Annotated in this window: 109 protein-coding genes and 3 pseudogenes (1 of these 112 only partly in view); 56 read left to right on the top strand and 56 right to left on the bottom strand. The window is 65.5% G+C overall.

Translation table 11 applies throughout. The features are described 5' to 3' along the window. Positions 1 to 1,022: the 5' portion of an NAD-dependent succinate-semialdehyde dehydrogenase gene (locus DES43_RS07395; RefSeq protein ID WP_035026923.1), read on the bottom strand. Its footprint begins 472 nt before the window's first position; 1,022 of the gene's 1,494 nt are visible here — the first part of the coding sequence; the start codon lies at positions 1,020 to 1,022; its stop codon lies off the left edge, out of view. A gap of 228 nt (positions 1,023 to 1,250) precedes the next feature. Beyond that, positions 1,251 to 1,742, bottom strand: coding sequence for an Lrp/AsnC family transcriptional regulator (locus DES43_RS07390; RefSeq protein ID WP_035026924.1), 492 nt, complete (start codon positions 1,740 to 1,742; stop codon positions 1,251 to 1,253). 86 nt (positions 1,743 to 1,828) lie between these two features. Between DES43_RS07390 and ehuR the strand changes: the two genes are divergently transcribed. The 10 genes from ehuR (at position 1,829) to doeB (ending at position 11,464) form a co-directional block, all read left to right on the top strand. Then, complete coding sequence (gene ehuR, locus DES43_RS07385; RefSeq protein ID WP_035026926.1) at positions 1,829 to 3,214, top strand: MocR-like ectoine utilization transcription factor EhuR; 1,386 nt, start codon at positions 1,829 to 1,831, stop codon at positions 3,212 to 3,214. A gap of 127 nt (positions 3,215 to 3,341) precedes the next feature. Next, positions 3,342 to 4,127 carry an ectoine/hydroxyectoine ABC transporter ATP-binding protein EhuA gene (ehuA, locus tag DES43_RS07380; protein ID WP_035026927.1) on the top strand — a complete coding sequence of 262 codons (786 nt, stop codon included), beginning with the start codon at positions 3,342 to 3,344 and terminating at the stop codon, positions 4,125 to 4,127. An 85-nt stretch (positions 4,128 to 4,212) separates the two neighbouring features. Next, entirely contained in the window at positions 4,213 to 5,064 is an 852-nt protein-coding gene (gene ehuB, locus DES43_RS07375) for an ectoine/hydroxyectoine ABC transporter substrate-binding protein EhuB (RefSeq protein WP_035026928.1), read from the top strand. Between the two features lie 84 nt (positions 5,065 to 5,148). Further along, positions 5,149 to 5,808 carry an ectoine/hydroxyectoine ABC transporter permease subunit EhuC gene (ehuC, locus tag DES43_RS07370; protein WP_035026930.1) on the top strand — a complete coding sequence of 220 codons (660 nt, stop codon included), beginning with the start codon at positions 5,149 to 5,151 and terminating at the stop codon, positions 5,806 to 5,808. Positions 5,809 to 5,824: 16 nt separating this feature from the next. Beyond that, entirely contained in the window at positions 5,825 to 6,484 is a 660-nt protein-coding gene (gene ehuD, locus DES43_RS07365) for an ectoine/hydroxyectoine ABC transporter permease subunit EhuD (RefSeq protein WP_035026931.1), read from the top strand. A 3-nt stretch (positions 6,485 to 6,487) separates the two neighbouring features. Continuing rightward, entirely contained in the window at positions 6,488 to 7,267 is a 780-nt protein-coding gene (gene eutA, locus DES43_RS07360; RefSeq protein WP_035026933.1) for an ectoine utilization protein EutA, read from the top strand. 5 nt (positions 7,268 to 7,272) lie between these two features. Beyond that, complete coding sequence (eutB, locus tag DES43_RS07355; RefSeq protein WP_035027078.1) at positions 7,273 to 8,259, top strand: hydroxyectoine utilization dehydratase EutB; 987 nt, start codon at positions 7,273 to 7,275, stop codon at positions 8,257 to 8,259. Next, positions 8,256 to 9,248, top strand: a complete 993-nt coding sequence (eutC, locus tag DES43_RS07350) for an ectoine utilization protein EutC (RefSeq protein ID WP_035026935.1) — start codon at positions 8,256 to 8,258, stop codon at positions 9,246 to 9,248. The genes eutB and eutC overlap by 4 nt, the downstream gene beginning before the upstream one ends. Positions 9,249 to 9,283: 35 nt before the next feature. Next, entirely contained in the window at positions 9,284 to 10,474 is a 1,191-nt protein-coding gene (doeA, locus tag DES43_RS07345; RefSeq protein WP_035026936.1) for an ectoine hydrolase DoeA, read from the top strand. A 3-nt stretch (positions 10,475 to 10,477) separates the two neighbouring features. Next, on the top strand, positions 10,478 to 11,464 hold the full coding sequence (doeB, locus tag DES43_RS07340) for a N(2)-acetyl-L-2,4-diaminobutanoate deacetylase DoeB (RefSeq protein WP_035026937.1): 987 nt from the start codon (positions 10,478 to 10,480) through the stop codon (positions 11,462 to 11,464). Positions 11,465 to 11,525: 61 nt separating this feature from the next. On the opposite strand, the gene DES43_RS07335 is transcribed toward doeB, so the two are convergent. Beyond that, positions 11,526 to 12,320, bottom strand: coding sequence for an N-formylglutamate amidohydrolase (locus tag DES43_RS07335; protein WP_051520572.1), 795 nt, complete (start codon positions 12,318 to 12,320; stop codon positions 11,526 to 11,528). Between the two features lie 126 nt (positions 12,321 to 12,446). Between DES43_RS07335 and DES43_RS07330 the strand changes: the two genes are divergently transcribed. From DES43_RS07330 to DES43_RS07310, 5 genes are read left to right on the top strand one after another with little or no spacing between them, the layout of a single operon-like run. Further along, positions 12,447 to 13,238: an ABC transporter ATP-binding protein gene (locus DES43_RS07330; RefSeq protein WP_245264709.1), complete on the top strand. Its 792-nt coding sequence runs from the start codon at positions 12,447 to 12,449 to the stop codon at positions 13,236 to 13,238. Then, complete coding sequence (locus tag DES43_RS07325) at positions 13,231 to 13,953, top strand: ABC transporter ATP-binding protein (RefSeq protein WP_035026939.1); 723 nt, start codon at positions 13,231 to 13,233, stop codon at positions 13,951 to 13,953. Before DES43_RS07330 ends, DES43_RS07325 begins: the two co-directional genes overlap by 8 nt. Next, complete coding sequence (locus DES43_RS07320) at positions 13,950 to 14,840, top strand: branched-chain amino acid ABC transporter permease (RefSeq protein ID WP_035026940.1); 891 nt, start codon at positions 13,950 to 13,952, stop codon at positions 14,838 to 14,840. Before DES43_RS07325 ends, DES43_RS07320 begins: the two co-directional genes overlap by 4 nt. A gap of 1 nt (position 14,841) precedes the next feature. Further along, positions 14,842 to 15,852: a branched-chain amino acid ABC transporter permease gene (locus DES43_RS07315; protein ID WP_051520573.1), complete on the top strand. Its 1,011-nt coding sequence runs from the start codon at positions 14,842 to 14,844 to the stop codon at positions 15,850 to 15,852. Continuing rightward, positions 15,849 to 16,478: a cysteine hydrolase family protein gene (locus DES43_RS07310; RefSeq protein ID WP_035026942.1), complete on the top strand. Its 630-nt coding sequence runs from the start codon at positions 15,849 to 15,851 to the stop codon at positions 16,476 to 16,478. Before DES43_RS07315 ends, DES43_RS07310 begins: the two co-directional genes overlap by 4 nt. Positions 16,479 to 16,485: 7 nt before the next feature. Here DES43_RS07310 and DES43_RS07305 read toward each other — a convergent pair whose 3' ends face one another. Further along, positions 16,486 to 17,802 carry a type I glutamate--ammonia ligase gene (locus DES43_RS07305; RefSeq protein ID WP_035026943.1) on the bottom strand — a complete coding sequence of 439 codons (1,317 nt, stop codon included), beginning with the start codon at positions 17,800 to 17,802 and terminating at the stop codon, positions 16,486 to 16,488. Continuing rightward, positions 17,803 to 18,726 (bottom strand): MurR/RpiR family transcriptional regulator, encoded by a 924-nt coding sequence (locus tag DES43_RS07300; RefSeq protein WP_051520574.1) that lies wholly within the window; start codon positions 18,724 to 18,726, stop codon positions 17,803 to 17,805. It abuts the gene before it with no gap. Between the two features lie 164 nt (positions 18,727 to 18,890). Between DES43_RS07300 and DES43_RS07295 the strand changes: the two genes are divergently transcribed. From DES43_RS07295 to DES43_RS07285, 3 genes are all read left to right on the top strand, one after another. Next, the gene (locus tag DES43_RS07295) at positions 18,891 to 20,033 is read left to right on the top strand and encodes an ABC transporter substrate-binding protein (RefSeq protein WP_035026945.1); all 1,143 of its coding nucleotides are present in this window, start codon (positions 18,891 to 18,893) and stop codon (positions 20,031 to 20,033) included. Between the two features lie 78 nt (positions 20,034 to 20,111). Beyond that, positions 20,112 to 20,747 (top strand): cysteine hydrolase family protein, encoded by a 636-nt coding sequence (locus DES43_RS07290; protein ID WP_035026947.1) that lies wholly within the window; start codon positions 20,112 to 20,114, stop codon positions 20,745 to 20,747. Positions 20,748 to 21,003: 256 nt separating this feature from the next. Beyond that, positions 21,004 to 21,195, top strand: coding sequence for a hypothetical protein (locus DES43_RS07285; protein ID WP_035026948.1), 192 nt, complete (start codon positions 21,004 to 21,006; stop codon positions 21,193 to 21,195). Positions 21,196 to 21,367: 172 nt separating this feature from the next. Here the strand turns inward: DES43_RS07285 and DES43_RS07280 are convergent, their stop codons facing one another. Genes DES43_RS07280 through DES43_RS07270 form a run of 3 tightly spaced genes read right to left on the bottom strand, consistent with a single transcriptional unit; the run spans position 21,368 to position 23,892 of the window. After that, positions 21,368 to 22,624, bottom strand: a complete 1,257-nt coding sequence (locus tag DES43_RS07280) for a sensor histidine kinase (RefSeq protein WP_035026950.1) — start codon at positions 22,622 to 22,624, stop codon at positions 21,368 to 21,370. Between the two features lie 6 nt (positions 22,625 to 22,630). After that, positions 22,631 to 23,329: a response regulator gene (locus DES43_RS07275; protein ID WP_035026952.1), complete on the bottom strand. Its 699-nt coding sequence runs from the start codon at positions 23,327 to 23,329 to the stop codon at positions 22,631 to 22,633. A 35-nt stretch (positions 23,330 to 23,364) separates the two neighbouring features. Beyond that, on the bottom strand, positions 23,365 to 23,892 hold the full coding sequence (locus DES43_RS07270) for a Spy/CpxP family protein refolding chaperone (RefSeq protein ID WP_035026954.1): 528 nt from the start codon (positions 23,890 to 23,892) through the stop codon (positions 23,365 to 23,367). Between the two features lie 465 nt (positions 23,893 to 24,357). Here DES43_RS07270 and DES43_RS07265 point away from each other — a divergent pair. Both DES43_RS07265 and DES43_RS07260 read left to right on the top strand, forming a co-directional pair. Further along, positions 24,358 to 25,102: pseudogene (locus DES43_RS07265) on the top strand (hypothetical protein); the annotation flags it as partial. Between the two features lie 501 nt (positions 25,103 to 25,603). Further along, positions 25,604 to 26,533 carry a sugar kinase gene (locus tag DES43_RS07260; protein ID WP_035026958.1) on the top strand — a complete coding sequence of 310 codons (930 nt, stop codon included), beginning with the start codon at positions 25,604 to 25,606 and terminating at the stop codon, positions 26,531 to 26,533. 70 nt (positions 26,534 to 26,603) lie between these two features. On the opposite strand, the gene DES43_RS07255 is transcribed toward DES43_RS07260, so the two are convergent. Continuing rightward, the gene (locus DES43_RS07255; RefSeq protein ID WP_051520575.1) at positions 26,604 to 27,410 is read right to left on the bottom strand and encodes an IclR family transcriptional regulator; all 807 of its coding nucleotides are present in this window, start codon (positions 27,408 to 27,410) and stop codon (positions 26,604 to 26,606) included. Positions 27,411 to 27,597: 187 nt separating this feature from the next. Here DES43_RS07255 and DES43_RS07250 point away from each other — a divergent pair, with 187 nt between their 5' ends. The 15 genes from DES43_RS07250 (at position 27,598) to DES43_RS23255 (ending at position 42,293) form a co-directional block, all read left to right on the top strand. Next, the gene (locus DES43_RS07250) at positions 27,598 to 28,431 is read left to right on the top strand and encodes a transporter substrate-binding domain-containing protein (RefSeq protein WP_245264713.1); all 834 of its coding nucleotides are present in this window, start codon (positions 27,598 to 27,600) and stop codon (positions 28,429 to 28,431) included. 79 nt (positions 28,432 to 28,510) lie between these two features. Then, positions 28,511 to 29,176, top strand: a complete 666-nt coding sequence (locus tag DES43_RS07245) for an amino acid ABC transporter permease (RefSeq protein ID WP_035026962.1) — start codon at positions 28,511 to 28,513, stop codon at positions 29,174 to 29,176. 3 nt (positions 29,177 to 29,179) lie between these two features. Then, complete coding sequence (locus tag DES43_RS07240; protein WP_051520576.1) at positions 29,180 to 29,827, top strand: amino acid ABC transporter permease; 648 nt, start codon at positions 29,180 to 29,182, stop codon at positions 29,825 to 29,827. A gap of 3 nt (positions 29,828 to 29,830) precedes the next feature. Next, positions 29,831 to 30,616, top strand: coding sequence for an amino acid ABC transporter ATP-binding protein (locus DES43_RS07235; RefSeq protein ID WP_035026963.1), 786 nt, complete (start codon positions 29,831 to 29,833; stop codon positions 30,614 to 30,616). Positions 30,617 to 30,633: 17 nt separating this feature from the next. Further along, positions 30,634 to 31,113, top strand: coding sequence for a RidA family protein (locus tag DES43_RS07230; protein ID WP_035027085.1), 480 nt, complete (start codon positions 30,634 to 30,636; stop codon positions 31,111 to 31,113). Beyond that, complete coding sequence (locus DES43_RS07225) at positions 31,106 to 32,320, top strand: aminotransferase class V-fold PLP-dependent enzyme (RefSeq protein WP_035026965.1); 1,215 nt, start codon at positions 31,106 to 31,108, stop codon at positions 32,318 to 32,320. Before DES43_RS07230 ends, DES43_RS07225 begins: the two co-directional genes overlap by 8 nt. Positions 32,321 to 32,502: 182 nt before the next feature. Beyond that, complete coding sequence (locus DES43_RS07220) at positions 32,503 to 33,459, top strand: sugar-binding transcriptional regulator (protein ID WP_035026967.1); 957 nt, start codon at positions 32,503 to 32,505, stop codon at positions 33,457 to 33,459. Between the two features lie 173 nt (positions 33,460 to 33,632). Then, positions 33,633 to 34,943, top strand: coding sequence for an ABC transporter substrate-binding protein (locus DES43_RS07215; protein WP_035026969.1), 1,311 nt, complete (start codon positions 33,633 to 33,635; stop codon positions 34,941 to 34,943). An 89-nt stretch (positions 34,944 to 35,032) separates the two neighbouring features. Continuing rightward, on the top strand, positions 35,033 to 35,905 hold the full coding sequence (locus tag DES43_RS07210) for a carbohydrate ABC transporter permease (protein ID WP_035026971.1): 873 nt from the start codon (positions 35,033 to 35,035) through the stop codon (positions 35,903 to 35,905). A gap of 11 nt (positions 35,906 to 35,916) precedes the next feature. Continuing rightward, entirely contained in the window at positions 35,917 to 36,741 is an 825-nt protein-coding gene (locus DES43_RS07205) for a carbohydrate ABC transporter permease (protein WP_035026973.1), read from the top strand. Positions 36,742 to 36,765: 24 nt separating this feature from the next. Further along, positions 36,766 to 37,764 (top strand): ABC transporter ATP-binding protein, encoded by a 999-nt coding sequence (locus DES43_RS07200; protein ID WP_035026974.1) that lies wholly within the window; start codon positions 36,766 to 36,768, stop codon positions 37,762 to 37,764. After that, a complete protein-coding gene (locus DES43_RS07195) occupies positions 37,765 to 38,535 on the top strand; it encodes an L-iditol 2-dehydrogenase (RefSeq protein ID WP_035026976.1) in 771 nt (256 codons plus the stop codon). A 69-nt stretch (positions 38,536 to 38,604) separates the two neighbouring features. Continuing rightward, positions 38,605 to 40,080 (top strand): mannitol dehydrogenase family protein, encoded by a 1,476-nt coding sequence (locus tag DES43_RS07190; RefSeq protein WP_035026978.1) that lies wholly within the window; start codon positions 38,605 to 38,607, stop codon positions 40,078 to 40,080. Between the two features lie 127 nt (positions 40,081 to 40,207). After that, positions 40,208 to 41,797, top strand: coding sequence for an FGGY-family carbohydrate kinase (locus DES43_RS07185; RefSeq protein ID WP_425359062.1), 1,590 nt, complete (start codon positions 40,208 to 40,210; stop codon positions 41,795 to 41,797). A gap of 223 nt (positions 41,798 to 42,020) precedes the next feature. Beyond that, entirely contained in the window at positions 42,021 to 42,293 is a 273-nt protein-coding gene (locus DES43_RS23255) for a transposase (protein ID WP_036993051.1), read from the top strand. A 159-nt stretch (positions 42,294 to 42,452) separates the two neighbouring features. Here the strand turns inward: DES43_RS23255 and DES43_RS07175 are convergent, their stop codons facing one another. The 25 genes and pseudogenes from DES43_RS07175 to DES43_RS07055 all read right to left on the bottom strand — a co-directional run bounded on the left by DES43_RS07175 (position 42,453) and on the right by DES43_RS07055 (position 66,063). After that, complete coding sequence (locus DES43_RS07175; protein WP_035026982.1) at positions 42,453 to 44,534, bottom strand: oxidoreductase; 2,082 nt, start codon at positions 44,532 to 44,534, stop codon at positions 42,453 to 42,455. A gap of 26 nt (positions 44,535 to 44,560) precedes the next feature. Then, complete coding sequence (locus DES43_RS07170; RefSeq protein ID WP_035026984.1) at positions 44,561 to 45,895, bottom strand: aspartate aminotransferase family protein; 1,335 nt, start codon at positions 45,893 to 45,895, stop codon at positions 44,561 to 44,563. Then, positions 45,892 to 46,872, bottom strand: a complete 981-nt coding sequence (locus DES43_RS07165; RefSeq protein WP_166647715.1) for a MurR/RpiR family transcriptional regulator — start codon at positions 46,870 to 46,872, stop codon at positions 45,892 to 45,894. Before DES43_RS07165 ends, DES43_RS07170 begins: the two co-directional genes overlap by 4 nt. A 17-nt stretch (positions 46,873 to 46,889) precedes the next feature. Next, on the bottom strand, positions 46,890 to 47,618 hold the full coding sequence (locus tag DES43_RS07160) for an ABC transporter permease (RefSeq protein ID WP_051520578.1): 729 nt from the start codon (positions 47,616 to 47,618) through the stop codon (positions 46,890 to 46,892). A gap of 13 nt (positions 47,619 to 47,631) precedes the next feature. Beyond that, positions 47,632 to 48,243 (bottom strand): ABC transporter permease, encoded by a 612-nt coding sequence (locus tag DES43_RS07155; protein WP_245514536.1) that lies wholly within the window; start codon positions 48,241 to 48,243, stop codon positions 47,632 to 47,634. Between the two features lie 186 nt (positions 48,244 to 48,429). After that, complete coding sequence (locus DES43_RS07150; RefSeq protein WP_035026988.1) at positions 48,430 to 49,182, bottom strand: transporter substrate-binding domain-containing protein; 753 nt, start codon at positions 49,180 to 49,182, stop codon at positions 48,430 to 48,432. Positions 49,183 to 49,204: 22 nt separating this feature from the next. Then, positions 49,205 to 49,975 (bottom strand): ABC transporter ATP-binding protein, encoded by a 771-nt coding sequence (locus tag DES43_RS07145; RefSeq protein ID WP_035026989.1) that lies wholly within the window; start codon positions 49,973 to 49,975, stop codon positions 49,205 to 49,207. A gap of 7 nt (positions 49,976 to 49,982) precedes the next feature. Beyond that, positions 49,983 to 51,563, bottom strand: coding sequence for an aldehyde dehydrogenase family protein (locus tag DES43_RS07140; RefSeq protein WP_035026991.1), 1,581 nt, complete (start codon positions 51,561 to 51,563; stop codon positions 49,983 to 49,985). 201 nt (positions 51,564 to 51,764) lie between these two features. Next, positions 51,765 to 51,959 (bottom strand): annotated as a pseudogene (locus tag DES43_RS22835) (IS110 family transposase); the annotation flags it as partial. Beyond that, positions 51,955 to 52,065 (bottom strand): annotated as a pseudogene (locus DES43_RS22670) (IS630 family transposase); the annotation flags it as partial. The pseudogenes DES43_RS22835 and DES43_RS22670, both read right to left, overlap by 5 nt. An 89-nt stretch (positions 52,066 to 52,154) precedes the next feature. After that, entirely contained in the window at positions 52,155 to 52,874 is a 720-nt protein-coding gene (locus tag DES43_RS07125; protein ID WP_051520579.1) for a GntR family transcriptional regulator, read from the bottom strand. An 11-nt stretch (positions 52,875 to 52,885) separates the two neighbouring features. After that, positions 52,886 to 53,266, bottom strand: a complete 381-nt coding sequence (locus tag DES43_RS07120) for a Rid family hydrolase (RefSeq protein WP_035026993.1) — start codon at positions 53,264 to 53,266, stop codon at positions 52,886 to 52,888. Next, entirely contained in the window at positions 53,253 to 54,002 is a 750-nt protein-coding gene (locus DES43_RS07115) for an ABC transporter ATP-binding protein (protein ID WP_063608048.1), read from the bottom strand. Before DES43_RS07115 ends, DES43_RS07120 begins: the two co-directional genes overlap by 14 nt. Beyond that, positions 53,986 to 54,768, bottom strand: a complete 783-nt coding sequence (locus DES43_RS07110) for an ABC transporter ATP-binding protein (protein ID WP_133674875.1) — start codon at positions 54,766 to 54,768, stop codon at positions 53,986 to 53,988. Before DES43_RS07110 ends, DES43_RS07115 begins: the two co-directional genes overlap by 17 nt. Beyond that, positions 54,743 to 55,657, bottom strand: a complete 915-nt coding sequence (locus DES43_RS07105; protein WP_051520580.1) for a branched-chain amino acid ABC transporter permease — start codon at positions 55,655 to 55,657, stop codon at positions 54,743 to 54,745. The genes DES43_RS07110 and DES43_RS07105 overlap by 26 nt, the downstream gene beginning before the upstream one ends. Further along, positions 55,657 to 56,556, bottom strand: coding sequence for a branched-chain amino acid ABC transporter permease (locus DES43_RS07100; protein WP_035026997.1), 900 nt, complete (start codon positions 56,554 to 56,556; stop codon positions 55,657 to 55,659). The genes DES43_RS07105 and DES43_RS07100 overlap by 1 nt, the downstream gene beginning before the upstream one ends. Positions 56,557 to 56,652: 96 nt before the next feature. After that, positions 56,653 to 57,801 carry an ABC transporter substrate-binding protein gene (locus DES43_RS07095; RefSeq protein ID WP_035026998.1) on the bottom strand — a complete coding sequence of 383 codons (1,149 nt, stop codon included), beginning with the start codon at positions 57,799 to 57,801 and terminating at the stop codon, positions 56,653 to 56,655. Between the two features lie 67 nt (positions 57,802 to 57,868). Continuing rightward, positions 57,869 to 59,161: an NAD(P)/FAD-dependent oxidoreductase gene (locus DES43_RS07090; protein WP_166647714.1), complete on the bottom strand. Its 1,293-nt coding sequence runs from the start codon at positions 59,159 to 59,161 to the stop codon at positions 57,869 to 57,871. 294 nt (positions 59,162 to 59,455) lie between these two features. Continuing rightward, the gene (locus DES43_RS07085) at positions 59,456 to 60,244 is read right to left on the bottom strand and encodes a lipoyl protein ligase domain-containing protein (protein WP_051520581.1); all 789 of its coding nucleotides are present in this window, start codon (positions 60,242 to 60,244) and stop codon (positions 59,456 to 59,458) included. Continuing rightward, complete coding sequence (locus tag DES43_RS07080) at positions 60,244 to 60,948, bottom strand: 2-oxo acid dehydrogenase subunit E2 (RefSeq protein WP_035027002.1); 705 nt, start codon at positions 60,946 to 60,948, stop codon at positions 60,244 to 60,246. The genes DES43_RS07085 and DES43_RS07080 overlap by 1 nt, the downstream gene beginning before the upstream one ends. 4 nt (positions 60,949 to 60,952) lie before the next feature. Next, on the bottom strand, positions 60,953 to 61,186 hold the full coding sequence (locus DES43_RS07075) for a biotin/lipoyl-containing protein (protein WP_035027004.1): 234 nt from the start codon (positions 61,184 to 61,186) through the stop codon (positions 60,953 to 60,955). A 2-nt stretch (positions 61,187 to 61,188) separates the two neighbouring features. Beyond that, entirely contained in the window at positions 61,189 to 62,220 is a 1,032-nt protein-coding gene (locus DES43_RS07070) for an alpha-ketoacid dehydrogenase subunit beta (protein ID WP_035027006.1), read from the bottom strand. A 49-nt stretch (positions 62,221 to 62,269) separates the two neighbouring features. Beyond that, the gene (locus tag DES43_RS07065) at positions 62,270 to 63,256 is read right to left on the bottom strand and encodes a thiamine pyrophosphate-dependent dehydrogenase E1 component subunit alpha (protein ID WP_035027008.1); all 987 of its coding nucleotides are present in this window, start codon (positions 63,254 to 63,256) and stop codon (positions 62,270 to 62,272) included. 214 nt (positions 63,257 to 63,470) lie between these two features. Next, positions 63,471 to 65,378 carry a sigma-54-dependent Fis family transcriptional regulator gene (locus DES43_RS07060; RefSeq protein ID WP_035027092.1) on the bottom strand — a complete coding sequence of 636 codons (1,908 nt, stop codon included), beginning with the start codon at positions 65,376 to 65,378 and terminating at the stop codon, positions 63,471 to 63,473. 85 nt (positions 65,379 to 65,463) lie between these two features. Then, positions 65,464 to 66,063 (bottom strand): helix-turn-helix domain-containing protein, encoded by a 600-nt coding sequence (locus DES43_RS07055; RefSeq protein WP_035027010.1) that lies wholly within the window; start codon positions 66,061 to 66,063, stop codon positions 65,464 to 65,466. A 135-nt stretch (positions 66,064 to 66,198) separates the two neighbouring features. On the opposite strand from DES43_RS07055, the gene DES43_RS07050 reads away from it, so the two are divergent. After that, complete coding sequence (locus DES43_RS07050) at positions 66,199 to 67,401, top strand: glycine C-acetyltransferase (RefSeq protein ID WP_035027093.1); 1,203 nt, start codon at positions 66,199 to 66,201, stop codon at positions 67,399 to 67,401. Positions 67,402 to 67,430: 29 nt separating this feature from the next. Next, positions 67,431 to 68,456 carry an L-threonine 3-dehydrogenase gene (gene tdh, locus DES43_RS07045; RefSeq protein ID WP_035027011.1) on the top strand — a complete coding sequence of 342 codons (1,026 nt, stop codon included), beginning with the start codon at positions 67,431 to 67,433 and terminating at the stop codon, positions 68,454 to 68,456. A gap of 310 nt (positions 68,457 to 68,766) precedes the next feature. Here tdh and DES43_RS07040 read toward each other — a convergent pair whose 3' ends face one another. Next, positions 68,767 to 69,990 carry an FAD-dependent oxidoreductase gene (locus DES43_RS07040; RefSeq protein ID WP_035027015.1) on the bottom strand — a complete coding sequence of 408 codons (1,224 nt, stop codon included), beginning with the start codon at positions 69,988 to 69,990 and terminating at the stop codon, positions 68,767 to 68,769. Positions 69,991 to 70,094: 104 nt separating this feature from the next. Continuing rightward, positions 70,095 to 70,841 carry a hypothetical protein gene (locus DES43_RS22830; protein WP_036993049.1) on the bottom strand — a complete coding sequence of 249 codons (747 nt, stop codon included), beginning with the start codon at positions 70,839 to 70,841 and terminating at the stop codon, positions 70,095 to 70,097. Between the two features lie 32 nt (positions 70,842 to 70,873). On the opposite strand from DES43_RS22830, the gene DES43_RS07030 reads away from it, so the two are divergent. Genes DES43_RS07030 through DES43_RS07015 form a run of 4 tightly spaced genes read left to right on the top strand, consistent with a single transcriptional unit; the run spans position 70,874 to position 74,681 of the window. Next, positions 70,874 to 71,713 carry a UDP-2,3-diacylglucosamine diphosphatase gene (locus DES43_RS07030; protein ID WP_245264710.1) on the top strand — a complete coding sequence of 280 codons (840 nt, stop codon included), beginning with the start codon at positions 70,874 to 70,876 and terminating at the stop codon, positions 71,711 to 71,713. Between the two features lie 23 nt (positions 71,714 to 71,736). Then, the gene (locus DES43_RS07025) at positions 71,737 to 72,762 is read left to right on the top strand and encodes a glycosyltransferase family 4 protein (RefSeq protein ID WP_035027095.1); all 1,026 of its coding nucleotides are present in this window, start codon (positions 71,737 to 71,739) and stop codon (positions 72,760 to 72,762) included. Further along, complete coding sequence (locus tag DES43_RS07020) at positions 72,762 to 74,009, top strand: BtaA family protein (RefSeq protein WP_051520590.1); 1,248 nt, start codon at positions 72,762 to 72,764, stop codon at positions 74,007 to 74,009. Before DES43_RS07025 ends, DES43_RS07020 begins: the two co-directional genes overlap by 1 nt. 3 nt (positions 74,010 to 74,012) lie before the next feature. Further along, positions 74,013 to 74,681, top strand: a complete 669-nt coding sequence (locus tag DES43_RS07015) for a class I SAM-dependent methyltransferase (protein WP_035027022.1) — start codon at positions 74,013 to 74,015, stop codon at positions 74,679 to 74,681. 30 nt (positions 74,682 to 74,711) lie between these two features. On the opposite strand, the gene DES43_RS07010 is transcribed toward DES43_RS07015, so the two are convergent. The 3 genes from DES43_RS07010 to DES43_RS07000 all read right to left on the bottom strand — a co-directional run bounded on the left by DES43_RS07010 (position 74,712) and on the right by DES43_RS07000 (position 78,096). After that, positions 74,712 to 75,848: a PLP-dependent cysteine synthase family protein gene (locus DES43_RS07010; RefSeq protein ID WP_084496502.1), complete on the bottom strand. Its 1,137-nt coding sequence runs from the start codon at positions 75,846 to 75,848 to the stop codon at positions 74,712 to 74,714. 291 nt (positions 75,849 to 76,139) lie between these two features. Further along, positions 76,140 to 77,306 (bottom strand): iron-containing alcohol dehydrogenase, encoded by a 1,167-nt coding sequence (locus DES43_RS07005; protein ID WP_035027023.1) that lies wholly within the window; start codon positions 77,304 to 77,306, stop codon positions 76,140 to 76,142. A gap of 73 nt (positions 77,307 to 77,379) precedes the next feature. Next, entirely contained in the window at positions 77,380 to 78,096 is a 717-nt protein-coding gene (locus DES43_RS07000) for a TetR/AcrR family transcriptional regulator (RefSeq protein WP_084496503.1), read from the bottom strand. Between the two features lie 184 nt (positions 78,097 to 78,280). Between DES43_RS07000 and DES43_RS06995 the strand changes: the two genes are divergently transcribed. From DES43_RS06995 to DES43_RS06980, 4 genes are read left to right on the top strand one after another with little or no spacing between them, the layout of a single operon-like run. Beyond that, the gene (locus tag DES43_RS06995) at positions 78,281 to 78,727 is read left to right on the top strand and encodes a MaoC family dehydratase (protein WP_035027024.1); all 447 of its coding nucleotides are present in this window, start codon (positions 78,281 to 78,283) and stop codon (positions 78,725 to 78,727) included. Beyond that, positions 78,727 to 79,641 carry an SDR family NAD(P)-dependent oxidoreductase gene (locus tag DES43_RS06990; protein ID WP_035027025.1) on the top strand — a complete coding sequence of 305 codons (915 nt, stop codon included), beginning with the start codon at positions 78,727 to 78,729 and terminating at the stop codon, positions 79,639 to 79,641. The genes DES43_RS06995 and DES43_RS06990 overlap by 1 nt, the downstream gene beginning before the upstream one ends. 3 nt (positions 79,642 to 79,644) lie before the next feature. Further along, positions 79,645 to 80,100 (top strand): acyl-CoA thioesterase, encoded by a 456-nt coding sequence (locus DES43_RS06985; protein WP_035027026.1) that lies wholly within the window; start codon positions 79,645 to 79,647, stop codon positions 80,098 to 80,100. A 16-nt stretch (positions 80,101 to 80,116) separates the two neighbouring features. Beyond that, entirely contained in the window at positions 80,117 to 81,319 is a 1,203-nt protein-coding gene (locus DES43_RS06980; RefSeq protein ID WP_035027027.1) for an acetyl-CoA C-acyltransferase, read from the top strand. Between the two features lie 70 nt (positions 81,320 to 81,389). On the opposite strand, the gene DES43_RS06975 is transcribed toward DES43_RS06980, so the two are convergent. The 7 genes from DES43_RS06975 to DES43_RS06945 form a co-directional block, all read right to left on the bottom strand. Further along, complete coding sequence (locus tag DES43_RS06975) at positions 81,390 to 81,881, bottom strand: thioesterase family protein (protein ID WP_035027028.1); 492 nt, start codon at positions 81,879 to 81,881, stop codon at positions 81,390 to 81,392. After that, positions 81,878 to 82,849, bottom strand: a complete 972-nt coding sequence (locus DES43_RS06970) for a branched-chain amino acid ABC transporter permease (protein ID WP_035027029.1) — start codon at positions 82,847 to 82,849, stop codon at positions 81,878 to 81,880. Before DES43_RS06970 ends, DES43_RS06975 begins: the two co-directional genes overlap by 4 nt. Position 82,850: 1 nt before the next feature. Then, complete coding sequence (locus DES43_RS06965; protein ID WP_035027031.1) at positions 82,851 to 83,738, bottom strand: branched-chain amino acid ABC transporter permease; 888 nt, start codon at positions 83,736 to 83,738, stop codon at positions 82,851 to 82,853. Positions 83,739 to 83,756: 18 nt separating this feature from the next. Then, a complete protein-coding gene (locus DES43_RS06960) occupies positions 83,757 to 84,506 on the bottom strand; it encodes an ABC transporter ATP-binding protein (protein ID WP_051520583.1) in 750 nt (249 codons plus the stop codon). Beyond that, on the bottom strand, positions 84,493 to 85,290 hold the full coding sequence (locus DES43_RS06955) for an ABC transporter ATP-binding protein (RefSeq protein WP_051520584.1): 798 nt from the start codon (positions 85,288 to 85,290) through the stop codon (positions 84,493 to 84,495). Before DES43_RS06955 ends, DES43_RS06960 begins: the two co-directional genes overlap by 14 nt. 10 nt (positions 85,291 to 85,300) lie before the next feature. Continuing rightward, complete coding sequence (locus DES43_RS06950) at positions 85,301 to 86,503, bottom strand: ABC transporter substrate-binding protein (RefSeq protein WP_035027034.1); 1,203 nt, start codon at positions 86,501 to 86,503, stop codon at positions 85,301 to 85,303. A gap of 72 nt (positions 86,504 to 86,575) precedes the next feature. Beyond that, positions 86,576 to 87,313, bottom strand: coding sequence for an enoyl-CoA hydratase/isomerase family protein (locus tag DES43_RS06945; protein ID WP_035027036.1), 738 nt, complete (start codon positions 87,311 to 87,313; stop codon positions 86,576 to 86,578). Positions 87,314 to 87,472: 159 nt separating this feature from the next. Between DES43_RS06945 and DES43_RS06940 the strand changes: the two genes are divergently transcribed. Both DES43_RS06940 and DES43_RS06935 read left to right on the top strand, forming a co-directional pair. Then, positions 87,473 to 89,068, top strand: coding sequence for an AMP-binding protein (locus DES43_RS06940; RefSeq protein WP_084496504.1), 1,596 nt, complete (start codon positions 87,473 to 87,475; stop codon positions 89,066 to 89,068). Positions 89,069 to 89,251: 183 nt separating this feature from the next. Beyond that, entirely contained in the window at positions 89,252 to 90,031 is a 780-nt protein-coding gene (locus DES43_RS06935; RefSeq protein WP_035027037.1) for an acetoin reductase, read from the top strand. Between the two features lie 66 nt (positions 90,032 to 90,097). Here the strand turns inward: DES43_RS06935 and DES43_RS06930 are convergent, their stop codons facing one another. The 4 genes from DES43_RS06930 to DES43_RS06915 form a co-directional block, all read right to left on the bottom strand. Beyond that, positions 90,098 to 91,024, bottom strand: a complete 927-nt coding sequence (locus DES43_RS06930; protein ID WP_035027039.1) for a LysR family transcriptional regulator — start codon at positions 91,022 to 91,024, stop codon at positions 90,098 to 90,100. Positions 91,025 to 91,174: 150 nt separating this feature from the next. Then, positions 91,175 to 92,053: an ABC transporter substrate-binding protein gene (locus DES43_RS06925; protein ID WP_133674874.1), complete on the bottom strand. Its 879-nt coding sequence runs from the start codon at positions 92,051 to 92,053 to the stop codon at positions 91,175 to 91,177. Positions 92,054 to 92,105: 52 nt separating this feature from the next. Next, complete coding sequence (locus DES43_RS06920; protein WP_035027040.1) at positions 92,106 to 92,894, bottom strand: amino acid ABC transporter ATP-binding protein; 789 nt, start codon at positions 92,892 to 92,894, stop codon at positions 92,106 to 92,108. Further along, positions 92,894 to 93,817, bottom strand: coding sequence for an amino acid ABC transporter permease (locus DES43_RS06915; protein ID WP_051520585.1), 924 nt, complete (start codon positions 93,815 to 93,817; stop codon positions 92,894 to 92,896). The genes DES43_RS06920 and DES43_RS06915 overlap by 1 nt, the downstream gene beginning before the upstream one ends. Positions 93,818 to 94,287: 470 nt before the next feature. On the opposite strand from DES43_RS06915, the gene DES43_RS06910 reads away from it, so the two are divergent. Genes DES43_RS06910 through DES43_RS06900 form a run of 3 tightly spaced genes read left to right on the top strand, consistent with a single transcriptional unit; the run spans position 94,288 to position 97,093 of the window. Continuing rightward, positions 94,288 to 95,157 (top strand): D-amino-acid transaminase, encoded by an 870-nt coding sequence (locus DES43_RS06910; RefSeq protein WP_035027104.1) that lies wholly within the window; start codon positions 94,288 to 94,290, stop codon positions 95,155 to 95,157. 48 nt (positions 95,158 to 95,205) lie between these two features. Beyond that, positions 95,206 to 96,243: a DmpA family aminopeptidase gene (locus DES43_RS06905; protein WP_035027041.1), complete on the top strand. Its 1,038-nt coding sequence runs from the start codon at positions 95,206 to 95,208 to the stop codon at positions 96,241 to 96,243. A 49-nt stretch (positions 96,244 to 96,292) separates the two neighbouring features. Further along, positions 96,293 to 97,093 (top strand): M55 family metallopeptidase, encoded by an 801-nt coding sequence (locus DES43_RS06900; RefSeq protein ID WP_035027042.1) that lies wholly within the window; start codon positions 96,293 to 96,295, stop codon positions 97,091 to 97,093. On the opposite strand, the gene DES43_RS06895 is transcribed toward DES43_RS06900, so the two are convergent. Next, complete coding sequence (locus tag DES43_RS06895) at positions 97,080 to 98,015, bottom strand: LysR family transcriptional regulator (protein WP_035027105.1); 936 nt, start codon at positions 98,013 to 98,015, stop codon at positions 97,080 to 97,082. The genes DES43_RS06900 and DES43_RS06895 overlap by 14 nt on opposite strands. 196 nt (positions 98,016 to 98,211) lie before the next feature. On the opposite strand from DES43_RS06895, the gene DES43_RS06890 reads away from it, so the two are divergent. The 6 genes from DES43_RS06890 to DES43_RS06865 all read left to right on the top strand — a co-directional run bounded on the left by DES43_RS06890 (position 98,212) and on the right by DES43_RS06865 (position 105,223). Further along, positions 98,212 to 99,840: an amidohydrolase gene (locus DES43_RS06890; RefSeq protein ID WP_035027043.1), complete on the top strand. Its 1,629-nt coding sequence runs from the start codon at positions 98,212 to 98,214 to the stop codon at positions 99,838 to 99,840. A 73-nt stretch (positions 99,841 to 99,913) separates the two neighbouring features. After that, positions 99,914 to 101,506 (top strand): ABC transporter substrate-binding protein, encoded by a 1,593-nt coding sequence (locus DES43_RS06885; RefSeq protein ID WP_035027107.1) that lies wholly within the window; start codon positions 99,914 to 99,916, stop codon positions 101,504 to 101,506. 90 nt (positions 101,507 to 101,596) lie between these two features. Further along, positions 101,597 to 102,532: an ABC transporter permease gene (locus DES43_RS06880; RefSeq protein WP_035027044.1), complete on the top strand. Its 936-nt coding sequence runs from the start codon at positions 101,597 to 101,599 to the stop codon at positions 102,530 to 102,532. Between the two features lie 5 nt (positions 102,533 to 102,537). Beyond that, complete coding sequence (locus DES43_RS06875; RefSeq protein ID WP_035027045.1) at positions 102,538 to 103,359, top strand: ABC transporter permease; 822 nt, start codon at positions 102,538 to 102,540, stop codon at positions 103,357 to 103,359. Next, the gene (locus tag DES43_RS06870) at positions 103,356 to 104,267 is read left to right on the top strand and encodes an ABC transporter ATP-binding protein (protein WP_035027046.1); all 912 of its coding nucleotides are present in this window, start codon (positions 103,356 to 103,358) and stop codon (positions 104,265 to 104,267) included. Before DES43_RS06875 ends, DES43_RS06870 begins: the two co-directional genes overlap by 4 nt. Continuing rightward, on the top strand, positions 104,264 to 105,223 hold the full coding sequence (locus tag DES43_RS06865; protein ID WP_035027047.1) for an ABC transporter ATP-binding protein: 960 nt from the start codon (positions 104,264 to 104,266) through the stop codon (positions 105,221 to 105,223). Before DES43_RS06870 ends, DES43_RS06865 begins: the two co-directional genes overlap by 4 nt. Positions 105,224 to 105,308: 85 nt before the next feature. Here DES43_RS06865 and DES43_RS06860 read toward each other — a convergent pair whose 3' ends face one another. From DES43_RS06860 to DES43_RS06840, 5 genes are all read right to left on the bottom strand, one after another. Further along, positions 105,309 to 105,953 (bottom strand): 3-oxoacid CoA-transferase subunit B, encoded by a 645-nt coding sequence (locus DES43_RS06860; RefSeq protein WP_035027049.1) that lies wholly within the window; start codon positions 105,951 to 105,953, stop codon positions 105,309 to 105,311. A gap of 1 nt (position 105,954) precedes the next feature. Further along, complete coding sequence (locus tag DES43_RS06855) at positions 105,955 to 106,671, bottom strand: CoA transferase subunit A (RefSeq protein WP_035027051.1); 717 nt, start codon at positions 106,669 to 106,671, stop codon at positions 105,955 to 105,957. 63 nt (positions 106,672 to 106,734) lie between these two features. Beyond that, a complete protein-coding gene (locus tag DES43_RS06850) occupies positions 106,735 to 107,244 on the bottom strand; it encodes an acetone carboxylase subunit gamma (RefSeq protein WP_035027053.1) in 510 nt (169 codons plus the stop codon). A gap of 54 nt (positions 107,245 to 107,298) precedes the next feature. Further along, positions 107,299 to 109,608, bottom strand: a complete 2,310-nt coding sequence (locus DES43_RS06845) for a hydantoinase B/oxoprolinase family protein (RefSeq protein WP_035027054.1) — start codon at positions 109,606 to 109,608, stop codon at positions 107,299 to 107,301. A gap of 14 nt (positions 109,609 to 109,622) precedes the next feature. Beyond that, positions 109,623 to 111,776, bottom strand: a complete 2,154-nt coding sequence (locus DES43_RS06840) for a hydantoinase/oxoprolinase family protein (RefSeq protein WP_035027057.1) — start codon at positions 111,774 to 111,776, stop codon at positions 109,623 to 109,625. Between the last annotated feature and the right edge of the window lie 322 nt (positions 111,777 to 112,098).

The following is a 112,098-nucleotide window of genomic DNA, read 5'->3' as shown; positions in this document are numbered from 1 at the left end:
TCCGCGCCGGGGGCAAGCCCCTCCGCCACCTTCAGCGCCGCGATGCGGCGGGCGAAAGCCGCGCAGAAGGCGTCGTACAGAGGCCGCTCCACATAGATGCGGTTGGCGGCAAGGCAGTCCTGCCCGGACGTGGCGAATTTGGCGTCGAGCGCGATCTGCGCGGCGCGCTCCGGATCGGCATCCGCGAAGACGATCAGCGGCGCATGGCCGCCCAGTTCCATCACCAGCCGCTTCACGGTTGGCGCGCATTGGGCCGCGATCCTCCGCCCGATCTCGGTCGAGCCGGTGAAGCTCAGCGCCCGCACGCGGCTGTCCGCGCACAGCGTGCCGACAACCGGCGCCGCCGCGCCGGTGAGGATGTTGAACACGCCCGCCGGCAGACCGGCACGTTCGCCAAGCTCGGCCAGCGCCAGCGCCGACAGCGGCGTTTGCGAGGAGGGATGCGCCACGATGGTGCAGCCGGCGGCCAACGCTGCGGCGGCCTTGCGCGTCAGCATGGCGGACGGGAAGTTCCACGGCGTCACCACGCCGACGACGCCGAGCGGCTCGCGCCGCACCGCCATCTCCGCGCCGGGCAGATGGCTGGTCACGCCTTCCACGTTCAGCCGTTTGGCTTCTTCCGCATACCATTCGACGAAGGAAGCGGCATAGTCGATCTCGCCCCGCGCCTCCCTGAGCGGCTTGCCCTGTTCGAGCGTCATCAGCAAGGCGAGGTCTTCCCTGGCGGCGACGATCAGTTCGTACCAGGCGCGCAGCAGGCGCGAGCGCTCCTGCGGCAGCAGGGCGCGCCATGAGGGAAAAGCCCGGTGCGCCGCCGATATGGCGTCTGCGGTCTGCCCTTCGTCCAGCGCCGCCACGAAGGCCAGTGTCGCGCCGCTGGCCGGGTCCGTGACCTCGAAGCTGCGGGCCGCCGCGCTGGCCGTCCAGTGGCCGCCGACATAGGCGAGTTCGCGGTAAAGCCGCCGGTCGACGAGACGGTCGAGCGCCTCGTGGCGCTGCTGGCGGGAAAAATGCGCGGACATGGCGGGGCCTCCCTGTGACGGGAGCAGTCTAGGCAGGGAGAGGGGAGAAAGGGTCCGTTCCGGCCGGGCGGCATGGAGAAAGTCTCTATTTCATGCCCGGATGACGCGCGATGTCTCTGCCAGCGCTTAGAGCGGCGGACGTCCGGATAAATCCGGGCGTCCGCTCCATCTGTTTGTCTCAGCCGCATTTATGCGACGTCGGACGATTCCGTCTGACTGCAAAATGCTCTAGCCGGCCGGGCCGGCCAGTTCAGCCAGGGGCAGCACCGTGTCGTCCTTGACGGTCTTGGTGACGATGTAGGTGAAATAGCGGTCGATGCCGATTTCGCGTTCGAGCAGCGAATCGATCAGGCGCTGATAGGCGTCGATGTCGCGTGTCATCACCTTGAGCAGGTAGTCGACGCCACCGCCGACCGACCAGCAGGCGACGATTTCGGGCGTATCGCGCACCACCCGTTCGAAACGGTCGAAGTCCGCCTGCCGGTGATTGGCGAGCGTCACTTCCACCAGAACGCTGGTGACGGGCGCGATCGCGCGCACGGCGATGCGGGCGTGATAACCGGTGACGATGCCGGCCTTTTCCAGCCGCGCCAGCCGCATCCAGCACGGTGTTGGCGACAGCCCTGCCTGCTCGGCGAGCTTCAGCTTGGTGATGCGCCCGTCGCGCTGGATCGCGTCGAGGATCTTCAGGTCTGTGGCGTCTAGCTTCGTGGCGGCCATGGCGTTCCGGTTTCGTGCTGCGACCGCACCATGATGGCGAATGATTTCGATTGTCAATTGAACTGATTTCGATCTCTAATGAAGTCATGACACAATGGCGCCCCGACCCGGCCCTGATCCGCCGCCCTGCCTATCTGTCGCTGGCCGACCAGTTCGCTCGCGCCATCCATGACGGCCGGCTCAGAAATGGCGAGCGCCTGCCCACCCACAGGGCGCTGGCCGACGAGCTGGGGCTTTCGGTGCAGACGGTGAGCCGCGCCTATGAGGAGCTGATCAGGCGCGACCTCGTCGTCGGGGAAATCGGCCGCGGCAGCTTCGTGCAGACCCAGCGCCGCGAACCCGACCCGCCCTATCTGCCCGAGCGGCCCGGTGAGGTCATCGATCTGTCGATCCTCAAGCCGGTGTGCGAGCCGATGCATCTGGAACGGCTGAAACAGGGGCTGGCCTGGCTGGCGGGGGAACTGCCGGCCAGCTCGGCGCTGTCGTTCCGCCCCAACATGGTGTTTCCCCGCCACCGCGCCGTCGCAGTGGAATGGCTGCGCGCCTGCGGACTGGAGGTCTCGCCGCAGAACGTCACGCTGACCAACGGCGCCACCGGGGGCATGACTGTGGCCTTGATGAGCGTCGCCCCGCCCGGTTCCACCGTGGCCGCCGAGGCCATCGGTCATCACACGCTGGTGCCGCTGGCGCGCTATCTCGGCTTCAACCTGGAAGGGCTGCCCATCGACGACGAGGGCATCGTGCCCGAGGCGCTCGATGCGGCCTGCCGCCAGAGCAGCATCCGCGCCGTGTTCGTGCAGCCTTCGGTCATCAATCCCACGGCATCGCTGATGGGTTCGGTGCGCCGCTCGCAACTGGCCGAAGTGGCGCGCCGGCACGACATCGCCATCATCGAGAACGACGTGCTCGGCCCGCTGGTCGAGGATCGCGCCCCGCCCGTCGCCCATTTCGCGCCGGAGCGCACGCTCTACGTCACCTCGTTCAGCAAGATCACCGTGCCGGGCCTGCGCATCGGCTATCTGGCCGTGCCGGACCGCTACGTCACGGCCGCCGCCAACCGGCATCTGGTGACGAACTGGATGGCGACACCCATGGTGGCCGAGATCGCCACCAAATGGGTGAGCGACGGCACCGCCATGGAGCTGGTGCGCTGGCAGCGCGAGGCCGTGCGCCGCCGCCTCGCCATCGCCGCCGAGGCGCTGGAGGGGATTGCCTTCCGCGCCCATCGCGATGGCCTGCATATCTGGCTGCCGCTGCCGGATGGCCGCGCCGAGGAAGGATTCGTCGCGCAGGCGCGCCTGCAAAGCGTGGCCATCGCGCCCGGCGCTTCCTTCCGCATCGCGGAGGGACCATGGCAACCGGCGGTGCGCATTTCGCTCGGCTCGACCACCGAAAGCGAGTTGCGCACCGGGCTCGGAGTCGTCACCCGGCTGCTGCTGGCCGATCCGGAGCATCTGCTGCTGGCGATCTAGGAGCGCAGGTTTCCGCTCGGAAAATGACGATCCCGCAAATATTGTCATGATATTATTTTGGCAATTGACATGATTTGAAGTCGTCCGCATCGTAAAGGCCGGAACATCCTCTTGAGCGGGGAAGACATTGGCCGAACCCATCGTCAGGATCGATTCAATCTCCAAGAGCTTCGGTGCCTTCAAGGTGCTGGACGGCTTGTCGATGCAGGTCATGCCCGGCGAGAAGCTGGCGCTGATCGGCCCCTCGGGTTCGGGCAAGACCACGATCCTGCGCATCCTCATGACGCTGGAACGCATCGACGGCGGCCATATCGAGGTCGAGGGGGAGCAGCTTTACCACATGGAGCGCGGGGGCAAGCTGGTGCCGGCCGACGAGCGGCATCTGGCCAGGATGCGCCAGAAGATCGGCATGGTGTTCCAGCTCTTCAACCTGTTTCCGCACAAATGCGTGCTCGACAACGTGACGCTGGCGCCGATGCTGACCAAGGGCGTGCCGAAGGCGCAGGCACAGAAGCGCGCCATGGAACTGCTCGACATGGTCGGCATGGCCGACAAGGCCAGGGCGATGCCCGCGCAGCTTTCCGGCGGCCAGAAGCAGCGCGTGGCGATTGCGCGGGCGCTGGCACTGTCGCCCAGGATCATGCTGTTCGACGAGGTCACCTCGGCGCTCGATCCGGAACTGGTCGAAGAGGTGCTGAACGTCATGCGACGGCTGGCCGACGAGACCGACATGACCATGCTTCTGGTCACCCACGAAATGGGTTTCGCCCATGACTTCGCCGACCGCGTGCTGTTCTTCGACCGCGGCCGCATCGTGGAAGAGGGCAGGCCTGAGGAGATCTTCCGCAATCCGAAGCAGGAACGCACGCAAAGCTTCCTGAAGAAGATCATCGCGGCCGGACATCGGGTTTGAAACCGGGTCTGACCGCACGGAGCGGCTTGCCGCGCCGAATGCCGCAGAAACCGCAAGACAGAAAACAGAAGAGGAACCGGGAACAATGAGGAAAATGGGAATTCTTGCAGGCGCCGCCGGGCTGGCCTTCGCTGCCGTTCTGGCCGTCTCCGCCACCGCGAAAGCCGACGACGCCAAGCTGGAGCAGTTGAAGGAGCAGGGTTTCGCCCGCCTCGCCATCGCCAACGAGCCGCCCTATACGGCTGTCGCGGCAGACGGCAAGGTGTCGGGCGCCGCGCCCGATGTGGCGCGCGAGGTGTTCAAGCGCCTCGGCGTGGATGACGTGGTCGCCTCCATCTCCGAATACGGGGCGATGATCCCCGGCCTTCAGGCGGGCCGCTTCGATGTCGTCACCGCCGGCCTGTTCATGAAGCCGGAGCGCTGCGCGGCGGTCGCCTATTCGGAGCCGGTGCTGTGCGATGCCGAGGCGATGCTGGTGAAGAAGGGCAACCCCAAGGGCTTCAAGAGCTATGAGGACGTCGCCAGGGATCCGTCCGCCAGGATCGGCGCGCCGGGCGGCGGCACCGAGGAGAAGCTGGCGCTCAACGCCGGCGTGCCGCGCGACCGCGTGATCGTGGTGCCGGACGGACAGAGCGGGCTCAAGATGGTGCAGGACGGCCGCATCGACGCCTATTCGCTGCCGGTGCTGTCGATCAACGATCTGGTCCAGAAGGCGAACGATCCGAACCTCGAGGTCATCGCGCCGGTCGAGGGCGCGCCCGTCTATTGCGACGGCGCGGCCTTCAACAAGAAGGATACCGCGCTGCGCGATGCCTTCGACGTCGAACTGGCGAAGATGAAGGAGTCCGGTGACTTCGCGAAGATCATCGAGCCCTATGGCTTCTCGGCCGCCGCGGCGATCTCGACGACCCGCGAGAAGCAGTGCGCTGCCCAGTAAATCCTGACCCCTCATCCGCCCTCGGCCCGAGCAGGGCAAAGGGCGGGTGAGAGGATATTCGGAAATCGAACTCGACAGGGCTCCATGATCGACTGGTCCGGATATGTCGGCCTGATGCTGCAAGGCGCGCTGGTCACCATCGAACTGACGCTGATGGGATCGGCGCTGGCGCTCTTCATGGCCTTTGTGGCGGGGCTTGGCCGGCTGTCGCGCTTCTTCGCCGTCAGGGCGCTGGCCACCGCCTATATCGAGTTCTTCCGCGGCACCTCGATCTTCGTGCAGCTGTTCTGGGCCTATTTCGTGCTGCCGTTCCTCGGCATCGAGCTGACGCCCTTGCAGGCGGGTGTGCTGGCGCTCGGGCTCAATGTCGGCGCCTACGGGGCCGAGGTGGTGCGCGGTGCGGTGCAATCCATCGGCAAGGAGCAATATGAGGCCTGCGTGGCGCTCAACCTCGGCCGCTGGCAGGGCATGCGCCATGTCATCCTGCCGCAGGCTTTCCTTCTCATGCTGCCGACCTTCGGCAACAACGCCATCGAGCTCCTGAAGGCGACCTCGATCGTGTCGCTGATCTCGCTGGCCGACCTCACCTTCCAGGCGCAGGTGGTGCGCGCCCAGACCGGCAACACGCTGGTGCCGTTCAGCACCATCCTGATCGGCTATTTCGCGCTGGCGCTGGTCATCTCCTGGGGCGTGCGCAGCCTCGAGCGCCGGCTGGCGCGCGGCATCGACGGGGTGCGTGTGTGATGGAGTGGGCCCGATAATGGAATGGGACTGGAACTTCGTCCGCGAGATCATGCCCACCCTCATCGAGGGGGTGAAGATCACCATTCTCGCCACCATCCTCGGCTCGGCGCTGGCGGCGGTGGTCGGTCTTGCTATCGCGCTGCTGCGCCGGTCCTCCAACCGGCTGGTGTCGCGGCCGGTCGGCTTCTTCGCCGAGTTCATCCGCGGCACGCCGCTTCTGGTGCAGCTCTATTTCATTTTCTACATCCTGCCCGATTTCGGCATCCTTCTGCCGCCGCTGCTGGCCGGTGTCATCGGGCTCGGCCTGCACTATGGCACCTATACGGCCGAGGTTTACCGGGCCGGTATCGACAATGTGCCACGCGGGCAGTGGGAAGCGGCCAAAGCCTGCAACCTCGATGCGCGCCAGACATGGATGCACATCATCCTGCCGCAGGCCATCCCGCCGATGATCCCGGCGCTGGCCAACTATTTCATCGCCATGTTCAAGGAAACGCCGCTGCTGTCGGCCATCACCGTGCTGGAACTGATGAACCAGGCCAAGAGCGTCGCCAACAGCTACTATCGCTATATCGAGCCGATGACGCTGGTGGGCGCGTTCTTCCTCGTCATCAGCCTGTTTTCGGTGGTGCTGCTGCGCTGGCTGGAACGGCGTTTCGGGCGAGTGGGGGAATAGGCCATGGATGCTCCCGTCGCTATCCGACTCCACGGCAAGCGCCCGCCGCTCGATGCGCGCCCGCTGGAAAGGCGCGTCGGCCTCATCATACTGGCCACGGACCACACGACCGAGCCGGATTTCCGCCGCATGGTGGCGAGCGACCGCATCGGCGTCTATGTGGCGCGCATTGCCTATGCCAATCCGACCACGCCGCAGAACCTGCGCCGCATGCAGCCGGCGCTGACCGAAGGAGCCTCCCTCATCCTGCCCGGCGAGCCGCTCGATGCCATCTGCTATTCCTGCACCTCGGCCTCGGTGGTGATCGGCGACAACGAGATCGAGGCGGCGATCTCGCGGGCCAAGCCCGGCGTGCCGGTGGTGACGCCCACCATGGCCGCCATGCGCGGCCTGAAGGCGCTGGGAGCACGCCGCATCAGCGTGCTCACCCCCTATGTGGCGGAGACCGGTCGGCCGATGGCCGACTATTTCCGCCGGCACGGGTTCGAACTGGCAAGCTTCGCCTGCCTCGGTCTGGACGACGACCGGGAGATGGCACGCATAAAGCCCTCCGCACTGGTCGACCTGGCGCGCGAGGCGACAGCCGACGATGCGGAGGCGCTGTTCATTTCCTGCACGGCGCTGCGTTCGGCTGGCGTCGCCGCCGAGATCGAGGCGGCCATCGGTCGTCCGGTGGTGACGTCCAATCAGGCGACGGCGTGGAACTGCCTGCGCCTGTGCGGCGATGCCGAACCGCGCCCGCAATGGGGGCGGCTGATGACCCTGCCGCTTGCCCGTGATTGATCGCCATGCAGACAGTCTCTCTCCATGACATCGAAGCCGCGCGCCGACGCATCGCCGACCGCATCGTGCCGACACCGACGGTTTCCTCCCCATCGCTGAGCGAACGGTTCGGCGTGCCCGTGCATCTCAAGCTGGAGCAGCGCCAGACCACCGGCAGCTTCAAGCTGCGCGGCGCGTCCAATGCGGTCGCCTCATTGAGCCGGCAGGAAAAGGCGCGCGGCGTGGTGGCCGCCTCCACCGGCAATCATGGCAGGGCGCTGGCCCATGCCGCGCGGCTGGAAGGCATACGCGCCGTGATCTGCATGTCGAGACTGGTGCCGGCCAACAAGGTGGAGGAAATCCGCCGGCTCGGCGCGGAAATCCGCATCGTCGGCAACAGTCAGGACGACGCCCAGATCGAAGTGGACCGGCTGGTGGCGCAGGAGGGGCTGGCGGTGGTGCCGCCCTTCGACGATCCCGCCATCATCGCGGGACAGGGCACGCTCGGGCTGGAAATCGTGGAAGGCGTGCCGGATGTCGCCACGGTGCTGGTGCCGCTGTCCGGCGGCGGGCTGGCGGCGGGCGTGGCCGCGGCGGTCAAGGGCCTGAAGCCGTCGGCAAAAATCATCGGCATTTCCATGGAGCGCGGAGCGGCGATGAAGGCCAGCCTCGATGCCGGCCGGCCGGTGCAGGTGGAGGAGATGCCGACACTGGCGGATTCGCTCGGCGGCGGCGTCGGGCTCGACAACCGGCTGACCTTCGCCATGTGCCGCGATCTTCTCGACGATGTGGTGCTGCTGTCCGAAGCCGAGATCGCCGCCGGCATCGTCCATGCCTATGAGCAGGAACGCGAGATCGTGGAGGGCGCAGGCGCGGTCGGAATCGCGGCACTGCTGGCTGGTGAGGTGGAGCCGTTCGGACCGACCGTCCTCATCCTGTCCGGCCGCAACATCGACATGGGCCTGCATCGAAACATCCTGTGCGGGTCAGCGGAAGCGGAGCGCGTGGCATGAGGTCGATGACCATCCTCACCGAAGCCGAACTGCGGCAGATCGTGAAGCTCGATCTCGACGCCGTGGCCTGCGTCGAGAACGCATTCCGTGCGCTCGCCACGCAGAAGGTGGCCATGCCGCCGATCCTGCGGCTCGACATTCCCGAACATCGCGGCGAGGTCGACGTCAAGACCGCCTATGTGCCGGGCATCGACGGCTTCGCCATCAAGATCAGCCCCGGTTTCTTCGACAATCCGAAGCTCGGCCTGCCCAGCACCAACGGGCTGATGGTTCTGCTTTCGGCCAAAACCGGGCTGACCGAAGCGCTGCTGCTCGACAATGGCTATCTCACCGACATCCGCACCGCCGCTGCGGGTGCCGTCGCGGCCAAACATCTGGCGCGCGAGGATGCATCCGTCGCCGCCATCTTTGGCGCCGGCATGCAGGCGAAGCTGCAACTGGAAGCGCTGAAGCTGGTGCGTCCGATCACGCAGGCGCGCATATGGGCCCGCGACCCGGCCAGTGCCGAACGAACCGCCGGCGAATTGCGCGAACATCTCGGCATCGAGGTGCGCGCCGAGCCGGACGCGGCAAGCGCCGCCGCCGCTGCCGACGTGATCGTGACCACGACGCCCGCGACCGAACCGCTCATCCATGCCGGCTTCGTCTGCGCCGGCCAGCATATCACCGCCATGGGCTCGGATGCGGAACACAAGAACGAGATCGCGCCGGCGATCATCCGCATGGCGGATCTTTATGTCGCCGACAGCGCCGTGCAGACGCGCCGGCTGGGCGAGTTGCACCATGCCATCGATGCCGGGCTGGTAGCCGCCGATGCCGCGGTCACGGAACTCGGCCAGATCGTCGCCGGCCTCAGGCCCGGCCGCCGCGCTGCCTCCGACATCACGCTGGCCGATCTCACCGGCACCGGCGTGCAGGACACGGCTATCGCCACGCTGGCGCGCGACCGCGCCCGGACAGCCGGGGCGGGGACCCTTCTGGAAAGCTGATGCCGGCCGCAAGGCCCTAACGAGGAACGTCGAGAATGCAGCCCAACCTGAAATTCAGCGAACAGGAATATGCCGTGCGTCTGGACAAGACGCGCCGGGCCATGGAGGCGAAAGGCATCGATCTCCTGATCTGCTCCGATCCTTCAAACATGGCCTGGCTGACCGGCTATGACGGCTGGTCGTTCTATGTGCATCAGGCCGTCATCGTGCCGCCGCAGGGCGAGCCGATCTGGTTCGGGCGCGGGCAGGACGCCAACGGGGCAAGGCGTACGGCCTACCTCAGCCCACAGAACATCATCGGCTATCCCGATCACTATGTGCAGTCCACCGAGCGCCACCCGATGGATTATCTGGCCGGCATTCTCGCCGACAGTGGGTGGGGGGCGAAGCGCATCGGCGTCGAGATGGACAATTACTGGTTCTCGGCCAAGGCTTTTGCCTCGCTGCAACAGCACCTGCCCAATGCGCGCTTCGAGGATGCGACGGCGCTGGTGAACTGGCAGCGGGCGGTCAAGAGCCCGACCGAGATCGGCTATATGAAGAAGGCCGCCCGCATCGTGGAGGCCATGCACGAGCGCATCTTCGACAAGGTCGGGGTGGGCATGCGCAAATGCGATCTGGTGGCCGAGATCTACGATGCCGGTATTCGCGGAGTGGACGGTCCCGATGGACGCTTCGGGGGCGACTACCCTGCCATCGTGCCGCTGCTGCCGTCCGGCGCCGACGCTTCCGCACCGCATCTCACCTGGGACGACAGGCCGATGAAGGCGGGCGAGGGCACCTTCTTCGAGATCGCCGGCTGCTATCACCGCTACCACTGCCCGCTTTCCCGCACGGTCTTCCTCGGCCGGCCGACGCAGGCGTTCCTCGATGCCGAGAAGGCGACGCTGGAGGGCATGGAGGCCGGGCTGGCGGCGGCAAGGCCCGGAAATGCCTGCGAGGACATCGCCAATGCCTTCTTCGCGGTGCTGAAGAAATACGGCATCGTCAAGGACAACCGCACCGGCTATCCGATCGGGCTTTCCTACCCGCCGGACTGGGGCGAGCGCACGATGAGCCTGCGCCCCGGCGACCGCACTGAACTGAAACCCGGCATGACCTTCCATTTCATGACCGGCCTGTGGCTTCAGGACATGGGGCTGGAAATCACCGAATCCATCCTGATCACCGAGACCGGCGTCGAATGCCTCGCCAATGTGCCGCGCAAGCTGGTGGTGAAGGACTAGGACATGCCGAAGCCTTCCCCCATTTCCCCAACCGTCGATTTCGACCGCGACGGGGTGCAGCACGGTTTCCTGCGCCTGCCCTACAGCCGCGACGATTCCGCCTGGGGCTCGGTGATGATCCCGATCTGTGTGGTCAGGAACGGTGAAGGCCCGACGGCGTTGCTGACCGGGGCCAATCATGGCGACGAATATGAGGGGCCGCTGGCGCTCTACGAGCTGGCGCGCACGCTGGAGCCGGGCCAGGTTTCCGGCACGGTCATCATCGTGCCGGCCATGAATTATCCCGCCTTCCGGGCCGGAACGCGCACCTCGCCCATCGACAAGGGCAACATGAACCGCTCGTTTCCGGGCAGGCCGGACGGGACGGTGACGGAAAAGATCGCCGACTATTTCCAGCGCGAACTGCTGCCGCGCGCCGACCTCGTCTTCGATTTCCATTCCGGTGGCCGCACGCTCGATTTCCTGCCCTATTGCGCGGCCCACATACTGCCGGACAAGGCGCAGGAAGCGAAAGCCTTCGCGGCGGTGGAAGCCTTTTCAGCCCCTTACTCCATGAAGATGCGCGAGATCGATGCCGTGGGCATGTACGACACGGCGGCGGAGGAAATGGGCAAGGTCTTCATCACCACCGAGCTTGGCGGCGGCGGCACGGCGCGTGCCGAAACCGTGCGCATCGCAAGGCGCGGCATCGCCAACGTGCTGCGCCATGCCGGCATTCTGGATGGTGCGGTCGAGAAGACGCCAACCCGCTGGCTCGACATGCCCTCCGGCGATTGCTTCATCTTCGCCGAGGAAGACGGCATGTTCGAGACGATGGCGGACCTTGGCGAGGATGTGCACGAAGGCATGGTCATCGCCCGCATCCATTCCATCGGTCGCACCGGCGGCCCGCCTCAGGAAATCCGCGCCAAGATGTCCGGGCTGCTTGCGGCACGGCATTTTCCTGGCCTGATCAAGACAGGCGACTGCATGTGCGTGGTGGCTCGATGACAATGCTTCCGGCGCTTTTCATGCGCCGCAGAAGGCTTTTCTCCACCATCGGGCCAAAGGCTCAAACGGCAACCAGCTGCGCAGCATCTCGCAGACTGGCCGCAAGCAATCTGGCCCAGTCCGCCACGGCCTGCCTGCCTGTCGTCAGGTCGTTGCGGATCTCGAACTCGACACACGGATAGCCGCGTTTCTCACCATGGACGGGAATGGCATAATCTGTGTCATCGCCCACCGCATAAGGCTGGTTCACACCCACCTCGTAATCGGTGTTGGCCTGAAGGTAACGAACGATCTGCGGCGATAGCACCGTATCCCGGTTGAACAGCACGCCGATCTGCCATGGGCGGGAAACGCCCTTGTAGACCGGCGTGAAGGAATGCACCGTGGCCAGTATCGTCCTGCGTCCCGCAGCATCGCGAGCATCGAGCGCCTGGGTGACCGCATCGTGGAACGGCTGGAATATCTCCTCAACCCGCGCCCCGATTTCCCCGGGAGACAGGTTCGCGTTGCCCGGAATGACGGTGGTCTCGCTGATACCGGGAATGAATGACGCTACGGTGGGCTGGCGATTGCAGTCGCAAACCAGTCGCGAATAGCGTTGCATATAGAGCGGCGCGTCCAGCAGCGCGGCAAGCTCCATGGCGATGTCGCGGGCGCCGATGTCCCACGCGATATGCCGTGAACGGTCCGCCTCGTCGAGCCCCAGCGTGCCGAGGCTGGCCGGAAGGAGACGTCCGGCATGCTCGCAGATCAGGAAGAAATCCGATCCGCCCTGCGGGTTGAACACCTCCAGCGGATGCGGCTCGTCCGCGCCCAGAAGACGGTACGGCGAGACGGCGGAAGGCTGAAGCGACATGAATGTCCTCCGATGTACGAAATTGTACAAAATCGCTATTCTCCTTCTACTTGTATCTTTTGGTTGACGCAAACGCCTATTCACGAATACGCTTGCTCCGGTCGCAAACGGGGAACGATAGCGAGCGTGTCGGCGCCGGAAGTCATCACTGCGGACAACCTGTCCCGCCGCTTCGGCGGGCTGGTGGCGGTCGAGGATTATTCGCTGGTATTGCGCAAGGACGAACTCGTCGGCCTGATCGGCCCCAATGGAGCCGGTAAGACCACGGCGTTCAACCTGTTGACCGGCATCATCCGCCCGACCTCCGGGCGCATACGCATTGCTGGCGAGGATCTTACGGGAAAGGCGCCCAACGTTCTGGCGCGCCGCGGCGTCGCCCGCACGTTCCAGAACATCCGCCTGTTCAGCGACCTTTCCGTCCTGGAAAACATCATGTGCGGCGCGCATATGCGCTATGGCGCTTCCTTGTTCCCCACCTTGTTTCAATTACCGGCCTTCCGCCGTGCGGAGCGCGTGATCGAAAAGCGGGCAATGGAGATATCGGAGCTGACCGGGCTTACCCATCTGACGGGACAGCGCGCCGGCGATCTTTCCTATGGCGACCAGCGTCGGGTCGAGATCGCGCGCGCGCTCGCCAGCGAGCCGGCCGCGCTGCTGCTCGACGAGCCTGCCGCCGGCCTCAACCCGTCGGAGACCGAAACGCTGGTCGCCCTGATACGCGGGATCAACCGGCAGCTTGGCACCGCCGTGATGGTCGTCGAGCACGACATGCGCCTGGTCATGGGTCTGTGCCAGCGCATTCAGGTGCTCAATCGCGGCAGGCTGGTGGCGGATGGAACCCCGACGGAAGTGCAGAACGATCCCGGCGTCATCGAAGCCTATCTCGGCACGAGGCGAAATGGCGGTGCAAATGCTTGAAGTGCATGACCTGCATGTGTTTCGCGGCGCCACCCACGTGCTCAAGGGCATCTCGCTCGACGTGCGCGAGGGCGAGATGGCGGCGCTGATCGGCGCCAACGGGGCCGGCAAGTCGACCACCTTGCAGACGCTTTCGGGGCTGCTGCGGCCACGGTCGGGAACCGCTGTCTTCAGGGGAACCTCGGGGCCCGTCGATCTCACCCGCGCGGCGCCCGAGCGGATCGTCGGCGAAGGGCTGGTGCAATCGCCGGAGGGGCGGCAGATCTTCCAGTCGCTCAGCGTGGCGGAAAACCTTGCCATGGGCGCTTATCTGCGGACCGACCGCAACGAGGTGCGCCGGACGCTGGAGCGTGTCCACGACCTGTTCCCGATCCTGAAAGAGCGCGCGAGCGCGGCCGGCGGCACCCTGTCGGGAGGCGAACAGATGATGCTGGCCATCGGCCGTGCGCTCCTGGCGCAACCCCGGCTCCTGCTGCTTGATGAGCCCTCGCTCGGACTGGCTCCGCAGATGATCGAGCGCATCTTCGATGTGATCGCCACCCTGAAGCAACAGGGCACGACGATCCTGCTGGTCGAGCAGAACGCCGCCATGGCGCTCGACATCGCCGACCGGGCCTATGTGCTGGAAAACGGCGTCATCACCTTGTCGGGGACCGGACCGGAACTCGCCGGCAACGACCGCGTGCGGCGGGCCTATCTGGGGATGGCGCAATGAGCCAGTATGTCTTCCAGCAGATCATCAACGGGCTGGCGCTGGGCAGCCTCTACGCGCTGGTGGCCATCGGTTTCTCGATGATCTACGGCATCGTGCGGCTGATCAATTTCGCCCATGGCGATCTGGTGATGATCGGCGCTTTCACCACGCTCGCCCTCGTCGGCTACGGGGTGCCATGGCCCCTGATCCTGATGTTCGTGCTGCTGGTCGGCGCGCTGGCCGGCATGACCATCGAGGCGACTGTATTTCGTCCCATGCGCGGCGCCCAGCAGGTCACGGGCTTCATCGCCACGCTGGCGGTTTCGATCGTCATCCAGAACACCGGCCTGATGATCCTGTCGGGCCAGCCGCGCAACTTCCTGTTCCCCGCCTTCATGCGCCAGCGCGTGCAGATCGGCACGGTCAGCGCCTCGCTCACCGATCTCACCATCATTGGCCTTACGGTGGTGCTGATCGCGCTGCTGCTCGTCATCGTCTATCGCACGCGGCTTGGCACCGCCATGCGCGCAACCGCCGACAATCTGGCGGCGGCGCGGCTGATGGGCATCGCCGTCAACCGCACGATCCTGACCGCCTTCGCCATCGGCTCGGCTCTCGCCGCGGCGGCGGGCCTGCTGTGGGGCGGCAAGTTCGGCCAGATCGATCCGCTGCTCGGCTTCGCGCCGGGGCTGAAGGCCTTCATCGCCTGCGTCATCGGCGGCGTGGGCTCGATCGGCGGCGCCATGCTGGGCGGCTATCTGCTGGGGCTGGCCGAAGTGCTGTTCGTCGGCCTGCTGCCGCCTCAATTCGCGGGCTATCGCGACGTGTTCGTGTTCACGCTGCTGATTGTCATCCTGCTTCTCAAGCCATCGGGACTGTTCGTGCGCCATGTCGAAGAAAGAGCCTGACATGGCGGTGGACCGTGGTTTCACAGGTCCGCTCGCCGGCATCGCCATCCTTGGTGCCGGGGCGGCTCTGGTGTATGGCGCACAGATGGCGCTCAGCCCCTATCTGGTGACGCTGCTCGCCATCATGCTCATCAATGTGGCGCTGGCCGTTTCGCTCAACATCGGCAACGGGCTGGCCGGCCTGTTCTCGCTCGGTCACCCGGCCTTCATGACCATCGGCGCCTATGCCTCGGCGATCCTGACCTTCCCGCCCGGGCGCAAGGACTTCATGCTGCCGGACCTGCCATCCTTCCTGATGACGACCCAGCTTCCGCTGCTGCCGGCACTGGCGGTGGCCGGCATGATCGGCGCGGTCGTCGCCTTCCTCGTCGGCCTGCCGGTGCTGCGCCTGAAAGGGCACTATCTGGCCGTGGCGACGCTCGGCCTGATCGTCATCGTGCAGGGGCTGGCGACCAACTGGACCGGCCTGACAAGGGGCGGCTCGGGCCTCAACGGCATTCCGAGGCTGACCGGCATCTGGTGGTGCTTCGGCTTCGCCGTCCTGGTCGTCTATACGGCGCTGCGCCTGAAATTCTCCTCGCTGGGCCGGGCGATGATGGCCACGCGCGAAAATGCGCTGGCGGCCGAAAGCGCCGGCGTCAGCACCTATCGCATCCGCATGCTGGCCTTTGTGCTGGGCGCTTTCTTCGCCGCCGTCGCCGGCGGCCTGATGGTCCACCTGATCACCGTGGTGACGCCCAGATCCTACTCTGTTGTGCTGGCATTCAACCTCGTCGCCATGGTGGTGATCGGCGGCACCGGCAGCATCACCGGCTCGATCGTCGCCGCCGTCGCGCTGACCGGGCTGTCGGAAGCCGTGCGCCCGCTGGAGGAAAGGCTCGGCCTCTACGGCCTCAGCCAGGTCATCGTGGCGCTCGGCCTGCTCCTCGTTCTCTTCTTCCGCCCGAACGGTTTGCTGGGTTCCGGCGAGCCGCGTTTCGTGCGCCGCATCTTCGGAGGTTCCCTGGCATGAACGCACCGCGCCCGCGCGACATCTACACCTCGCGCGCCCGGCCGATCGTGCCCGAACGCACCGGCCTGCTGATCATCGACGCCCAGAACTGGGTGATGGACGAACCCAGCCGCCAGCCCCGGCCGACCTTCTACCGGCAGGCGCGCGAAACCGTCATCCCGAACCTGCAAAGGCTGGCGGCGGCCTGCCGCCGGTACGGCATCGAGGTGATCTATACGGTGATGGAGAATTTCACGCAGGACGGCCGCGACCGCAGCCTCGACTACAAGCTGTCGAACTTCTTCATCGCCAGAGGTTCGCATGACGCCAGGGTGATCGACGAACTCGCCCCGGCCGGCGACGAGATGGTCATCCCCAAGACCTCGTCCAGCCTCTTCAACTCGACCAATTTCGAATATCTGGTGCGCAATATCGGGCTCGACACCATCATCGTCACCGGCTTTCTTACCGACCAATGCGTCGACCACACCATCCGCGACGGTGCCGATCGAGGCTTCCACATGATCTGCGTCAGCGATGGCTGCGCCACCGATACGCAGGAGCGCCATGTCGCGGCGCTCAACGCCTTCAGGGGCTATTGCCGCACCGAAACCACCGACAGCCTGCTTGGACAGATCGGCTCCTGACCGGCCTTCAATAGGCAGCGCGGTAGCGGCTGCACTGGTCCTCGTCGGACAGGTCGCGCATCAGGCTGGCCTCGAAGCGCTTGTGGGCGAGGTAAGCCTGCTTGAGTTCCGCGCCGATCATTCCGTCCATGTCGGCGTCCGCCTCGAACAGATCGAGTGCCGCGTCGAGCGATTGCGGCAGGCGGGTGATGCCGAGCCGTTCGAGGTCCCGCGCGGGCAGGCTTTGCGGCGCGCCTTCGCATACCTGGGCGATCGGCAATCCGCGATCGAGCCCATGAAGCCCGGAGGCAAGGATGGCGCCCAGCACCAGATAAGGGCTTGCGGCCGCGTCGGCGGCGCGGAATTCGAAATGGTACTGACGTGAAATGTCGGCGCCATTGCCGGCGAAGACCGGACAGATGCGAACGCCGGCCTCGCGGTCGCGATAGCCGAGATTGTTGTAAGCGGCGCTCCAGCGATTGGGCGTCAGCCTCAGATAGGAAATGGTCGAGGCGGCGGTCAGCGCGGTGATCGAGGGCATCTTGGCCAATATGCCGGAAATGAACGCCCCGGCTGTGTCCGACAATCCGTCCTTGTGATCCGGATCGTGGTTCACGGGTTGGCCGGTCCCGGCCTCGAACAGGCTGAAATGGACATGCACCCCGTTGCCCACGGCGTCGGGCCGCAGGATCGGAGTGAAGCTGACCCGCCCGCCAAGTCGGGTGGCCACGGCGCGTGCGGTCTCGCGCACCGCGACCGCCTGGTCCGCTGCCTTCAAGCCAACCGCAGGGCCGACCGTGACCTCGTATTGCATCGGGCCGTATTCGGGCATGAAGGTATCGAGTTCCAGACCCGCCTGCTGCAACGCGCCGAGATAGGTTTCGGCGAACAGGTCCTGCCGGCGGAAGGCGTCGAGCGCATAGCTGGCATTGGGCCGCTCGTCGACACCGTCATAGATGAATTCGTGCTCGAAGGCGGCGCGCACGCACAGGCCGTGCCGTTCCTCCAGCGCCGCCACCACGCGCTTGAGGAAGGAGCGCGGACATACCGGCCAGGGCGTGCCGTCGAGCAGGCAGATGTCGCCCATGATGAAGTTTTCGGCGGCATGATCCGGGCCGAAATCCACCCGGACATGGGTGTCGGGATCGGGGACCAGCACCGTGTCGCCGAAGGGGCCCCATGGGCTGGGCGCGATCGGGCCATGGGCTGTGATCATGCTGTTGGTGGGTGTCCAGCCGATGCCCTTGCGCAGCCGCGTCTCGTAGTCGCGTGCGGGAAACCCTTTTCCCCGCACCTGACCGCCAAGATCGCTGGTGCACAGCATGACGATTTCTTCGCGCTTCATTCAGCCTGCTCCGGTCGACTCATCGCTTTTTTGCGGTGAGCGGTTGAATTCCGATTCACGAGGCGCGAACGGTTTGCGCAGCGCCTCCAGCGTCTCCATACGTTTGCGGCCCGCGTCGCCGCGCCTCAGCGCCACCGCGCCCACCAGCGCCTCCGCAAGCGCCAGGCCGATGGTCAGCACGTCGAAGATCGACGGCGACGACACCGGAAAGCGCAGCACATGGCGGGCCGAGCGGGCGGCGGGCGACTGCCAGTTATCCGTCAGCAGCACCACCGTGGCCCCACGCCGTGCCGCGGCCGCGGTGAACTCGATCACATCCTGCTGGTAGCGGCGTACGTCTATGGCGACGAGCACGCTCGACTTGCCCATGTCGAGCAGGTTCTGCGGCCAGGTCTGCGTCTGACCGTCGATGACCGTCACGCGACCGCGCAAGGCTGTCAGGAGATCCGCGAAATAGCGTATGAGATTGAACGAGTAGCGCCCGCCGACCAGATGGATGTCGCGCCGCTCATTGGCCAGCAGTGCCGCCACCTCGTCGAACTCCGAAAGGGTGTTGGTCTGGCGCAGCGTCTTGAGGTGTTCTTCCATGGTGAGCACGAAGCGATCGAGAAAACCGCCCTGTTCGCTTTCCGGCGGCCCAGGCTGGGTTTCGAAGCGCAGCAGCGGCGATTGCAGGGTCTGCTCGATGTGCTGGTGGAGCGCTGCCTGGAAATCGGCATAGACGGAAAAGCCCAGACGCTTGATCAGGCGCAGCACCGTCGCCGTCGAAACCCCGCTTTCGTGGGCGAACTCGGCCACGGTGCGCAGGCCGGCCATCGGATAGTTGTCCATCAGATGCCGTGCCGCGCGGGCCTCGCGTGCGCCGAGCGAGGGCAGTTCGTCGCGCAGGCGTTTCACCAGATCGGCAGTGTCGGAATGTATCATACGTCCTCACCCATATTTGTATCAAACCAGACAAATCGTCAGAGAGAAAGAAAAATGTACGATTCGATTGACTCTTCCCGACGCCTCTGTTGATCTAGACGAAAGACACAGGCCCTGCATGTCGGTTTGTGGGTTCAACGAAAAGCAGCAAGGGGAAGACGGCAATGAAAAAGTTTCTCATCGCGTCCGTCGCGCTGGCGGCAATGGTGGGCAGTGCGCTGGCTCAGGAGACGATCAGGATCGGCGCGCTCTACAACGTCACGGGCGGCATGTCCTCGCTGGACGGGCCCTCGCTCTATGGTGCCCAGCTTGCGGTCAAGCAGGTCAATGCCGATGGCGGACTCCTCGGCAAGCAGGTGGAGCTGATCGCGCCCGACGGCAAGACGGACCAGCAGGAGACCGCCAAGGCCGCGCAGCGCGTGCTGTCGGAAGGCGTGGTGGCAGGCATCGGCCAATCCGACACCACCTTCGTGATGGCCGGGGCTCCGCTATTCCAGGAAAAGGGTGTGCCTTTCGTGACATCCGGCGCCACCCATCCCAAGCTTCCCGAATGGGTCGGCGACTACATGTTCATGGCGCCATTCGGCGACGACGACCAGTCCTATGCCATCGCCGACTACGCCTATGACAAGCTGGGCGCCCGCAAGGTGGTGGTGTGGACCGACAACTCCATGGATTTCACCAAGGCCCTCAGCGCCTTTTTCACCGAACGCTTCACCGAAAAGGGTGGTGAGGTGGTGGGCACCGATTCCTTCATGATGGGCGACACCGATTTCTCGGCGCAGATCGCGCGCCTGGCCTCGATCGATCCGAAGCCCGACGCGGTTTTCGTCTCCGCCATTCCCTCCGAGGCCGGCATATCGGTCAAGCAGATCCGCGAGCAGGGCATCACCATGCCGATCATTTCCGGCGACGGCTTCGACACCGAGCTGGTGACGACGGTGCCGGGACCGGAGCTTGCAAACGACGTCTATTTCTCGACCCATACCTATCGCGCCGACGACCGGCCCGAGGTCAGGAAGTTCATCGAGGACTACAAGGCCGAATATGGCCGCGATCCCGAGAACGCCTTCGCCCCGCTCGGCTATGACGCGCTGATGCTGGTGGCCGACGCCATCAGGCGCGCCAATTCCGCCGAGCCTGCCGATATTCAGAAGGCGCTCAAGGAAACCCGCGGCTTCAAGGGCGTTACCGGCGAGATCAGCTATACCCGTGCCACAATGGTGCCGCCGAAGCCGGTTTCGATCATCAGCGTCAAGCAGGGCGAGTACAAGGTCGAGGAAATCTGGAAGCCCGAACAGCAGTAGTCCTTCGCTTCGCGAAAGACACGCTCATAGCCGGCGGGGCCTGAATGGCCCCGCTTTCATTGCAGGAAAGGGAAAAGGATGACGCAGGGCAGCACGCTGGCTTCCTATAGCGGAAGAGACCGCAAGCTGGACGGCCGGCGCACCGTGGTGCTTATCGTGGATGCGCAGAACGCGGAGATCTCGCAGGAGGTGCGGGCGCAGCATCCCGAATTCCACGAGCAGGTCCGCACGCGTGCATTGCCCAACATGCGCAGGCTCATCGACGGCGCGCGCCGTCACGGTGCGGAGATCGTCTACACGGTGATCGAGTCGCTGACCCGCGACGGCCGCGATCGCTCGCTGGACCACAAGCTTTCCAATATCCACATCCCCCGCGGCTCGCCGCTGGCCAGCGTGATCGACGAGGTGGCTCCGGCGCAGGACGACATCATCCTGCCCAAGACCTCTTCCGGCGTCTTCAATTCGACCAATATCGACTATGTGCTGCGTAATCTCGGCGCCGAGAACGTCGTCGTGGCCGGCTTCCTCACCGATCAATGCGTGGACATGGCCATCCGCGACGGCGCCGACCGGGGCTACTACATGGTCTGCGCCACCGATGCCTGCGCCTCCTATTCGCAGGAGCGGCATGAAGGAGCCCTGCGCGCCTTCGCCGGCTATTGCCGCCTGCAGCAGGTTGACGAAGTTCTGGCCGATTTCGAAAGCCGGGACTGATCGCAACATCGCCCCTGACGATCCTCGGCGGATTGCCTGCAACTGAAAGCGATCATGTGTGATCGCTTTCACATTGCCGGAGGATATTGCCGGTTATGGTGTCTGTGCGGCTTCGAGGAGGCCGTGGCCGGTGCTCTCCTCCCGCCCTTCATGAGGGCGCACCGGCCCTTTCAAGCCTTACGGGGGCAAAGTCATGGAAATATACGTCGAACCCGCCAGGAGACCCGGCAAACGAAAGCTGATCAGAAGATCGTCCTTGTCACCAGCCGAGATCGATCCGGAAAACGGCGGGCTACGCCTTACACTTGAAGCGGAAGGCATCTACGACAAATCCACCTACCGCTACACGCTGAAGCTGTCACCCGAAACGCTGGCGACCATGTTTGTGGCGTGGAACGACTTGCAGGGCACCGCCCGCCAACATTGCCGGGATGCTTTCCTTGGTTAATCCAAAAACCCGCGCACGTCGTGTCGCTGCCGGCCGATCGGCAATTTAGCCAGGAGAAGGCATCTGCACCTTAAAGCAATTCCAGCAAAAGCACGAAGCGCTCTTGCGTTCGGAATTGCGTAAAAACAAAGGGTTAGAGTGCTTCTGCAATTCGAGGAAAAGCGGAAATGCTCTAGTCGCGCCCTGTCTTGAACGTGACGATGAAGCGGGCTCCGCCATCGGCGGGTGTCTCCTGTCGCACCATCGCGCCGTGATGTTGCGCGATCTGCCGCACCAGCGCCAGGCCCAGCCCCCAGCCGCCGGTCTGCTCGCTGCGGCCCGAGGGACGGTAGAACGGCTCGAACACCCGCTCGCGCTCCGCATCCGCTATGCCCGGTCCGTGGTCGCGCACGGCAAGCTCGACCATGCCGCCATGGCGATGAACCCCGGCGCAAACCGGCGGCGCACCGTGGCGCAGCGCGTTCTGCATGAGGTTGCGCACGAGACGGGCAAGCAGCCGCGCATCGCCCTTTACCGTAGCGGTTTCGCCCGTTACCTCGACGCCATAACGTGCGCCTTCCTCCGCCACCAGCGCCAGAAGGTCGATATTGTCACCAGGCCCTATCGTATCGGCGTGATCGAGGCGGCTCGCCAGCAATATCTCCTCCACCAGATCATCCAGTTCCGACAGGTTGCGCAGGATTTCGCGGCGGCGTGCCTCACTCGGCGCCACCTCGTACAACTCGCTTGCCATGCGCAGGCGCGCCAGCGGCGAGCGCAATTCATGGCTGGCGTTGGCAAGCAGCGACCGGTGAGATGCAACCAGGCCCTCGATCCGTGCCGCAGCGCGGTTGAAGCTCGCCGCGACCGCCGCCACCTCGTCCCTGCCCTCGACCGGAACGCGCAAGGTAAGGTCACCGCCGCCCCACAGCTCGACGCCGCGACGCAGCCTTTCCAGCCTTCCGGTCAGGTGCCGCACAACCGGCCAGGCGACCAGGCCGGTGACGCCCGCGATCAGCGCCAGCCAGACGAGCGGGTTTGCGCGCGGCGGCCCGAAGTAGAAATCGCCGCCCGGCCGGGCGACGACGACGCGCCCGTCCGGCAACCGCGCCGATAAAAGGCGGCGATGTTCGCCACGCCCGAAGTCGCCCCTGTCGTCGGATGAGGCGAAGGGAAGGGAGGCGCCCACGCTCGCGAGCGGGTCTCCGTCGGCGCTGAAGATGGCGATGTCGGCGTCGAAGGCTTCGTGAAGCCGCGCCAGTACGATCCGCGTCTCCTGCATGTCGGCATCGGCGGGCAACATGGCCGCGAGGAATGCATCCCGCCGCGCGCGCCAGCCACGATCCTCCTCGACATGGGAAAGCCGCACGAAGACGGCGCTGGCCAGCGCCACCACGACCAGAGTTGCAAGCAGCGTGAGATAGATCTTCAGGAACAGGCTGTTGCGCATGTGCGCCTATCTTTCCTCGTCCTGCCGGCGGGCGAACACATAGCCAGCCCCGCGCACGGTGATGATGCGTTTCGGATGTCTGGGATCGTCCTCTATCGCCGCGCGTATGCGCGACACATGGACATCGACGGAGCGATCGAATGCCTCGAAACCCTCGCCTTTCAGCCTGTCCATCAACCGTTCCCGCGACAGCGTGCGCCCGGCGTTCTCCGCGAGCGCCACAAGCAGGTCGAACTGGTGGCCGGTCATCGCGCAGTCACGGCCGTCCACCCTGGCCACGCGCGAGGCCGGATCGATCTCCAGCCGGCCGAAACGCATGACGCGGTCGGCATTGCCGCCGCTCCCACGCCGGCGCAGGATGGCGCGCAGGCGTGCCAGCAGTTCGCGGGGGTTGAAGGGCTTCGGCAGATAATCGTCTGCCCCCAGCTCCAGCCCCACGATGCGGTCCGTCTCCTCCCCCTTGGCGGTCAGCATCAGGATCGGAACATCCGATCCCGCACGGATGCGCCGGCAGGTTTCAAAGCCGTCGAGGTCGGGCAGCATCACATCGAGGATCACCGCATCGGGTGCCTTGCGCCTGATCTCGTCCAGACCCGCAAGGGCGGATGCAGCCGTTCGCGCTGCAAAGCCATTGTCGGAAAGGTAGTCGCACAGCATGGCGGAAAGCCGCGTGTCGTCGTCGACGATCAGGATTTGTTCCGCCATGCCCCGTGTGCTCCCCTGGTGTCAGGCTGGCGATCCTACCATCGGCCGAAGCCTTTGCGCTCCTTCATATTTTCGACCAGTCTGGCACGCTGCTCCGGTGTCAGAACCTCGGCCGCTTCAAGTGCTGCTGCGGTCATCTTCTTCGATGCCTCGTCGATTGCCGCGATACGCCCGGCCCTCAGTTTCTCGGCGGCGGCACGGTCGATGGTCGGGGCAGCGATCAGATCCATCACGGCCGAACGCGTATCGCGGAATTCGCGCATCACCGGCCTCAACTCGGCACGGGCGCCGTCGATGATCGCCCAGATGCGGTCTTCCTGCTCGGCGGTGGCGTCCACCGCATCGAGCGCGCTGCCAAGGCCGCGTCCGGCGAAGGGACCGCCATGCTTCATGCCGATCTGCACCATGTGGCGTCCCATACTGTCAGCGCCACCCATAGCGCCGGCCGCGCCGATGCCGGCCAGCGCCAGCACGGCAACGCCGCCGGCGACGATCCACCCGGTGCTGCGCTTGCCGTTGTTCGGGGCATTGGCGCTGCCAGTTTGCTGCTTGTCCTGTTCCATCGTGAAGCTCCTTGTCCATGCGACCCGATTGCCGCGATGAAGCAAGACTAGGAACGGACTGTTGCGGCCATTGCAGGCCAATGTGAAGAAATGTGAAGCTGTCGCAAGATATAGGATGGCGCGCTGATCTTCCCTCCCCAGCAAAGGAAGGGACAAGTTGCCCATCGCTCCACATAAGAAGGAAGGCATCCGGCCTCGCCTCCGCAACCGGGTGATCCATTGCTCGGAAAGCTCGGGGCAAGGAGAATTACTGGTTACCTGGAGAATACAATTTTGACGAATATCGATGAGAAGCCTGAGCTTGTTCTTGCCCAGGTCGCGCGACGCAATGCCGGTCAAAGGTCTCCTGCTCGGCCGCGGCTTTGCGATGGCCAAGACTGTCGGGCTTCGGCACTGATGGGAGCGAATCGGCTTGGCCGGGACCGGGGGATTTCCGGTTCATCGTAGCCTTTCAAAGGAACGAAGATGAGACGGAAATCCGGAACCGGGAAAGCGCCGGCAGATCACGTCATCAAGGACATCTGCCGTGCGACCCGCAAGCAGTATTTTGCCGAGGAGAAGATCCGCATCGTGCCGGAGGGCCTGCGCTGCGAGGAGTCGATTGCGGCGCTGTGCCGGTGCGAGGGGATCGCCGAGAGCCATTATTGCAGCGGGTCGAAGGAATTCCCGGAGGCCGGCAAGAAGCGGCTGGCAGGCGATACAGCGCGTGCGGCCATCGGCGACGAGGTGAAAGTGCTGCGCAAGGAGGTCGTCGCCGAACTGGCGCTGGACAAGCCGGCGATGTTGCCGGCACGCCGACCATGGCGCTGTCGCAGGCTTGCGGCTGCGACAGCGCCGGGGTCGTGCACAGGCCACGGCTGCTCTCCGGCAAGGGGCCGTCCTGCGCCTCGTCCGACCTCGCCGCCCGGTATCCGGCGGAGGCATGGAGCACACCCGTGGAGCGCCCTGTCATCCCCGGACCCGGCGCAAGATCGAGCGCTGGCACCAGCCGCCCAGGCACCGGAGCCTGCTCGAAAACTACTTCCTGCCGGGCGATCCCGAGCGGCAGATCGCGGCCTTCGTCGACCACTGCAACCATCGCCGTTACCACAAGAGCCGCGGCAACCTCACATCCACCGATCTCTCCTTCGGACGCGGCGACATCATCAGGCCGGAAAGGAAAAGGATCAAACGCGAAACCATCGCACAGCGCCGCTTGCTTCATCGAGAAGCGTCCGCTTCATGCGAAAACCCTGACAGGCCAGAGCCTCCGTTAGAGCATTTCCGCTTTTCCTCGAATCGCAGAAAGGCTCTGACTTCTTATTTTTACGCAATCCCGAACGCAAAACCGCTTCGCACCTTTGCTGGAATCGCTCTGGCTCAGCCTGCCAATGGTCCCAAAATCCTTCACGACGGACACGGACTTGCCGGTCGTCAACAAGACCGCCCTCGTCTCCTATATCGGAGCAGACCTCGAGATGATGCACGCCGCTACCGAAAGGGTGCGCGAGGGGCGCCCCTACGTGATGAGCGACCTGTCGCGGCAGGTCGGCCTCGACCGGATCGTCGCCTTCATTGCGCGGGTTCGGCCAAGGTTGACGATCTGCCCTGGCAACCGTGCGGAAACAGAATTGCTCGACCATCTTCCCGGAAAGACCCCTTACGGCGCGGCCGGGGAGTGGCTATTGTGGCCATCCCGGCATTTTGAATGCCACAGCATCGCGGGAGGATCATGCGCGGCTTTGTTGCAATCGGCGAGGCGATGGTGGAGCTTTCCTCGCGTGTCGGCGCGGACGGTGAAAGCTGGCGCATGGCCGTGGCCGGCGACACCTTGAATACGGCATGGTACGCCCGCGCCCTGCTCGATGGCGACTGGACGGTGTCCTATTTCACCGCGCTGGGAACCGACCGCTATTCTCGGAGAATCCGGGACTTCATAACCGCAAGCGGCATCGAAACGGGCCTCATTCGCACCGTGCCGGACCGGCGGCCGGGCCTCTATATGATCCATCAGCAGGATGGCGACCGGCATTTTACCTACTGGCGGGACATGTCCGCCGCAAGACTGCTGGCCGACGATACCGATGCGCTGAGGAGGGCGGTACTGGGTGCTGATATCGTCTATTTTTCCGGCATCACCCTCGCCATCCTCCAGGCAGACAGGCGCGCCGCCCTTATTGCCGAAGTTGCGGCGGCGCGCGCTGCCGGTGCCAGGGTGGCTTTCGATCCGAACATCCGGCCGGCGCTATGGTCCGGCGGCGACGGGTTGAAGGCGTCGCTCGCCGCCGCCGCTGCGGTATCGGATGTGGTGCTGCCGACCTTCGGCGACGAACTGCCGTTGTTCGGGGATAAGGACCTGCTTGCGACGGCGCGGCGCTATTGCGCTTACGGGGCGCGGGAGGTGGTCGTGAAGAATGGCGCTGAGGCGACCCTTGTGCTTCATCACGGCGGCCAATTCGAGAGCCTGCCGCCACGGGTCGGGGAGGTGGTCGATGCGACCGGGGCCGGCGACAGCTTCAATGGCGCCTATCTGGCGCGCCGCGCCATGGGCGACCCGCCGGAAGCGGCGGTGAGGATGGCACATCGCGTGGCCGGAATCTGCATCCGCCATCCCGGCGCACTCGTCCCGCCGCACACGCTTGCGCCGGAGCAGGTCCCCTGAACCGACAGACGATTTCACCGCAGGCATGAAAGCACGGATGCCGGGCGGTTCGGAAGGACCGCGCCGCACGTCAGCCTGCTTGGCCAGACTCCGTGTTCATCAGGGAGAGCTCTCCCGAAGCCTTGACCAGCCGCGCCTCGAGCGCGCGCTTCTTTTCCGCCGGAACGTCGATCGGCAGCACGAAGCATATGGTGGCCTCCACCAGCCCGTATGCATTGGTGACAGGGGCCGCCAGACATTGCGTGAAATTGTTTATCATGCCCACGGTTTTCACCAGCGGCATGTTTCGCGACGCCTGGCATTCGGCGGCGAATTTCCCGATATCGACGGGTGAGCCATCCGGCATCGCGCGGTCCTCCGGCCCCAGTATGGAGTCGATTTCCGCCAGCGACATGTGCGACAGCATCAGCCGGCCGGACGCCGTCCAGGGCAAGGGAATCCGTGAGCCGATCTCCGAGCTTATGCGCAGCGGCCGCGAGCCGGGGCGGGCGTGGATGATGACCTGCTTGCCGCGATGGCGAATGCAGAATTCGCTCGTTTCGCCGGTTTCGCGGGCAAGCACGTCCACCATCTCGCGTCCGCGCGCCATGATCTCGTTGGCCTGCAGATAGCTCGTGCCGTAAAGGTGCATCATCTTGCCGAAATAGATCTGGCTGTCCTTGCCCCGGATTTCGAGCAATCCCGCCTCGGCCAGGATGTTCACAAGATCGTAGATCGTCGATTTCGGCGCATCCAGCATATGCGGCAGCTCTGCGAGGCGCACCGGCCCCCCTTTGGCCTGAAGGCAGGAAAACAGCTTCAGGACGCGGTCGACGCCGCGCTCGCGCGGGCGTCGCGCAATGCGTGTTTTCAAAGCGCGGCTCGCAGTTCCATCCATGCCTCGACCGGTCCTTTTCCCGCGCGACGCTTGCCAATCCGGGGAGGTTGCTGTATCGTCTTCAATATAAGAACATAGTCCAAAATATAAGACTATGCAAGCAAAGATCGGATATTGAGGGATACCGGAAATGTGGAGGCATCAAATGACATCAGGCAATGAACGCCGTGATTTTCTCAAGCTCGGAATGGGTGCTGTGGCGATCGGAGCCGCCGCTTCGATGGCGCTGGATCCGAAGGCGGCTGCGGCGCAGGCCGCAAGCGACAGCCTCTTGCGCACCGTGCTCGACAGGGGGCACCTGATCGTGGGCACTGGAAGCACCAACGCGCCCTGGCATTTCGAGAACGACGCCGGCGAGCTTGTCGGCATGGACATAACCATGGGACGCATCATAGCTCAGGCCCTGTTCGACGACCCTGCCAAGGTCGAATTCGTCAAGCAGGACGCACAGCAGCGCATTCCCAACATCGTCACCGGCAAGGTGGACATCACCTTGCAGTTCATGACGATTTCGGGCGTTCGCGCGCAACTCATCAACTTCACCCGCCCCTACTATGTGGAGGGCGTGGCGTTGCTGACCAAGCCGGATTCGGCGGCCAAGACCTATGACGAACTGAAGGCGAAGAGCTCCGGCGCGCGGGTCGCGATCCTGCAGAACGTCGACGCCGAGACCACCGTCCATGCAGTGCTGCCGGAGGCGCAGGTGATGCAGATCGATACGCAGGCCAACGTCTTCCAGGCACTCGATTCCAACCGCGCCGACGCTTCCGCCGTCGACCTGTCCAACGTCAGGTGGCTGGTGGCGAAGAACCCGGACCGCTATTTCGACGCCGGCAAACAGTGGAACAGCATGCTCTATGGCGGGGGCGTCCGCCAGGGCGATCTGGACTGGCTGCAATTCGTCAACACCGCGTTCTCCATCGCGATGTTCGGCCACCAGAACCAGCTCTATGACCAGGGCTTCAAGGACTTCTTCGGTCTGGAGCCGCCGGTGCGCCAGCCGGGCTTTCCCACCATCTGATCGCGATCGTCCGATCGTGGTGTGCCCGGCTGCAAGAGACCGGGCACGATCCCGCCGGGGCGGATCGGGAGAAGCCTGAATGAACTACCATCTGAATTTCAATCTGATCTGGCGGCATTTCGACAAGCTGTGGCAGGGGCTCGTGCTGAGCCTCGAACTGGCTGTCCTGTCGATCCTGATCGGGGCCATCATCGGGCTGGTGCTGGCCATCTGGTATGTTTCGGCCGGCAAGCTGGTGCGCGCGATCATATCGGCCTATGTCGAATTCATCCGCAACGTTCCCCTCATCCTGCTTGTCTATATCGTCTTCTACGGCATCCCGACGGTTGTCGATTTCGCCTACAGCGCGACCGTGTCCTTCGTCGGCACGTTGTCGCTCTATGCGGGAGCCTACCTCGTGGAGGTGTTTCGCTCCGGTCTGGAGGCGGTGCCGCGCGGGCAGATCGACGCCGGCAAGGCCATCGGCCTGACACCGCTGCAACGCCTGCTTCACGTGCGGCTGCCGACCATGGCTCGCATAACCTTGCCGGCGCTCTCCAACACCTTCATCTCCCTGTTCAAGGATACGTCCGTGGCGTCCGTGATTTCCGTGCCGGAACTGACCTATGGCGCGCAATGGATCAACTTCAACACGTTCCGGATCGTTGAAGTCTACATCGTCACGACGATCATGTATCTGATCACCGGATACAGCATCCTGTTTGGCCTGCGCGGTCTGGAGCGCCGGTTCAGGGCGGAGCGCTGAACCATGGATGCGATGCTCTACGCGCTTCCGTTCCTGATGAAGGGTTTTTCGATAACCCTGTGGGTTTCGGCGCTTGTGGTGGTCTTTTCGCTGGCGGCCGGTCTGGTGCTGGGTGTTGCGCTGGTCTATGGTCCGCGCCCCCTGCAATGGATCGTGCGGCTGTTCAGCGACTGCATTCGCGGCATTCCGATCCTGGTGCTGATCTTCGTGGTCTACTACGGCTTTCCGCCGCTGGGCATTTCCATCAATTCCTTCTGGGCTGGTGTCGTGGCGCTGACGCTGTTCAAGGCTGCGCAGGTCATCGAATATGTCAGGGGCGCGATTTCCTCGATTCCCAGGGGTCAGATGGAGGCCGGCAAGGCGATCGGGCTCACCTTCGTCCAGCGTCTGCAATCCGTCATCTTCCCGCAGGCTGTGCGCCGCTTCCTGCCGCCATGGATCAACGGAGTGACGGATGCAGTGAAGGGCAGCGCGCTGATCTCGCTGCTTGGCGTCGTCGATCTCATGCAATCGATCAACGAAGTCATCGGGCGCACCTATGAGGCGATGCCTCTCTACCTGCTGGGCGCGTTCATCTACTTCGCTATCAACTATTCCCTGTCGTTGACCAGCCGGTTCGTGGAACGGCGCTACGCATATATTCGGGATTGAATCATGGGTGAAAACCGGCGGCCGCTTCTTGGCATCGAGAGCCTGCGCAAGTCATTCGGGAAGGTCGAGGTCCTCAAGGGTATCGACATGGCCGTGCACAAGGGCGAGGTCGTGTCGGTGATCGGCCCGTCCGGCAGCGGCAAGACCACCTTGCTGCGGTGCGTGAACTTCCTCGAAATCTATGAGCGCGGCTCGATACGGATCGATGGCCAGGAGGTCGGCTATCGCGACGGCGACAACCGTCAGCGGCGCGGCGAAACCGATCTGGCCCGCATGCGCGCGGAAACCGGCATGGTGTTCCAGAGCTTCAACCTGTTCCCGCACCTGACGGCGGTGCAGAACGTGATGCTGGGGCTGGTGAAGGTTCGCAGGAAGCCGAAGCAGGAAGCGCGCGAGATTGCCGAGCACTGGCTGAAGCGGGTCGGCCTAGGCCACCGCATCGACAGCCTGCCGGCGGAATTGTCGGGCGGCCAGCAGCAGCGGGTCGGGATCGCCCGGGCCGTCGCCATGGAGCCCAAGATCCTCCTGCTTGACGAAATCACCTCCGCCCTCGACCCGGAGCTGGTCACCGAGGTGCTCGATGTCGTGCGACAACTGGCGGAGGACGGCATGACCATGCTGATGGTGACCCATGAGATCGCCTTCGCCCGTGACGCCAGCGATCGCATCGTCTTCATGGATGATGGCAGGGTGTCGGCCGAGGGTCCGCCGGGGGAATTGATGGCGCAGGCCGGGTCGAACGAGCGGCTGGACGCCTTCCTGTCACGTTTCAGAACCAGCCATCTGTAGCGATGGATCGAGCCACCATGCCTTCAAACGACCGGTTTCCAGCGCATCACCTCGAACTTCTGCCGGTGCCGGTTCCCATCGGCACCTTCCGTAACGTCCTGCAGGTCGGCAACATCCTCTATGTGTCCGGACAGGGGCCGCTCGACCGCGACGGCGCGCTGTGCAAGGGAAAGGTCGGCCGCGACGTCAGCACCGAGACGGCCTACGAGCATGCGCGGCTGACGGGGCTGAATATCCTTTCGGTGCTGTCGGCTCATCTGGGCAATCTCGCCCGCGTGAAGCGGTTCGTGAAGCTGCTGGGATTCGTCAACGCCACAGACGATTTTACGGAGCATCCGCGCGTCATCAACGGCTGCTCCGATCTGCTGGTCGAAATCTTCGGGGAAGGCGGCGTGCATGCGCGCTCGTCGATCGGCGTCGCGTCACTGCCCAACAACATCACCGTCGAGGTCGAGGCCATCGTCGAGATTTTCCCGGAAGGAAACAGCCATGAATAGCTTGGACGACGTGTTCGCAGCCGGACACAATCAAACGATCCGCGAACGTCTGGGCCTGCGTCCAATCATCAACGTGTCGGGCACCATGACGGCGCTCGGCGCGTCGATCATGGTGCCGGAAGCCGTGCGCGCCATGGCCGAGATCGCGCCTCAGTTCGTTGAGATGGACGATCTGCATCGCACGGCGAGCGCTGTTGTCGCCCGCCTGACCGGCGCCGAGGCGGGCTTCATCACGGCCTCCTGCGCCAGTGGCATCACGCTCGCGATCGCCGGCGCCATGACCGGCGACAATCTGCTGGCGATCGAGCGCCTGCCGGATGTGACGGCCGGCCTCAAGGACGAGGTGATCGTGCAGATTGGCCACATGGTCAGCTTCGGTGGCAATATCGATCAGGCGATCCGGCTTTGCGGCGGCAAGGTCGTTCCCGCCGGCACGGTCAGCGTCGTCAACGACTACCATGTCGCCGAGGCGATCAATGAAAGAACGGCGGCGGGCCTCTATGTCGTGTCGCACCACACGGTTCAGTACGGCATGCTTTCGCTTCCCGAATTTGCCGCAATCTGCCATGCCGCCGGCGTTCCGGTCATTGTCGATGCCGCATCGGAATATGATCTGCGGCGGTTCCTGGAGCAGGGCGCCGATATCGTCATCTACAGCGGACACAAGTTCCTCGGTGGGCCGACGACCGGCATCGTGGCCGGCCGCAAGACCCTTGTCCGGGCGGCGTTCCTGCAAAACCGCGGCATCGGACGGGGCATGAAGGTCGGCAAGGAAAGCATCGCGGGCGTGATCGCCGCGCTTGAGGCATGGGAAAAGCGCGATCACGAGGGCATCAGAAAGCGGGAGCGCGCCGCGCTGGACCTGTGGCAAACGGCGCTTGCGGACGCTCCCGGCATCAGGGCGGAACGCGTCCCGGACCCGACGGACAATCCGCTGGACCGGCTGCTGGTCGTCGTGTCGCCGGAAAGCGGCTATACGGCGGCCGGGCTCGCCAGGGCGCTGTCGCAAGCCGAACCGCCGGTCATCGTGCGCAACCATGAGGTCGAGCGTGGCCATTTCTACCTCGATCCCTGCAACCTGCACGAAGGAGAAGCGCAGATTGTGGCCGGAGTCCTGAAGCGCGTCCTCGACGCCGATCCCAGGCCGGACTATGCGCTGGCGAACCCGCGAAAAAGCAGCCGCTCCGCCCTGGAATGGCCCGACTGAAGCCTGTCTCCCGAAAGCGGAAGACGGTTTCAACGCAGGAGGCGCGCCTTCGCCGCCTGAGCCGGAGCTCAGCCTCTCTGCTGGCCGGGCAAATGCTTGCCCAATGGACAATTGCTTCAAAGATTGCATAGTAAGGCGCGTAACAGGGAACGCATCGTGCCCGAGCGAGGATCAGGAACATAATGTACAACCGCCCTGAAAGCGGTGGCGGCAGGCTGGATGATGCCGCGCGCGCCGGCTGGCTCTATTACGTGGCCGGCAACACGCAGGACCAGATCGCCGCCAAGCTCGGCATTTCGCGCCAGACCGCGCAGCGCCTGGTGTCCCTGGCCGTTTCGGAACGGCTCATCAAGGTGCGCGTGGATCATCCGATCGCCAACTGCCTCGAACTGGCCGAACGGCTCAGAACCCGCTTTGCGCTGGATCTGGTGGAAGTCGCACCGAGCGATCCCGCCTCGCCATCGACCACCATCGGCATCGCCGAGGCGGCAGCGGCGGAGATCGAGCGGCGCCTGCGCTCGGCGGAACCGATCGTCATGGCGATCGGCACGGGGCGCACGCTGAAGGCCGCCATTGAGCAACTGCCGTCCATGGACTGCCCCCGTCACAAGGTCGTGTCCCTGACCGGCAACATCTCGCCGGACGGCTCGGCCGCGTTCTACAACGTGATCTTCACCATGTCGGACCGCGTCAAGGCGCGTTCCTTCCCCATGCCGCTGCCCGTCATTGCGTCATCGCCGCAGGAGCGGGAAATGCTGCTTAGCCAGCCGATGATCCAGCCGACGCTTGAGCTGGCGGCAAGGGCGGACGTTACATTCGTGGGCATCGGCGACCTTGGCCCCAACGCGCCGCTCTATGAGGATGGCTTCATTACGAAGGCGGAGCTGAAAGCGCTGCAAAAGGCGGGAGGCGTGGCCGAAATCGTCGGCTGGGCCTTCGACCACGAGGGGCGGCTGATCGAGGGCATCACCAACGAGCGTGTCTCGTCGGCCCCGATCCCCTCACGGGAAAGCTCGCTGGTGGTCGCATTGGCCATGGGAGAGCGCAAGCTGCCCGGCATAGTGGCGGCGATGAACCGGCGCCTGATCAATGGCCTGATAACCGACGAACGGACCGCCGCCGCCATTCTGGCGAAATAGACCACCTTCCCGACCCGTGATGATCCGGGCGCTGGCGTGCCTGCGCCAGCGAGACCGCCGTTTGCGTCGTGTTCCGGTGCACGGGGTGAATCCGGCTTGACATAAATCACTTTAAATGAATAATTGCCCAATGCCAAGGCAAATGCTCATCTTGGCTTGGGAGGATTTTTTTGATGAGACTTCACACGATCATTCTCGGATTGTGTTCGGCCAGCGCCATCGCCTTTGGCGCGCATGCCGAATCCATCACCATCGCCACGGTCAACAATGGCGACATGGTCCGCATGCAGAAGCTGACGGACGACTTCACCGCCAAGAACCCGGACATCCAGCTCCAGTGGGTCACGCTGGAGGAGAACGTCCTGCGGGAGCGCGTGACCACCGACATCGCCACCAGGGGCGGGCAGTATGATGTGATGACCATCGGCACATATGAGGTGCCGATCTGGGCGAAGCAGGACTGGCTCCTGCCGCTCGACAATCTCGGCGACACCTACGATGCGGGCGACATCATCCCGGCAATCGCGGGGGGCCTGTCGCTGGACGGCAAGCTCTATGCCGCGCCATTCTACGGCGAAAGCTCGTTCGTGATGTATCGCAAGGACCTCATGGACAAGGCGGGGCTCACCATGCCCGAAGCGCCGACCTGGGAGTTCATCGCCGACGCGGCGCGGAAGATGACCGACCGCGCCAGCGACATCAACGGCATCTGCCTGCGCGGCAAGGCGGGCTGGGGTGAGAACATCGCCTTCCTGACCGCCATGGCGAACTCCTTCGGCGCGCGCTGGTTCGACGAGAACTGGCAGCCGCAGTTCGACCAGCCCGAATGGAAGAACACCTTGCAGTTCTACATCGACCTGATGAAGGATGCCGGGCCGCAAGGCGCCTCCTCCAACGGCTTCAACGAGAACCTGGCGCTGTTCCAGCAGGGCAAGTGCGGCATGTGGATCGACGCCACCGTGGCGGCTTCCTTCGTGTCGAACCCGACCGACTCCACCGTCGCCGACAAGGTCGGCTATGCGCTCGCGCCCGACAACGGGCTGGGCAAGCGCGGCAACTGGCTCTGGGCCTGGTCGCTGGCCATTCCCGCAGGCACGCAGAAGGCGGAAGCCGCCCGGAAGTTCGTCGCCTGGGCCACCAGCAAGGCGTATCTCGAACTGGTGGCATCGAAGGAAGGCTGGGCCAACGTTCCGCCCGGCACACGCACCTCGCTCTACGAAAATCCCGAGTACCAGCAGGCCGCGCCTTTTGCCAGGATGACGCTGGATTCGATCAACTCGGCCGATCCCACGCATCCGACCGTCAAGCCGGTGCCCTATGTCGGTGTCCAGTTCGTCGCCATTCCGGAGTTCCAAGGATTGGGCACGACCGTCGGCCAGCTCTTCTCGGCCGCCCTGGCCGGCCAGTCGGGCGTGGACGATGCGCTGGCCGCCGCCCAGGCCGCGGCCGTGCGGGAAATGACCCGCGCCGGCTATATCAAATAGGGCCGCCTCCCAGCGCCCTGGCCGCCCGGTTCCCAGTCCGGGCGGCCGCCTTCGACCGTATCGAAACTGTTCGACGCAGCGGTGATCCCATGGCCACCCGACAGACCCGCACGCTTGCCCGCTTCATGATGGTGCCATCGGTCATCCTGCTGCTGGTCTGGATGGTCGTGCCGCTGGCCATGACGCTGTGGTTCTCGTTCCAGAACTACAACCTTCTGAACCCGGCGAATGTCAGCTTCGGCGGCCTGTTCAACTATCGCTTCTTCTATACCGACCCGGCCTTCTTCCAGTCGATCTGGAACACGCTGGTCATCGTGCTGGGCGTGCTGCTGATCACGGTGATCGGCGGCATAGCGCTAGCGCTGCTGCTCGACCAGCCGATCTTCGGACAGGGCATCGTGCGCATCCTGGTCATATCGCCGTTCTTCGTCATGCCGCCGGTGGCCGCACTGGTGTGGAAGAACATGCTCATGCACCCCGGATATGGCGTGTTTGCCGACATCGCCCGCTTCGTCGGACTGCGGCCGATCGACTGGTTCGCGCAATATCCGCTGTTTTCGATCATCCTGATCGTCGCCTGGCAATGGCTGCCCTTCGCCACGCTGATCCTGCTTACGTCCTTGCAGTCGCTCGACGGCGAGCAGAAGGAGGCGGCCGAGATGGACGGCGCCGGGGCGCTCAGCCGGTTCATCCACCTCACGCTGCCGCACATGGCGCGCGCGATCACGGTTGTGATCCTGATCCAGACCATCTTCCTGCTCGGCATCTACGCGGAAATCCTGGTCACCACCAATGGCGGTCCGGGCTACGCCTCGACCAACCTGCCGTTCCTGATCTATCGCACCGCGCTGCTCGGCTACGACGTCGGCGGGGCCTCCGCCGGCGGCATCATCGCCGTGGTTCTCGCCAACATCGTCGCCCTCTTCCTGATGCGCGCGGTGGGCAGGAACCTGGACAAATAGGGAGGACAGAAATGGCCCGTACCGTTCCCACCGGCACGAAACTCGGCTGGACGATCGCGGCATGGGTGGTCGCCCTGCTGATCTTCTTCCCGATCCTCTACACCATCGTCACCAGCTTCAAATCCGAAACGGAAGCGATTGCCGGGTTCAACCTTGTGCCCTCGGGCACGCTGGAAAGCTATCGCGAGGTCCAGTCGCAATACAATTATTTCAAGCCGTTCATGAACTCGGTGATCATCGCCGTCGGCTCGACCATCCTTGCCTTGCTCGTGGCCATACCGGCGGCCTGGTCGATGGCCTTTTCGCCGACAAGGCGCACCAGGGACATCCTGATGTGGATGCTGTCCACCAAGATGATGCCGGCGGTGGCCGTTCTCGTTCCCATGTATCTGATCTTTCGCGACTGGGGCCTGCTCGACAGCCGCATCGGGCTCACGGTGATGCTGATGCTCATCAACCTGCCGATCGTGGTGTGGATGCTCTACACCTATTTCCGCGAGATCCCCGGCGAGATCCTCGAGGCCGCGCGCATGGACGGTGCGACGCTGTGGGGCGAGATCGTCTACGTGCTGACGCCGATGGCCGTGCCCGGCATCGCCTCGACGCTGCTCCTCAACATCATCCTCGCCTGGAACGAGGCGTTCTGGACGATCCGGCTCACCACCACGAATGCGGCGCCGCTGACGGCTTTCATCGTCTCGTTCTCAAGCCCTCAGGGCCTGTTCTGGGCCAAGCTGTCGGCCGCCTCCACGCTGGCCATCGCGCCGATCCTGGTGCTGGGCTGGTTCAGCCAGAAGCAACTGGTGCGGGGGCTGACCTTCGGCGCCGTCAAATAGTCCAGCACTGCTCGGAGTCGTTTCATGGGCAATATTACGCTTAGACAGGTCAGCAAGTCGTTCGGAGCGGCGACCATCATCCCCAACATCGACCTCACCATAGAGGACGGGGAGTTCGTCGTCTTCGTCGGCCCGTCCGGCTGCGGGAAATCCACGCTGCTGCGCCTGATCGCCGGGCTGGAGGACGTCAGCGGCGGCACGATCAGCATCGACGGACGCGACGTCACCAGCGAGGCGCCGGCCAGGCGCAAGCTGGCGATGGTGTTCCAGTCCTACGCGCTCTATCCGCACATGACGGTGGCAAAGAACATCGCCTTCCCGCTGAAGATGGCCGGTGAAAACCGGGAAACCATCGACCTCAAGGTCAGGGAAGCGGCGCGCGTGCTCAACCTCACCGACTATCTCGACCGGCGGCCGGGGCAACTGTCCGGCGGCCAGCGCCAGCGCGTCGCCATCGGCCGCGCCATCGTGCGCCAGCCCACGGCCTTCCTGTTCGACGAACCGCTGTCCAACCTCGATGCGGCGCTGCGCGGCACGATGCGGCTCGAAATCAGCGAACTGCACCATCAGCTCAAGACCACCATGATCTACGTCACCCACGACCAGATCGAGGCCATGACCATGGCCGACAAGATCGTTGTGCTGAACGCCGGCAGGGTCGAGCAGGTCGGTTCGCCCATGGAGCTTTACAGGAGCCCGCAGAACCTGTTCGTCGCCGGCTTCATCGGCTCCCCGCGAATGAACCTGGTCGAGGGGGAGGCCGCCGGCAAGCATGGCGTCCACACCATCGGCATCAGGCCCGAGCATTTGACGCTATCGACCAGCGAAGGGGCATGGAAGGCAACTGTCGGCGTGGCCGAGCATCTTGGCTCCGACACCTTCCTGCACGTCCAGGCCGAAGGCGTCGGCCCGCTCACCGTGCGGGCGGACGGCGAGTTCGCCGTCCGGCATGGCGACACCATCTATCTGAGCCCCATCTCCTCGAAGGTGCATCGCTTCGACCAGAACGGAAAGGCGATCTGAATGCGTCTGCAAGGCAAGTCGGCGCTCATCACAGGTTCCGCCCGCGGCATCGGCCGGGCTTTCGCCGAAGCCTATATCCGTGAAGGGGCGACGGTCGCCATCGCCGACATCGACCATCAGGCTGCCGAAACCACCGCGGCGGAGCTTGGTCCTGCCGCTTACGCGATCCATCTCGACGTGACCGACCAGGATTCAATCGACGCCGCGATCGGGGCGGTCGAGCGGAAGACCGGCGGCATCGACATTCTCGTCAACAATGCCGCGCTGTTCGACCTCGCGCCCATCGTGGAGATCAGCCGGGCGAGTTACCAGAAACTTTTTTCCGTCAACGTCGCCGGAACCCTGTTCATGCTTCAGGCGGCGGCGCGCTCGATGATCGTGCGGGCCAAGGGCGGCAAGATCATCAACATGGCAAGTCAGGCGGGGCGGCGCGGCGAGCCGCTGGTGGCGGTGTACTGCGCCACCAAGGCGGCGGTCATCTCCCTCACCCAGTCGGCGGGTCTCGACCTGATCAGGCACGGCATCAACGTCAACGCCATCGCGCCCGGCGTGGTCGATGGAGAGCACTGGGATCACGTCGATTCCCTGTTCGCCAGATATGAGAACCGTCCGCTCGGCGAGAAGAAGCGTCTGGTCGGCGAGGCCGTGCCCTATGGGCGCATGGGCACGGCGCAGGATCTGGCCGGCATGGCCGTGTTCCTCGCCAGCGCCGAGGCCGACTACGTCGTCTCCCAGACCTACAACGTCGATGGCGGCAACTGGATGAGCTGAGGGTCTTCCCGGCCCGTGGCCGGCTTTTGGCCCTCGGCCCGTAGCCGGCTTTTGAAAGGAAACGCAGTCATGACCGTCAAGCTGGCGCTGAAAACCCTCGCAGCACTTCCCGCCGGGGTGGCAAGGCCGCGCTACGCGCGCGACAGCCTGAGCCCAGGCATCCTGCATTTCGGCGTCGGCAATTTCCACCGTTCGCATCAGGCCGTCTATCTGGACGATCTGTTCAACGCCGGCATCGGCCATGACTGGGCGCTGGTCGGGGCCGGCGTGTTCGAAGGCGAAAGGGCGAACCGCGACAAGCTCGGGGCACAGGACTGGCTGACGACGGTGGTCGAGCAGGACGAGAACCATATCGACGCGCGCGTTACCGGCGCCATGGTCGATTTCATCGTGCCGGGAGATACCGCCGCCATCGTCGGGCGGCTGGCCGATCCTGCAATCCGCATCGTTTCCCTGACCATTACCGAGGGCGGTTATTTCATCGATCCGGCGTCCGGCCATTTCGACCCCGCCCATCCAGGCATCATGGCCGACGCCGGGAACATCGCCAGCCCGAAAACCGTGTTCGGACTCATGCTGGCCGGGCTTATGCGGCGCAGGGCCGCCGGCATCGTGCCCTTCACGGTGATGTCCTGCGACAACATCCCCCACAATGGCCGGGTGACCGCCGACGGCGTGATCGGGCTCGCCCGTCTGGTCGATGACGAGCTTGCCGACTGGGTGGCGCGGACCGTCGCGTTCCCGAACAGCATGGTCGACCGCATCACGCCCGCGACCACGGATCGGGAGCGCGCGATATTGGCGGACGATTTCGGGGTCGGGGACAACTGGCCGGTTTTTTGCGAGCCCTTCCGGCAATGGGTGCTGGAAGACCGCTTCACCGCCGGACGTCCGCCGCTGGAGCAGGCCGGCGTGCAGTTCGTCGCCGACGTGGCGCCCTACGAGCTGATGAAGATACGCATCCTCAATGGCGGGCACGCGGCCATCGCCTATCCCGCCGGGCTGATGGACATCCACTTCGTCCACGAGGCTATGCAGGAGAAGCTGGTGCGCGACTTCCTGGCCAGGGTCGAGCACGAGGAAATCATCCCGACCGTGCCGCCGGTGCCCGATACCAGCATCGAGGACTACTACCGGCTTATCGAGAAGCGCTTTTCCAACCCGAAGATCGGCGACACGGTGCGCCGGCTGTGCCTCGACGGCTCCAACCGCCAGCCCAAATTCATCATCCCCACCATTGCCGACCGGCTGAAGGCCGGCGAGCGTATTGCCGGGCTGGCGCTCGAATCCGCCCTGTGGTGCCGCTACTGCTTCGGCACCACGGATTCCGGCGCCGTCATCGAGCCGAACGATCCGAACTGGGATCGCATGCAGGCAACCGCCAAAGCCGCACGCAGCGACCCCGGCGCATGGCTGGCGATGGAAGACATCTACGGCGATGTCAGGCGCTCGCCCGTTTTCTCGGCGGCCTTCGCCACGGCCTTGCAGGACCTGTGGGCAAACGGGGCGCGCGAGACGCTGCGCCGCTATTTGTCGAGCCCATGAAGCCGCCCTTGCCGTAGCGCCGGCCTCGCTCCGATCCGCCTTCACCGCTTGCGTCGCCCGGTGCGGCCTCTATAGTCGCCGGCAGTTGCGATGGCCGGCCTTGCAGGCGTGTGATCAAGAGAGCGGCGTGTTGAAGAGCGGATATGTCTGTGCTGTCGATGTTGGCACGGGCAGCGCGCGGGCCGGAATATTCGACCGCGATGGCGTCCTGCTCGGCCGCGCCACCTGTCCCATCGCCTTGCACCAGCCCCTGCCCAATCATGCCGAGCACGATTCGGAAGACATCTGGCGGGCCGTCTGCAAGGCCGTGCGCGCGGCGCGCGAAAAGGCCGAAATCGCCCCGCAGGAAATCGTCGGGCTGGCCTTCGACGCCACCTGCTCGCTGGTGGCGCGGGACCGGCAAGGCGGGCAGGTCAGCGTTTCAGCCGGCGGCGAGCGGCGCTGGGACACCATTGTCTGGCTCGACCATCGCGCCATCGCCGAAGCCGATGAATGCACGCATACGGGCCACGCCGTGCTGGACTTCATCGGGGGCGTCATGTCGCCCGAGATGGCGACGCCGAAGCTGATGTGGCTGAAACGCCACCTGCCGCAAAGCTGGGCGCAGGCCGGCTATTTCTTCGACCTCGCCGACTTCCTGTCGTGGAAGGCGACCGGATCGGCGGCGCGCTCGCAATGCACGCTCACCGCGAAATGGACCTATCTCGCCCACGAAGACGAGCCATGGCGTCCCGATTTCTTCGACCAGATCGGCCTCGGCGATCTGTTCGGGCGGGCGAACCTGCCGCAGCGCGCCAGCCCGGTGGGGACCAGTCTCGGCGCGTTGTCGGCCGAAGCCGCCGATGAGCTTGGCCTGACGCGGGGCTGCGTCGTCGGCACCGGGGTCATCGACGCCTATGCCGGCGCGCTGGGCGTGCTCGGGCGCTTCGCCGGCGACGCGTCCGGCATCGGCCGTCACCTTGCGCTGATTGCCGGCACGTCGAGCTGCGTCATGGCCCTGTCGCCCGAACCGCAGCCCTTCGCCGGCTTCTGGGGCCCTTACTTCGGCGCGGCGTTGCCGGGCCTGTGGCTGACGGAAGGCGGCCAGTCGGCCACCGGCGCGCTGCTCGACCATATCATACGCTGTCACGGCGCGGGCGGTGAGCCGGATGTCGCCATGCATGCGCGGATCGTGGACCGCATCATGGAGTTGCGCGCCGTCGAAGGTCCCGATCTTGCCGGCCGCCTTCATGTGCTGCCGGATTTCCACGGCAACCGCTCGCCACTGGCCGATCCGCACGCGCTCGGCGTCATCAGCGGCCTGACGCTCGACGCCTCGTTCGACGGGCTGTGCCGGCTTTATTGGCGCACCGCCGTCTCCATAGCGCTCGGCGTTCGCCACATACTCGAAACGATGAACGACAACGGCTATCTGATCGACACGCTGCATGTGACCGGGGGCCATACGAGGAACCCGTTGCTGATGGAGCTCTACGCCGACGCCACCGGCTGTACCGTGGTCGAGCCGCTGTCGGACGATTCCGTGCTCAACGGCACGGCCAGCCTGGCGGCAACGGCGGCCGGCCTTTATCCCGGCCTCGCCGCTGCCTGCATCGGCATGCAGCAGAACGGAACGCACAGGTTACCGAACAGGCAAGCCGCCGCGCGTTTCGACCGCGACTATCGCATCTTCCTGGAAATGCACCGGCACAGGCGCGCCCTCGACGCCATCGAATAGAGCCGGACGGTCAGCCGGCCTGCCGGCGCTTGGAAACCCGTGGCTCCATGATCTGGCCGATGCGCCTGGCCATGCGGGCGGCACCTTCCCCGACGCGGGTGCTGGGGATCGACGAATAGTTCATCCTCCAACCAACGTTACCGTCCGATTTGCGACAAAGACGGACGGTAACGTTGGTTGGAGCATAAAGGCTCTTCCACTTCAGAGAACTCGTCGATGTTCAATGGCTGCCACTTTTCAGAAGCTTTGCGAGCAGTTCACGGTCTTTCATGAACGGATGTTGTCCATTGCGAAGGATGATGCCGTTTTCGGGAGGCTGATGACAGTTCCGGGCGTGGGGCCTGTCGTCGCCCCGGTCTTTGCCATCACCATAGACTTTCCGTCCCGCTTCCGAAGTTCGAAAGCTGCTGGCCCCTTTCCCGGGTTAACCCCACACCTGCATCAATCCGGTGAGGACAGTCGTGTGAGCCTGTCTTTCTCAGCAGCGACCCTATGATGCGAACGCTGCTTTATGAAGTTGGCTCCGTCACTTGAGATACCCGCTCGATGTGGACGAACCTCCTTCGCGGGACGGAGGATGAAGAGAGGGCGTGGACGCAGGGAATGGTCCGCAAGCCAATCCGGCTTGCGGACGATCTGATTTGCCGGTCGGGCTCTAGCCCCAATGGCGGCGCAGGGGGGCGGCGTGCGGCAGTTCGCGCGGCAGGTCTTCCGCCGCCACCACATCCGCATCCAGTTCGCGGGCGAAACGGTGGCCCCAATAGGTCGCAGCCTGAATTGTGGAAGGCGCATAGACGTCGCCGATGCGGCGCAGCGTCGAGATGCCGGCTTCCTCCAGCTTTTCGGGAGCCGCCGCCAGTTCCTCATAAAGCCCTTCGCGCGGCAGACGTGCAGTAACGGTCACGATGCCGCCGGCCTTCAGCTTGCGGGCGGTGCCGGGCAGATAGTCGAATATCTCGACGCAGTCGGTACCGAATGAGGTGACCGTCGCCGAGGTGACGATGGCGACGCCCTGGCGCGCCAGCCGCTTTGCGATATGGCCCTGCTCCAGCGTGTTCACGGTCCAGGCGGAGGGAATGTTGGCGGGCGTCACCAGCGTCACGTCCAGCCCCCACGAGCGGCACAGTTCCGCCAGAACGCCGCCCATATAATAGTGATCGTCGTCGAAGACCACGACCGGACCTTCGGGGCGCTTGCCGTCCATCAGATCGTCGGGCGTGAACACGCGCGGATCGTCGAAGCCGGGAATGGGTGCGCCATGGTCGCGACCGACGCCGTCGCGCCGCCAGTCGGCTCCCGTGGCGATGGCGACATGGCCGGCACCGAAGGCCAGCACATCCTCGGCCGTCAGCGGGCTGTCGCGGTAGATATGTACATTCGGCATGACGGAAAGCTGGGTGACGCGCCAGTCGCGCACGCGACCCCATTCGGAAAGGCCGGGCAGGCGCGCTTCGCGGCTCACCCGCCCGCCAAGCTCGGTGCCGGCTTCGGCCAGATGCACCTCATAGCCCCGGCGGCCGGCCGCAAGCGCCGCCTCAAGGCCGGCAGGGCCTGCGCCCACCACCAGCACGGTCCGGTCCGATCCCTTCGGCGCGATGCGCTCCGGGTGCCAGCCACGCCGCCACTCCTCGCCCATGGTCGGGTTCTGGGTGCAGCGCAGATTGGTGTTGGTGTAGTCCGAGGACACGCACATGTTGCAGCCGATGCATTCGCGGATTTCGTCGAGGCGGCCTTCCTCGATCTTCTTCGGCAGGAAGGGGTCGGCAATGGAAGGACGCGCGGCGCCGATGAAATCGAGCACGCCGGACTTCACCAGGCTGACCATGCGGTCCGGCGAGGTATAGCGGCCGACGCCGACCACCGGCTTCGTGGTGACCGACTTCACCCAGCGGGTGAAATCCTCCTGATAGCCTTCCTTCTGGAAGCGCGAGGTGGCGCTGTCGTTCGACCATGTCGACACATTGACGTCCCACAGGTCCGGCAGTTCGGCCAGCCGCTCGACCACGTCGCGGCCCTCGCCGTCGCTGGTGATGCCGTCGGCGCCGATCATTTCATCGACGGCGAAGCGCAGCGCCACCGCGCAGCGGTCGCCCACCGCTTCCTTCGTGTCTTCCAGCACCTCGCGCAGCAGGCGCACGCGGTTTTCGAAATTGCCGCCATACTCGTCGATGCGGTCGTTCTTGCGGGCTTGCAGGAAGTGCATGGGCAGGCTGAGGTCATGCGAGGCATAGACATAGATCACGTCGAAATCCGCCTTCTTGGCACGCAGCGCCGCCTCGCGGTGCCAGCGGCGGAAATCGGCGATGTCGGATTTGTCCATGCGCCGCGCCTGAACCGGCGCGTAGTAAATGATCGGCCGGTGCGACGGCGCCAGCGGCATCTCGCGCGACGACCAGTTGGCGGAGGACGCGCCGTGATGCATGATCTCGACGGCGGCCAGCGAATTGTGCGCATGAACCGCCTCGGCCATCAGCGCCAGCGCCGGCACGTCGGCATCCGACCACAGACGGCCTTCGTGGAAAGGCTCGCAATCGCCGGTCGGGTGGATTTCCACCTCTTCGGTGCTGACCACCGCCCAGCCGCCTTCGGCCTTCACGCCCCGCAGTTCCGCCAGCGCCTGCGGCTGCGTCCAGCCCATGCCGTTACAGTGCGGCACCTGATAGAAGCGGTTGCGGGCGGTGACGGGTCCGATGCGGACGGGTTCAAACAGGATATCGAAGCGGGGATCGCGCGCCATCTTACTGCCTTGTATCGTACTGGGTTTCAGTTCACTGCCACGAGTGCGGCATCCACGGCCTCGCCGAGGCGCGAGACGATCTCTTCGATGTCCGCCGGGGTGACGATGTAGGGCGGCGCCAGCAGGATGTGGTCGCCGGCGCGGCCATCGGCGCAGCCCGCGCCGGGATAGACCATCAGCCCACGCGCAAAGGCTTCCGCCTTGATGCGCTGGCTGAGTTTCAGCGCCGGATCGAACGGGGTTTTCCCGCCGCGATCGCGCACCAGCTCGATGGCCTGGATGAGGCCGCGCCCGCGAATGTCGCCGACATTGTGGTTGTTGCCGAAGCGGCCATGCAGGGCGCGCGTCAGATCCTCGCCGCGCGCCCGCACATTGGCCAGAAGATTGTCGCGGACGATCACCTCCTGCACGGCGAGCGAGGCCGCGCAGGCAACCGGATGGGCGGAATATGTCAGGCCGTGCTGGAACACGCCTGAGCCGTTGTAGAAGCCTTCATAGACCTTGTCGGAACACACGACGGCGGCGATTGCCTGATAGCCGCCGCCAAGCCCCTTGGCGAGCGTGACGATATCGGCGGCGACACCTTCGGCATGGGCGGCGAGAAAGGTGCCGGTGCGCCCCGTGCCGCACATCACCTCGTCGAGGATGAGAAGCACGCCGTAGCGGTCGCAGATCTCGCGGACGCGCTTGAGATAACCGGGTGCAGGTGTGACCGCGCCGGTTGTGGCACCGACGACCGTTTCGGCGATGAAGGCCATGACGGTTTCAGGGCCGAGCTCCAGGATCTGCTTCTCGAGCGCCGCGGCGGCGCGCTCGCCATACGCTTCCGGCGTTTCGCCGGGCTCGGCGTGGCGATAGAAGAAGCAGGGCTCGATGAACGAGGCATCCGCCAGCAGCGGCGCATAGGGCTCGCGCCGCCAGCGGTTGCCGCTCACCGAGAGCGCGCCCAGCGTGTTGCCGTGGTAGCTGAAATGGCGGGAGATGACTTTTGCGCGCTGCGGCTGGCCGCGTTCCAGCCAGTACTGGCGCGCCATCTTCAGCGCAGTTTCGGTGGCTTCCGAGCCGCTGTCGACGAAATAGACGTGGTTGAGGTCGCCGCCGCAATTTTCCGCCACGCGCGCGGCCAGCTTCTCAGCGGCTTGCGAGGTGAAGAAGGAGGTGTGGATATAGGCCGCCTGCCTGGCCTGCGCGGCCATGGCTTCCAGAACCGCCGGGTGGCCATGACCGAGGCAGGAAACGGCAGCGCCGCCACAGGCGTCGATATAGGTCCTGCCCTCCGCATCCCTGAGCGTGATGCCGTCTCCGCCCGCCACACAGGGCAAGGCGGATTTCAGGGCGCGGTGAAAGACATGCGTGGTCATGAGTTGTTTCCGGTGGTGGGGGGAGGACTTGATTTCGATGCGGGGACGGCGCCGGGGCCGGGACTGGAGCTGCGGGCATTGGCCGCCACATAGGTGTCGGCGGCGTAGAGGCTTTGCTCCACGCGGGTCAAATGCTCGGTCGCCTTCACGCCCAGATGGCGCATCATGCCGGCCGTCAGCGCTTCGACCAGCGCCGTGGCCGCGGCGATGGTGGGGAAGAAGGAGGGGCTTGCCGTCTCGAACAGCAGCACATGCTCGGCCACGTCTGTCAAAGGCGTTACGCGGCTGTCGGCCAGCGAGATCAGACCTGCGCCCGAACGCTTGACCGCGCCGGCAACAAGAAGGGAGTCGCGCGAATAGGGGCTGAAATTGATCGACAGCACCACATCCTTTTCGTCGAGCGTGGCAAGCTCGGTAACCAGCGAGGATCCCGACGCCTCGCTCAGATGCACCCCGTCGCGGAACAGGCGCGAGATGTAGGTGAAGGTCAGCCCCGGCGCGCGGCACGACAGGAAGGCGGCCACATAGATGCGCGGCGCTTCGGCCAGCCGGCGCACGGCCGCATCGAATGTCGCCGCGTCGTTGATGAAGCCGAGTCGCGTGGTGTGCGCCGCAAGCGTATCGGCCATGCGGGCAAGCAGGCTTTCCCCGCTCCCGGCCTCCACGAGCGCAGATGCGCCACGCGCATAAAGCCCTGGAGTGCCGCGATAGGCGGCGACGTAGATTTCGCGCAGGGACGACCAGTCCTGGAAGTCCAGCGCCCGCGCCAGCCGCACCAGCGTTGCCGGGGCCACGCCGATCGACATGGCGATGTCGCGCATCGAGGACGACACCACCACGTCGGGGTGGTCGAGGATGAAGCGGGCTCCGGCGGCAAGCTGCGCCGGCATCGCCCCTATCCGCTCGTGAATGGCAGCGGTCAGTTCATCCATCGACATTGCCGTCGACTGCTCCCGATCAATGTTGTTCCTTGCCATTTCCTGCCTGCTCCTCGTCATGATGCGCCGGGGAGGTGGCGTGACAGGTGTCTTTCCAGCTGGCCGAACAGCCGCGCCATGATGGCCACGACGATGAGATAGATCACCGCGATCGCGATATAGGCCGTGACGTCGTAAGTGCGGGAAAAGATCCTGTTGCCTACTCCCATCAGGTCGAGCAGGGTAACGGTGGAAGCAATCGCAGTCGCCTTGAAAGTGAAGATCACCTCATTGAACAGGGCAGGCAGAGCCTGCCGGAAGGCGAGCGGCAGAACGATGCGGCGCTGGATCAGCCAGTAGCCCATGCCCTGCGCCAGTGCGGCTTCCTGCAATCCACGCGGCACCGACTGCAATCCCCCCCGCAGATCCTCGGCCATGTAGGCGGCATTGTTGAGGGTGAAGGCGACCAGAACCAGCAGGAACGGTGACGACAGAAGCGGCCACCACATGCTCTGCCTGAGCGCGCCGACATTGCCGCCATAGAGCTCCAGCATGGCTGCCGGCAGGCCGAAATAGACGAGAAAGACCTGCACGTAGAGCGGCGAGCCGCGAAACACCACCGAGAACGCCTGAGCGGGCCAGCGCAGCCATTTGCTTTCAGACGAGCAGCCGAGCGAGATGGGCAATGCCGCCAGAAAGCCAAGGCCGCAGGAGGCGGCGACCAGTGCGAGCGCCAACCACAGGCCGCTGAGAAGTTCGCGCCAGTGCTCCCCATACATGCCGGCAAGGGTGGAGAAGAAAGCCATGTCCGTTCCCTCCCTATGCCGCCAGCCCACGCCGCGAACGGCGTTCCATAGCCTGCAGGCCGGCCGAGGACACAATCGAGATCACGACATAGAGCAGGGCCGCCGTGCCGTAGAAGGTGAACGGGTCCTTGGTCACGGAGGTCGCCATCTGTGCCTTGCGCATCAGCTCCTGAAGACCGATCACCGCCACCAGCGAAGTATCCTTCAAAAGGACCAGCCACAGATTGCCGAGACTGGGCAGCGACAGGCGCACGATCTGCGGGAACCGGATGCGCCGCAGGATCAGCCATGGACCCATGCCGCTGGCCATTGCCGCTTCGACCTGACCTTTCGGAATCCCGCGCCATGCGCCACGGAACACTTCCGAGGAATAGGCCGAGAAGATCAGCGACAGGGCGATGACGCCGGCCACGAACGGGCCGATCTCCACACGCTGTCCGCTCAGCGCCATCAGCATCTGCGGCAGGCCGAAATAGACGATCAGGATGACGAGCAGTTCAGGCAGCGCCCGGAACAGATTGGCGAAGCCGAAGCCGGCAGCGCGCAGCAGGCGGCTGTCGGAAATTTTCGCCAGCATCGTTGCGAAGCCCAGCGCGCTGCCGAGCAGTGCGGCGCAGTCAGCCACGCGCCGGCGAGAAGCTGCGCGCCGAAGCCCTGCAAATCCATCCGAAGCCTCCTTGCCTGCTGTGGTCCCGCGGTTGTGGCGCTGCGCCTTCCTGGCGCAGGGCGGACGGTCACCCGATGCGATGGGCGATGCGGGGTGCGACCGAGCCAGTGATGGCCGCCCCTCGCTTCGCTTTCCTCCCGGCTGTCAGCGCAGCGGGAAGTCGAAATATTTCTGGCTGATGGTTTCGAAGGTGCCATCGGCGACGATGGCATCGAGCGCCTTGTTCAGTTCGGCCAGAAGCTCGCTGTCGCCCTTGCGCACGCCGATGCCGATGCCTTCGCCCAGCAGCGGATCGCTGACTGTCTCGCCGATCTGCACGAATTCATCGCCGCCATGATCCTTCAGCCACGGGCTCAGCTCCGTCGCATCACCGAAGGCGGCATCGAGGCGGCCGTTCTTCAGATCGAGGAACAGGTCGTCGGAAGACACATAGGTCTGAATGGTGGCGACATCGGCGAATTTGGCATCGACATAGATGGCGTTCACCGTCTCGCGCACCGCGCCCAGCATCTTGCCCTTCAGGCCCTCGGGGCTGAATTCCAGACTGGCATCGGCGCGGCCGATCAGCATGCCCTTGGACATGTAGTAGGGCTGGGTGAAGTCGATCTGCTGGCGGCGCGCCTCGGTGATGGTCATGGATGACATCAGCACGTCGAACTTGCCGCCCTGAAGCGCAGGGATGATGCCCTGCCAGTCCTGCGTGGTCCATTCGCAGGTGCGGTTCATCTTTTCACAAAGTGCATTGCCAACGTCCACGTCGAAGCCTGCGACCTTGCCGTCGGCCTGAACGTAGTTGAACGGCGCATAGGCGCCCTCGACGCCCATCTTCAGCACTTCCTGTGCATGGGAGGCCGAAGCCATCAGGGCGGTTATGGCGAGTACGATAAGTTTTTTCATGTTGCTCCTCTCCAAAAAATCTTCACGCGGAAACGCGGGCCAGAAACTGCGCCAGACGTTCCGAACGCGGCGCGCCGAACAGTTCGGCCGGCGCACCCTCTTCCTCCACAAGGCCCTGGCTGAAGAACAGGACCTTGCTGGATACCTCACGGGCAAAGGCCATTTCATGGGTCACGACGATCATCGTGCGGCCTTCCTCGGCCAGCATGCGCATGACGCGCAGCACCTCGCCCACCAGTTCCGGATCGAGAGCCGAGGTCGGCTCGTCGAACAGCAGAAGCTCAGGGTCCACGCACAGGGTACGGGCTATGGCCACACGCTGCTGCTGCCCGCCCGAAAGCTGCGAGGGGTAGTGGCCGTGCTTGTCGGCCAGTCCCACCCGCTCCAGCAGCGCCATGCCCTTGTCGGTCGTTTCGGCACGCGCGCGCTTCAGCACATGGATCGAAGCTTCGATGACGTTTTGCAGAACCGTCATGTGCGGCCACAGATTGAAGTTCTGGAACACCATGCCGACCCGGGTGCGCATGCGCCGCAGCTGGGCCTTGTCGGCCGGCTCCGCGCCGCGTGCCGTCTGCTTTAGCCGCACCGGCTCGCCAAAGAGGCTGATTTCACCCGCCGAGGGTGTTTCCAGAAAATTGATGCAGCGCAGGAAGGTGCTCTTGCCGGAGCCCGATCCGCCGATGATGGCGACGACATCGCCCTTGCTGGCGGTCAGGCTGACACCCTTGAGCACTTCAAGGCTGGCGTAGCTCTTGCGCAGGTCGCGGACGACCAGAGGTGTGGCGCAGCTCATCGCGGGGTCAGGCGTTTGCCGGCTGACCGAACACGGTCAGGCTCTGCTCGCGCATGAACTGGGGCAGGTACCAGCGTCCGAGGCCGCCCTTGCCGGTCGTACCCGAGCCCTTCCAGCCGCAGAAGGTCTGGATACCCGGCCATGCGCCGGTGGTCGCGCCGGTGGCACGGTTGGCGTAGAGCACGCCAGCCTGAATCGTGTCGAGAAAGGTTTCCAGCATGGCCTTGCTCTCGGTGTAGATGCCGCTGGTCAGGCCATAGGCGTCGCGGTTGGCGTCGGCGATGGCCGCATCGAGCGACGCGAACTCCTGCACGGACAGGAACGGCAGGAACAGTTCCTCGCGGTTGATGGCATGATCGGCGTCGAGACCCGCCACCAGCGTCGGTTCCACGAACAGGCCGCGCGCCATAAAGCCTTCGCTCAGGCGCTTGCCGCCGGCCAGAACCTGCCCATCGCGCGCGGCTTGCGCCGCGGCCTTCTCGAAGCGCGCCACGGCCTTTTCGTTGATCACCGGCCCCATATAGACATCCTGCCGGCGCGGATCGCCGATGACGATGGTCGCCATCTGGGCCAGCAGCTTTTCAACGAAGGCATCGCGCACGGTGCTGGCCACATAGACCTTGGAGAGCGCGCTGCACTTCTGGCCCTGAAGGCCGAAGGCGGAACGCATGACACCGGCAGCGGCGACATCGAGATCGGCGTCGGCGGCGACAAAGGTGGAGTTCTTGCCGCCCATCTCGGCCAGAACCGGCTTTGCGGCGCGGCCGCAGGTGTAGCGGCGCAACAATTCCATGCCGACGCCATTGGAGCCGGTGAACGCGATGCCATCGACGCCCGGATGCTCCGCCAGCGCCTTGCCGACCTCGGCGCCGCCATAGACGAGATTGAAGGCGCCGGCCGGCAGACCCGCCGCGAGGAAGCATTCGGCGAGCAGACGGCCCGTCAGTGCGCTCATTTCATTCGGCTTGAACACCACCGCATTGCCGCCGAGCAGGGCAGCCGTGGACATGCCGATGGACAACGCCACCGGGAAATTGAAGGGCGCGATAACGGCGAAGACGCCGTAGGGGCGCAGGCGCGACCAGCTGCGCTCCTGCGGCAGGGCCTTGTCGCCCTCGGCCTCATAGCCGTCGTTGCGCTCCAGTTCGCCGCTGTAATAGCGGATCAGGTCTATTGCTTCCTCAACCTCACCCACCGCTTCCATCCGCGACTTGCCAACCTCGACAAGGCAGGCGGCGGAGACAGCATACTTGCGCTCCTCCAGAATGTCGGCAGCGCGGCGCAGCTTCGCAACGCGCTCCTGCCAGGGCAGCGCCGACCAATCGGCTGCGCCTGAACGGGCCGCTGCAACCGCGCGCTCCACCGTTGCGGCGCCGCAGGAAGCGAAATTGCCAAGCACGATGCCGCGGTCGATGGGCGAAGATATGGAGAATGTCGAGGAGCCCGCCTCATCCTTGCCGCCGATGGAGGCGGCATGTGTGCGGCCCAGCGTTTCCGCTGCCAGCTTTTCAAGCTCGGCGTCGAGGCGCGCATGCACGCCGGAAAAATCCTCGCCCAGATTTGTGTAGGTAACACGCGGCAATGACATCGGTGCCCTTCTCCCTGCAGTTTCCGGCAGCCGGCCGTCCGCCGGGCTTATGTAGAACAACTGTTTTTCTGATAGCATCTGAAAAACGATTGTTCAATATCCCTTTTATGTGACGCCTTTGTTTCGGGTATTCCCCTGCCGTTGTCCGGCCTTCTCCCATGCGCGAGGTGCTTTCGCTGTAGCCACCTGTGTTCTGATCGCCTGCGCCTCCCTTGCAACAGCCCACATGAAGCCGGCCAGTTCACTGGCAATTGCAACGCAAGGCACCGTCGTTCGTTTTCCCCGTGGAGCCAGCAACCGATATCGAGCTGTCAATCGGCCCCGAGCTTTCCGCGCGATTTCTCGCACTCTCGGCAGCGACTCCTCCAGGCGGTACAGCTTCCTTACGCCCAGCCGACGACACGGCGACATCGAACCGGGCCGCGACCGATCGGCAGCTTTCCCCGGAACCCACCGCGGCAACAACCCGCTCGCGAAGATCATTGGATAGAGGTGCTGTCATCAGATGATGGCCTCCGTTCCAGCCAGCATCTTGAGTCACGAAAGCATCAAACACGGAAGCCCATCGATTCCCTCAGTCAGTGAACCGATCTAACGCTTCCTGAAGGAGACTGCGGCCCCGTTGGATTGCCCCTCCTGATGACTGGCCACGGCGCGTTTGAGGGCTTCCGCCGAGAACTCGATGTCGGCGGCGATCGCCTGCGCGGCCACGGAGGCATTGCGCGTGCGCAGCGCCCCGATCAGCCTCTCATGATGCGGCAGGCCGTCCGCCGGCGTGGCGAAGTCCGGATAGATGGTGACGAGGTAGGAGCCCACCGTCAGCCACAGGCTCTCGATCATCTTCAGGAGCGTCGGCATTCCCGCGGCCTCGTAGAGAGTGAAATGGACTCTCCAGTTCGCCTCGATCATGGCCGTGTAGTCCTTGCGGGCGAAGCAGTCGACAAGCTCGTTGTGGAAAGCCTCGATGCGGTCGACGGTCTCGTCGTCGATGATCGTGGTTGCCGCCTCGGTGGCGAGCTTCTCCAGCGACAGGCGGATGGCCGTGATTTCGGCCACGCGCTCCGGCGTCAGGGCCGGAATGCGTACCGTGCGGTTGTGGTCGAGCTCCAGAATGCCCTCGGCCACGAGGTTGAAAAGCGCCTCGCGCGCCGGCGTCATGCTGACATTGAGCACGGCGGCGACAGCCCGGATGGTGATCTTCTCGCCAGGGCGGAAATTGCCGGCCATCAGCGCGCTGCGCAGGCTGCGATGGGCCATCCCGCCCAGCGTTTCCTGCCGATCGATCGGATCGATAGCCTTCAAGCCGGACACTGCATTCTCCGTCAGCCCCTCACCGCGATCGCGCTGATCTCAACCAGAACACCAGGCACCGGGAACCCTGCGACCACAACCGTATTGGCCGGCCGGATGTCCCCGAATGCCTCGCCGAGCGCCGCCCCCACCACCGGCATCAGCTCTGCGCCGGCAATATAGGTGGTGAGCTGGACGATGTCAGCCCGCCCGAAATCCGCCTGCGCAAGCGCGGCCTCGATATTGGCGACGATCTGGCCCACCTGCATGGCCGCGTCGGGATCGATCGTGCCGGTGGCGTAATTCATGCCCACCGTGCCGGAAACGAAGGCCTGGCTCCCGGTCACCACCGCTCTGGAATATCCATAGGCCGCCTCGAAGTGCGAGCCGGAGGAGATGTTACGACGCGTCATTGCCAGCCTCGTGTTCGTCGGGATCCATGCCGAGATAGGCGATGCCTATGCGGCGGTCGTTGAGGATATCGGCCGCGGAGCCGGAAAATTCGTTCTGGCCCATGGCCAGCACATAGCCGCGGTCGGAGATTTCGAGCGCGCCATAGACATCCTGCTCGACCATCAGCACGGTGATGCCGAGCCTGGCGGGAAGTTCCTTCACGCTTGCGAACATATCGGAAGTGGCCGAGGGCGACAGCCCGGCGGACGGCTCGTCGAGCAGCAGCAGTCGGGGCCCCGCCATGAGCGCGGAAGCGAGCGCCACGGTCTGGCGTTCGCCGCCGCTCATGGTGCCCGCCTTCTGGCGCATGCGTGGAGCCAGTATGGGGAAAATGCCGACCAGTTCCTCGATGCGCCGCGACACCGCCGCCCGGTCGAGCGTATAGCCGCCCAGCTCCAGATTCTCGCGAACTGTCATGCCTTTGAACGTGTTGGCAAGCTGGGGAACGAACCCCAGCCCGAGCCCGACCAGCTCTTCCGTCTGCCTGCCAAGGATGCTGTGGCCTTCGAGGCGCATTTCCCCCTTCGACCATGGCACGTAACCCATGATCGATTTGAGCAGCGTGGACTTGCCGCAGCCGTTCGGCCCGATGATCGACACGATCTCGCCGGCCGAAACGGACAGGCCCACCCCGTGCAGCACCTGGGCCGGACCGTATCCGGCGCGCAGCTTCGCGACTTCAAGCAACGGCTGCATGGCGCTTCCCCAGATAGACCTCCAGCACGCGCGGATCGCGCTGCACCTGCGCCGGCGTGCCGGAGGAAAGGTTGCGGCCGGCGCTCAGCACGAACACATGGTCGCAGGCCCCGCTGATGAACTTCATGTCGTGCTCGATGATCAGGAAGGTCTTGCCCGACCGGTCGCGCAGATCGCGCACCATGGAGACGAACTCGCGCACCAGCGTGGGGTTCACGCCGGCCGCCGGCTCGTCCAGCATGATGAGATCCGCGTCGCACATCACCGCGCGGCCAAGCGCCAGAAGCTTCTGCTGGCCACCGGACAGGTTGCCGGCATATTCGTTGGCGACCCGCGTCAGCTTCAGCGTTTCGAGGATTTCGCGCGCCCGCCCGAGCAGAGCCGTCTGCTGCATCCTGATCGCGGGACGGCGCAACAGCGCCTGCAACGGCAGCTCGCCGGTCTGGCCGCCAGCCGCCATCAGCATGTTCTCCAGAACCGTCATGCGTTTCGTGGCATGGCCGTTCTGGAAGGTGCGCACCAGCCCGAGGCGCGCGATCCGGTGGGGAGCCATGCCGCCGACCGGCGTGCCCCTGAAGCGGACCTGCCCGGCGTCGAACGGCAGGAAGCCGCTGACGCAGTTGAACAGCGTGGACTTGCCGCAGCCATTGGGGCCGACCAGCCCCACGATGCTGCCCTCCCCCACCTCCAGCGAAACGTCCTGAAGCGCGTGGAAGCCGGAAAAGCTCTTGGACAGGCGCTCAACGGCCAGCAGGGGTGTCGCCATCTGCGAACTCCTTCTTGCGTTCGGGGAACAGGCCGTCGGGGCGGTAAACCACGATCGCCATGATCAGCAGGCCGATCACCACCATGCGCAGGCTGGCGATCATCTGCGGGTCGAGCGCGATGACGTCCTTGAGGAAGCGCGTGCTGTTGAGGAACACGGTGACGACCGCCACGCCGACGACCGAGGCCGCAAGGTTGCCGCGACCTCCGATCATGACCATGGCCCACATGATGATGGTGACCGTTGGCAGGAAGTCCGCCGGCGAAATGAAGGTCAGGTAATGCGCATAAAGCGCGCCTGCGAGCCCGATCAGCAGGCCGCCGATGGCAAGCGCCCGCACCTTGATGGAGAAGACGGGCTTGCCGAGGGACAGGGCCAGATCGTTCTCCTCGCGCACCGCCTTGAGCACGCGCCCGAACGGCGAGGACACCAGCAGGCGCAACGCCAGATAGCAGATGACCGCCAGCGCCCACACCAGCGCGCAGAAGGCTGCCGTCTGATATCCGGCCGGCACAATGGCATCGAGCGGGCGCGGTATGCCGACCAGCCCGAACGAGCCGCGCGTCAGCCAGTCCTCGTTGAGCAGGATCAGCCGGATGACCTCGGCCAGCCCCACGGTGGTGATCGCCCAGTAGTGGACGTTGAGCCGCTGTGTCGGCAGCGCGATCAGCGCCGAGACCATGCCGGCCACTAGCGAGCCGGCGAGCAGGCCCGCCCAGACCGGCGCGCCGGCAAGGGTGAGCAGGCCGGACGTGTAGGCGCCGATGGCGAAGAAGCCGACGACGCCGAAATTGATCAGCCCGGCGATGCCGTACTGGAAATTGAGGCCGATGGCGGCAATCGTGTAGATGCCGATCATGGTCGCGAAATAAAGAACGATATCGGTCATCAGTCGCCACTCGTTCCCTGGAAGAGGCCGCGCGGCCGCAGGATGAGCACCGCCACCATCACCAGGAAGGCGACGGCCAGCTTGTAGCCCGTATCGATGTAGAGCGGCCCGGAGGTGGCCGGAAGGAACGACCAGTCGATGGCCAGCACGATGTTCTCGGCCAGGCCGATGATCAGCGCGCCCAGCATCGCGCCATGCACGGAACCGATGCCGCCCAGCACGGCCGCCGCGAAGGCGGGCAGGATGACGCTGTAGCCCAGCTCCAGCGAGATCACCGTTTCCAGCCCGATCAGCGCGCCGCCGAGTGCTGCATAGCTGCCGACAATGAACCAGACCTTCGAGATGATCGCCTCGACGCGGATGCCCCGCGCCCGCGCCAGCTCGCTGTCGTCGGCCAGCGCGCGCATCGCCCGGCCCAGCCGCGTGTGGGAAAGCAACAGGTGGAAGCACAGCATGGCGATGACGCTGACGACGAGGATGATCACCTGCGTGGAGGTGACGAAGCCGCCGGCAAAGGAGAAGCTGCGCGCCAGCGAGCCCTCGAACGAGTAGGATTTCGTGCCCCAGATCGCGCCTACGACGTTCTTGAGAAACAGCGAAAGCCCCATGGACGCGACCAGCAGCACAAGGCCCGGCGCGGTGCGCACGCGGGCGAACAGCGCCTTGTCGATGGCGACCGCGATGAAGCCGGTGGCGACCGCGCCAAGCGGAATGGCCAGCCACAGGTCGAGCCCCGCCGCCGACAGGGCATAGGCGAGATAGGCGCCGATGAGGGCCAGCTCGCCATGCGCGAAATTGGCGAACCGCAACAGCGAGAACACCAGGGTGACGCCCATGGCGATCAGCCCGAGTTCGCTGGCGCGCACCAGCGAATTGATGAGTATCTGGGTGAGATTCATGTCGACGTCATTTTCCCGTTACGTCTTCCCGGTACGTCCGGCACCGTGCAGGAGGTCCCGTGCGGGCGGCCTTTGTGCAAGACCGCCCGCAACCGTTCAGTTGGCCGTATAGGGTTCGAGCTTGCCGGCCTTGATGACGAAGCTGCCATACTCCTGATTGCGCTGGATTCCGTCGGCATCGACGGACATGTCCGCATCCGAGACGCCGCGATAGATCTCGAAAGCCTTCGGCAGCGCGGCGGAAATGGCCGCGGGTTCGGCGGAGTTCGCCAGATCCACGGCAAGCGCGGTCACCCATACGGCATCGTAGCCGACGCCGATGAACCAGTCGATGACCACATCGGAGCCCACACGGGTCTCGAGCGCGGCCCTGAGCTGCTGGAAGCGTTCGCCGCGATCGGCAGCGATATCGAGCCCCTTCACGTCCTCGCACGCCTCGGCGATGCAGGCGTTCACGATCTCGGCCGGATAGGGCTGATACCATGCGCCCTGCACGGTCTGCATGAGGCCCAGTTCATGGGCTTGCTTGGTCAGCAGGCGGGCATTGTCGCCCCAGCTCACCGCAAGCACGATCTCGGGCCTGGGCGAGAACAGGCGCTGCAACTCGGCACGGTAGTCCGGCTGGCCCGCCTCATAGCGGACTTCGGAGACCACCTCGCCGCCATTGGCTGCGACCGCTTCCTGCATGCGTTTGGCAAGGCCCACACCATAGGCGTCGTTGGCCACGATGATGCCGACCTTCTTCTTGCCGGTGTCTTCCATGGCGAACTTTGCCAGGGCCGCGCCCATCACCTCGTCGGTGGCGATGATCGAGAAGTAGCCCTTGCCGAGCGAACGCACGTCCGGCGACGAGGCGGTGAGGCCGACATGGGCAATGTTCTTCGACAGGGAGTAGGACGCGGTCGGAATGGTGGTGGCGCTGCCCACCGTTCCGAGCACGACCGGAACCTTGTCGACGTCGACAAGCTTGCGGATGCCGTCCATGGCGGCCTGCGGGCTGGACTCGTCGTCCTCGATGACGAGCCGGAACTGCCGCGATGGCGACAGCGCGTTCACTTCTTCCAGCGCCGTCTGCATGCCGAGCACGACGTTGTTGCCGCCGCGGCCGAGGCTGCCGGTCATGGAAAGAAGCACGCCGATGTCGACCGTCTGCGCGTCCTGCGCCTGAACGGCCGGTGTCGTCAGAAACATCGGCAGCGAGATGGCTGAGAGGGCAAATGCCTTCAAAATGGATCGTCTGATCATGTCAGTGTTCCCTCATGGGTTCGATATCTGGCAGTGCGGTCCGTTACGGACTTCTTGTTGCCTGCGCCTAGAGCACGCTCTCGGCAGTCAGGAAGTATTTCTTCTCGAAACGATCGAGCGAAAAATCCGCCCTCGGCAGGGAGCAGGCGCCGGTCTCGGCAAGTTCGGCCGCCATTTCGCCAAGCGCCGGGCCCGCGCCGAAGCCATGGCCGCTCAGGCCGGAGATCAGCACGATGCCCGGATGCTGCGGCAGGTGGTCGACGACCGGCAGCGCATCGGGCGTGACGTCGATGCGGCCCGCCCAGCGCCGCGCGATGCGCAGTTCCGCACCGTAGCCGAAGCGCCGGCGCAAGGCGGCCACGCAGCGGTCTATGATGGCGGCGGTCGGTTCCGGCTCGGGCACGCGGATCGCATCGTAGCGCGATGCGTCGTCGCCGCGATAGGCGCTGCGCCGGCGCGGATCGTCGATGAAATGACGGCCAAGGTTGATGCGCACGCCGGAAGGCCGCTTCAGCAGCGCGGGCACGAAGCGGGGCGCCAGCCTGATGCCGCGCGGGCTGATGTCGAAATCGAAAGGCCCGTCCGTGCCCGGACCGATGGTGAGCCCGCCATCCTTGCGCGGCCGCGCCAGCACGTCGGGCAGCCAGATCGGATGCGTCAGCCCATGGTCGAAGGGTTCGGTGCAGGCAAGCGAAACGCGCAGATCGTTGAGCGGAAGCGAAACCCTGAACGGGGCGAGAAGGTCGGCGGCCCACACGCCCGCCGTCACGATCACGCGCCCGGCCCCGATGAAGCCGGCCTCCGTCTCGATGCCGCTGACATGCGCGCCCTGCGTGACGATGCGCTTCGCAACGCAACGCTCATGGACGACAACGCCGCGCGCCCGTACCAGGTCGGCCAGCGCCTCGGTGGCTAGGTCGGGCTCGGCCCAGGCATCGTCGGCCGTGAACAAACCGCCCTCGTAATCGCCAATCAGCCGCGGCACGAAAGCCGACACCTCCTCCCGCGAGATCACCCGCGAGTGGAGCCCGGCTTGCGCGGCAAGCACTGCCCAGCGGCGCATCTTTTCAAGCTGTACGGCATCGGATGTGGGAGCGAGGACACCATCGTCGCGGAAACCGATATCGGTCGCGACCTCGGCGCTGATCTGTCGCCACAGCGCCAGCGCGCGCCGTGCCATCGGGATTTCCCGCAGATCGCGGCCCTGCTGGCGGATGAAGCCCGCATTCCGGCTCGACTGCTCGCCGCCGACACGGCCCTTCTCCAGCACGGCAACCCGCAGGCCGCGCCTGTTGAGCACCCATGCTGCCGAGCAGCCGACAATTCCTGCGCCAATGATTGCGACGTCGTAGCTCGACATGACCATTCTGTGACTTGTTGCTTGTTATAACAAATTGCAGCGTAGCCGATTGCTGTCAAGACGGATTCCGCCGCGTCACTTCCGCAAGGACAGGAAAAACGGAAACCGCGGCATGACCGCAGGCGCCTGCGGAACCGGAAACAGGCCCCAAAAGCCGGGATGCGCAAAAAGCCCGGATGCGAAGGTGGCGGCGGCTGCCGGGGGGGAACGGCCGAGCCGGCCAATGTCGCCTGCGAAGCCGCGCCAGGGCTGCCGTTTCCCGAAGCCGGCAGCGAAGCAGGCGGGAGCGGCCCGTTACACCTTCTGCGACCGGATGCCTTGCTCCAGCATCTCGCCCAGCCTGAGGGCGCGGCAGGCATTGTCGAGTTCCTGCGCCATTGCCACCGCCACCCCGCCCACGGCCGGCCACCCGGCCGGCGTATCGATTTCGGCCCAGTTGATGTGGCTGGACGCCTCTATGCCGGCCTCGACGCCCATGTCGGCGTAGAGTGCGTTGATGGCTTCGGCCGCCGCGACATGGTCGAGGCTTGCGAACATGGCCAGATGCGCCAGCACGGCATGCTCGCCCGGCCGCTCGCGGCCGAGGCTGCGCCAGCGCTGCGCGGTTCCGGCAAGCTTGCGGTTGCCGACAACGATATTGTAGATGCCGTCGCACATGGTGCCGGGAATGGCACGGTAGGTGCCGTGGATGCCCCGGTGCCGCAGCATGGTCATGACCGGCTCGCACAATATCCGGTAGCTGGTGCCGATACGGTCGCGCAGGGCCGCGCCGATGGAAAACACCATCGACAGATTGACCACGCCATCCCCCTGCACCACCGCGCCGCCGCCCGTATCGCGGGTGTGGACCGGCCAGCCGCGCGCGGCCGAGGTCGCGACCGCCGCTTCGAAACCGGAACGGTTCACATGGCTGCGCGGCACAACGATGCAGGGTTCGGTCTGCCACAGGTTCCATGTCAGGCCGGGGCTGCCGTCGGCGGACGCCAGCATCGCCCGCTCGCGCGCCAGCGCCTCGCCATACGCCAGATGCAGCAGGACGCCCCGCCCATCCGGCCCGCCCTGCGCCAGATTTTCCTTCGCCATTACCCGGACCGCGCCTCAATCGACTCGCACAGGTCCGACAGGAACGCCGCCGCCGGCGCGCCGTCAACAGCCTGATGATCGAAGGTGAGCGACAATCCCATGGATGTTCGCCATACAGGCCCGTCATCTTCGCCCCGGCAGGCGACCTCCTCCATGCGTCCGATGCCGAGTATGGCGATCTGCGGCGTGTTGAGGATGGGCGTGAAGTAGCGCACGCGCGACAGGCCGAGATTGCTGACCGTGAACGTGCCGCCCGTCATTTCCGGCACGGTCAGCCTGTTCGTCCTTGCCCGTTCGGCCAGGTCGCGCCGGGCCGCGGCGCGCGACTGGAGGTCCATGGCCCCGGCGTTGAAGATGGCCGGGGCCACCAGCAGGTTTCCCGGCAGCGCGATCGCCACGCCAAGGTGAACGGCCGCCGAAAGATGCACCGCACCTTCCGACAGGGTGCCGTTCATATGCGGATGGCGCGCAAGCGCCGTCACCACGGCATCGAGGATCAGGTCCTCGACCGAGACCCGGACGCCATCCTTCTGCAAGGCCGCCTTGCGCGCCAGCAGGGCGTCGGCGAAGCAATCGGCATGGTGGGTGAGCTGCGCCGTCTCGCCCAGGCTGCTGCGCATCTTCTGCGCGATCATGGCGCGCGCCCCGCGCAGCGGCACCACGCGGTCGGCGAGGCCCTGCGGATCGGATGGCGTCTGTGTCATGGCCCTATCCGATCCTGCCTATGACATCGCCTTTGGAGACGACGTCGTCGACCTTGCTGGCGATGGTGAGGACGCCGTCGGCCGGCGCCCTCACCTCATACTGGATCTTGGCCACCATGATCTCGGCCAGCAGCATGTCCTTCGCCACCGCGGCCCCGTCCGAGGCGAACCAGTTGGTCACCACGGCCTGCTCGTCGCCGTCCCACATGTCGTCGGCGATAACGATGTCCGTTGCCATGCTCAGGCTCCCGCGATGCTGTCGAATGCGGCGACGATCTTGTCGGGGTTGGGCAGGCAGAACTGCTCCATCGGCCGCGAGAACGGGATCGGCACGTCGGGATAGGCGACGCGGCGCGGCGCGGCCTTCAGCACCGAGACGTCGCGCTCGCACACCGAGGCGATGATTTCTCCCGAAACGCCGAAGCTGTGATAGTCCTCGTCCACGACGATCAGCCGGCCGGTCTTCTTCACCGAGTTGAACACGGTGTCGCGGTCGAGCGGCACCAGCGTGCGCAGGTCGACCACCTCGGCGCTGACACCCTTCTTCGCCAGCAGATCGGCCGCCTTGAGCGCATTGTGCACGCCCATGGCGAGCCCCACGATGGTCACGTCCGTGCCTTCGCGCACCACGGCCGCCTTGCCGAAGGGCACTTCGTAGCTCTCTTCAGGGACATTCACGGTCGCGCCCGGCTCGGTGCCCAGCCAGCCCATGCCCTGAAGGCCCTTGTGGTACATGAAGATGACCGGGTTCTCGTCGCGGATCGCCGCCGTCATCATGCCCTTGGCGTCATAGGCGTTGGAAGGCGACACTACCTTCATGCCCGGCAGATGGGCGAAGGTGCCGTAAAGGCACTGCGAGTGCTGGCCGGCATCCGAATAGCCGCCGCCGGTCGAGGTCATCAGCACCAGCGGAACCTTGACGGACCCGCCGGAGAAATAGGTGTTCTTGGCCATCAGATTGTAGATGGCGTCCATGCACACGCCGAAGAAATCGACGAACATCAGCTCGACCACCGGCCGCATGCCGTCGGATGCCGCGCCCACCGCCGCGCCGATGAAGCCCGTTTCGGAAATGGGCGTGTCGCGCACGCGCAGCTTGCCGAACTCCTCGACCAGGCCGCGCGTGTTGCCGAACACGCCGCCCAGCGTGCCGATGTCCTCGCCCATGACGAAGACGCGCTCGTCGACGCGCATTTCCTGCGCGATCGCCTCGGCCATGGCGCGCGCTATGGTGAGGCGCCGTTCATTGGTGACGGAAACCTTGTCGTTCATTGTCTCTCTCCCGAAAAATCCGTGACTGGAAGCCGGACGCAGCCGGCGGTCATGCGAAAACCCGCTCCAGCGCCTCTTCGGCGGCCGGGTAGTCGCTCTCGCGGGCAAAGGCGATTGCCGTATCGACGCGCGCCCGTGCCTTTGCGGCAAGGGCGGCGTCGTCCCCGGCGGTGAGGTCGCCGGCGGCGATCAGCCTTTCGCGCATGCGCGGGATCGGGTCCTTTGCGAACAGCGCGTCCTTCTCGCCCTTCGGACGGTAGCCTTCGGCATCGCCCATGAAATGGCCGGCGAGCCGCCAGGTCTCGATCTCGATCAGCGTCGGCCCGCCGCCTGCGCGCGCCCGCGCAATGGCCTCGCCCGCCGCATCGAAGATGGCGAAGGGGTCGTTGTCGGTCACGTAAACGCCCGGCATGCCGTAGGCGGCGGCACGCACATCGTTGCGCGGCACGGCGGTGGCGTCGGCCTTCGGCACGGAAATGCCCCAGGAATTGTCCTCGATCACGAAGACGACCGGCAGTTCCCACACCGCCGCAAGGTTGAGAGATTCATGGAAGGCCCCCTGATTGGCCGCGCCCTCGCCGAGAAAGGCGACCGCGACACCCTCCCTGTTCGACATCTTGCGCGACAGGGCCGCGCCGACAGCGGGCGCCATGCCCTGTGCGATGATGCCGGAACAGGAGAAGTTCACGGCCGGGTCGAAGATGTGCATGTGGCCGCCGCGTCCGCCGCTCAAGCCGGTCTTCTTGCCGAATATCTCGGCCGCCATGCGGTCGAGATCGACGCCCTTGGCGATGGCGACGTGATGCGGACGGTGCGTGGACGTGACGATGTCGCCGGCGTTCAGATGCGCACAGACCCCGACCGCACACGGCTCCTGGCCGTTCGACAGGTGCATCTCGCCGGGGATCGGGCCGTTGGCCATGTTGAAGGCCGGCGTCTTGCCCTCAAGATAGATCTTCTCGATGGTCTCCTCGAAATAGCGGCTGACGAGCATGTGCTCGTACATCCACAAACGCTGTTCCCTGTTCGGCTGCATATCGCTCTCCTCCAACAAACCGCACCCTGCCGCGGATGCGCTGCCTGTCGGAAAGCGAGATGCGTGCCAGTTCGAGAAAAGCCGGAACCCTTGCGGTTTTTCCCCGGGCACCATCCATGGCAGGCGCAATCCTGCGACCTGTGTCGCGGAACTGAGACAGGACTGGCGCAACCCTGCGACGCTGGCCCGGGAGCGGACCTGAACCCTTGGGCGGTCAGCCGTTCGGGCGTGCCAGTTCGTATTCCTTCATGCGGCGATGCAGGGTCGCCCGGCTGATGCCGAGGTGCCGCGCAGCCTCCGAAACCGCCCAGTTGCACTCGCGCAGCGCCTGAAGGATGCGCAGGCGCTGCGCCATGTCGCTGGCGTTGCGCAGGCTGTCCCGGTTCGCGTCGGCCGTGTCGGCGGGGCCGTCCCTGCCCGGAGAGGCCGGCTGCCTCCCCGCCCGGATTTCTTCCGGCAGGTCGTGCACCCTGACGATCCCGTCGTCGCAGGTCAGCGCCAGCAGGCGAAGCACGTTGGACAATTGCCTGATGTTGCCCGGCCAGGGATGCGACACCAGCCATTCCAGCGCTTCGGCCGACAGCGACAATGGCCCGGCACTGCACTTCTGCCCGGCGGCCAGCGACAGGATGAGATCGCAAAGATCGCCACGCTCGCGCAGCGGCGGCAGCGCGATGCGCACGCCGTGGATGCGATAGTAGAGGTCCTGCCGGAAGCTGCCTTCCGCGACCATGCGTTCCAGATCGCGATGGGTGGCGCAGACGAGGCTGAGTGCGACCGGAACCGGCTCGACCGCCCCCAGCGGCGTCACCTCGCGCTCGGAAAGCACCCGCAGCAGACGGGTCTGCAATTCCAGCGGCATGTCGCCGATCTCGTCGAGGAACAGCGTGCCGCCGCTCGAGGCCAGAACCTTGCCGGTCTTGCCCTGCTTCAGCCCGCCGGTGAAGGTGCCGGGTTCGTATCCGAACAGCTCGCTGTCGAGCAGGGATTCGGGGATCGCCGCGCAGTTGACCGCCACAAACGGCCGGTCGCTGCGCGACGAGTGCATATGGATGGCGCGGGCGAAGGCTTCCTTGCCGGTGCCCGTCTCGCCCTGCAGCAGGATGGGCAGGTCGGCATCCGCGACCCGGCGCGCCAGCTCGACATTGCGCTGCATGCGCGGCTCACCGCCCGCGAGGCGCTCGAAGCCGGGACCGGCCGGCTGCCGCGCCGGCCCGCGCACCCTGACGCTGGATGCCGCGGGCGGCTGGACGACGACGCTGCTGCGCCGGCCATTCGGAAACGCGTAGGCATATTGCGCATCGCCACCTTGCGCGTCGAGCCGCTGGAGGCGTCCCATGCCGCCCTCCAGCGCCCGCAGGGGAACGCCGAGCAGTTCGCTGACGGGCTGGCGCAGCACATCCGCGCGCGCAGCGCCCAGAAGCCGCAATGCGCTTTCGGACGCGCCCGCGACGAAGCCGCCGTCGTCCACGGCCAGCAGGGACTGGAAAACCTCGCCGTTGATGTCGGGCGCCTGTGCCAGCCCGATCAGGAAATGGCTGCGGAAGCGGTTGCGGAACAGGGCCGTCTCGATCCATCCGGCCGAGTCCCTCACCAGCCGGTGCAGCAGCCTCGCCTCGCCCGGCTGGATGCCGGCATTGCCCGCAAGCGTCAGCACGCCGAGAATGTCGCCTTCGGGATCGACCATGGGCGTGGACACGCAGACGAATTCCTTGAGCCGGTTGTGATAGTGATCGGAGCCGATCACGAAGGTGCCGTGGCGCTCGACGAGCGTGGTGCCGATGCCGTTGGTGCCGACGACGGATTCGTTCCACACCGACCCTTGCGCCAATCCCTTGTCGCGCAGGCGATGCGCGGTCTCGGAATCGCAGAAATCCTTGACGACGACACCGAGCCGGTCCGCGAACAGCACGCTGTAGCCGGTGTCGCGGACCACCTTGCGCATATGGATCATGGCGCCCGAGCCGAACTCCACCCGGTCGAGCGTGCGCTCGAACCGCTGGCGGATCTCGCTGTCGGTCAGCCGCATCGGGGGGAACGCCCCGTTCGGATCGAGATTGTAGTCATCCCGGCAACGCCGCCACGATGCGGCAAGCGCCGGGGCCGTTTCCACAGAAGCCATGATGCCTCCCAACAGCAAGCTCCCAACCCGGACAGTGTGCGCCACCCTTGCCGCATCGGCAAGGGGACTCGGCACCGGGCCGGCATCAGCCCCGCAACGCCGGCTCCCGTCCCTGATCGTAGAGCACAACCATCAAGGCGCGCGCCGGCTCGTCGCCGGTATTGGCGATCCCATGGGCGACATCGGCCCGGTAGCGGGCGGTCTCGCCCTTTCCGAGCGGCTGCCTGCCATGTTCGGTCTCAACCACCAGCCCATCGGTCCAGGCGGTGAGATGCTCCACCGTGCGCGGCGCATGCGGGGCGCTTTGCAGCCTGCATCCCGGCGCGATCTCCGTCTCGTACCATTCGATGCTGCCGGCCAGCGCCGGGGAACTGAGGATACGCAGCCGCCAGGCGCCGTCCGGGCTCCTGATTTCCGGGGTCAGCGCAACCGTTACCAGATCGATCGCGTCCGTCCTGCCGTTCCCGGCGATCTCTCCGGCTATGAGCTGCGAGAAATCGATGCCGAGCGCCTGCGTCAGCGCCCACAAGACGGCGAAGGTCGGATTGGCCTCGCCGCGCTCGATCTGCGACAGCATGGAGCGCGAGACGCCGGAGAGCGCGGCCAGACGGTCCAGCGTCAGGCGGCGCTGCTTGCGCTCGCGCTGCAGGGCCGGGCCGATCTCGGGGGCCTCATTCAACTCCATGTCATATCTCCCGCGCCAATCTCACGGATGCCTGAAACGGCGGATATCCATATCGGGCGGGTTTCGCAACGTTTCCACTGGACCTGCCTTAGAATCCGATATATTGGAATTTCCATCATAATGGATGCGCTGCCGATGAAACAGGATTTTCTTTCCCATATCGCGGATACGCTTTCCGCCATCGAGCGCGACGGCCTCTACAAGCGCGAACGGCTGATCACCGGGCCGCAATCCGGCCGCATCACCGTCGGGGGTCCGGAGGGCGAGCGGCAGATGGTCAATCTGTGCGCCAACAACTATCTTGGCCTCGCCGACCATCCCGAAATCCGGCAGGCCGCCCGCGAGGCGCTGGACGAATACGGGTTCGGCATGGCCTCGGTGCGCTTCATCTGCGGCACGCAGACCCTGCACCGCGAGCTTGAGCAGGCAATCGCCTCCTATCTCGGCAAGGACGACGCGATCCTGTTCGCCGCCTGCTTCGACGCCAATGGCGGGCTGTTCGAGCCGCTGCTCGGCGAGGAGGATGCCATCGTCTCCGACAGCCTCAACCATGCCTCGATCATCGACGGGGTCAGGCTGAGCAAGGCCCGGCGCCTGCGCTATGCCCAGGGAGACATGGACGAGCTGGAGACCCGGCTCAGGGAAGCCGATGCCGGCGGCGCGCGCTTCAAGCTCATCGTCACCGACGGCGTGTTCTCCATGGACGGCCACATCGCCAGACTGCCGGACATCTGCGCGCTTGCCGACCGCTACGGCGCGCTGGTCGCCGTCGACGACTGCCATGCCACCGGCCATCTGGGCCCGGAGGGGCGCGGCACGCCGGCGCTGACGGGCACGGCCGGGCGCGTCGACATCGTCACCGGCACGCTCGGCAAGACGCTGGGCGGGGCCATGGGCGGCTTCATCGCGGCCGCGCAGCCGGTGGTGGACCTTCTGCGCCAGCGCGCGCGGCCCTACCTGTTCTCCAACAGCCTTGCGCCCGCCGTCGCGGCCGGGTCGCTGAAGGCCATCGGCATCGCCCGCAAGGCCGACGACCGCCGCGCCCGGCTGTCCTCCCATGCCGCCCGCTTCCGCGCTGGCCTCGGCAAGGCCGGCTTCACGCTTCTTCCGGGCGAGACGCCGATCATTCCGGTGATGCTGGGCGATGCGGTTCTGGCGCAGCGCATGGCGGCGGCGCTGGACGAGCGCGGCATCTATGTCGCCGGCTTCTTCTATCCCGTCGTGCCGCAGGGCAAGGCCCGCATCCGCACCCAGATGTCGGCCGCGCTTGACGGGCGCGACATCGAATTCGCCATCGATGCCTTCACCGATGCCGGCCGTTCGCTCGGCATCATCTGACACCGTCGTCTGAAAGCGGGGAGTTCGCCATGCGCGCATTGGTCAAGGCCAGATCCGAGGCCGGCATCTGGATGGAAGAGCGCCCCATGCCCGAAATCGGGCCGGACGACGTGCTGGTGAAGGTTCACAAGACCGGCATCTGCGGCACCGACATCCACATCTACAAATGGGACGAGTGGGCCGCGCGCACCGTGCCCGTGCCGATGGTCATCGGACACGAATATGCCGGCGAGATCGTGGAACTGGGCGCCAATGTGCGCGACCTCAGGGTCGGGCAGCGCGTCTCCGGCGAAGGCCATGTCATCGGCATGCGCAGCCGCGCCGCCCGCGCCGGCCGCTACCATCTCGACCCCGAAACGCGCGGCATCGGCGTCAACCTGCCGGGCGCCTTCGCCGACTATGTGTCCATTCCGGCCTTCAACGTGGTTGCGCTGCCGGATTCGATCGACGACGAGCTCGGCGCAATCCTCGATCCGCTCGGCAACGCCGTGCACACCGCGCTGTCCTTCGACGTCGCGGGCGAGGACGTGCTGGTCACCGGCGCCGGGCCTATCGGCATCATGGGCGCGTCGGTGGCGCGCCATTGCGGCGCACGCCATGTGGTCATCACCGACATCAACCCGACACGCCTCGACCTCGCCGCGCAGGTCACGGACGTGGTGCCGGTCGACGTCTCGCGCGAGGACCTGCGCGACGTGATGCACCGCCTCGGCATGCGCGAGGGCTTCGACGTCGGCTTCGAGATGAGCGGCGCGCCCCCGGCCTTCGACCAGCTTCTCGACAACATGGTCATGGGCGGCCGCATCGCCCTGCTCGGGCTGCCCGCGAAACCTTTTCCCCTCGACCTCACCAGGGTCGTGTTCAGGATGATCACGCTCAAGGGCATCTATGGCCGCGAGATGTTCGAGACCTGGCACAAGATGCTGGCCATGCTGGAAAGCGGGCTCGACATCCGCAAGGTCATCACCGCCCGCATGAAGGCCGACGACTACGAGAGCGCCTTCGCCAGGGCCGCGGGCGGCGAGCCCGGCAAGATCATTCTGGAATGGTCGTGAGCCTTCCCCGCCCGCGCGGCATCGCCTGACATCGCGCAGGCGCAGCGAAAGCGCGCGCACACAGCGCCGGACCGGGTTTGTAGGAACATTCGCCGCTGCGGCCGACCTTGATCATGTGGAAATCGAGTGCGTTCGAGGCATTGCGGCCGTTCACGATGCCTGAGTCGCCCTGGTGGCCGGTCGTGACAGTCCCGTAATCCGGCCTTTCACAGGGCCCGCGGGAGCTCGGATCGATGTCGCACAACCACGCCATGTCGGGGTCCTGCGAAGGATCGCCGTTTCATGGGCGCCGATGGCGGGCGGGCGTCGGCTACAGTCTCAACCGCTCGGAACGGATGCCGAGCCCGACGAGACGGCCGGCGAGATGGGCAAGGACAGGCCAGCGGGCGATGCCCTTCACGAAGGCTGGCGGACCGCTGCGCCTGGCCGCGTTGTCCCGACGCTTCCTGCTGCTCGACTGCATCATGAGCTGTATTTTCTGCATGACCCTCGTCGGGAAGGCGCGGCGCTTTTCCACCGCGGCAAGATGGCGGTCGGCCAGCCTGCCCTCGCGCAGCGGCGCGGTCAGGATGTTGGCGGCCGCCACCGCATCCTGGATGGCGAGGTTCACGCCGAACCCGCCGATCGGCGACATGGCGTGCGCCGCGTCGCCGATGCACAGCAGGCCCGGCCGCCACCAGCGCCTGAGGCGGTCGATGCGGATCGACAGCAGGTGGACGTCGTCCCACGAGCGGATTTCCCCGACGCGGTCGGCCGACAGCGGCGAGACGGCGGCGACCGCCTCGCGAAACGCCTCGATACCCTTTTCCTTCACCCCGGCAAAGCTGCCCTTGCGCACCACATAGCCACACTGCCAGTAGTCGCCGCGATCCACCATCACGAAACCCTGGCGCGGCCCGCCATGGCCCATCGTGTAGGGCGGATCGTCCGGCTGGTGCGAGAGCTTCATCCACAACACGTCGCTCGGCGCGCCGAAGCTTTCGACCTCCAGCCCCGCCTTCGCGCGCACCACGGAGTTGCGGCCGTCCGCCCCGACGACCAGCGCCGCCCGGATCGCGACGGAACCGTCCGGCGTGCGGGCGACGAGCCCGGCAACGCGTCCGCCTTCCTCGATGAGGTCGGTGACCTGCGCCGACATGACGAGGTGAAAATTCGGCAGCCTGCCGGCTTCGCGCGCCAAGAAGTCGAGGAAGTCCCATTGCGGCATGAAGGCGATGAAGCGGCATCTGGTCGGCAGCCGGGAGAAATCGGCGATGGTGACGTCCTTGCCGCCGATCTCGGCATGAAGGCGCGGCGCCTGCGTGTGCGGCACCTTGAGCAGCTCGTCCAGAAGCCCGAGCTGGTCGATGATGTCGAGGGTCGAGGGATGCACCGTGTCGCCCCGGAAGTCGCGCAGGAAATCGGCGTGCTTCTCCACGACGGCGACATCCACCCCGGCGCGCGCGAGCAGCAGGCCGAGCATGAGCCCGCCGGGGCCGGAGCCCGCGATCACGCATTGCGTGTCGATGGTCTGGGATGTTGCGGGCTGGTCCATCGTCGCTCTCCCGTCTTTCCGCTCAGAACCGCGCCGCGATGCCGAATTTCAGCGTGCGGCCGGGGCCGTTCATCGAATCCGCGGTCATGCCCGGCTTGTATACCTTATCGGTCAGGTTTTCTGCGGTGAAATTGAGGTCGAGATTGTCGCTGACCTTGCAGGAGGCGAATGCATCGTAAAGCCGGCAGGGCTCGACGCCGGAGGGTGGCGTTCCGGTCGATGCCTGACCGCCATAGACGCTTTTGGAAACATCGCGAAGACGGCCGCCCTGACCGCCGGCGTGCGGGCTCAAGGAAGGGATTGGGGTAGAAGCGGACGAAATTGCCGACGAAGCCGGGCTGGCGGTTGGCCATCAGGGTGACGCTGGCCGGGCTGTTGCCGGAGCCCGACAGCGAGAAACGGTCGATGCGGGCGGCGGCGGTCAGGTCGATCAGCTCGCTTTCGGGATCGTAGCGGTGCTTCGCCGTCAGCGTGGTGACGCCGGCATCGAATTCGGCCGAGTTGAGCGCGAATGCGTTGCGGTAGCGGATGAAACCCGGATCGAGGCTCTGGTCGTCGGTGAGCTGGATGCCGACCTTGGCCAGCCCCGAGACAAGATCCTGCCCGCTCTGGCCGGCGTAGACGCCGTTGCCGTCCCTGTAGCGTCCGGAATTGCGGAAGCTGAGCGCCCCGAGCGCGGAAATGCGGTCGTTGCGGCGCCGGCCGCAAGCGTGCCGGGGCCGGACGGCGTTTCCCGGTACAAGCCGCGCCCCCGGAAAAGGAAACGGCTCCGGGCCAACGACATGCATGAAAACGTCAACCCGACGCGCGGGGAAGCGAAACCGGAAGCTCGCCACGCGTGCGAGTGTCATTCCGCTGTCATCGCCGGATGTTGAAAGCGTTCATGTCAACGCAGCACACGGGCGATTCTCCAGCCATGCAGCAGCAACCGCAACGTTTCCGCACCCTGTTCATCTCCGACCTGCACCTTGGCACCAAGGGTGCGCAGGCCGAGGCGCTTCTGGAATTCCTGAAGCAGCATGAGGCCGACACCATCTATCTCGTCGGCGATATCATCGACGGCTGGCGGCTGCGCTCGTCCTGGTACTGGCCGCAGCATCACAACGACGTGGTGCAGAAATTGCTGCGGCAGGCGCGCAAGGGCGCGCGCATCGTCTATGTGCCCGGCAATCACGACGAATTCCTGCGCGAATTCTGCGGCAATCTCTTCGGCAGCATCGAGGTGTGCGACAGCCTCGTCCACGAAGCCGCCGACGGCCGCCGCTACCTCGTCATCCATGGCGACGCCTTCGACATGGTGGTGCGCCACGCCAGATGGCTCGCCTTCCTCGGCGACTGGGCCTATGTGATGGCGCTGGCGCTGTCCACCCGCATCAACGTCGTGCGGCGCAAGATGGGCTTCACCTACTGGTCGCTCTCCGCATGGGCCAAGGCGCGGGTGAAGAACGCCGTCAACTACATCGGCAACTTCGAGGAGACGCTGGCCGCCGAGGCCGCGCGCCACGAGGTGGACGGCGTGATCTGCGGCCACATTCACAGCGCCGCGATCCGCGACTTCGAAGGCTTCGCCTACATCAACACCGGCGACTGGGTGGAAAGCTGCACCGCCGTCGTGGAGCACGAGAACGGACGCATGGAGCTCATCCACTGGGCGCCGTTCAGCACGGTGCTCAATGCCGGGCGCGTTCCGGCGGTGCGCCTGCCCTCCCGGCACGCTGCGTGAAGGGAACCGGTGTGAACACGAACATGCGCATCCTCATCGTCACCGACGCCTGGCGTCCGCAGGTGAACGGCGTGGTGATGACGCTGGAACGGCTGGCGCAGTCGCTTGAGCATATGGGCGTCGGAACCGTGTTCCTGACGCCGGAAGGGTTCCGCACCGTGGCCCTGCCCGGCTATACGGAAATCCGCATGGCGCTGACCACGCCCGCGCAGGTGGCGCAGCGTATGGACGCGGCGAATGCCGACCGCATCCACATCGCCACCGAAGGGCCGCTGGGATTGCTGGCGCGGCGCATCTGCATCGCGCGGGGCCTGCCCTTCACCACCAGCTACCACACGCGCTTTCCCGAATTCCTGCGCGCCCGCCTACCGGTGCCGCAGGAGTGGACCTATCGCTGGCTGCGCCGCTTCCACAATGCCGGCAACGCCATGATGGTCGCCACGCCCTCGCTTGCGGCCGAGCTCGGCGAGCGCGGCTTCACCAATATCCGCCTGTGGTCGCGCGGGGTGGACACGGCACAGTTCAACCCCGCGCGCAGAACCGATCCCGGCCTCGGAGGCCCGGTGTTCCTCTATGTCGGGCGCGTCGCGGTGGAAAAGAACCTGCCGGCCTTTCTGGACCTCGACCTGCCGGGAACGAAAGTGGTAGTGGGCGACGGCCCCGCATTGCCGGACCTGAAGGCGCGCTACCCGCAGGCGGTTTTCATGGGCCTGAAACGCGGCGACGAGCTTGCCGCCATCTACGCTTCGGCGGACGTCTTCGTTTTCCCCAGCCGCACCGACACCTTCGGCAACGTCATCATCGAGGCGCTGGCCTCGGGCACGCCGGTCGCGGCCTATCCCGTCACCGGCCCGCTCGACATCCTGGCCGAAGGCGGCGGCGTGCTCGACGAGGACCTGCGCGCGGCCGCGCTGGCCGCGCTGCGCATTCCGCGCGGCGAGGCGCACCGGCGCGCAGGCGGCTACGACTGGAACGAAAGCGCCCGCCAGTTCCTCGCCCACGTCACCACGGCAATTCCGCAACACAGCCACACATGGAGCGCGGCATAATGACGGCACTCGAGCGTCGGATATCCGAAGGTGGGGCCAATCCGGGCCGGCGGCTGCGTGAGGCGGTGCGCCGCAGCGCGCCGCTCACCCGCGAGGGGCTGGCCGAATATGTCTTCGCCCGCCTGTTCCAGAAGCTGGTCTACGCCCAGATCTGGGAAGATCCGGAAATCGACATGGAAGCGCTGGCGATGGAGCCGGGGCAGACGGTCGTCGCCATCGCCTCCGGCGGCTGCAACGCGTTTTCCTACCTGCTGGCGAACCCCGGCCGCATCGAGGCCGTGGACCTCAACCCGGCCCACGTCGCCTTCAACCGGCTGAAGCTGGCCGCGCTCCAGACGCTGCCCGGCTATGAAAGCTTCCACCGCTTCTACGCCATGGCCGACGATCCGGAGAACGTCGAGGACTACCGGCGCTTCATCCGCCCGGTTCTGGATGACCGGAGCCGCGCCTACTGGGAGGGCCGCACGCTCAGCGGGCGACGCCGCATCTCCATGTTCCGCCGCCATCTCTACCGCCATGGGCTGCTCGGCCACTTCATCGGCTGGGGGCATCGCGTGGCGCGGCTCTACGGCGTCGATCCGCGCATCCTGCTCGAAGCGCGCAGCCAGGACGAGCAGCGCCAGCTTTTCGACACCATGATCGCGCCGCTGTTCGACAAGCGCTTCGTACGCTGGATGACGAACCGCAAGTCGTCGCTGTTCGGGCTCGGCATCCCCCCGCAGCAATATGACGTTCTGGCCGGCGGCAACGGCATGGCCGGCGTTCTGCGCCAGCGGCTGGAGCGGCTGGCCTGCGACTTCCCGCTGTCGGAGAACTATTTCGCATGGCAGGCGTTCGGGCGCGGCTATGGCCGGGACGGGCGCGCCCCGCTGCCGCCCTATCTGCGCCGCGAAAATTTCGAGACCGTGCGGGCGCGCGCCTCCCGTTTCAGCGTGGAGAACATCTCGATCACCGAGCTGCTGGCGGCGAAGCCCGACGGCTGTGTCGACCGCGCGGTGCTGCTCGATGCGCAGGACTGGATGAGCGACGATCAGCTCAACAGCCTGTGGCGCGAGATCACCCGCACCGCCGCGCCCGGCGCGCGCGTCATCTTCCGCACGGCGGCGCAAGCGAACCTGCTGGAAGGCCGCGTCGCGCCGGACCTGCTGGCGCGCTGGGACTACCGTCGCGAGGAATCGCGCGCACTTCACGCCCGCGACCGTTCCTCCATCTATGGCGGCTTCCACCTGCTGGTTCTGAAGGGCTGACCGATGACGGCGACCCTCGAGCATGGCGCGTTGATGGACCGCATCTACCGCCTGCAACGCCGCTTCGGCTTCTACGACGCGACGCGCAAATATTATCTGCTGGGCCGCGACCAGATGCTTCAGGGGCTGAGGCCGCCCACGGGCGGCACGGTGCTGGAAATCGGCTGCGGCACGGGCCGCAATCTGGTGAAGGCGGCGCGGACCTATCCCGAGGCGCAGTTCCACGGCATCGACATTTCCGGCGAAATGCTGGCCGCCGCCGGCAGCGTCGTGGCGCGCGCAGAGCTTGCGGGCCGGGTGCGCCTTGCCCGCGCCGACGCGGTGACCTTCGACCCGCAGGCAAGCTTCGGCGTCCCGGCGGGCAGCGGCTATGACCGCATCTTCATTTCCTATGCGGTGTCGATGATCCCGCAATGGCAGGCCGCCATGGCGAACGCCGCGCGGCTTCTGGCGCCGGGCGGCGAGCTGCACGTCGTCGACTTCGGCGACATGGCCGCCCTGCCTTCATGGACGAAGCGCGCCCTCCACACATGGCTGCGCTGGTATCATGTCAGCGCCCGCCCCGACCTGTTCGACGTGGCGGCAGGCATCGCCGCACCGCTCGGCGCCTCCAGCGAGGCGAAGCGCCTGCATCGCGGCTTTTCATGGATCGCCATCGTCCGCCGCCCCTGAAGCGGCCGGCCACCGAAGCAGCCGTAGGCGTCAGGCGTCGCCGGCCCGGTCTTTCTGGCTCACGTCCAGCAAGGTGCCCTCGCCGCTGTCGAGGAAGGTTTCTATGCGGCTGCGCCAGCCGGAAATGTCGATGCTCTGCGCTTTCAGCCATTCATCGTTGAAATAGGTGGCGCTGTAGCGGTCGCCGCTGTCGCAGATCAGCGTGACCAATGAGCCTGCCTCGCCTTGTTTCCTCATCAGGGATGCAATGCACAGCACGCCCATGAAATTGGTGCCGGTGGAACCGCCGACCCGCCGGAACAGCCGCTCCGACAGCACATGGGCGGCGGCGATCGAGGCCGCGTCGGGAATGCGGATCATCTCGTCGATCACGCCCGGAACGAACGACGGCTCCACGCGCGGGCGCCCGATGCCTTCGATGCGCGATCCGCTGGCGGTCGTCGTCATGTCGCCGCTCTGCCACGCATCGTAGAAGGCGGAGCCTTCGACATCGACCACGCACAGGCGCGTATCGAGATTTCGATAGCGGATGAACCGGCCGATGGTGGCGGAGGTGCCGCCGGTGCCGGCGCTCATCACCACCCATTTCGGCACCGGATGCTCTTCGCCCGTCATCTGCCGGAAGATGCTGTCGGCGATGTTGTTGTTGCCGCGCCAGTCGGTGGCGCGCTCGGCATGGGTGAACTGGTCGAGATAGTAGCCGCACTTCGAATCCGCGATTTCCTGCGCGGCCTGATAGACATCGCCCGCCCGGTCCACGAGATGGCACACGCCACCGAAGCATTCGATGGCCTCGATCTTCTGGCGGCTGGTGGAGCGGGGCATGACGGCGATGAAGGGCAGGCCCAGAAGCCGCGCGAAATAGGCTTCCGAAACGGCGGTGGAGCCGGACGATGCCTCGACCAGCACGGTGCCCTTGCGGATGCGCCCGTTGCAGATGCCGTAGAGGAACAGGGACCGCGCCAGCCGGTGCTTGAGGCTGCCGGTGGGATGGGTGCTCTCGTCCTTGAGGTAGATCGAGATTCCCTTCAGGCCGGGAAAGTCCGGCTTGACGAGATGGGTGTCGGCGGAGCGCCGGCCGTCAGCTTCGAGGATGTCGATGGCGCGGCGCGTCCAGCCACGATCCTCTTCGGACAGGGAGCGCGATGCCTTTGCACAATCCTGCATGGGTTCAGTCCTCCCGGCCGGAAGCGGGGACGAGCGGATTGCAGGCAGCGGCTGGCGTCATCGGCGGGCCTTTCCGGGAAAGCATTCAATGGACTTCGACAGGAAAGACGAAGGCCACGGCAGGCCGCCATAGTCAATGGTCAAGGCGGCGCAAGGCCGACCCTTGCGCCTCATCCGCAGTGGAAAGGCAAGGGCCGGGAGCTCCATGGCCACCATGGTCGCCGAAACCGGCGGGGAGACCGCCGCCGCCGGATCGCCCGCAGGTCTGGCCAGCGGGCGGCCGCCTCACCCTCAGAACGCGGCGCGATAGAGCGCCAGCGCATCCGCTTGCGTGACCTCGACCGGGTTGTTGCCGAGAAGCCGGGTTTGCAGCATGGCGTCGGCGGCGAGCTGCGGCAGCATCTCCTGCGCAACGCCCGCATCGCGCAGACGGCGCGGCGCGCCGGAGGCGTCCATCAGCGCGATCAGCCGTTCGACGAAGGCTTTCGCCTTTTCGGCCGTGCCGGCATCGGGCGCCACGTCGGCTCCGGCAGGGCCGGCCAGCTCGGCATAGAGCGCCTCGGCGGCCTGCATGTTGAACTCCAGCACCGGCTGCAGCATCAGCGCGTTGGAGAGACCGTGCGGGATGTGGTAGCGCCCGCCCAGCGGATAGGCCAGCGCATGCACCGCCGCCACCGGCGCATTGGCGAAAGCCTGCCCGGCAAGCATGGCGCCCAGCAGCATGGATTCGCGCGCCGCCCGGTCCTTGCCGTCCCTGCAGGCGGCAACGAGATTGGACGACAACAGCCGCAGCGCCTCGCGCGCCGCCGCATCGGAAAGCGGATTCTTCTTGTGGCGGCTGGTATAGGCCTCGATGGCGTGGACCATGGCGTCGATGCCGGTGGCGGCCGTGTGCAGCGCCGGCAGGCCGGTGGTCAGCTCCGCATCGAGCAGCACGCGGTCGGCATAGAGCTGGTCGGCCACCACGCCCATCTTGGAATCGTCCGGCGTGGTCAGGATGGTGATGTTGGTGACCTCGGAGCCGGTTCCCGCCGTGGTCGGCACCTGCACCAGCGGCAGGCGCGCGCCCTGCACCTTGCCGATGCCGTAGAGCGCCGACAGCTCCTGTTCGCTGGCCAGCATGACGGCGGCAAGCTTGGCGACATCCATGGACGATCCGCCGCCGAGGCCCAGAACGATGTCCGCGCCGGCTTCGCGGCCCAGCGCCACGCAGTCGAGCAGCACCGCCTCGGGCGGATCGGCCACCACGTCGTCGAACACGGTGACGGAAAAGCCCGCGGCAGCCAGAGACGCCCTGGCGGGCTCCAGCACGCCGGCCTTGTGCAAGCCCTTGTCCGTCACCAGCAGCAGCCTGCGCGCGGGGAACCATTGGCCAAGCAGCGCGCCGAGCCGTGCGGCCGCGCCCCATTCGACGTGGATCTGCCCGACCGTGGTGAAGGAGAAAGGCGTGAAGCTCATGGCTGCTTTCCTTATGCGCTGTACCGGCGCGGCGGCACCGGATGGGATATGGATGTGCGATCCGGCGGAGGCGTCAGGCGACGCCTCCGACCTGAAGGGCGGCCAGCTCACGCGCGATCTTCTGCTTGTCGGCAAGCGTCTCGTTCGCACGCGGGCGATACCAGATCGCGGTCCAGTTCACCGCGCCCAGCATGCCCTTGACCGCGATGGAGGCATTTTCGGCGCGGATGCTGCCATCGGCCTGCCCACGGCGGAAGACATCGGAAAACAGTTTCTCGAAGTCCCGGCGGATCGCCATGATCTCGTCCAGCACCTGCCGCTGCGCCAGCGTGGTGGCGCCCAGCCGGTGCATGTGCACGCCCTGCACCACGACGGCCAGATAGGCGATGTTCTGCAACATGGTGAGCGCGTGCGCCTCCAGCATGGCGCGCAGCGTCTCGCGCCCGTTGGCGCCGCTGCCCATCACCGCGATGACCGCCTCGTTCAGCCGCCGCATGCCCTCGCGGTGGACGTCGAAGAACAGATCGGTCTTCGACGCGTAATAGTGATAGATCCGGCCCTTGGTCGCGCCGAGCCTGCGCGCCACATCGTCGATGCTGGTACCCTGGAACCCCATCTCCATGAAGCATTGCGCGGCGCAGTCGAGAATGTCGATATTGTTGTCGGCCCCGGCGACGTCCCCGGCCTTGCGGCGCGAGCGTGTCGGACGTCGCGGGCGCCCGGCCTCCACCACGGCCGCGTCGGCGCCAAGATCGCGCTGCCCTTCGGCTTCGTGATCCGATCTGGCCATGGAACGTCCTCCGAATTTCACCTGTCCCGGCATATGAGCGGATTTGGATAACCGGCGCAATTATCCGCGCGGCGGCACCCGTTCCAAGGCGATATGCGCTGGACGGATCCAATTAAACATACTACTGAGTATGTTGCAATTGCCGACAGGGCGAAAACACACATCGAACCAAAGGAAAGACCGGATGAATGACCGGACGATCACTCACGGCGCGCCGCTGATCTCCGACTGGATCGAGATCGACCAGCCCTTTGTGGACAGGTTCGCGGATGCGATCCTGGATCATCAGTTCATCCATGTCGATCCGGTGCGCGCAAAGGCGGAAGGCCCCTATGGCGGCACCATAGCACACGGCTTCCTGTCGCTGTCGCTGCTGACCCATTTCACCCATTCCGCCCTGCCGCTGCCCCCTCCCGGCGTGGTCGAGATCAATTACGGGTTCGAGAAGGTGCGTTTCCTGGCCCCCGTTGCGGTGGGCGCGCGGGTGCGCGGCCGGTTCACGCTGCTTTCCGAAGAGCCCAGGGGGGCGGGGAAGCTGCGGCGCCTCGGCGTCGAGGTCGAGATCGAGGGAAATGAAAAGCCCGCCATGATAGCCGAATGGCTGGTGCTGGTTATCGAAGGAGAGAATTGATGTCGGTGAGCTTCAGGGATCAGGTCGCAATCGTCACCGGCGCGGGCGGCGGGCTCGGACGCGCGCACGCGCTGATGCTGGCCGCGCACGGCGCAGCCGTGGTGATCAACGATTTCGGCGGTGCGCGCGACGGTTCGGGCGGCTCTACCGAGGCTGCCGAGGCCGTGGTGCGTGAAATCACCGGGGCAGGCGGACGCGCCATCGCCGACGGCGGCAACGTCACCTCCGAAGCCGACATGGAGGCCATGGTCGCGCGCACGCTTTCGGCTTTCGGCCGTGTCGACGTGCTGGTCAACAATGCCGGCATCCTGCGCGACAAGACCTTCGCCAAGATGACGACCGACGATTTCCGCGCCGTGGTCGAGGTGCATCTCATGGGCACGGCCATCGCCACCCGGGCGGTGTGGGCCACCATGCGCGAGCAGAATTACGGCCGCGTGCTCGTCACCTCCTCCACCTCCGGCGCCTATGGCAATTTCGGCCAGTCGAACTACGGCGCGGCCAAGATGGCGGTGCTCGGCCTCATGAACACGCTGCATCTGGAGGGGGCGAAATACGGCATCCATGTCAACGCCATCCTGCCGACCGCCGCCACGCGCATGACCGGCGACATGATGAGCGGGGAGATGCTGGAACTGCTGGCGCCCGAACTGGTGTCGCCCGCCGCCGTGTGGCTGGTCAGCCGCGAGGCGCCTTCGCGCACCGCCCTGCTGGCCGGCGCCGGCACGGTGGCGCGCCTTGCCGTGGTCGAAAGCCAGGGCGTATGCTTCACGGGCAAGTCGTTCACGCCCGACGATGTGGGCGCGAATTTCGACCGCATCGCCGACATTTCCGATCCGGTGGAACCGCCGGAGGGTCTGCGCCACGTCGACCGCATCCTCGCCAATGCGCGTGCCGCCCTCGGCAGGAACTGAGCCATGAGCGAGCGCCTCAGCCCCCTGCCCCGCGGCGCCTATCCCTGGCATCAGGAAACGGTGCTGCAATGGGAGGATTCGGATATCTACGGCCACCTCAACAACGTGGCCTATCTGAAATATTTCGACACGGCGCTGAACATGGCGCTGATCGGACACAAGGCGCTGGACCTGTCGCCCGGCGCCACCGATCCCATCGGCCTCGTCGTGCAGAACGGCGCGCAGTTCTTCAGCGAAATCACCTTCCCGACGAAACTGTGGGTCGGGGCGCGGGTGGAGAAGGTCGGGCGCACCAGCCTCACCTGGGGTTTCGGGCTGTTTGCCGCCGGAGCGGAGCTGTGCGCCGCGCGCGGCGTTTATGTCCATGTCTATGTAGACCGCACCACGCGCCGTCCTGTACCATTGACCGGACCGCTCCTGGCGTGCGCCCGCGCGCTGGCGGCCCCAACCGACATTTGAGGATCAGAAAAAGCAGATGAAAGAAGCCGTAATTGTCTCGACCGCGCGCACGCCCATCGGCAAGGCCTATCGCGGCGCATTCAATGCCACCACCGCGCCACGCCTTATCGGCCACGCCATCGAACATGCCGTTGCGCGCGCCGGCGTCGATCCGGCGGAGGTCGAGGACGTGGTGGTCGGCGCCGCTCTCCAGCAGGGCACCACCTATGCCAACATCGCCCGTACCGGCCTGCTGCGCGCCGGCCTTCCAGTGTCGGTTCCCGGCCAGAGCGTCGACCGCCAGTGCGCGTCGGGCCTGATGGCCATCGCCATCGCCGCCAGGCAGATCCTCGTCGACGGCATGAAGATCACGGTCGGAGGCGGCGTCGAGCAGATTTCGCTGGTGCAGAACGCCCAGATGAACCTCTCGCACTGGCGCGATCCGTGGATCGACACCCATCTGCCGGAGACCTACATGTCGATGGTGGAGACGGCCGAGATCGTGGCGGAGCGCTATGGCGTGAGCCGCGAGGCGCAGGACGAATACGCCCTGCGTTCGCAGGCCCGCACCGCCGCCGCGCAGGCCGCCGGCCGGCTCGACGCCGAGGTCGTGCCCCTCACCACCGTCATGCAGGTGACGGACAAGGCGACCGGCGCGGTTTCCGAAAAGGAAGTGACGCTGGCGAAGGACGAAGGCAACCGCCCCGAAACCACGCTCGAAGGTCTTTCCAGCCTGAAGCCGGTCTTCCGGGACGGCCAGCGCATCGCCGAAGGCCGCTTCATCACCGCCGGCAACGCCTCGCAGCTTTCCGACGGCGCTTCCGCCTCGGTGCTGATGGAGCGCAGCGAAGCCGAAAAGCGCGGCCTTGCCCCGCTCGGCCTCTATCGCGGTATTGCGGTGGCAGGCGTCGGCCCCGAGGAAATGGGCATCGGCCCGGTTCCGGCCGTTCGCAGGCTGCTGGCGCTGCACGGCCTGAAGGTCGAGGACATCGGCCTGTGGGAGCTGAACGAGGCGTTCGCCGCTCAGGTCATCCCCTCGCGCGACCAGCTCGGCATTCCCGACGAGCTTCTCAACGTCAATGGCGGCGCGATCTCCATCGGCCACCCCTACGGCATGTCCGGCGCGCGCATGGTGGGCCACGCCCTCATCGAGGGCAAGCGCCGCGGCGTGCGCTATGTGGTCGTGACCATGTGCATCGGCGGCGGCATGGGCGCTGCCGGCCTGTTCGAAGTGCTCTGAGCGCGGGAAACCGAAACACGAAAAAGGGGCGGTGGACATTTCCACCGCCCCTTTTTTCATCCCGGTCCGCTCAGCTCCGGGAAAGACCGATCCGCCGTTCGATATGGGGAAGCGGCAGGATTTCGGCACTGTCGCTGACGGCAAGCGCCAGCAGTGCCGCAACCTCCGCCGGGAAGGCGGCGGCCTTCGGCTGCCCGCCCGCCTGCGAGACATGCAGCAGAACCTGCTCGTTCCAGGCGAGCAGCGTGCCGGCTGCATTGTGCATTTCCAGATAGGCGTGCAGGCGCTTTGCATCCGCCTCCAGCACATGCAGCGTCAGCGACAGGGCATCGCCCTCATGGCATTCGCGCAGATAGCCGGTGCGCATGTCCAGCGTGTAGAGCGTACTTCCCGTTGCCGCCCGACAGGCGGCATCGAGGCCGATCGCGTCCATATAGGCGGTGACGGTTTCCGAGAATGCGATGGCATAGGCGAAGTCGGCCATATGGCCGTTGTAGTCGATCCATTCCTTCCCGACCGTCGCCGCGCGGGTGAAGCTTGCCGCCGCTCGCCTGCCGGTCATGGCTTGCGGCTTTCCAGCCAGTGCGCCAGCTCGCCCACCACGCCGCGCCGGAACAGGAGCACGCAGATCATGAATGTCGCGCCCAGCACGATGGTGACCGGGAAGCCGGAGGTGGCGAAGAAGTTCTGCAGACCGACGAGGATGGCCGCGCCGACGACCGGCCCCGCCATGGTGCCGATGCCGCCGAGCAGCGTCATCAGGATCACCTCGCCCGACATGTTCCACGCCACGTCGGTCAGCGTCGCGAACTGGAACAGCAGCGCCTTGAGGCTGCCGGCGAGCCCGGCAAGCGCCGCCGACATCACGAAGGCGGCGAGCTTGTAGCGCTGCACGGAGTAGCCGAGCGAAATAGTGCGCGGCTCGTTCTCGCGGATGGCCTTCAGGATCTGGCCGAAGGGCGAATGCACGATGCGCCAGATCGCAAGCAGGCCGAGCACGGTCACCGCGGCGATGAAGTAATAGAGGTTCATCGTATCGTTGAGGTCGATCAGCCCGAACAGGCGGCCGCGCGAAAAGCCCTGTATGCCGTCCTCGCCGTTGGTGAAGGGGGCCTGTAGGCAGAAGAAATAGAACATCTGCGACAGCGCCAGCGTGATCATGGCGAAATAGATGCCCTGGCGGCGGATGGCGATGGCGCCGATGACCAGCCCCAGAACGACGGCGGTGGCGATGCCGGCGAGGATGGCCACTTCCGGCGTCACCTGCCACACCTTCATCGCGTGGGCGGTGACATAGGCCGCGCCGCCGAAGAAGGCGGCATGGCCGAAGGAAAGCAGGCCAGTATAGCCGAGCAGCAGGTTGAATGCGGCGGCGAACAGCGCGAAGCACAGAAGCTTCATCATGAAGACCGGGTAGATCCAGACGGGCGCGATCAGCAGCGCGGCCACCAGGGCCGCAAGGAGGATCAGCGCGGGTGCGGCGCTGCGGCGGGCCGGCATGCCGGCGGTATCGATGCGGGTCGCGGACATGTCAGCTGTCCTTTCCGAAGAGGCCGGCCGGACGCAGCAGGAGCACGATGGCCATGATGACGAAGACCACTATGTTGGCCGCCTCGGGATAGAACACCTTGCACAGCCCCTCGACGATGCCGAGCATGTAGCCGGTGACGATGGCGCCGAGGATCGAGCCCATGCCGCCGATCACCACCACGGCGAAGACGACGATGATCAGGTTGGAGCCCATCAGCGGGCTGACCTGGAACACGGGCGCGGCCAGAACGCCGGCGATGCCCGCCAGCGCACAGCCGAAACCGTAGGTCACGGTCAGCAGCACCGGTACGTTGACGCCGAACGCCTGGACCAGCGTGGCGTTTTCGGTTGCGGCGCGCAGATAGGCCCCGATGGAGGTCTTCTCGATCACCGCCCATGTGCCGAGGCAGATGACCAGCGATGCGGCGACGACCCAGCCGCGATAGTTGGGCAGAACCATGAAGCCCAGATTGGTGGCGCCCCTGAGGGCTTCCGGCGCCGCGTATGGCTGGCCCGAGGTTCCGAAGAAGTGGCGGAAGGTGCCCTCCAGCAGCAGGGCCAGACCGAAGGTGAAGAGCAGCCCGTAGAGATGGTCGAGGCCGTAGAGGCGGCGCAGCATCAGCCGCTCGATCGCCATGCCGGCGACGCCCACGATCAGCGGCGCCAGCATCAGCGCGCCCCAGTAGCCGATGCCGGCATAGGCGAGCAGCATCCAGGCGGCGAAGGCCCCCAGCATGTAGAAAGCGCCGTGCGCGAAGTTGATCACGCGCAGCAGGCCGAAGATGACCGCCAGGCCCAGCGACAGCAGCGCGTAAAAGGAGCCGTTGATCAGTCCGACCAGAAGCTGCCCCATCAGCGCGGGCAGCGGAACGCCAAAGATCATCGTCATCTTACACCCCCCATCTCGTCACACTCCAAGAGCCGTGTTGAGCGCCTCGGTGCGCGCCGGCAGGTCCGCCACGGAGAAGCTGTCGATCATCCTGCCGTGATCCATCACGTAGAAATGGTCGGCGATGCGCGCGGCGAAGCGGAAGTTCTGCTCGACCAGCAGCACGCTCAGGCCGTGCGACTTCAGCACTTTCAGCATCTCGCCGATGCGCTCCACGATGACCGGTGCGAGGCCCTCGGTCGGCTCGTCCAGCAGGATCATGCGCACGCCCGTGCGCAGGATGCGGGCAATGGCCAGCATCTGCTGCTCGCCGCCGGAAAGCTTGGTGCCGGGACTGGTGCGCCGCTCCAGCAGGTTCGGAAAGATGCCGTAGATTTCCTCGACGCTCATGCCGCCCTTGGCCACCACGGGAGGCAGCATCAGGTTTTCCTCGACGGAGAGGCTGGCGAAGATGCCGCGCTCCTCGGGCACGAAGCCGAGGCCGGCGCGGGCGACCCGGTGCAGGGGAAGGCGCATGATGGAACGCTGCTCGAACTCCACCTCGCCCCTGCGCTTGCGGATGATGCCCATGATGGCGCGCAGCGTCGTGGTCTTGCCGACGCCGTTGCGGCCGAGCAACGTCACCGTCTCGCCCGCGAAAACGTCGAGATCGACGCCGTGCAGGGCATGGCTTTCGCCATACCACGCCTCGAGGTTGCGCACCTGCAACTGCGCTGCCTTGCCGGCGCCACGCGGGGCGGCAGCGGAAACCGGATCAGTGCCCGCCATCTTCAGATCCCATATAGGCTTCGCGCACGCGCGGATCGGTGCTGACGGTGGCGTAGTCGCCGCGCGCCAGGACTTCGCCACGCTGCAAAACGGTGATCTCGTCGCCGATGTCGGCGACGACCTTGAGATTGTGCTCGACCATGAGCAGGGCGCAGTCGCGCGCCACCGTCGAGATCAGGGAGGCCATGTTCTCGACGTCCTCGTGGCCCATGCCGGCCAGCGGCTCGTCCAGCAGAAGCACGCGCGGCTCCAGCGCCAGCGTCGTCGCGATTTCCAGCGCGCGCTTGCGGCCATAGGAAAGATCGGCGGCGCGCCGCTGCGCCATGTCGGCGAGGCCGACGCGATCCAGCAGCTCCATGGCGCGCGGGCGCAGCCGGTCGAGGCTGGAGAGCGGCCTCCAGAACTGCACCGAAAGATGGTTCGGACGCTGCAGGGCAATGCAGACATTGTCGAGCAGCGACATGTCGCCGAAGGTGGCGGAGATCTGGAACGAGCGGACCATGCCCATGCGCGCCACGCGTGCCGGATCCATCGCGGTGATGTCGGTCCCGTCCAGCACGATGCGCCCGGCCGTTGGCGTATAGAACTTGGTCAGCAGGTTGAACACCGTGCTCTTGCCGGCGCCGTTCGGGCCGATCAGCGCATGGACCCGGCCGTGATGAATGTCGATGTCGACATTGTTCACGGCAAGGAAGGGTCCGAAGCGCCTGGTCAGCCCCCGTGCCGAGAGAACGGCACGGGTAGCGCCAGCGTCGGAACGAACCGCGGCTGGATGGATGGTCATCGTCGTCCGATCACTTCTTGACGAGCGGGCAGGCGCTGTTTTCCACGGAAGCGAAGGCTTCCTTGCCCGGAATGGTGGCAAGCACTTCATAGAGGTCGCCGGCGGCCCCGGAGTCCTCGGGGGCCTTCACGCGCACAAGGAACATGTCGTGGATGACCCGGCCGTCCTCGCGCAGATAGGCGTTGCGGTTGAAGAAGTCGTTGATGTCCATGCCGCGCATGGTTTCCATCACCTTCGAGCCGCTCCTGGCCTCGCCGGCCTTTTCGGCAGCCTTGAGATAGTTGGTGACGGCCGAGTAGACGCCGGCATGGACCATGGTCGGCTTCTTGCCGTCCATGCGCTCGCTGTAGCGGGCCGACCATTCGCGCGTCTGGTCGTCCATGTCCCAGTAGAAGGCGGTGGTCAGCGTCAGGCCCCTGGCGATATCGAGACCCACGCCCTGCACGTCGGTGAGGAAGAGCAGCATGCCGGCGATCTTCTGGCCGGCTTCGGTGATGCCGTATTCCTGCATCTGCTTCAGCGCGGTCATGGTGTCGCCGGAAGAGTTGGCGAGCGCGATCACGTCGGCGCCGGAAGCCTGCGCCTGAAGGATGTAGGACGAGAAGTCGGTGGTCTCGCGCGGATGGCGCACGGAACCCACGACCTCGCCGCCGGCCGCCAGGACAGCCTGCGTGGTGTCGGCCTCAAGCGCGTGGCCGAAGGTGTAGTCGACGGTGATGAAGTACCACTTCTTGGCGCCTTCCAGCGTCATGGCGCGGCCGGTGCCGTTGGCCATGGCGAAGGTGTCCCAGGTCCACTGCGCGGTGGAGGGCGAGCACGCCTCGCCGGTCAGCGCCGAGGAGCCGGCCGTCGAGATGAGGAAGGCGGTATCGGTCTGGCGGGTGATTTCCTGCACCGCCATGGCCACCGACGAGGTCGGCACGTCGACGACCGCGACCACGTTCTGCGAGTCGATCCAGGTGCGGGCCAGCGTCGAGCCGACATCGGGCTTGTTCTGGTGGTCACCGACGATCACCTCGACCGTCTCGCCCAGCAGCTTGCCGCCGAAATCCTCGACCGCCATCTGCGCCGCCACGACCGAACCCTGACCGGCGAGGTCGAAATTCATGCCCGACATGTCGGTGAGGACACCGATGCGGTAGGGCTCGGCGAAAGCCGCCGTCGCCGACAGCGTGAACACGGTCGACAGGATGATGGTCTTCAGGTTCTTCATTCCAATACTCCTCCATCAGGCACACGGCGTGCCAAAAACCCGGATGCGCGAACCGTCGCGCATCGCCGGAAATCATGAATGGCTGGCATCCTCAAGCACCCGGCGCGCCAGATAGAACTGATCGTTTTCGCTGGCCGCCGCCCAGTTCCGGCGAACTTCGGCGTCGATCGCGCCCTTGGTCATGCGCAGGGCGAGCGACGGAGCCTGCGCCACTTCGGCGGCCCAGCGGCGCGCCTCCGCCTCGGCCGCGCCGTCGGCGACCACGCGGTCGCACAGGCCGAGCGACAGCGCCTCGTCCGCGCCGATCTTCTCGTCGCAGAACAGGATGCGCTTGGCCCGCGACGAGCCGACACGCTCGGCCAGCAGCGGCAGGCCGCCCCAGCCGAGCGTCATGCCCAGCCGGACCTCGGGAAAGCGCAGATAGGAGGAGGAGCCCATGACGCGGAAATCCGCCGTCAGCGCCAGGATCGCGCCGCCGCCGATGACCGGTCCCTCAAGCGCGGCGATAACCGGCTGCGGCACGCGCCGCCATGCATCCGTCATGCGCCCGCCCGCATTCATGGCCTGCGCGCGCTCGACATCGCCGGCGCCCGGCTTCCACAGGGCCTCGTCCTTGAGATCGACGCCCGCGGCGAAGATCGACGGCGCGCCGGTGAGCACCACAACGGAAATGTCCGCGCGCTGCGCAAGCGCGAGCGCGCCGGCTTCCAGCCCGGCAATCAGCTCGGCATTGAGCGCATTGGCCTTGCCGCCCCTGTCGAAGCGCAGCGTTGCCACAGCGCCTTCCGACACCGTCGTCACTCCAGACATGAATCCTCCCAAAACGGGCATTCCTTGCGGCTCTGTGCAGAAACCGCTTTGACATACTACCGAGTATGTTGCATATCCGGTCTGAACTTTGCAAGGCATATTTTCATCGGGCACATTGCGACGGGAATGCACCCCACCGCCCCTGGAAAGGATATCCGGATGACGACGACCGGCCCTGCTATCGCGACCGACCCGGCGCTTGACCGCGACCGCGCGGTGCTGCGCTATCTGCTTGAAACCTATGCGCAATCGTGCCCCGATGCGCCCTTCGTCCACTTCTGGCCGGGCCCGGAATGGAGCTATGCGCAGACGCTGAAGCGGGTGCGCATACGCGCCACGACGCTCGCCCGCGCCGGCGTGAAGCGCGGCGACCATGTGCTGTGCCTGATGGGCAACGGCCCCGATCTTCTGTGCACATGGTTCGCCATCAACTATCTCGGCGCGGTCTATGTGCCGATCAACACCGGCGCGCGCGGCCGCGTGCTCGAACATATCCTGGAGGATGCCGACGCGCCGCTGCTGATCGCCGCCGCGCCGCTGGTCGGGCTCCTTGGCGAAGTATCGCCGGGCAAGGTGCGGACGGTTCTGGTGTGCGAGGGCGACGCGCCCGCCATCGAGGGCCGCGACATCCGCCCGCTGGTCGATGCGGGGGCGGAAGAGCCGGCCTTGCTGGAGCTGTCGGAACCGATCGAGCCGTGGGACCTCTACGCCATCATGTACACCTCCGGCACCACCGGAAACGCCAAGGGCGTGATGAGCAGCTACGCCCAGCTCTACACCATGGGCCCGGATGCCTTCGACTGCGTCGAGGCCGACGACCGCTGCATGATCTGCGGGCCGATCTTCCATTGCGGCTCGACGCTGTTCGTCTATGCCATGCTGGCGCGCGGGCTCTCCATCGGCATGATGCGCGAGTTCAAGACCGGCACCTTCTGGCAGGCGGTGCGCGAGACCGGCTCGACCTACTGCCTGCTGCTCGGCGTCATGGCGAGCTTCCTGCTCAAGCAGCCGCCGGCCGAAGGCGAGCGCGACCACCCGCTGCGCCGTGCCTTCATCACCCCCTTCGGCGAGGACGGACCGCTGTTTGCAAAGCGCTTCGGCGTCGATGCGTGGACCATCTACAACATGACCGAGATCGCCAGCCCCATGGTGGCCGGCCCCGGCATCACCGAGAAGGGCATCGCCGGCAAGCCGCGTCCCTGGTACGAATTGCGCATCGTGGACGAGAACGACATCGAGGTCGCGGACGGCGAGGTTGGCGAGCTGATCGTGCGCACCCACCGCCCATGGGCGCTGATGCGCGGCTACTACAACAACCCGGCCGCCACCGTAGAAGCCATGCGCAACGGCTGGTTCCACACCGGCGACGGTTTCCGCCGCGCCCCGGACGGCACCTATTTCTTCGTCGACAGGCTCAAGGACGTGATCCGCCGGCGCGGCGAGAACATTTCCTCCTTCGCCCTCGAGAGCGAGGTGCTGAACATCGCCGCGATCCGCGAATGCGCGGCTGTCGCGGTTCCGAGCGAATTCAGCGAGGACGAGGTGCTGATCGTCGTCACCCCGGTCGAAGGGGCAACCGTCGATCCCGTGGCGGTGACGGCGGAGCTGGAGAAGGCGCTGCCGCGCTTCATGGTGCCGCGCTACATCCGCGTGCTGGACGACCTGCCCAAGACCGCTTCGGGCAAGGTGCAGAAGCACATCCTGCGCAGGGAAGGCGTGACGCCCGACACCTTCGACCGCGACGTGAAGCGCTGACGCCGTCGGGGCGCAAGCGCCCGGCCGCGCCGAAAGTCCGGCACGAAGAGCGTCCTGCCGGGCTTTCGGCGCGTGCTTCGGTCGCAGGCATTTTCGCCATGCGCCATATCGATCCGCATTCCCGAAACACTACATGGTTGGAAGGCGCCCGGACACGGGCGCCCGAACCGAAGGATTCTCACCATGTCAGTTAAAGACAAGACCATACTCGTCACCGGCGCCAGCCAGGGCATCGGACGCGGCATCGCGCTGCGCCTTGCAAAGGACGGGGCGAACATCGCCCTGGTCGACATCAAGGCCGACAAGCTCGATTCGGTGCGCAGCGAAGTCGAGGCGCTGGGCGTCAGGGCCACCACATTCACGGCCGATGTCAGCAAGCGGGACGAGGTCTATGCGGCGATCGACCATGCCGAGAAGGAGCTCGGCGGCTTCGACGTGATCGTCAACAATGCCGGCATCGCCCAGGTCAAGCCGCTGGCCGATGTCGGGCCGGAGGATCTGGAACGCATCTTCCGCATCAACGTCGACGGCGTCGTCTGGGGCATCCAGGCTGCGGCGAAGAAGTTTCAGGCGCGCGGCCACAAAGGCAAGATCATCAACGCCTCCTCGATTGCCGGCCATGACGGTTTCGCCATGCTGGGCGTCTATTCGGCGACCAAGTTCGCGGTCCGCGCCCTGACGCAGGCGGCAGCGAAGGAGTATGCCAGCCACGGCATCACCGTGAACGCCTACTGTCCCGGCATCGTCGGCACCGACATGTGGGTGGAGATCGACGAGCGCTTCGCCGAGCTCACCGGCGCGCCGAAGGGCGAGACCTACAAGAAATATGTCGAGGGCATCGCGCTCGGCCGCGCGCAGACGCCCGAGGATGTCGCCGCCCTCGTCGCCTTCCTTTCGAGCGACGATTCCGACTACATCACCGGTCAGGCGATCCTGACCGATGGCGGCATCGTCTATCGATAGGCCGGCCAGCGCCGGGACCGGCGCCTTCCTGCGCTTTTGCGGGCTCGCCCGTCCGCAAAAGCGTTTTCAGATCGGGGCGGCCGTCATCTGCGCACAGACCTTCCTGAAATGCCGCACGAAGGTCCCGGTCAGGTCCGAACCCTTGCGGTGGGGATAGATCAGCTCGATGGTCACGTCGATGCGCGGCTCGAAAGGCCGGAACGAAAGCCTGTCCTTCGAGTGGAACCTGAGCGAGAATTCGTCCACCAGCCCGACGCCGATGCCGTTCTCGACATTGGGATAGACGGAGTTCACATTTTCCACCGTCAGCACCGGCTCCGGCGGCGCATTGCCCAGCACCTTCTCGTAGATCAGGTAGAGCCATTGATGGCTCGGCGGATAGGACACCTGCGGCCAGGCGTTCAGTTGCGCATGGGTCACGACGTCGTGCGCTTCCAGCGGATGCCCTTTCGGCATGATGCAATAGATGCGCCCGACACAGACCTGCTCCACCTCCAGCCCCTCGGCTTTCGCCTCGCCTGTGCCGAACGAGATGCCGAGATCGACGCCGTCGGATGCAACGGCCTCGTAGACAGCCTTGCGCGGCCGGATGAGCAGATGCATGCGCGCATCGACACGTTCGGCCATGAAGTCCTTGAGCGCATGGGCGATGAGGCCGCTGCTGAGCGGCTGGATGGTGGCGATGCTCATGCGCTGGGAAACGTCGCGCTGGAGATAGGTGATGGTGTCGGCGATCGCCTGGAAATGCCGGAAATTGCGTTGCAGCGCCTCGTAGAGCACGCGCCCTTCATTGCTGGGCACCAGCCGGCCCCGCTCCTTCAGGAACAGGGCGAGCCCGAGCTGGTCCTCGACGCGGCGGATCATGGTGCTGACGGTTGGCTGCGAAATCTGCAACCGTTCCGCTGCCGCCGTGATGCTGCCGGCGGAGACCACGGCATAGAACACTTCGAGCTGGCGCAGGCTTAGGGAGCGTAGGGGAGCTACCAGATTCATGACAGGCCATGTCGTTGGACCGGCGCGGGGCCGGCGCGGCTGAACAGCATGGCAACTGAATAGCACGGAGCCCGGTGGGAGCGCCACCGGGCTGTTCGTGTCGGGCAATCGTGAAGCGCGGGGCGGCGCACGACGGTTGCCGCTCCGCGGCTACTTCGCCAGATTTATGCCGGGCTTGTCGATCATGTTCCGCTCCAGACCCCACTTCGTCATGATCTTCTCATACGTGCCGTTGGCGACGAGAATCTCGAGGCTCTTCAGCATCGCCTTGCCGAGATCGGAATCCTTCGGCGCGACACTGCCCTGATAGATGTCGCCGAAGCCGTTGGGCAGGTTGGCTGCGGCCAGATCGAGCACGCCCGGCGCCTGCGACACGAAATAGGTGAGTGGCGCCTGCCCCGAGAAGAACCCGTCGGCCCGCCTGGAACGCACCGCCAGAATGGCGCCGTTCTGGTCCTGGAACGACTGCACCACGGTCGGCTTGCCCGCCGCCTCGCACTCCTCGGCCTTCTGCTTCAGCACGCGCTCGGCCGATCCGGCCGCCATGACGGCGATGTTCAGCCCGCACACGTCGTCCAGGGTCTGGATATTGCGCGGATTGCCCTTCTGGACGGCGAAGGCAACATATTCCCGCACCCAGTCGATGAAATCGATCTTTGTGCGGCGGTCGGGAAAATCGCCGATCGGGCCGACCGACATGTCGTAGCGGCCGGCGTCGAATCCGGAAAGCATCGCCGCCAGCCCGCTGACGGTCTGATGGCGGATCTCGACGCCCATGATCTGGCCCATCGCAACCGCCAGGTCGGCCGATGCGCCCTCGATCTCGTTGGGGCCGAGAACGATCTCGTAAGGCGGATAGGAGCCGTTGTTGACCGCAACCATATAGCCCCGCTCGCGGATCGTTTCCGGCACCAGCGCGCGCACATCCTCGTTCACGGACTGGGTTGCGATGTTATCTTCCGCCTGCGCCGACGACGCCATCAGCACAGCCGCCAGCACTGCCGACAATCCGGTCATTTTCATTGTCATGAGTTCCATCCTCCGTTTCAGTTTCCGTTCGCGCCCGCCGGCGCCGTTGCTGTCAGATCACCCGGTTCAGGAATGCGCGCGTGCGCGGATGCGAGGGATTCACCAGCACCCGCCCGGGCGGGCCTTCCTCGACGATGCGCCCGCCGTCCATGAAGATCACCCGGTCCGCGGCCTCGCGGGCGAAGCTGATCTCGTGGGTCACGACGATCATGGTCAGCCCGGACTGCGCCAGATCGCGCATCGTGGCCAGCACCTCGCCCACCAGCTCGGGGTCGAGCGCCGATGTCGGCTCGTCGAACAGCATCAGCCGCGGCCGGATGGCGAGGGCGCGGGCGATGGCGACGCGCTGCTGCTGGCCGCCGGAAAGCTGGCGCGGATAGGCATTCGCCTTTTCCGACAGGCCCACCCGCTTGAGGAGCATATGCGCATAGGCTTCGGCTTCGCTGCGCTTCTCGCCATACACCCCCACCGGCGCCTCGACGATGTTCTGCAACACCGTCATGTGCGGATAAAGGTTGAACTGCTGGAACACCATGCCGATGCCGCGGCGCTGGCGCGCGATCTGCGAGGGCGTGGCGCGGTAGAGGGTGCCGTTGCGCCACACATAGCCGACCTGCTCCTCGCCGACGAGGATCGAGCCCTTCTGCATCGCCTCCAGATGGTTGATGCAGCGCAGGAAGGTCGATTTTCCCGAACCCGAGGGACCGAGGATGACCACCGTCTCGCCCACCCGCACATCCATGTCGATGCCCTTCAGCACCTCATGGTCGCCATAGGCCTTGTGAACGTCGCGAGCCCTGACGAGCACCGGGTCGGGGGAAGTCTTCTCGCTGGCGGTCATCAGGCTGGCTCCGGGTCGGGGACAGTGGCCGGCCGCACCTCGCCGCGCCGGTCGCCGCGCGCATAATAGGCTTCGATATAGGATTGCCCGACATTGAGGATGGACGTGACGAACAGATACCAGACCACCGCAACCATCAGCAGCGGAATGATCTCGAACGTGCGGTTGTAGATCGCCTGCACGGAATAGAGCAGGTCATTCATGGCGATGACACTGACCAGCGAGGTGCCCTTGATCATGCTGATGAGCTGGTTTCCGGTCGGCGGAATGATCGAGCGCATCGCCTGCGGGATGATGATGCGGCGCAGCGCCCGCTGGCGCGTCATGCCGAACGCCTGCGCGGCTTCGTTCTGGCCGGGATCGACAGAGATGAGGCCGGCGCGGATGATTTCTGCCATATAGGCCGCCTCATTCAGCGCCAGCCCGACGATGGCCGCCGTCAGCGGGGTGATCAGCGCGTTGGTGTCCCAGCCGATCAGTCTTGGGCCGAAGGGGATCGTGATCGCGATTTCGGGGAACAGCGTTGCCAGATTGTACCAGAAGATGAGCTGCACCAGCATCGGGGTGCCACGGAAGAACCAGATGTAGAGGCCGGCGAAACCCGAGGCGATGCGGCTTCCCGAAAGGCGGCATATCGCCAGGACGAGGCCGATGACCGTGCCCAGCACCATGGCGACGACAGTGAGGCCGAGCGTCACCATCAGGCCCTGCATCACCGAAGGATCGAACAGCCAGTTGAAGACGACATGCCACTGGAACGCCTCGTTGGCGACGATCAGCCATGCCATATGGAGCGCCAGCAGAAGGACGATGGCGGTCAGGCCGCGGCGCACATGGTTGGCCGGCGAAACGGCAAGCGCCACATCCCGGCCCGCGGAAGGATCCGCAACCATGGCGCTGCCGGATGGGTTGATTGCCGCCATATCGTCTCCTCCACCGGGGCGCCGCAATGCGATACGCCTCTCTTTATTCGCCGCTCCGGCGATTAGAGTGATGTGAGCAGCTCTCTGAAACAGTTAAATTTTGAGCGGGGCATAGACGATGACTATAGGGGCAAGCCTCGCCCCATGCGGTGCCGTCGAAGCCCGGGCAACACCGCATTGGGCGCGCGCACGCAAAGCCATCCCGACGCGATCCCCGCGCCGGGGGATTGCATCTCCGCAGCCGGCCGCCAGATCCACGGGCGCCGGCTCCGCGGTAACCTGCGCCATCCATGGCCTGGCATGAAGGCGGGCGCCGGCCCATCATCCTCAAGGCCGACGATGTCACGGCCGGCCCCGTTGTCACGTTCGGCATCGGAAGTTGCAGAAATGGAATTGGCATTCCTGCGTGCGGCTTGCCATCACTGCCGCTTGCGCGCCTGCAACGGCGCAGGGCGATTCAGGGAGCAGCCATGATGGCGCATGTCTATTGCGATCAGCGTTTCATGCCGGAAGATCAGGCAAGGATCAGCATATTCGACCGGGGTCTGCTGTTCGCCGACGCGATCTACGAGGTCACCGCCGTCATCGGCGGGCGCATGATCGACAACGACCTGCACCTGCAACGCCTGCAACGCTCGCTCGCAGAAATCGGCATTGCGCTGCCCATGCCCATGGCCGGCATCGAAGCCATGCAGCATGAGCTCATCGCCCGCAACGGGCTGGACGAGGGAACCGTCTACATCCAGGTTTCGCGCGGCGTGGCGAAGCGCGACTTCCTGTATCCCGGCGACCTGAAGCCGAACCTGTTCGCCTTCACCACGGCCCGCAGGCTTACCGGCACCAAGGCGCAGGCCGAGGGCATTGCGGTCGAGATCGCCCCCGACCCGCGCTGGATGCGGCGCGACATCAAGACGGTGATGCTGCTCGGGCAGGTCCTGGCCAAGCAGGCGGCACACGATTCCGGCTTCGACGACGTCTGGTTCGTGGAGGACGGGCTGATCACCGAAGGCGCATCGGCAAGCGCCTTCATCGTCACGCAGGAGGGGTCCATTGTCACCCGTCCCAACTCGCACGCCATCCTGCCCGGCTGCACCCGCCGCGCGGTTCTGCGCCTGTGCAGCGAAGAAGGCATCGGGCTGGAGGAGCGCGCCTTTTCGGCACAGGAGGCCCACGAAGCCGCGGAAGCCTTCCTCACCTCGGCGTCGAGTTTCGTCACCCCTGTGGTGCGGATCGGGAACCATGTCGTCGGGGATGGCAGCCCCGGTCCATTGACACGCCGCCTCCAGCAAATTTACCTCGAAACGGCACTGGCCGTCACGGAGCGGGCGGTTCCTGCCTGAACCGGGCCATCCGGCCCGGAAGGCGCGATACGAGGCAAGACCACGACGATGAGCTCAGCACGGCATTTCGGCCTGACGGTCGGACACCTGCCCACCGGTCCCCACAACGCCCTGACCGACGTCGCCGGGGTCCTGGTCGGCCACCGGACGCTGTCCGGCGACGGGCTGGCGACGGGCGTGACCGCGATCCTGCCGCATGGCGGCGATCTTTTCCGCAACAAGGTTCGCGGCGCGGTCGACATCGTCAACGGCTTCGGCAAGTCCGCCGGGCTGATGCAGGTGGCCGAACTCGGGCTCATCGAAACCCCCATTCTGCTGACCAACACATTTTCGGTCGCTCCCTGCGTCGAAGCGCTGATCAGGCGGGCAGTCGCGGCCAATCCGGCCATCGGGCGCGAAACCTCGACGGTCAACGCGCTGGTCTGCGAATGCAACGACGGCACGATCAGCGACATTCAGGCCATGGCGGTGACGCAGCTTCATGCCTTCGAGGCGCTGGATGCGGCCGCGTCCGGCCCGGTGGAACAGGGCAATGTCGGCGCGGGCACGGGCATGACCTCCTTCGGCTTCAAGGCCGGCATCGGCACCGCATCGCGGCAGGTGGAAATCGCCGGGGCCGGGTTCATGCTGGGCGCACTCGTGCTGTCCAATTTCGGCCGCTCCGGCGATCTGGTGCTGCCCGACGGGCGGCGGCCTCATCCCCGCAATCCCGGTGAAGCCGAAAAGGGGTCGATCATCGTCGTCCTCGCCACCGACATTGCGCTCGGCGACAGGCAGTTGCAGCGCGTGGCGCGCCGGGCGGGTGCCGGAATTGCCCGGCTCGGCTCCTTCTGGGGTCACGGCAGCGGCGATCTCGCCATCGCCTTCACCACGGCCGATCCGGTGGCGCATGCGCCGCAGGAGCCGTTCCAGCCTGTCCGGCGGCTGGACGACAACCATATCGACAAGGTGTTCCAGGCAGCGGCGGAGGCGACCTCGGAGGCCGTGCTCAACGCCATGTGCGCCGCGAAGGCCACTGTCGGGCGCGGCGGCCGGCGCTTCCCGTCCCTCGGCGACTGGCTGGCGGCATTGCCCGAATCCTCATGAGCCGCCGCCCCGGCGCCGCCATGCAACTGCGAAGGAGATCTGATCGATCATGAAAATATTCATCTCGGCCGATATTGAAGGCACCGCCGGCATCCTGGCATGGAGCGAGGCAGAGCGCAGCCATGCCGACTATGCCGAGTTCCGCGCTCTTATGACTGCCGAGGTGCTGGCGGCCTGCGAAGGCGCGCGCGCCGCCGGCGCAACCGAAATCCTGATCAAGGACGCCCACGACAGCGGCCGCAACATCGTTCTCGACCGGCTGCCAGCCTGTGCCCGCATCGTCAGGGGCTGGCCCGGCCACCCCGATTCCATGATGTTCGGGCTGGATTCCAGCTTCCATGCCGCGCTCTGCACCGGCTATCATTCCAAGGCCGGCACGGAAGACAACCCGCTCGCCCATACCTCCAACCTGCGCATTTCGCGCCTCGTCCTGAACGGCGAGGTCGCCTCGGAATTCACCGTCAACGCCCTGTGCGCCGCCCGTCACGGCGTGCCCGTGGCGTTCATTTCAGGCGACGCCGGCATCTGCGCCGACGCCAGGGCCATGGTGCCCGGCATCGCAACCGTGGAGACGCTGCAAGGCTTTGGTGCGGCATCCCTTTCGCTCAGCCCCGCCGCGGCGCGGATCGCAATTGCCGAAGGCGTCGAAAAGGCGCTGGGCGCCGCCAGCCTGCCAGCGCTGCCGGCAATCCCGGAACGCTGCGAAGTGGTCATCGAGTTCAACAACCCCGTCGACGCCTACCGCGCCTCCTGGTATCCGGGCGCGAAGCCCCACGGGGCCCGCGCAGTGGCGTTCGGCTCGGCCGATTTCTTCGAGGTTCAGCGGGCGCTGCGCTTCATGAATTCCTGAGCGCCAGCTCGCCGGCGGCACGCCACAGCGCTTCCACCATGGGGCCGGATCTCGCGGCGCTGCGGTAGAGGCGGATTTCGAGATCGAGCGACCATGCGGGGTCGTCGGCGCACAGGACGAGCAGGCCCTGCGCCAGCTCCCTGCCGACAAGGCTTTGCGGCAGCCAGCACAGGCCGGCCCCGGTCAGCGCCAGTTCCTTGAGGCCGGCGCTGATCGTGCTTTCATGCACGGTCTTGCGGCGGAACGGCGCGTTCCTTGCGAACATGCGGCCAAGCGCGACGCCGAAGAACGAGCTGTAGCCGTATCCCAGATAAGGCACGGTCAGTTTCGAAGACCCCGGCCGGTCGAGCAGCCCGGTCATCGCGGTCGCCGCCTTGTCGACGCGCAGTTCCGGCGCCGCCACCGGGACCAGCCAGTCGGTGCCGATGACGAGCGAGGCGAATTTCTCGCGGTCGAGATGAAAGGGAACCTCGCGATGCGCATAGGTGAGGAAGAAATCCGTCTCGCCATCCGTCAGCGCCTGGAGATTGGCCTCGATGCCGCCACGGTCGGCGATGAAGGACGTACCGAAATGGCGTGAGCGTTCCTGAAGCTCTCGCAGCCAGCCTGGAAAGAAGGTGACGGTGAGCGTGTGCAGCGCCGCAAAGCGCACCAGCCCCTGCTCGGCCGGCGGGCGCAGCGTTTCGCGGACCGAGCTGAACATGCGGATCGTATCCTGCGCCATGGGCAGGAAATTGCGCCCGGCGGGCGTCAGCTCGGCCGGCATGGTGGCGCGGTTGATCAGCGGCGCGCCCACCCACGCCTCGAGCTGCTTGATGCGCCGGCTGAAGGCAGGCTGGGTGACGTTGCGGACTTCGGCAGCCCGCGAGAAACTGGAGACTTCCGCAAGCGCCACGAAATCCTCAAGCCATTTTATCTCCACGATACCCGCCTTTCGTCGCATCGACCCGGTCAAAGCACAGCATAATTCATTCCTTTTCCTTCATTATGCAAATTATGCATAAGTCCTTGCCAAAACCGAATTGGCCATGTCGGCTTTGAAACCGCACCTTGGAAAAAAAGACGCAGGATAAGCCCGGCGTTCCAGCGGGGCAGCATTCCAGGGCGGGGAATTTTGAATGGCATCTCTACCGGCGGCCGACCTGATCCTTCACAACGGTCGCATCTGGCGTGGCTACACCGACGGCTGGGCCGAGGCGGTCGCCGTCTGGCAGGGCAAGGTGCTGGCCACCGGCACCGATGCCGACATGCTGGCATTGAAGGGGCAGACCACGAAAACCGTCGACCTTGAAGGCCGCTTCGCCTGCCCCGGCCTCAACGACAACCACCTCCACCTGATCTCGACCGGCCTGACCATGGGCTGGGTGGACGTCACGCCCGCGGCCGCGCCGACATTGCAGGCGCTGCTCGACCGCCTTTCCGAACGGGCCGCGACCCTGCCCAAGGGCACGTGGATCCGCGCGCGCGGCTACGACCAGACCAAGCTCGACATCGGCCGCCATCCGACGCGCGAGGAGCTCGACCGCGCCGTTCCCGGCCACCCGGTCCTCGTGACGCGCGCCTGCGGCCACGTCTCGGTGGCGAATTCCATGGCGTTTTCCCTGGCGGGGGTGAGCGACGGGACGGAAGCGCCGGACGGCGGCGTCCTCGGCAAGGCCAACGGCAGGCTCGACGGCTTTCTGGCAGAGAACGCGCAGAATCTGGTCACGAACGTCATACCCCACCCCACGGTGGAGGATCTGATCGAGGCGATCGAGCGCGGCGGCCGGCACCTGCTTTCCTTCGGCATCACAAGCTGCATGGAGGCCGCGCTCGGCCATGTCACCGGCTTCGACGAGATGAAAGCCTATCAGCTGGCAAAGCTGGCGGGGCGGCTTCCGGTCCGCGTCTGGCTCACGCTGATGGGCGATCCGGGCGTCTCCATCGTGGAGGACTGCTGGCGCGCCGGCCTCGTCACCGGGGTTGGCGACGACATGATGCGCATTGGCGGCGTCAAGCTGTTCCTCGACGGCTCGGCGGGCGGGCGCACCGCATGGATGAGCCGGCCCTACAAGGATGAACCCGGCAATTTCGGCGTGCAGATGCTGCCGGCCGAAGAGGTGGAGCGGCTGGTGATGCAATGGCACCGCTGCGGCTATTCGCTTGCCTGCCACGCCATCGGCGACGCCGCAATCGACCAGCTTGTCACCGCATATGAAAAGGCGCTGGCGCAGCTTCCCGACCCGGACCGCCGCCACCGTGTCGAGCATTGCGGCTTTCTGGCCGGCGGCCTCAACGAGCGCATGAAGGCGGCAGGCATCTATCCTGCCCCGCAGCTCGCCTTCATCCACGATTTCGGCGACAGCTACATCAGCGTCATGGACGAGGCGCGCGCCCGCTCCTGCTATCCTTCGGCCACATGGAAGCGCATGGGGCTGGGTGCGTCGACCGGGTCGGATTCGCCGGTCTGCTCGCCCGACCCGTTCCCGAACATCCATGCGATGATCACCCGCCAGACATGGAAGGGCACGGTGATGGACGAAGCCGAGCGCCTCGCCCCGGACGAGGTTCTGCAAGCCTACACGGAAGGCGGCGCCTTCATGGAGAAGGCCGAGCATGTGAAGGGCCGGCTGGTGCCCGGCCAGCTCGCCGACATCGCCGTCTTCAACCACAACCTGCTGGAAGCTGCACCCGACACCATACGCGACCGGACGCATTGCGTTCTGACAATTCTGGGCGGCGAGGTGGTGCACGACGGGCGCGGCTGACGCGGCAACGGTTCAGCAACACAGAAAAACGCGCCGCAAACGGAAAAGCGGCACCAACAAAGGGGAGACCATGATGTTCAGGAGATTCACGCTCGCGGCGGTGCTCTGTGCCGGCGTATCCGGCCTTGCACTGGCAGAAGAACCGAGGCAGGGCGGCACGTTCAATTTCACCGCACCCTACGGGTCGAGCTTTGCGACGCTCGACATACAGGCGAGCCCCAACACGCAGGAAGAGTTCATCACCCAGGCCATCCACCGCTCGCTCTACGCATGGGATTCGATCAACAACGCTCCCGTTCTGGAGCTGGCGACGGGCGTCGACGTGTCCGACGACGGGCTGGTCTACACCTATCATCTGCGCAAGGACGCCAAATTTCACAACGGCAAGGCGCTGACCGCAGACGATATAATCTACAGCTACAAGCGTGTCTCCGATCCGAAGAACGCCTTTCCCGGCGCCAGCTATGTCGCCATCATCAAGGGCGTGGACGATTTCGCCGCCGGCAAGAGCGAGGACATAGCGGGCCTGAAGAAGATCGACGACAACACGCTGGAGGTCACCTTCTCCTCGCCGGTCAATCCCGGTTTCTCGCTGATGCAGAACACCACGGCCATCTATCCCTCCAACGTGGAGGACGAGGCGACCTTCGCCACCGCGCCGGTCGGTCTCGGCCCGTTCCGCTTCAGGGAGCACGTTCCGGGCTCACAGATCGTGGTGGAAAAATTCGACGAGTTCTACGAGGAGGGAAAGCCCTATCTGGACCGCGTCAACATCATCCTGATGAGCGAGGACAGCGCGCGCGACGTCGCCTTCCGCAACAAGGAAATCGACGTGTCGATCCTCGGCCCGACGCAGTACCAGGCCTACCAGCAGGACGACGCCCTGAAGGATCATCTGCTGGAGGTGGCGGAGGTCTACACGCGCAATATCGGCTTCAACCCCAAGGTCGAGGCGTTCAGGGACAAGCGCGTGCGCCAGGCCATCAACCACGCGATCAACACGCCGCTGATCGTGGAACGCCTCGTCAAGAACAAGGCCTATCCGGCAAGCGGCTGGCTGCCGATCTCCTCGCCCGCCTTCGACAAGGACAAGGCGCCCTACGCCTTCGATCCGGACAAGGCGAAGGAACTGCTCAAGGAGGCCGGCTACGAGAACGGCTTCAGCTTCGAGGTGACGGCGAGCCCCAACGAGAGCTGGGGCGTGCCGATCGTGGAGGCGATCCTGCCGATGCTCCAGAAGGTGGGCATCACGGTCAAGCCGAAGCCGGTGGAAAGCTCGGCGCTGGGCGAAGCCGTGACCACGAACAATTTCGAGGCTTTCATCTGGTCCAACCAGACCGGACCGGACCCGCTGGCCGCCATGCGCTGCTACTGGTCGAAGACCGCGCAGTCGGCCTGCAACTACACCAGCTATTCGAACCCCGAATTCGACAAGCTCTACGAGGCCGCGCGGGATGAGCGCGACCCGGCGAAGCAGACGGACCTTCTGCGGCAGGCGAACAATCTGGTGCAGGATGACGCGCCGGTGTGGTTCTTCAACTACAACAAAGCCGTGATGGCCTACCAGCCATGGGTGCACGGGCTGGTGCCGAATGCGAACGAGCTGGCGCTCCAGCCCTACGAGGACATCTGGATCGACGACACCGCGCCCGCCAGCCGCAAATAATCCTCGCGGCGGGCATATGCCCGCCCGACAAGCCGCTTCCGGACACCGCCAAGGTCTCCGGGGGCGGCCTCACTCCAATCGGGACGAGCGATGCTTCGGTTCACCATCCGCAGGATCCTGCAGATCATTCCCACCATCGTGGTCGTGGCGCTGCTGATCTTCGTCATCTTCTCCGTCGTGCCGGGCAGCTTCGCCTCCAGCCTTTTCTCCGACGGCAAGACGGCAGCCGATCCGCAGCTCATGGCGCGGCTCAACGAACAGCTCGGCCTCGACAAGCCGGTGCACCAGCGTTTCCTCACCTATGTCGGCGACCTTGCGCAGCTCGACCTCGGCACCTCGTTCCGCACCCGGCGGCCGGTGCTGGAGCTGATCAACGAACGCATCTGGGCTTCGCTCCAGCTCGCCGTCGCCGCCATGATCTTCGCCGTGGTCGTGGCCGTGCCGCTCGGCTTCCTGGCGGCGCTGCGGCCCGGCTCGATCCTCGACACCGTCACCATGGTCGGCGCGGTCTCGGGCCTGTCCATGCCTCAGTTCTGGCTTGGCCTCCTGCTGATGTACGTCTTTGCGCTGCAACTGAACTGGCTGCCGTCCTTCGGCTATGGCGACGGCTCGCTGCGCAATCTCATCCTGCCTGCCATCACGCTGGGCGTCACGCCCCTGGCGCTTCTGGCGCGCACGACGCGGGCCGGCGTGCTCGACGTGCTCAACGGCGATTTCGTGCGCACGGCCCACGCCAAGGGGCTGAGCGAGGCGCAGGTGGTGCGCCGCCACGTGGCCCGCAACGCGCTGGTGCTCATCATCACCACCGTCGGCCTGCTGTTCGGCTCGCTCATCGGCCAGGCCGTGGTGATCGAGAAGCTCTTCGCCTGGCCCGGCATCGGCTCGCTGCTGGTCGACAGCGTCGCCATGCGCGACATCCCCGTGGTTCAGGGCACCATCCTCGTCATCGTGGTGTGGTTCCTCGTCATCAACACCGCGGTCGATGTGATCTATGCGCTGGTCGATCCGCGCATCAAGCAGGAGTGAGCGGCATGAAGCTGGGCTTCAACCTCATCCTCGGCGGTGTGCTCACCGGGCTGGTCATTCTGGCGGGGCTGCTGGCGCCATGGCTGGCCCATTTCGATCCGGTTCTCGACGCGGACCTGATGAATGCGGAACTGCCGCCGGACGCCACCTACTGGTTCGGAACCGACGCGCAGGGACGCGACGTCTATTCGCGCATGCTCTACGGCGCGCAGATTTCGCTGACCGTGGGCATCGTCTCGCAGATCATCAACACCCTCATCGGCGTCGCGCTCGGCATGTCGGCGGCCTACTGGGGCGGCTGGTGGGACGACATCGTCAACGGCCTCACCAATGTCATGCTGGCCATCCCGTCGCTGATCTTCGCGCTGGCGGTGATGGCCGTGCTCGGCCCCGGCCTCGTCTCGCTGCTGATCGCGCTCGGCCTCACCAACTGGAGCTGGACCTGCCGCATCGCGCGCTCCTCCACGCTGTCGCTGAAATCGCTCGGCTACGTGCAGGCCGCGCAGACGCTCGGCTACAGCGACACACGCATCATGTTCACGCAGATCCTGCCCAACATCATGGGCCCGGTGCTGGTCATGGCCACGCTCGGCATGGGCTCGGCGGTATTGTCGGAAGCGGCCCTCTCCTTCCTCGGACTCGGCATCCAGCCGCCGTTCCCGAGCTGGGGCTCGATGCTCACCGATGCGCGCCAGATGATCCAGATCGCGCCATGGACCGCCATCTTCCCCGGCATGGCCATCTTCCTGGCCGTGCTCGGCTTCAATCTTCTGGGGGATGGTCTGCGCGACATGCTCGATCCGCATATGAGGACCCGCAAGCTGTGACACCGCTGCTCGACGTCAGGAATCTGGAGCTGGGGCTGCGTCATGGCGCTCAGGCCCACCGCATCCTCAAGGGCGTGTCGTTCCAGATCATGCCCGGCGAGACCTATGGGCTGGTCGGCGAATCCGGCTCCGGAAAATCGGTCACGTCGCTGGCCATCATCGGGCTTCTGAAGAAGCCGCTTCAGATACTGGGCGGCGAGATTTTTTTCGAAGGGCGCAACCTGCTGGCGCTGCCGCGGCGCAAGATGCGCAGCCTGCGCGGCAGCCGCATCGCCATGGTGTTCCAGGAGCCGATGAGCGCCCTCAACCCGTTGCAGACGGTGGGACGGCAGATCGCCGAGATGTATGTCCAGCATCAGGGCAAGAGCTGGGCGCAGGCGCAGAAGATGGCGGTGGAGGCGCTGGCCAGCGTGCGCGTGCCGACGCCCGAGCGCCGCGTGCACGACTATCCGCACCAGATGTCCGGCGGCCTGCGCCAGCGCGTGATGATCGCCATGGCGCTCGCCTGCGATCCGGCGCTGCTGATCGCCGACGAGCCGACCACGGCGCTCGACGTCACCGTGCAGGCGGAGGTGCTCAAGCTGATCAGGGAGCTGTGCGCGGCGCGCGGCACCGCCGTGCTGTTCATCAGCCACGACCTCGGCGTGATCGCCACCATGTGCCAGCGGGTGGGCGTGATGTATGCCGGCTGCCTGGTCGAGGAGAACGCCACGCGCGAACTGTTCGTCGATCCGCGGCACGAATACACGCGCGGGCTGCTGGGAGCGCTGCCGAAGCTCGGGTCGCGCGGGCTGCACGGACGCCAGCGGCTGGTCGACATCGACAGTTTCATCGCGGACCGTTCGCGGCTGACCGACACGCGCTTCATCGCACCCCGCACCCCGGTTTCCGGCGAGGCGGGATCATGAACGCGCCGCTGCTGTCGATCGACGACCTTCATGTGCGCTTCCCCCTTTCGGGGAGCTGGTTCGGCCGGCAGCGCAGGATGCTGCATGCCGTCAACGGGCTGAGCCTCGATCTGGCGAAGGGCGAGTGCCTGTCCATCGTCGGCGAATCCGGCTGCGGCAAGTCGACGACCGCCCTGTCGGTCATGGGCTTGCAGGAACCCACGCAGGGCTCGATCCTGTTTCGCGGCAAGCCGTTTTCGGGGCCGCAGGCGCCCTCGCGCATGGAACGCGCCATGGCCGCGCAGATGGTTTTCCAGGACCCTTACGCTTCGCTCAATCCGCGCCAGACCGTGTGGCAGTCGCTGGCCCAGCCGCTCCGGCTCCACAACGTCACCGCACGGTCGGAACTGTCGGACCGCATCGAGACGGTGATGCGCAGCGTGGGGCTGACGCCGGAACAGGCCACGCGCTATCCGCATGAGTTCTCGGGCGGCCAGCGCCAGCGCATCGGCATCGCCCGCGCGCTCATCCTGCAACCCGAGATCGTCGTGCTCGACGAGCCGGTCTCGGCGCTCGACGTCTCGATCCGCGCGCAAATCATCAACCTGCTGCTCGATCTTCAGGAGGAGTTCGGCCTTTCCTACCTGATGATCAGCCACGATCTGAGCGTGGTGGAGCATATGAGCGACCGGGTCGCGGTCATGTTCTTCGGCCAGATCGTCGAAACCGGGCCGTGGTCGGCCATCTTCTCCGATCCGGTCCACCCCTACACGCGCCGGCTGATCGCCACGATCCCCGACCCCGGCGCGGTGCTGGGCCTGAGCCGGGAGGCTGTCGTGGACGGCCCCGCGCAGGCGCCGGCCGGCTGGCGTTTCGCCGACGACGGCTCATCCGCGCCGGATGTCACGCAGGAGCCGAAGCCCTCGGAGCTGGTGGAAGTCGCACCCGGCCATTTCGTGCGGCTCTCGCGCTCATAGAGCGTTTCCACTGTTCCTCGAAGCGCTGAACCGCTTCGCACTTTTGCTGGAATTGCTCCAGCTGCCACCAAGGCAAGGGGCCGCCTCAGGCGGGCTGCACGTCGAACGACGCCTCGGTTCTGGCCCTCACCTCCTCCAGCTCAACGCCATCGGCAAGCTCGGTCAGCGTCATGCGCGCCGCCCCCTCGCGCGCCAGACGGAACACGCCGAGATCGGTGATCACGAGATCGACGACGCGCTGCCCGGTCAGCGGCAGCGTGCAGGATTTCAGCAGCTTGGGCTCGCCCCGCGCCGCGTGCTCCATCACCACCACGACGCGCTTGACCCCCGCCACGAGGTCCATGGCCCCGCCCATGCCCTTCACCATCTTGCCGGGGATCATCCAGTTGGCGATGTCGCCGCCTTGCGAAACCTGCATCGCGCCGAGGATCGACAGGTCGATATGGCCGCCGCGGATCATGGCGAAGCTGTCGGCCGAAGAGAAATAGCTGGTTTTCGGCAGCTCGGTAATGGTCTGCTTGCCGGCATTGATGAGGTCGGCGTCCTCCTCGCCCTCACAGGGGAACGGCCCCATGCCGAGCATGCCGTTCTCGCTTTGCAGGGTCACGTCGACCCCTTCGGGAATGTAATTGGCCACCAGCGTCGGGATGCCGATGCCGAGGTTGACGTAGAAACCGTCGCGGATCTCACACGCGGCGCGCGCCGCCATCTGCTCTCGCGTCCAGGCCATGTCAGGCGTCCTCCATCCGGGGGGCCGGGCGCACGGTGCGCTGCTCGATGCGCTTTTCGGGATGCGGCACGTGCACGATGCGCTGCACATAGATGCCGGGCGTATGAACGTGATCGGCATCGATCTCGCCGGCCTCGACCAGATGCTCGGCCTCGGCGACGGTGACGCGCGCGGCGGTGGCCATCACCGGGTTGAAGTTGCGGGCAGTCTTGCGGAACACCAGATTGCCCTCGCTGTCGGCCTTGTGCGCATGGACGATGGCAAGGTCGGCGAAAAGGCCGGTCTCCATCACATGGTCGAGCCCGCCGAAGCTGCGAACCTCCTTGCCTTCAGCCACCAGCGTGCCGACCCCGGTGCGGGTGAAGAAGGCGGGAATGCCTGCCCCGCCGGCGCGGATACGCTCGGCCAGCGTGCCCTGCGGATTGAACTCCAGCTCCAGTTCGCCCGCCAGATACTGCTTGGCGAACAGCCTGTTCTCGCCCACATAGGAAGAAATCATCTTCCTGATCTGGCGCGTTTCCAGAAGGATGCCGAGGCCGTGGCCGTCGACGCCGGCATTGTTGGAAATGACGGTGAGGTCGCGCACGCCGGATGCACGGATCGCCTCGATCAGGCTCATGGGAATGCCGCACAGGCCAAAGCCGCCGGCCATGATGGTCATGCCGTCGCTGAGCAGGCCGGCAAGGGCCGCCGCGGCATCAGGAAAACTCTTGTTCATGAAAGCTCCATTCAAAAAGGGGCGCGGCATTGGCCGCCGCGCCCACTCAGGAACGTGGGGCCGTCAAGCGGCTTCGGCCCGCTCGGGCAGCGGCAGCCCGAGCCATTCCTGATAGAAGGTGTCGATGTCCGGCTCGAAATCGTGGATCACCGGATACCAGGGGGTCGGGGCTTCCACGTCGAGCAGGTCGCCCGATACCGGGCAGTAATATTCGCGGATGACCTGCCAGGTGCTGGTCGGCGCCATCAGCTTCGGATAGAGCTCCTCCATCTCCTCCGGCGTCTCGCGCACCCGTATCACCGCATGCAGCTTCCAGTTCTCGCGCCAGTCGCAGAACTCGTGCCCGGCATGGCTCTTGACGACCCAGCGCTTGTCGCTGGCGCGCTGCACGATGTAGAGCCTGGGGCCGAGCGGCAGGATGATCCTGTCATCCCACGGCACCTGCTCCTGCAGGATTTCCAGATACATCTGGAAGCGTTCGCGGTCCTTCGGGGTGGACAGCATGGTGTGCAGCGTGTCGCGGTCGATCTTGCCGTCGACGAGGTCCTTGATCTTCGCTTTTGTGTAGGCCATTTGGTTCCTCCTTTGTGTGGTGCCGGGCGCCCCGCGCGGGGCGCCCGCAGCGCATCATTCGTCGACGAACTTGACGGTCCTGACGTCGGGCAGCTCGGAAATATCCATCGAATATTCGCGGCCATAGGACGGGATCGGCAGATCCGCTTCCAGAAGCTGCCAGTCCTCCGGCAGGTCCCAGAACTTGCGGAAGCCCTTCGCCCATTCCGGCCCGAGCTTGAAGGAGGCGGCGAACATCTGCTGGACGTGCACGCCCGCATCCTTGGCAAGAATGCGCTTGCGCTCCTTCGCCATCCACGCCTTCGTCGGCACGGCCTTGGCCAGACGCTCCTTGCGGATCTCCGCGCGCCTTGCCCCGGTGCGGGCCTCATCGACCCCCACCAGCCCGTCGGCCGCCTTCACCAGCACCACGCCGTAGACCGTGTCGGCGAAACGGTCGAGCAGGTAGCCGCCATTGACGTCGTCGGCCACCTTCTGCGGCTCGCGCTCCAGCGGGTCGCCGAAGCCGGGGCCGCCGCGCATGTAGTTCAGGTAGAGGTCGTAGTCCTTGAACATCGCCTCCGTGGTGATGGCCTGCTTGTCGCGCTTGATCTTCGCGTCGGGCAGCAGGGCGTCCCATGTCGGGTTCTGCGGGTCGGTGTCGCCGCCGGAGGGGATTTCGCCGCCATCGGCGATGATCTTCTCCAGATTGGTGTCATGCGCGCAGAAGCGGTAGCCGGAGGCAGCCGGATAACCGCCCATCAGGCCCCAGTCGGAGCTGATATGGCCGTTGCCCATGAAGAACATGGTCCAATCCTTGGCGTTCCACACCATGCGCAGAGACTGGAACCCGCAGCCGCCGCGATACTTGCCCGCACCGCCCGACGAAGCCTTGATCTCGCGGCCGAGATAGATGAGCGGCTCGGCCAGCTCCCAGATCTCCATGTCGCCCATGTCGCCTTCCGGGTTCCAGATGGCGGCGGCATGGCTGATGCCGTCGGCGATGGCGGAAGCGCCGACGCCGTTGGCCGCGCATTCGAACGAGTTGACGGCATGGATCTCGTCATACTGGTTGAACCCGCCGCCCTGCAGCCAGTTGGAGGTGTTGGCGTTGCCGGCATTGACCTCTTCCAGATAGCCGCGCCCGAAATAGGCCCGGCTGAGGCCGCGCCACAGTGAGGTCCACGACGAGACCAGGAAGTGCCACGAATAGCTGAAGGCCACGCGCCGGTCGTCCGGGTTCATCCAGGTGCCCTTCGGCAGGCGGAATTCCGTGCCGTAGGCGGCCCCGTCGTTGATCATCTCGGTCGGGATCAGCGTCTGCGTCATCATCACCCAGATGCCGGAGGTGAAGGAGACGGCATGGGCATTGTAGGTGTGCCAGCCCCACCGGCTCGACCCGTCGAAGTCCAGCCGCCATGTGCCGTCCTTGCGGATCGTCATCTCCGAAGGCGTGTGCATGATGGTGTCGACCTTGGCGAAGTCGGACGGAACGCGCACGTCCTCGTGCTCGTAGGGCACGTCGACGAAGCCGACCTGACGGTACTTGCCGGGAATGGTCATCGCCCGGATGCGGGCCTGAAGGCCGACACGGCCATGCTCGATGGCCTCGTAGGCGAACTTCCAGTAAGCCTCGATGCCTTCGTCGGCGATCACTTCCTCGACCAGCTTGCGGATCATGTGGCAGCCGGCGACGCGGGTGCGCTCGTCCAGCATCCAGTAGCGCGTGGTGCGCACCATGCGCTGCGATTCGTGCAGCCAGTCGCGGAACAGCGTGTCGTCGGCGCCGATCTTGCGGCAGGTGATGGAGTAGCCGTCGCCGAAGCGCTGCACCTGGCCCGTGGACATGGAGCCCGGCCCGACCGAGCCGGTGTCGATGACGTGGGTGACGCCGCCGACCCAGCCGATCAGCTTCTCCTCATGGAAGATCGGCACGATGGTGTGGATGTCGCACGGATGCACGTTTCCGATCAGCGAGTCGTTGTTGCAGAAGATGTCCTTGTCCTTGATGCCGGGATTATGCTCCCAGCCGTTCTCGATCATATACTTGATCGCCGCACCCATGGTGCCGACATGGATGATGATGCCGGTGGAGGTGAGGATGGCGTCGCCGGCCGCGTTGTAGAGGGTGAAGCAGAGTTCGCCCTCCTGCTCCACGATCGGGCTCGCCGCGATCTTCTTGGCCGTCTCGCGGGCATCGACGACGCCGGCGCGCAGCCGCGAGAACAGCTTGTTGTAGAGAATGGGCTGGCTGTCGCGCAGCTCCATCTTCTTTATCCCGCCATAGTGGCCGGTCTTCTTCGTGGCTTCCATCAGGCGGTCGCGGTGCTCTTTCAGAGTCTCCCCGCCCCGCACGATGCCGTCGAGTTTGGTGTGCATATTCATCTTGGTCTTCCTCCCTAGATTTCCTTCAGGTGGAACAGGCGGTGGCCGTCCAGACGCGTTTCGAAACCGCCGGGCACGACGAAGGTGGTGGCGTCGGATTCGATGATCGCGGGTCCCTTGATGCGGTTGCCGGGGCGCAGCGTTTCCATCTGGTAGAGCTGGGCATCCACCCATTTCCCGTGCCGGTAGAACTTGCGGGTTCCAAGCTTCGCGGATTCAGGCGGCGTTTCGCTGCCTTCCGCCTCGAACGGGATCTTGGGCTTCGGGATCGGCACGGTGCCGCGCATGATGGCCCCGGTGACCGAATAGCCGAGTTCCGGCGAGCGGGCGGAAGCGGCATAGACGCGTCCGTAGGTGTCGTTGAAGGCCCCCACCAGCGCATCCCAGTCTTCAGCCGTCGAGGCGCTCCCGATCGGGCTGTCGATTTCCAGATCGTTGAGCTGGCCGCGATACTGCATGCGGAAGCCGGGCTGGAGCACGACCTGATCGGCGGTGTAGCCGTTCAGCGCGAATTCCTCCAGAACGCGCTGCGCCAGTTCCTGCCACGCTTCGTCGAGCGAGGCGACCTGCGCGGTCTTCTGGTCGTCGGCCGCATCCTCCGGCAGGTTGATGTCGAGCGACTTGTCGTAGCGGTACTCGAAATCGGCCGCCGCGCAGCCGAAGGCCGAGAAGCCCGCCGCCCATGCCGGCACGATGACATCCTCGAAGCCCAGCCCCTCGGTGTAGCCATAGGTATGGACCGGCCCCGCACCGCCATAGGAGAAGCAGGTGAAGGAGCTGGGGCTGTAGCCCTTGCCCGAGATCATGGAGCGCAGATAGTCGCGCAGCTCGCTGTCCAGAAGCTCGATGACGCCGGCGGCGGCTTCTTCCACCGAAAGGCCGAGCGGATCGGCGATCTGCTCCTTCATCGCGTTCCATGCGCGCTCCCGGTCGAGCTTGACCTGGCCGCCGAGGAAGTTGTCCGGATTCAGATAGCCGAGGATGACGTGGCAGTCGGAGATGGTCACCGTCTCGATGCCCGATTCCGCCCAGCAGACGCCGACGCGATAGCCGGCGCTGTCCGGCCCCAGCTTGATCGCCCTGGTGTAGGGGTCGAGGCGGATATAGCTGCCCGCGCCGGAACCGACCGAGTCCATGGCCACCAGCGGCAGCGACAGCACGAGGCGGGCCATGTCGGGGTCGTTGCGGATCGACATCTCGCCCTGCGTGATGAGCGCCACGTCGAACGAGGTGCCGCCGATATCGGAGCATGCGATGTTCTTGTAGCCCAGCACCTCGCCCAGATACTTGGCGCCGATGACGCCGCCGATCGGCCCCGAAACGATGGTGCGGGCCAGCTCCTTGGCCTTCCAGGAAATGGTGCCGCCATGGGTGGCCATCACCCGCATGTCGAATTTCGAGCCATGCTCCTTGAACGAGCCGGAGATCTTCTGGAGGGTCCGGCGCGAGGGCTCCGCCGCGAAGGCTTCGAGGATGGTGGTGTTGGTGCGGTGGGTTTCCTTGCGCACCGGATAGTAGTCGGTGGAAGCGAAGACGGAGATCGTCTTGCCGGCTTTGGCGATCTCTTCCTGCACGATGTCGCGCACGCGCCGCTCATGTTCGGGATTCCTGTAGCTGTGCAGCAGGGAGATGACGATGCCTTCCACATCCTGTTCGATCAGTTCCTGCGCCGCCTTGCGCGCCATGTCCTCGCGCAGCGGGATCACCACCTTGCCGAACATGTCGACGCGCTCCATCACACCGCGGGTGAGATGGCGCGGCACCAGCGGATCGTCGAAATAGTGCGTGTTGAGGTGGATGCGATCCTCATAGGCGAAGCCCAGATAGGCCTGGATCGCGCGGCCCATGCGGTGGAAGTCCTCCATGCCGGCATTGACGATGAGGCCGGTGCGCAGGCCCTTGCGCTGCACCACGCGGTTCAGCATCGCCGTGCCGGAATAGACGCCGGTCTGGATGGTGGACAAAGCCTGGTCGAGCTCGAGGCCCCACTGGCCAAGACCCTCGCGGGAGCTTTCGATCAGCCCCAGCGCTTCGTTTTCAGGGGTCGACTGCGCCTTGCCGACCACGAACTCGCCGTCGGAATCGACGAAGAACGTATCGGTCATGGTGCCGCCGGCATCGATGCCGAGCACCTGCACCGTTCGCGTATTCTGTTTCTCCAACTGCATTCTGAATCCTCCCTTCATGACCGCACCCGCGAGATCGGGATCGGCCGCAGGGCAAATGTGGATTCAGAACGGCTTTACCGGACGTCCGATTTTCGGACGCTCCGACGGACATGTTGCGGATGCTAAGGCATGTCGCCCGAAAGTGGGAACCGGTTTCGGGACAACGACATGCGTAAAAACAGGAACCTGAAGCGCAAGGAGCGAATCGGAAAGATCGCGATGCGCTCTAGGGTCGAGACTCAATTGATCCACCATGTGATGATTGCGGCAATGAAGATTGCTGCGGCGAAGTTTGTTGCCAGCTTGTCGTACCGTGTTGCGA

The sequence above is a fragment of the Aquamicrobium defluvii genome (assembly GCF_004363725.1).
GTDB classification, from domain to species: domain Bacteria; phylum Pseudomonadota; class Alphaproteobacteria; order Rhizobiales; family Rhizobiaceae; genus Mesorhizobium; species Mesorhizobium defluvii.
The sequence above is the reverse complement of the archived record's forward strand: the minus strand, read 5'-3'. Positions and strand labels throughout refer to the sequence as shown.

Excerpts from the sequence above, each read along its gene's own strand:
- DES43_RS07390 (WP_035026924.1), bottom strand. The coding sequence starts at position 1,742 with ATGGCCGCCACGAAGCTAGACGCCACAGACCTGAAGATCCTCGACGCG.
- ehuR (WP_035026926.1), top strand. The coding sequence starts at position 1,829 with ATGACACAATGGCGCCCCGACCCGGCCCTGATCCGCCGCCCTGCCTAT.
- ehuB (WP_035026928.1), top strand. The coding sequence starts at position 4,213 with ATGAGGAAAATGGGAATTCTTGCAGGCGCCGCCGGGCTGGCCTTCGCT.
- ehuC (WP_035026930.1), top strand. The coding sequence starts at position 5,149 with ATGATCGACTGGTCCGGATATGTCGGCCTGATGCTGCAAGGCGCGCTG.
- ehuD (WP_035026931.1), top strand. The coding sequence starts at position 5,825 with ATGGAATGGGACTGGAACTTCGTCCGCGAGATCATGCCCACCCTCATC.
- eutA (WP_035026933.1), top strand. The coding sequence starts at position 6,488 with ATGGATGCTCCCGTCGCTATCCGACTCCACGGCAAGCGCCCGCCGCTC.
- eutB (WP_035027078.1), top strand. The coding sequence starts at position 7,273 with ATGCAGACAGTCTCTCTCCATGACATCGAAGCCGCGCGCCGACGCATC.
- eutC (WP_035026935.1), top strand. The coding sequence starts at position 8,256 with ATGAGGTCGATGACCATCCTCACCGAAGCCGAACTGCGGCAGATCGTG.
- doeA (WP_035026936.1), top strand. The coding sequence starts at position 9,284 with ATGCAGCCCAACCTGAAATTCAGCGAACAGGAATATGCCGTGCGTCTG.
- doeB (WP_035026937.1), top strand. The coding sequence starts at position 10,478 with ATGCCGAAGCCTTCCCCCATTTCCCCAACCGTCGATTTCGACCGCGAC.
- DES43_RS07335 (WP_051520572.1), bottom strand. The coding sequence starts at position 12,320 with ATGTCGCTTCAGCCTTCCGCCGTCTCGCCGTACCGTCTTCTGGGCGCG.
- DES43_RS07325 (WP_035026939.1), top strand. The coding sequence starts at position 13,231 with ATGCTTGAAGTGCATGACCTGCATGTGTTTCGCGGCGCCACCCACGTG.
- DES43_RS07320 (WP_035026940.1), top strand. The coding sequence starts at position 13,950 with ATGAGCCAGTATGTCTTCCAGCAGATCATCAACGGGCTGGCGCTGGGC.
- DES43_RS07315 (WP_051520573.1), top strand. The coding sequence starts at position 14,842 with ATGGCGGTGGACCGTGGTTTCACAGGTCCGCTCGCCGGCATCGCCATC.
- DES43_RS07310 (WP_035026942.1), top strand. The coding sequence starts at position 15,849 with ATGAACGCACCGCGCCCGCGCGACATCTACACCTCGCGCGCCCGGCCG.
- DES43_RS07305 (WP_035026943.1), bottom strand. The coding sequence starts at position 17,802 with ATGAAGCGCGAAGAAATCGTCATGCTGTGCACCAGCGATCTTGGCGGT.
- DES43_RS07300 (WP_051520574.1), bottom strand. The coding sequence starts at position 18,726 with ATGATACATTCCGACACTGCCGATCTGGTGAAACGCCTGCGCGACGAA.
- DES43_RS07295 (WP_035026945.1), top strand. The coding sequence starts at position 18,891 with ATGAAAAAGTTTCTCATCGCGTCCGTCGCGCTGGCGGCAATGGTGGGC.
- DES43_RS07290 (WP_035026947.1), top strand. The coding sequence starts at position 20,112 with ATGACGCAGGGCAGCACGCTGGCTTCCTATAGCGGAAGAGACCGCAAG.
- DES43_RS07280 (WP_035026950.1), bottom strand. The coding sequence starts at position 22,624 with ATGCGCAACAGCCTGTTCCTGAAGATCTATCTCACGCTGCTTGCAACT.
- DES43_RS07275 (WP_035026952.1), bottom strand. The coding sequence starts at position 23,329 with ATGGCGGAACAAATCCTGATCGTCGACGACGACACGCGGCTTTCCGCC.
- DES43_RS07270 (WP_035026954.1), bottom strand. The coding sequence starts at position 23,892 with ATGGAACAGGACAAGCAGCAAACTGGCAGCGCCAATGCCCCGAACAAC.
- DES43_RS07260 (WP_035026958.1), top strand. The coding sequence starts at position 25,604 with ATGCGCGGCTTTGTTGCAATCGGCGAGGCGATGGTGGAGCTTTCCTCG.
- DES43_RS07255 (WP_051520575.1), bottom strand. The coding sequence starts at position 27,410 with ATGGATGGAACTGCGAGCCGCGCTTTGAAAACACGCATTGCGCGACGC.
- DES43_RS07250 (WP_245264713.1), top strand. The coding sequence starts at position 27,598 with ATGGGTGCTGTGGCGATCGGAGCCGCCGCTTCGATGGCGCTGGATCCG.
- DES43_RS07245 (WP_035026962.1), top strand. The coding sequence starts at position 28,511 with ATGAACTACCATCTGAATTTCAATCTGATCTGGCGGCATTTCGACAAG.
- DES43_RS07240 (WP_051520576.1), top strand. The coding sequence starts at position 29,180 with ATGGATGCGATGCTCTACGCGCTTCCGTTCCTGATGAAGGGTTTTTCG.
- DES43_RS07235 (WP_035026963.1), top strand. The coding sequence starts at position 29,831 with ATGGGTGAAAACCGGCGGCCGCTTCTTGGCATCGAGAGCCTGCGCAAG.
- DES43_RS07230 (WP_035027085.1), top strand. The coding sequence starts at position 30,634 with ATGCCTTCAAACGACCGGTTTCCAGCGCATCACCTCGAACTTCTGCCG.
- DES43_RS07225 (WP_035026965.1), top strand. The coding sequence starts at position 31,106 with ATGAATAGCTTGGACGACGTGTTCGCAGCCGGACACAATCAAACGATC.
- DES43_RS07220 (WP_035026967.1), top strand. The coding sequence starts at position 32,503 with ATGTACAACCGCCCTGAAAGCGGTGGCGGCAGGCTGGATGATGCCGCG.
- DES43_RS07215 (WP_035026969.1), top strand. The coding sequence starts at position 33,633 with ATGAGACTTCACACGATCATTCTCGGATTGTGTTCGGCCAGCGCCATC.
- DES43_RS07210 (WP_035026971.1), top strand. The coding sequence starts at position 35,033 with ATGGCCACCCGACAGACCCGCACGCTTGCCCGCTTCATGATGGTGCCA.
- DES43_RS07205 (WP_035026973.1), top strand. The coding sequence starts at position 35,917 with ATGGCCCGTACCGTTCCCACCGGCACGAAACTCGGCTGGACGATCGCG.
- DES43_RS07200 (WP_035026974.1), top strand. The coding sequence starts at position 36,766 with ATGGGCAATATTACGCTTAGACAGGTCAGCAAGTCGTTCGGAGCGGCG.
- DES43_RS07195 (WP_035026976.1), top strand. The coding sequence starts at position 37,765 with ATGCGTCTGCAAGGCAAGTCGGCGCTCATCACAGGTTCCGCCCGCGGC.
- DES43_RS07190 (WP_035026978.1), top strand. The coding sequence starts at position 38,605 with ATGACCGTCAAGCTGGCGCTGAAAACCCTCGCAGCACTTCCCGCCGGG.
- DES43_RS23255 (WP_036993051.1), top strand. The coding sequence starts at position 42,021 with ATGGCTGCCACTTTTCAGAAGCTTTGCGAGCAGTTCACGGTCTTTCAT.
- DES43_RS07175 (WP_035026982.1), bottom strand. The coding sequence starts at position 44,534 with ATGGCGCGCGATCCCCGCTTCGATATCCTGTTTGAACCCGTCCGCATC.
- DES43_RS07170 (WP_035026984.1), bottom strand. The coding sequence starts at position 45,895 with ATGACCACGCATGTCTTTCACCGCGCCCTGAAATCCGCCTTGCCCTGT.
- DES43_RS07165 (WP_166647715.1), bottom strand. The coding sequence starts at position 46,872 with ATGGCAAGGAACAACATTGATCGGGAGCAGTCGACGGCAATGTCGATG.
- DES43_RS07160 (WP_051520578.1), bottom strand. The coding sequence starts at position 47,618 with ATGGCTTTCTTCTCCACCCTTGCCGGCATGTATGGGGAGCACTGGCGC.
- DES43_RS07150 (WP_035026988.1), bottom strand. The coding sequence starts at position 49,182 with ATGAAAAAACTTATCGTACTCGCCATAACCGCCCTGATGGCTTCGGCC.
- DES43_RS07145 (WP_035026989.1), bottom strand. The coding sequence starts at position 49,975 with ATGAGCTGCGCCACACCTCTGGTCGTCCGCGACCTGCGCAAGAGCTAC.
- DES43_RS07140 (WP_035026991.1), bottom strand. The coding sequence starts at position 51,563 with ATGTCATTGCCGCGTGTTACCTACACAAATCTGGGCGAGGATTTTTCC.
- DES43_RS07120 (WP_035026993.1), bottom strand. The coding sequence starts at position 53,266 with ATGACGCGTCGTAACATCTCCTCCGGCTCGCACTTCGAGGCGGCCTAT.
- DES43_RS07115 (WP_063608048.1), bottom strand. The coding sequence starts at position 54,002 with ATGCAGCCGTTGCTTGAAGTCGCGAAGCTGCGCGCCGGATACGGTCCG.
- DES43_RS07110 (WP_133674875.1), bottom strand. The coding sequence starts at position 54,768 with ATGGCGACACCCCTGCTGGCCGTTGAGCGCCTGTCCAAGAGCTTTTCC.
- DES43_RS07105 (WP_051520580.1), bottom strand. The coding sequence starts at position 55,657 with ATGACCGATATCGTTCTTTATTTCGCGACCATGATCGGCATCTACACG.
- DES43_RS07100 (WP_035026997.1), bottom strand. The coding sequence starts at position 56,556 with ATGAATCTCACCCAGATACTCATCAATTCGCTGGTGCGCGCCAGCGAA.
- DES43_RS07095 (WP_035026998.1), bottom strand. The coding sequence starts at position 57,801 with ATGATCAGACGATCCATTTTGAAGGCATTTGCCCTCTCAGCCATCTCG.
- DES43_RS07090 (WP_166647714.1), bottom strand. The coding sequence starts at position 59,161 with ATGTCGAGCTACGACGTCGCAATCATTGGCGCAGGAATTGTCGGCTGC.
- DES43_RS07085 (WP_051520581.1), bottom strand. The coding sequence starts at position 60,244 with ATGGCGAAGGAAAATCTGGCGCAGGGCGGGCCGGATGGGCGGGGCGTC.
- DES43_RS07080 (WP_035027002.1), bottom strand. The coding sequence starts at position 60,948 with ATGACACAGACGCCATCCGATCCGCAGGGCCTCGCCGACCGCGTGGTG.
- DES43_RS07075 (WP_035027004.1), bottom strand. The coding sequence starts at position 61,186 with ATGGCAACGGACATCGTTATCGCCGACGACATGTGGGACGGCGACGAG.
- DES43_RS07070 (WP_035027006.1), bottom strand. The coding sequence starts at position 62,220 with ATGAACGACAAGGTTTCCGTCACCAATGAACGGCGCCTCACCATAGCG.
- DES43_RS07065 (WP_035027008.1), bottom strand. The coding sequence starts at position 63,256 with ATGCAGCCGAACAGGGAACAGCGTTTGTGGATGTACGAGCACATGCTC.
- DES43_RS07060 (WP_035027092.1), bottom strand. The coding sequence starts at position 65,378 with ATGGCTTCTGTGGAAACGGCCCCGGCGCTTGCCGCATCGTGGCGGCGT.
- DES43_RS07055 (WP_035027010.1), bottom strand. The coding sequence starts at position 66,063 with ATGGAGTTGAATGAGGCCCCCGAGATCGGCCCGGCCCTGCAGCGCGAG.
- DES43_RS07050 (WP_035027093.1), top strand. The coding sequence starts at position 66,199 with ATGAAACAGGATTTTCTTTCCCATATCGCGGATACGCTTTCCGCCATC.
- tdh (WP_035027011.1), top strand. The coding sequence starts at position 67,431 with ATGCGCGCATTGGTCAAGGCCAGATCCGAGGCCGGCATCTGGATGGAA.
- DES43_RS07040 (WP_035027015.1), bottom strand. The coding sequence starts at position 69,990 with ATGGACCAGCCCGCAACATCCCAGACCATCGACACGCAATGCGTGATC.
- DES43_RS22830 (WP_036993049.1), bottom strand. The coding sequence starts at position 70,841 with ATGACACTCGCACGCGTGGCGAGCTTCCGGTTTCGCTTCCCCGCGCGT.
- DES43_RS07030 (WP_245264710.1), top strand. The coding sequence starts at position 70,874 with ATGTCAACGCAGCACACGGGCGATTCTCCAGCCATGCAGCAGCAACCG.
- DES43_RS07025 (WP_035027095.1), top strand. The coding sequence starts at position 71,737 with ATGCGCATCCTCATCGTCACCGACGCCTGGCGTCCGCAGGTGAACGGC.
- DES43_RS07020 (WP_051520590.1), top strand. The coding sequence starts at position 72,762 with ATGACGGCACTCGAGCGTCGGATATCCGAAGGTGGGGCCAATCCGGGC.
- DES43_RS07015 (WP_035027022.1), top strand. The coding sequence starts at position 74,013 with ATGACGGCGACCCTCGAGCATGGCGCGTTGATGGACCGCATCTACCGC.
- DES43_RS07010 (WP_084496502.1), bottom strand. The coding sequence starts at position 75,848 with ATGCAGGATTGTGCAAAGGCATCGCGCTCCCTGTCCGAAGAGGATCGT.
- DES43_RS07005 (WP_035027023.1), bottom strand. The coding sequence starts at position 77,306 with ATGAGCTTCACGCCTTTCTCCTTCACCACGGTCGGGCAGATCCACGTC.
- DES43_RS07000 (WP_084496503.1), bottom strand. The coding sequence starts at position 78,096 with ATGGCCAGATCGGATCACGAAGCCGAAGGGCAGCGCGATCTTGGCGCC.
- DES43_RS06995 (WP_035027024.1), top strand. The coding sequence starts at position 78,281 with ATGAATGACCGGACGATCACTCACGGCGCGCCGCTGATCTCCGACTGG.
- DES43_RS06990 (WP_035027025.1), top strand. The coding sequence starts at position 78,727 with ATGTCGGTGAGCTTCAGGGATCAGGTCGCAATCGTCACCGGCGCGGGC.
- DES43_RS06985 (WP_035027026.1), top strand. The coding sequence starts at position 79,645 with ATGAGCGAGCGCCTCAGCCCCCTGCCCCGCGGCGCCTATCCCTGGCAT.
- DES43_RS06980 (WP_035027027.1), top strand. The coding sequence starts at position 80,117 with ATGAAAGAAGCCGTAATTGTCTCGACCGCGCGCACGCCCATCGGCAAG.
- DES43_RS06975 (WP_035027028.1), bottom strand. The coding sequence starts at position 81,881 with ATGACCGGCAGGCGAGCGGCGGCAAGCTTCACCCGCGCGGCGACGGTC.
- DES43_RS06970 (WP_035027029.1), bottom strand. The coding sequence starts at position 82,849 with ATGTCCGCGACCCGCATCGATACCGCCGGCATGCCGGCCCGCCGCAGC.
- DES43_RS06965 (WP_035027031.1), bottom strand. The coding sequence starts at position 83,738 with ATGACGATGATCTTTGGCGTTCCGCTGCCCGCGCTGATGGGGCAGCTT.
- DES43_RS06960 (WP_051520583.1), bottom strand. The coding sequence starts at position 84,506 with ATGGCGGGCACTGATCCGGTTTCCGCTGCCGCCCCGCGTGGCGCCGGC.
- DES43_RS06955 (WP_051520584.1), bottom strand. The coding sequence starts at position 85,290 with ATGACCATCCATCCAGCCGCGGTTCGTTCCGACGCTGGCGCTACCCGT.
- DES43_RS06950 (WP_035027034.1), bottom strand. The coding sequence starts at position 86,503 with ATGAAGAACCTGAAGACCATCATCCTGTCGACCGTGTTCACGCTGTCG.
- DES43_RS06945 (WP_035027036.1), bottom strand. The coding sequence starts at position 87,313 with ATGTCTGGAGTGACGACGGTGTCGGAAGGCGCTGTGGCAACGCTGCGC.
- DES43_RS06940 (WP_084496504.1), top strand. The coding sequence starts at position 87,473 with ATGACGACGACCGGCCCTGCTATCGCGACCGACCCGGCGCTTGACCGC.
- DES43_RS06935 (WP_035027037.1), top strand. The coding sequence starts at position 89,252 with ATGTCAGTTAAAGACAAGACCATACTCGTCACCGGCGCCAGCCAGGGC.
- DES43_RS06930 (WP_035027039.1), bottom strand. The coding sequence starts at position 91,024 with ATGAATCTGGTAGCTCCCCTACGCTCCCTAAGCCTGCGCCAGCTCGAA.
- DES43_RS06925 (WP_133674874.1), bottom strand. The coding sequence starts at position 92,053 with ATGACAATGAAAATGACCGGATTGTCGGCAGTGCTGGCGGCTGTGCTG.
- DES43_RS06920 (WP_035027040.1), bottom strand. The coding sequence starts at position 92,894 with ATGACCGCCAGCGAGAAGACTTCCCCCGACCCGGTGCTCGTCAGGGCT.
- DES43_RS06915 (WP_051520585.1), bottom strand. The coding sequence starts at position 93,817 with ATGGCGGCAATCAACCCATCCGGCAGCGCCATGGTTGCGGATCCTTCC.
- DES43_RS06910 (WP_035027104.1), top strand. The coding sequence starts at position 94,288 with ATGATGGCGCATGTCTATTGCGATCAGCGTTTCATGCCGGAAGATCAG.
- DES43_RS06905 (WP_035027041.1), top strand. The coding sequence starts at position 95,206 with ATGAGCTCAGCACGGCATTTCGGCCTGACGGTCGGACACCTGCCCACC.
- DES43_RS06900 (WP_035027042.1), top strand. The coding sequence starts at position 96,293 with ATGAAAATATTCATCTCGGCCGATATTGAAGGCACCGCCGGCATCCTG.
- DES43_RS06890 (WP_035027043.1), top strand. The coding sequence starts at position 98,212 with ATGGCATCTCTACCGGCGGCCGACCTGATCCTTCACAACGGTCGCATC.
- DES43_RS06885 (WP_035027107.1), top strand. The coding sequence starts at position 99,914 with ATGTTCAGGAGATTCACGCTCGCGGCGGTGCTCTGTGCCGGCGTATCC.
- DES43_RS06880 (WP_035027044.1), top strand. The coding sequence starts at position 101,597 with ATGCTTCGGTTCACCATCCGCAGGATCCTGCAGATCATTCCCACCATC.
- DES43_RS06875 (WP_035027045.1), top strand. The coding sequence starts at position 102,538 with ATGAAGCTGGGCTTCAACCTCATCCTCGGCGGTGTGCTCACCGGGCTG.
- DES43_RS06865 (WP_035027047.1), top strand. The coding sequence starts at position 104,264 with ATGAACGCGCCGCTGCTGTCGATCGACGACCTTCATGTGCGCTTCCCC.
- DES43_RS06860 (WP_035027049.1), bottom strand. The coding sequence starts at position 105,953 with ATGGCCTGGACGCGAGAGCAGATGGCGGCGCGCGCCGCGTGTGAGATC.
- DES43_RS06855 (WP_035027051.1), bottom strand. The coding sequence starts at position 106,671 with ATGAACAAGAGTTTTCCTGATGCCGCGGCGGCCCTTGCCGGCCTGCTC.
- DES43_RS06850 (WP_035027053.1), bottom strand. The coding sequence starts at position 107,244 with ATGGCCTACACAAAAGCGAAGATCAAGGACCTCGTCGACGGCAAGATC.
- DES43_RS06845 (WP_035027054.1), bottom strand. The coding sequence starts at position 109,608 with ATGAATATGCACACCAAACTCGACGGCATCGTGCGGGGCGGGGAGACT.
- DES43_RS06840 (WP_035027057.1), bottom strand. The coding sequence starts at position 111,776 with ATGCAGTTGGAGAAACAGAATACGCGAACGGTGCAGGTGCTCGGCATC.